The organism is Mycolicibacter arupensis, assembly GCF_002086515.1.
Classification (GTDB): Bacteria; Actinomycetota; Actinomycetes; order Mycobacteriales; family Mycobacteriaceae; genus Mycobacterium; species Mycobacterium arupense.
This window is the reverse complement of record NZ_MVHH01000006.1, coordinates 1-113144: the sequence shown is the minus strand read 5'-3', so window position 1 is coordinate 113144 and position 113144 is coordinate 1. Positions and strand designations below refer to the sequence as shown.

Here is a 113144-nt window from a genome sequence, read left to right as displayed (position 1 = left end):
GTCTCCGCTGGCCCCGAGTGTGACCCCGGTGGCGTCGGCCTATGACTGCCCGGATGTTGAGGTGATCTTCGCCCGCGGCACCAGCGAGCCGCCGGGCGTCGGCCGGGTCGGGCGGGCGCTCATCGACTCACTGCGCCAGCAGACGTCCAAGAAGGTCGACGAGTACGCAGTCAACTACCCCGCCGGCCGGCTGCAGCTCGGTGGCGGCGACGGCGCCAATGACGTGATCAAGCGGGTCAAGGCGGCGGCTGAGGTCTGCCCCAACACCCAGCTGGTGCTGGGCGGTTATTCGCAGGGCGCATCAGTCATTGACATCGTGACCGGTACGCAGGTGGGTGGCATCAGCTGGGGAAACCAATTGCCCGCGCAGTTTGCCGACCAGGTCGTGGCGGTGACCACCTTCGGCAACCCCGCCGATCGCACCGGCGGACCGATCAGCGTGCAGAGCGCCCTGTTCGGTTCCAAGGCGCTGGACCTGTGCAACCCCGGGGACCCGATCTGCCACGAGGGCCCCGGCAATGAGTGGACCGATCACACCGACGGCTACATTCCAGCCCTGACCAGCCAGGCAGCGAACTTCATCGCAGGCCGACTGCGGTCCCCCGGCCTGCTGCCGGGATCGGGGCCCGGTCCGGTGCCAGGACCGGTATCGGCACCCGGTCCCCTGCTGCCCTGAGAGGTCGACCACAATTAATTAGATCGTCAACACGTCTTTCGTTAAGATCTATCCCCGTGAAGGCATTCCGCATCCTGGCGACGGGCACCGTCGCAGCAGCGCTGCTGATCAGCCCCTGTCCGTCGACGATGGCGACGGCTTCCGCCGACGGCTGCCCAGACGTCGAGGTGGTGTTTGCTCGGGGCACCAGCGAACCACCAGGCCTTGGCCGAGTCGGCGAGGGACTGGTGAACTCGTTGCGGGGGCAGACCTCCCGCTCCGTGGGCGCCTACGCGGTGAACTATCCGGCCAGCTATGACTTCGGCCGGGCGGCCGACGGCGCCAACGACGCCAGCGGTCACATCATGTGGATGGTGGAGAACTGCCCGGGTACTCGCCTGGTCCTCGGCGGCTACTCGCAGGGCGCGGCAATCATCGACATCGTGGCCGCGGCACCGGTTCCAGGATTCGGCTTCACCGCACCGCTGCCGCCTGAGGCGGCCGATCACGTCGCGGCGATCGCGGTCTTCGGCAACCCCTCCAGCAAGATCGGGCAGCCGCTGACCAACAGTCCGGTCTACGGGTTCAAGACCATCGACCTGTGCACGGACGGCGACCCGATCTGCTCACCCGGCCGCTTGTTCTCGGCGCACTCCGGCTACACCCCCGGAATGACCAATCAGGCCGCGTCGTTCGTCGCGGGGCTTCTCTAGCTAGCGGGTGCGCAGATCCCGGGTGATCAGGGTGCGCGCACCCAACTGATCGTCCGGCGGGTAATCGACTCCCACCAGGGTCAGACCGCGGGCGGGTGCGGCGGTGAAGTCGCTGGACCGGCGCTGCGCGTTCAGTAAGTCGGCACACCAGGCGGCATCGCGTCGGTGCTCGCCGACCGCCAGCACCGCGCCGACCAGGGAGCGCACCATCGACCAGCAGAACGCGTCGGCACTGACGTGCGCGGTGACCAGGTCACCGTCGCGCACCCAATCAAGGCGCTGGAGGTCTCGAATGGTGGTGGCACCCTCTCGGTGCCGGCAGAACGCCGCGAAGTCGTGGAGGCCCACCAGATGCTTCGATGCCTGCGCCATCGCGTCGACATCCAGTGGACGCGACCACGCGGTGACGTAGCGGGCATCCTGCGGCGCCACACCGTAGGGCGCAGTCGACAACCGGTAAGTGTAATGCCGCCGCAGCGCGGAGAACCGGGCGTCGAACTCGGCGACGGTGCGGCGAACCCGCAGCACCCGCACATCGGCCGGCAGAAAACGCGCCAATCGCCTTGTCAGCGCAAGGAACTCCGGCTCACCGTCACGACGCGTCCGGGAATACGCATGGTGCAGCTCCGACGTCGGAATATCCAGGTGGGCGACCTGGCCGGTGGCGTGCACCCCGGTATCGGTCCGTCCGGCCGCGAACACCCGCACCGGAATGCGGAACACGGTCGTCAGAGTCTCGTCGAGTACTCCGGCGACCGTGCGCTGTCCCGCTTGAATCGCCCAGCCGGCGAATTCCGTTCCGTCGTAGGCGATGTCTAGCCGAAGCCGAACGGCTTCGGCAATGCCGTCAGGATTCGTCGGTGCCTTCGGCAGCATCGGTGGCCTCTGCGGCTTCGGTGGCCTCAGCGGCCTCGGTGGCCTCTTCAGCCGTCTCCTCGGCCTCAACCTCGGCAGGCTTGGGCGCCTCCTCGGTCTTGGCGGCGGCCTTCTCAGCCTTGGCGGCGGCGCGACGGGCGCGGTCGGCCTCGGAGGTCACGGTCCGCTCCCGAACCAGCTCGATCACAGCCATCGGGGCGTTGTCACCCTGACGCGGCTCGACCTTGATGATGCGGGTGTAGCCACCGTTGCGGTCCGCGAAGTGCGGGGCGATCTCGGCGAACAGCGAGTGCACCACGTCCTTGTCGCGGATCTTCTTGAGCACCTCACGCCGGTTGTGCAGCGTGCCCTTCTTGGCGTGGGTGATCAGCTTCTCGGCGTACGGCCGCAATGCCCGCGCCTTCGGCTCGGTGGTCTTGATCCGTCCGTGCGTGAACAGCGAGGTGGCCAAGTTGGCCAGCAGCGCCTTCTGGTGCGAAGACTTACCGCCGAGGCGGGGACCCTTAGTGGGCTTGGGCATTGCGACTTCTCCTCAATGGGGCCGGCCCCCGTATCAGGTAGGGCCGGGACGGCTCTCTTTTCGAGAGGTTGGGCGTTAAAGCTGCTCGGTTTCGGCGTAGTCCTGCTCGTCGTAACCGGCGTCGGCCGACCAGGTGCCGGTGGCAACGTCGTACCCGGCCACCTGCGAGGGGTCGAAGCTGGCAGGGCTGTCCTTCAGCGACAGGCCGAGCTGGTGCAGCTTGACCTTGACCTCGTCGATGGACTTCTGACCGAAGTTGCGGATGTCGAGCAGGTCGGACTCGGTGCGGGCAACGAGCTCCCCGACCGTGTGCACTCCCTCACGCTTGAGGCAGTTGTAGGACCGCACGGTGAGGTCCAGGTCGTCGATCGGCAGCGCGAACGAAGCGATGTGATCGGCTTCGGCCGGCGACGGCCCGATCTCGATGCCCTCGGCCTCGACGTTGAGTTCACGTGCCAGACCGAACAGCTCGACCAGGGTCTTACCGGCCGAGGCCAGCGCGTCGCGCGGGCTGATGGAGTTCTTGGTCTCCACGTCCAGCACCAGCTTGTCGAAGTCGGTGCGCTGCTCGACACGGGTGGCCTCGACCTTGTAGGTCACCTTGAGCACCGGCGAGTAGATCGAGTCGACCGGGATGCGGCCGATCTCGGCGCCCGACACCTTGTTCTGAACGGCCGGAACGTAGCCGCGACCACGCTCGACGATCAGCTCGACCTCGAGCTTGCCCTTGTCGTTCAGGGTGGCGATGTGCATGTCGGGGTTGTGCACCGTCACGCCCGCGGGCGGAACGATGTCACCCGCGGTGACCGCACCCGGGCCCTGCTTGCGCAGGTACATGGTGACCGGCTCGTCCTCTTCGGACGAGACCACCAGGCCCTTGAGGTTCAAGATGATGTCGGTGACATCTTCCTTCACCCCGGGGACGGTGGTGAACTCGTGCAGCACGCCGTCGATGCGGATGCTGGTGACGGCCGCGCCGGGGATCGACGACAGCAGGGTGCGCCGAAGCGAGTTGCCCAGGGTGTAGCCGAAGCCGGGCTCCAGGGGCTCGATGACGAACTGCGACCGGTTCTCGGCGACGACCTCTTCGGACAGGGTCGGACGCTGTGAGATCAGCATGGGGTTGTTTCTCCTTCTGGCACCCGCTATTTGATGCCGGTTGGGGGCGCTGCAGGGGGCGAACCCCCTGCAGCGTGTGGGTTACTTCGAGTAGAACTCGACGATCAGCTGCTCGGTGAGCGGAACGACGATCTGTGCGCGCTCGGGCAACTGGTGAACCAGGATGCGCTGCCGCTCCCCGACCACCTGCAGCCAGCCCGGGATCGGGCGGTCGCCCGAGGTCTCCCGAGCGATCTGGAACGGCACCGTGTTGATCGACTTGTCCTTGACGTCGATGATGTCGTACTGCGACACCTGGTAGCTGGGCACGTCGACCTTCACACCGTTGACGGTGAAGTGGCCGTGGCTGACCAGCTGGCGAGCCATCCGACGGGTGCGGGCCAAGCCGGCGCGGTAAACCACGTTGTCCAGCCGGCTTTCCAGGATGCGCAGCAGCTCCTCGCCGGTCTTGCCGCCACGACGGACGGCTTCCTCGTAGTAGCGACGGAACTGCTTCTCCATCACGCCGTAGGTGAAGCGAGCCTTCTGCTTCTCCTGCAGCTGCAGGCGGTATTCGCTTTCCTTGATCCGCGCGCGGCCGTGCTGGCCGGGCGGGTAGGGCCGCTTCTCGAATGCCTGGTCTCCACCGATCAGGTCGACGCCCAGACGGCGGGACTTGCGGGTGGCGGGTCCGGTGTAACGAGCCATGTTTTCCTAAACCTCCTAGACCCGGCGCCGCTTGGGCGGACGGCAACCGTTGTGCGGCTGCGGCGTGACGTCAGAAATGGCACCGACCTCCAGGCCCGCGGCCTGCAGCGAACGGATCGCGGTCTCGCGGCCCGAACCCGGGCCCTTGACGAACACGTCGACCTTCTTCACGCCGTGCTCCTGCGCCTTGCGGGCAGCGTTCTCGGCGGCCAGCTGCGCGGCGAACGGGGTGGACTTGCGCGAGCCCTTGAAGCCCACGTGGCCCGACGACGCCCACGCGATCACATTGCCCTGCGGGTCGGTGATCGTCACGATCGTGTTGTTGAAGGTGCTCTTGATGTGAGCGGCACCATGCGGGATGTTCTTCTTTTCCCGCCGCCGGGTCTTCTGACCCTTCTTGGGCCCGGTCGCTTTCTTCGGTGGCATGACGATTACCTGGCCTTCTTCTTACCGGCGATGGTGCGCTTGGGACCCTTGCGGGTGCGCGCGTTGGTCTTGGTCCGCTGGCCGCGCACCGGCAGACCGCGACGGTGCCGCAGGCCCTGGTAGCAGCCGATCTCGATCTTCCGGCGGATGTCCGCCTGCACCTCGCGGCGCAAGTCGCCCTCAACCTTCAGGTTGCGCTCGATGTAGTCACGCAACTGGGTGAGCTGGTCGTCGGTCAGGTCCTTGCTGCGCTGGTCCTTGTCGATACCGGTCGCAGCCAGGATTTCGTTGGAACGAGTACGGCCGATGCCGTAGATATAGGTCAGCGCGATCTCCATGCGCTTATCGCGCGGCAGGTCGACGCCTACAAGTCGAGCCATGGGGGGCATGCCCCTTTCATCTTCGTTGCGGAGGTTGTGATCCCAGCCCGTTCCCGGCCAACTGCTCCGGGGCCCGGCCTCCGATCCGGGCGTGGGTGAGCCGGCCCATCTCTAAAAGATGCCAGCCAGCTCACTGGTACTGGGAGGTCTGCATTCAGTTGTGGCGGGAGCCCGGCTAGGCCGGGCCGACGATCTGTGTCGCTAGCCCTGACGCTGCTTGTGGCGCGGGTCCGCGCAGATCACCATGACCCGGCCGTGCCGACGAATCACCCTGCATTTGTCGCAGATCGGCTTGACGCTGGGGTTCACCTTCACGGCTGCTGTGGTCCTGTTCTAATCGCTGGTTGACGTACTTCGACGGCGGTGGGGAGCTACTTGTACCGGTAGACGATGCGTCCGCGGGACAGGTCATAGGGCGACAGCTCCACGACCACCCGGTCTTCCGGCAGGATGCGGATGTAGTGCTGCCGCATCTTGCCGCTGATGTGAGCGAGCACCTTGTGACCGTTCTCCAGCTCAATGCGAAACATCGCATTGGGCAGGGGCTCGACCACTCGACCCTCGACCTCGATTGCACCGTCTTTTTTGGCCATTACTCTCCGGCGATCCTCCGTGTCTGACTTACTTGTCGCGTGTGCATGCGCCCGCCACAGCGCAGCGTCGACTACGACTGCAAAACGTGGGCCGGTGACAGGAAATTCCAGGTAGAACCCGAAGAATCTCAGACTGGGCACGCAAAGAGTCGACGCGGACGCCGCACCGTCGACCTACGATACCCGCTTCGGCCTCCCACGCCAAAATGCCGGGCTCGCACGCACACCGGCATGCAAGGATGGGCCGGACAAATGATGCAGCGACCGTCGGCCGGTCGCCGTTCGATCTCCTAGGAGGTGTGGTGACGGCTGTGTATCTGGCGGCATTCGCCGTCGGTGCCATCGCCCTGCTCACTGCCTTGCTGCTGACCGATATCGGCCACGACGGGCTGCCGTTTCTGAGCCTGACCGGCGTGTCTGCCGCCCTGGTAGGAACGGGTGCCGGTGGCCTGGTGGGGACCTGGGCCGGGTTCGGCGCCCTGCCCGCCGCCGTCCTGGGAATCGGGAGCGGAGTCGCGCTGGCCACCCTCCTGCACGGTGTGGTGCTGCCCTACCTGCGTCGACAGGAGTCCAACTCCCAGCACGGTCGAACGTCCTACATCGGCCTGCTGGGCACCGTGACCATCGATGTTCCGCCCGGAGGCTGGGGCGAGATCGCCTTCGTCGACCCGGACGGCAACCGGGTCCGATCCCGTGCTGTCAGCCCGGAGTCGCAGCACCTCGCCAAAGCCACCCGCGTCTACATCGCCGATGTCGACGCCGAGTACGTCCACGTCGTCGCAGTACCCGCTCAGTAATTCAGCCGGAGAGGCAGTAATCGTGTCCCTTGTCTTGATCGTGACCATCAGCACCGTCGCAGCCCTGCTGCTGCTGGTTGTGTTGCCGATGATCTACGTCCAGAACTACGTCAAGGTCCCGCCCAACGAGGTCGCGGTGTTCACCGGTCGCGGCCAGCCGAAGGTGGTGCGCGGCGGGGCCAGGTTCCGGATGCCGGGCATCGAGCGCGTCGACATCATGAGCCTGGAGCCGTTCAACGTCAGCATCAACCTGCAGAACGCGCTGTCCAACAACGGCGTGCCGGTCAACGTGGAGGCCGTCGGCCTGGTCCGGATCGGCTCGGCCGACGAAGCCGTGCAGACCGCGGTGCAGCGCTTCCTGACCTCGGATCTCGACGACCTGCAGCGCCAGATCAACGACATCCTCGCCGGCAGCCTGCGCGGTATCACCGCGACGATGACCGTCGAGGATCTCAACTCCAACCGCGACACGCTGGCCCGCAGCGTGGTCGAGGAGGCCGGCACCGACCTCGCCCGCATCGGCATGGAAGTCGACGTCCTCAAGATCGCCGGAATCTCCGACCGCAACGGCTATCTCGAATCGCTGGGCCAGCGCCGTATCGCCGAGGTGAAACGGGACGCCACGGTCGGCACCGCCGAGGCCGAGCGGGACGCCCAGATCCAGTCGGCCAAGGCCCGTCAGGAGGGGTCGGTCGCCCAGGCCGAGGCCGACACCGCGATCGCCACCGCCAATCAGCGGCGCGACGTCGAGCTGGCCCGGCTGCGTGCGCAGACCGAGGCCGAGAACGCCCAAGCAGACCAGGCCGGTCCACTGGCGCACGCCCGCGCCGAGAAGGACGTCGGCATCGCGGTCGAGCAGGCCGAGGCCGCCCGGGTGCAGGCCCGCATCGAGGTGGAGCAGCGGCGCGCCGAGCAGGCCCAGGCCGCTCTGCAGGCCGATGTGATCGCCCCCGCCGAAGCGCAGCGCCAAGCCGACGTGGCCCGCGCCGAGGGACAGCGCCAGGCCGCGATTCTGGCGGCGCAGGCCCAGGCGGAGGCGGCCCGGCAGGCGGGTGTGGCCGAGGCCGACGCCCGGAAAGCGGCCGCCGACGCGCTGCGGGTGGAGCGTCAGGCCGAGGCAGACGGCGCCAAGGCCAAGCTGCTCGCCGAGGCCGAGGGCAAGAAAGAGATCGCCTACGCCCTCAACAGCTACACCACGGAAGCGGCCCGGATGCTGATGCTGCCCGACGTCTTGGCAGCGGTGGTGCAGGCCACCGAGGCTGCCGCCGCGCCGCTGTCGGACATCGAGCGGCTGTCGATCATCGGCGGTGCCGGCGATGCCCAGGATGCGGTCGGCGGCCTGCTGGGTATCAGTCCCCTGGGCATCGCCAAGGTGCTGGAGACCCTCAAGGCATCGGGGGTGGACGTGGCGGCCATGCTGCGTCCGCGTTCTTCCGAGCCACCGCAGGTCGCCGAGGCCGCTCCGCTGCCCACCGAGTAGCCGCCAGGGACATAGGAGGAGCCACGATGTCGGACACGTTCGCACTCAAGCCCGAGTTGGGCCGCTACGCCGCGTGGACGTTCGGATCGCCCACGCCGCAGCAGGCCGCCGAGATCGAGCGGTTGGGGTACGGAGCGATCTGGGTGGGCGGCTCCCCCGCTGCGGATCTGGCGTTCGTCGAGCCGCTACTCGCGGCGACGTCGACCCTGCAGGTGGCCACCGGAATCGTCAACGTCTGGTCGGCCCCCGCCCACCAGGTCGCGGAGTCCTACCACCGCATCGAAGCGGCCTACCCGAACCGGTTCGTGCTCGGTGTCGGCGTCGGCCACCCCGAAGCCACCGCCGAATATCGCAGCCCGTATACGGCACTGACCGACTACCTGGATGTGCTCGACGAGGCCGGGGTTCCCACCAGCCGCCGGGTGCTGGCAGCGCTGGGACCCAAGGTCTTGAAGCTGGCGGCAGAGCGAAGCGCGGGAGCGCACCCGTACCTGACCACCCCGGAACACACCGCAAGCGCCCGCGAACAGGTGGGCCCTTCGGTGTTCCTGGCACCCGAGCACAAGGTGGTGCTCTCGACCGACGCCTCCGCAGCACGCGAGACCGGGCGCGAGGCGGTCGACTTCTACCTGCGACTGTCCAATTACGTCAACAACTGGCACCGGCTGGGCTTCGACGACAGCGACGTACGTTCGCCCGGCAGTGACGCGTTGATCGATGCGGTCGTGGCCCACGGCACCGCCGATCAGATCGCCGCTCGGTTGGACGAACACCTGCAAGCCGGCGCGGACCAAGTGGCCATCCAGGTGCTGGGCGGCTGGGAGAACCTGTTGCCGACGCTGACGGCCCTGGCCGGGCCGTTGGGACTGACCCCGCGCGACTGAGAGCCCGCCAACGCGGGCCTACCCGGGGTTGGTAAGCCGGTCAAGCGTCACCGCCGGGTAGCTCTCCACATACCGTCCATCGGGGGCGCCGAAGTACGTACAGGTGCGCTCGATCGTGTCGACCTCGTAGCCGACCACACCGGCCGTCCAGCATCGGCGGAGGAACTCTGGGAAGGTGATCGCGCCCGCTTTGTCGGCGTCGATCGCCGACACCAGGGCCTGCTGATCGAACTGTGCCACCGCAACCGGCTCGCCGTGCAGCGGACCGCCCGGTTGGTGGACCACCCCGCTGTCCATGACGTAGAGCGCGCCGCCCGAGGCGACATCGAAGCGGATCAGCCGCACTCCTGCCAGTCGCAGGGCCTCGGCCAGGTAGGGAAATCCGTGCGTCTCGGGCCGGATGTGCATCCCGTGACGCTGGGCTTGGGCCAGACGTTCGACGCTGTTCATGTTCGCTCCTCGGCACACCGGTTCAGGATGACCATACGGTGTCATTTTGACACTATGCTGTCAAACTGCAGCACAACGGCCGGGAGACCCGATGCATGATCCGATGGCACTACTGGTGGCAGACCTCTACCAAGCAGCCGGCCTGGCAAGGCGACGCGGCGAGCAGATAGCGAAGTCTGCGGGACAAACTCAGGCCCGCTGGCAGGTGCTCTCGGTCGTCAGCGATGGCCCTCGGACCGTTGCCCAGGCGGCCCGAAGGCTGGGCACCGCGCGACAAGCCGTCCAACGCGTCGCGAACGAGCTTGCCCAGCAAGGCCTTCTGCGTGCTCTCGACAATCCCGATCACCGCACCTCCCCGCTGTTCACCCTCACCGACGAGGGCGCACAGATCCTTCAGCGGATGAACAGTGCTGCCGCCGTGGAGCACCGCGCGCAGCTCGAGGCGCTCGGCCCCGACGAGACGGCCCACATTCATGACGGCCTCCGCCGACTGGTGGCAATACTGGAGCAAGCGTGACCGGCCGGTGGCAGCCCAGCCGGCCAGGGGGCACCGCCGGTTATGGTTTCCCCATGCGTCTGCTGGTGACCGGTGGCGCCGGGTTCATCGGCGCAAACTTCGTGCGCAGGACCCTTGCGCAACACCCCGGTACCTCGATCACGGTGTTAGACGCGTTGACCTACGCCGGCACCCGCGAGTCGCTCACCGGCCTGGATTCTCATGACGGACGATTCCGCCTGGTGCAGGGCGACATCACCGATGCGGCGCTGGTGGCCGAGCTGGTCGCCGAGCTGAATCCGGAGACCGATGCGGTGGTGCACTTCGCCGCCGAGACCCACGTGGACAACGCCCTGGCCGACCCCGAGCCGTTCCTGCGATCCAACGTGATCGGCACCTTCACCGTCCTGGAGGCAGTGCGCGCCCGGGGTGTGCGGCTGCACCACATCTCCACCGACGAGGTGTACGGCGAGCTGGCTCTCGATGACCCGAGCCGCTTCACCGAGACCACCGCGTATCGCCCTTCCAGCCCGTACTCCTCGACCAAGGCAGCCGCCGATCTGCTGGTGCACTCCTGGGTGCGCTCGTACGGGGTGCGCGCGACGATCTCGAACTGCTCCAACAACTACGGCCCCTATCAGCACGTGGAGAAGTTCATCCCGCGCCAGATCACCAATCTGCTGACCGGCCGACGAGCCAAGCTGTATGGCAGCGGCTCCAATGTGCGCGACTGGATCCACGTTGAGGACCACAACAGTGCCGTCTGGCAGATCATGACGCGCGGGCATGCCGGCCGCACCTACCTGATCGGCGCGGACGGCGAGCGCGACAACCGCAGCGTGCTGCAGACCATCCTGCGACTGATGGACCACGACCCCGACGACTTCGACCACGTTGCCGACCGGCCCGGACACGATCTGCGCTATGCCATCGACCCCTCGGCGCTACGCGACGAACTCGGCTGGACACCCCGGCACACCGACTTCGAGGCCGGCCTGCGTGACACCATCGACTGGTACCGCGCCAACGAGTCCTGGTGGTCACCTCTGAAAGAGGCCGCCGAGGCCCGCTACGCGAGATGGGGGCGCTGACATGGGCGCGCGCGAGCTGACCATCCCCGGAGCATGGGAGCTCACTCCCGCTCAGCATGCCGATGCTCGCGGACTGTTCTTCGAATGGTTCACCGACCACGAGTTCACCGAGTTCGCCGGGCACCGATTCGACCTGCGCCAGGCCAACTGCTCGGTGTCCCGTGCCGGCGTACTGCGAGGCCTGCACTTTGCCGAGGTCCCGCCAGGCCAGGCCAAATACGTGACCTGCCTGTCGGGTTCGGTCTTCGACGTCGTCGTCGACATTCGGGTCGGTTCGCCGACCTATGGCCGCTGGGATGGAGTACTGCTGGACGCCAAAGACCGCCGGTCGGTGTACTTGGCCGCGGGCCTGGCTCACGGATTCCTTGCGCTGCAAGATGATTCGACCGTCATGTACCTCTGCTCAGCGGAGTACGACCCTCAGCGCGAACACACCATCTGCCCGACCGACCCAGCGATCGGCATCGACTGGCCGGGCGTTCACCCTCCGCTGCTCTCCGAGCGGGACGCCGACGCGCCGTCGTTGGCGCAGGTGCGTGCCGCCGGGTTGCTGCCCACCTGGGACCCGCGCTAGAGCCGCTCGTCTCCCCGGCTGTGCGCCTTGGTCGGCCAGACGGTAGCGAACACCACAAATTCGCACACTCGAGCATCGCCCCCCTCGCATTTACTAGGACGTCCTAGTATTCTGGCCGCCATGACCCGCCAGATTCCGCACTTCATCGACGGCCGCCGAATCTCCGGCACCTCACAACGCGCCACGGATGTGTTCGACCCCAACACCGGCGAGGTGCAGGCCACCCTGCCGCTGGCCAACACCGCCGATGTCGACGCCGCGGTGACCTCGGCAGCCGCGGCCCAGCGCGATTGGGCCGCCTACAACCCCCAGCGCCGCGCACGCGTGCTGATGCGATTCATCGACCTGGTCAACACCCACGTCGATGAACTGGCCGAGCTGCTCTCCCGCGAACACGGCAAGACCCTCGAGGACGCCCGTGGCGACATCCAGCGCGGCATCGAGGTGATCGAGTTCTGCGTCGGCATCCCGCACCTGCTCAAGGGCGAGCACACCGAGAGCGCCGGCCCGGGCATCGACGTGTTCTCGCTGCGCCAGCCACTGGGCGTGGTCGCCGGGATCACCCCGTTCAACTTCCCGGCAATGATCCCGCTGTGGCAGGCCGGACCGGCCCTGGCCTGCGGAAACGCCTTCATCCTCAAGCCGTCCGAGCGTGACCCGTCGGTGCCGGTGCGACTCGCCGAGCTTTTCGTCGAGGCCGGGCTCCCGCCCGGGGTACTGCAGGTGGTGCACGGCGACAAGGAGGCCGTCGACGCCCTGCTGCACCATCGGGACGTCGCCGCGATCGGCTTCGTCGGCAGCTCCGACATCGCCCAGTACATCTATTCCACTGCCACGGCCAACGGCAAGCGCGCCCAGTGCTTCGGCGGCGCCAAGAACCACATGATCGTGATGCCCGACGCCGATCTGGACCAGGCCGTCGACGCGCTGATCGGCGCCGGCTACGGCAGTGCCGGCGAGCGCTGCATGGCGATCTCGGTGGCGGTTCCCGTCGGCGAGCAGACCGCCGAGCGCCTGCGGTCTCGGCTGACCGAACGCATCAACGGTCTGCGGGTCGGCCACAGCCTGGACCCCAAGGCCGACTACGGCCCGCTGGTCACTCGGGCCGCTCTGGACCGGGTCAACGACTACATCGCCCAAGGAGTGGCCGCCGGCGCCGATCTGGTGATCGACGGCCGCGAACGCGCCAGTGACGACTCCCAGTTCGGCGACGCCGACCTGACCGGCGGCTACTTCGCCGGGCCGTCGCTGTTCGACCATGTCACCACCGACATGTCGATCTACACCGACGAGATCTTCGGCCCGGTGCTGTGCATCGTGCGCGCCGACGACTACGAAGAAGCCCTGCGACTGCCCAGCGACCACGAGTACGGCAACGGGGTGGCGATCTTCACCCGCGACGGCGACACGGCCCGCGACTTCACCTCCCGGGTGCAGGTCGGCATGGTCGGGGTGAACGTGCCGATTCCGGTGCCCGTGGCCTATCACACCTTCGGCGGTTGGAAACGGTCCGGTTTCGGCGACCTCAACCAGCACGGGACGGCATCGGTCACCTTCTACACGAAGGTGAAGACCGTTACGCAGCGCTGGCCCTCGGGCATCAAGGACGGCGCCGAGTTCCACATCCCCACAATGGAATAGAGCCACTGCCATGAACTTGACCTTGGATGACGAAGAACGCGTGATCGTCGACACCGCGGCGGCTTTTGCCGCCAAACGCCTCGCTCCGTACGCGCTGGAATGGGATGCCACCCATCATTTTCCGGTCGACGTGATGCGGGAGGCGGCCCAGCTGGGAATGGCGGCGATCTATTGCCGCGACGACGTGGGCGGCTCCGGGCTACGGCGCCTGGACGGGGTGCGCATCTTCGAGCAGCTCTCGATCGCCGACCCGGTGATCGCCGCCTACCTGTCGATCCACAACATGTGTTCCTGGATGATCGACACCTACGGCACCGAAGACCAGCGCAAGAGCTGGATTCCGCGATTGGCGTCGATGGAGAACGTCGCCAGCTACTGCCTCACCGAACCCGGGGCGGGATCGGATGCCAGCGCGTTGAGCACCCGCGCGGTGCGCTCGGGAGGCGACTACGTGCTCGACGGCGTCAAGCAGTTCATCTCCGGCGCCGGCGTGTCCGACGTGTATGTGGTGATGGCCCGAACCGGCAGTGACGGGCCCCGGGGTATTTCCACGTTCATCGTCGAAAAAGACACTCCCGGGCTGAGTTTCGGCGCTGCCGAGCAGAAGATGGGCTGGAATTCTCAGCCGACGGCACAGGTGATCTTCGATGGCGTGCGGGTGCCGGCCGAGGCGATGCTCGGCGGTGAAGACGGCGACGGCAACGGGTTCAACATTGCCATGAACGGCCTCAACGGCGGCCGCATCAACATCGCCGCCTGCTCGATGGGAGGTGGCCAGGCAGCCTTCGACAAGACCGGCAGCTACCTGGCCGACCGGACGGCATTCGGCAAGGCGCTGCTGGACGAACCGACGATCCGGTTCACCCTGGCCGACATGGCCACCGCACTGGAAACGTCACGACTGCTGCTGTGGCGCGCGGCGACCGCGCTCGACAACAACTCCCCCGACAAGGTGGAGCTGTGCGCGATGGCCAAGCGCTACGTCACCGACGCGTGCTTCGACGTCGCCGACAAGGCGTTGCAGCTGCACGGCGGGTATGGATATCTGCGCGAGTACGGTCTGGAGAAAATCGTCCGGGATCTGCGGGTGCACCGCATTCTGGAAGGCACCAACGAGATCATGCGATTGGTGATCGGCCGGGCCGAGGCGGCCCGCGTTCGGTCCAGCCAGTAATCCCGCCACCAAGCCCCCAGGGCCACTTAGGAGCACATATGGCAATCGTCGCGTTTCTCGGTCTGGGCCACATGGGTGGGCCGATGTCGGCGAACCTGGTCGCCGCCGGGCACACCGTGCGCGGTTTCGACCCGGCGCCGGCTGCCACCGCGGCCGCCGAGCAACACGGCGTGCAGATCCACACCGGCGCCGCCGAGGCGGTGTCCGGCGCCGACACGGTGGTCACCATGCTTCCGCACGGGGACGCGGTGAAGAGCTGCTATGCCGAGGTCCTTCCGGCTGCCGGGGCGGAAACGTTGTTCATCGACAGCTCGACGATCTCGGTCGCCGACGCCCGAGAGGTGCACGCGCTCGCGGCGTCGCATGGACTGGCCCAGCTCGACGCGCCGGTGTCCGGCGGGGTGGCCGGCGCGGTCGCCGGGCGCCTGGCGTTCATGGTCGGCGGCGAGGACGCCGCCGTGGCGCGGGCCACCCCGGTGCTGGAGCCGATGGCCGCCAAGATCATCCACTGCGGCGCAGCTGGCGCCGGGCAGGCCGCCAAGGTCTGCAACAACATGGTGCTGGCAGTGCAGCAGGTGGCGGTCGCCGAGGCGTTCGTGTTGGCCGAAAGGCTGGGCCTGGCCGACCAGGCGCTGTTCGACGTGATGACCGGCGCCACCGGAAACTGCTGGGCGCTGCACACCAACTGCCCGGTCCCGGGCCCGGTGCCCACCTCCCCGGCCAACCGGAACTTCGAGCCGGGATTCGCCACCTCGCTGATGAACAAGGACCTGGGGCTGGCGATGGACGCCGTCGCTGCGACCGGATCAACGGCTCCGCTCGGCAGCCATGCGGCCCAGATCTACCGCGACTTCGCCGCCGAACACGGCGCCCAGGACTTCAGCGCGGTGATCAACCTGCTGCGTGGCAGCTGAGCGCCCGGCGCCGGCTACTTCGCGATCGCCATCACCGCGCCCGGCCGCAACCAGGCGATGATCTTCACGAGCGTGGCGTCATCGATGGCCACGCAGCCCGCGGTCGGCCCGCCGTCGGTGGTGTGGAAGAAGTAGGCGGAGCCGTCACCGGGGGTGCGGGATTTGTTGACGCCGATGACCACCGCGTGCCGATACTGCGGAATGTTGAGGTTCTCGCTGGCCGCGGTGCTGAAGGGACACTGCGCCTTTTTGCAGACCTGCATGGTGTTGTAGGTCGGGCTGCCCGAGTCGCTGTCCCACCAGTAGTCGGATCCGACGACCTGCACATACGGCAGGCCACCACCGGGATTGGGCGCGGTGCCGAAGGCCGAATCGAGCGAGTAGAACCCCATCGGGGTCGACGGCTCGCCCTCCTTGGTCTGCGGCGTGATGCCCGCCGAGCCGACGTGAGCCGGAATCCCGGCCGCTACCGCTTCCCATCCGGCGGGAGTCCGCTGATAGACATCGATCTTGGCCGTCGAGTGGCCGACTCCGACTACCGAAACCACCTGGGTGGCAGTGCCGACCGCATTGCCAAACCACGGTTCGACGGTGGCCGCGGCCCCGGGCATCGTCGCCGACGTCACGCCCAGCACGCACAACACGGCACACAGCAGAACTACCAGTCGACGCACCACGTCATCGTCGATGAGCGGCCGCGTCAGCGTCAAATGCTCTCGGCGACGAGCTTCAGCCCGCGGCACGGGAGCTGAAGCGGGCGACCACCCGCTGCGCCTGCAACTCCCGGCAGTCGTTGGCCAGCAGCCCGTCGTAGCGGCTGGAGCCCGCGTAGATCGCCGGCAGGCCGATTGCAGCCGCGGTGCGGGCCCCGGACTCATACCCGGCGATCACCAGTGCCTCGCCGGCGACGATGCCCAGCTCCCACAGCGCCAGCCGGTAGAGCTCGGCGTCGCCGGCCGGACCGGTGAGGTCGTCGGCGCTGACCACGGTCTCAGCCATGCCATCGCCGATGAGTTCGCGCACCCGCGCCTGCACCCAGCTGCGCGGGCCGGCGCCCACCACCGCCACCCAGATTCCGGTGGCGAACAGGCTCAACACCAGGTCCACCACGCCTGAGCGCGGCTCACCATCGGCGTCGGCGAGGGCGTCCACATCGAAGACCACCGCCTGCAGGGGGTACACCTCGGCATCCCGGTGCACCTGGTCCCACCGGAACGGGCGGCCAGGACCTGTCCACGTCGCGAGTTCGGTTGTGATCTGCATAACAGCAACGGTGCCGGAAACCGGCTCGGGTGTCCTCCCCCATTGGGGGGATCCGGGTGGGGTAATCACTGCCTCACCACCCACCCGATGGGCTTTACTGTCTTGCTATGCCCGTGCGCCTGGTGCTCGTCGACGACCACGAGATGGTGATCGAGGGCCTGCGCGCCATGCTCACCGCGTTCGCTGACCGGGTCGACGTGGTGGGACAGGCGATCAGCGCCGCGCAGGCGTTGGAGGTGATCGCGCAGACCGATCCCGACATCGTGCTGTGCGACGTGCGCATGCGCGGGGAGAGCGGACTGGACCTCTGCCTGGCGCTGCGGGAGCGTGATCCGGAGCGCAAGGTCGTGATGCTCTCGGTCTACGACGACGAGCAGTACCTGTTCGAGGCACTGCGCGTGGGCGCCAGCGGCTACCTGCTCAAGAGCATCAGCAGCGACGATCTTGTGCATCAGATCGAGTTGGCCCACCGCGGCGAGACGGTGATCGACCCCGGCCTGGCGGCGCGGGCCGCCGGTACCGCCGCCCGGCTGCAACGCGACGAGTTCTGGCCCGGCGCACGCCAGGGGCTGACCCAGCGCGAGAGCGAGATTCTGGCCTGCATGGTCAGTGGCCTGTCCAACCGCGGGATCGCCACCAAGCTGGTGATCGGCGACGAGACCGTCAAGAGCCACCTCCGCTCGATCTACCGCAAGCTGGGCGTGTCCGACCGAACCGGCGCGGTGGCGACCGCGCTACGCGAAGGCATCTACCGGTGAGTCCCACCGGCCCGAACCGGCCGCGCGCCCGCAAACCCCATGCGGTGCGAGACTTCGTCGACGCCAACCATGAACTGGCCCTGCTGCGCGAACTCATCCAGGCCGCCTCCAGCGGCCCGGGGGTGGAACCGCTGGCCGCCGCCGCGACCCGGATGATCACCGCGGCCACCGGCACCGATGTCTGCTTCGTGCATGTACTCGACGACACCGAGCGTTCCCTGACGCTGACCGGCGCAACCCCACCGTTCGACACCGAGGTGGGCAAGATCCGGCTGTCGCTGGGCTCCGGGGTGTCGGGTTGGGTGGCCCGTCACCGCGAGCCGGTGGTGATCAGCCATGACAAGGAGGCCGATCCGCGGTATCTGCCGATCGAATCGCTGCGGGGACGTGACTTCACCTCGATGGTGTCGGTGCCGATGGAGACCGATCCGGGCGGGCTGGTGGGTGTGCTCAACGTGCACACCGTGGCACGGCGCGAGTTCACGCCGGGCGACGTCGAGCTGCTGCGGGTCATCGGGCGATTGATTGCCGGGGCCATGCACCAGGCCCGCCTGCACCGGCAGCTGGTCGCGCGCGAACGTGCCCACGAGCTGTTCGTCGAGCAGGTGATCGAGGCCCAGGAGATCGAGCGGCGCCGGCTGGCCGGGGACATCCACGATGGCATCTCGCAGCGCCTGGTGACGTTGTCCTACCGGCTGGATGCCGCGGCCCGCGCGGTCGGCCATGACCCCGACGAGGCGTCGACGCAGCTCGAGGCCGCGCGGGAGCTCGCCGGGCTGACCCTGCAGGAGACCCGCGTGGCGATCAGCGGTCTGCGGCCACCGGTGCTCGATGACCTGGGCCTGTCGGGCGGGCTGGCCAGCCTTGCCCGGTCGATCCCCCAACTCACCATCGAGCTGGATCTGGCCGAGACCCGACTGCCCGAGCACATCGAGCTGGCGCTGTACCGGATCGCGCAGGAGGGCCTGCAGAACGTGGTCAAACACGCGGCCGCCACGACGGTGCGGCTCGGGTACGCGGTGACTGCCGACCCCGACACCGCTCGGCTGGAGATCGTCGACGACGGGGTGGGATTCGACACCTTCGAACACCCCGTAGGTGGGGACGAGATGGGTGGTTATGGCGTGTTGTCGATGGCTGAGCGCGCCGAGCTGGTCGGTGGCCGGCTGAACATCCGATCGCGCCCGGGGGCGGGCACCGCCGTCACCGCGACCATCCCGATACCGACGCCCGCTGCCCGCGACTCCGACAGCTGAGCCGCCGGCGCCGCTAGAAGTCCCCCGCGTTGCGTCGCAACGTCTCGATCGCCGACGACAGCGCCCGGGATTCCTGTTCCGACATCCCGATATCGGCGAACACTTCACGATTGAGGCTGTCCGTCGCGGCCGACACCGTCGAGCGGCCGAGCTCGGTGATCGACACCAAGGTGGTGCGGCCGTCGGTGGGATGCGGCAGACGCTCGACCAGTCCGGCGGCCTCCAGCCGACGGATGGCATGCGTGACGCTGGTGACGTGGACCTGCAGCCGGTCGGACGCCTTGGTGATCGGCAGTGCTCCGGACCGACTGAACGCCAGCAGCCTCAGCAACTCGAATCGGGAGAAACTCAGGTCGTAGGGCCGCAGCGTCGCCTCCACCCGAGCCAGCAGGATCTGATGGGCGCGCATCACCGATGTCACCGCCACCATGCCGTCAGCCACGTCGATCCAACCCGCCCGCTCCCAATTGGCGCGAGCCAACGCGATCGGGTCGGAGTCGCCGGAGGGACGAGAAGCTGCCACGCCCCTTTTCATACCGCACCGGAGCCCGTGGACTGCTCAGCACTGCGCCCAATCGCGGCATCAAGGCACCGTCGAAACGTGAACTGCAGCATGCGCACGGCATAGAGTGCAGATGAACCCTTGCGCATTCGGAAACGTGACCCCGACATGACCATCAGAACACCGTCGCTCGCCGCGGTAGCCATCGAATTCCCGGCTCACCGCTACACCCAAGAGGAATCGGCCCAGGCGTTGGGCGATTTCGCCGGCCCGGAATTTCGGCGATTCTTCGAAGCCAGCGGCGTGGCCTCGCGTCATCTGGCCTTGCCACTGCCGCGGTATGCCGAACTGACGGGCTTCAGCGAGGCGAACGACATCTTCATCGACGTCGCCCTCGACCTGGCCGAGCAGGCGCTGCTGCGGTCCTTGGACGCCGCGAAACTCAAGCCTGCCGATGTCGATGTCGTGTTCTCGACGACGGTGACCGGTCTGGCCGTGCCCACCCTTGATGCCCGACTTGCGGCCAGGGTCGGGTTACGGCCCGACGTCAAGCGGGTGCCGCTGTTCGGATTGGGCTGCGTCGCCGGCGCCGCCGGGGTGGCGCGGATGCATGACTACCTGCGCGCCTACCCCGACCAGGTGGCGGCTCTGGTCGCGGTGGAACTGTGCTCGCTGACCATTCAGCGCGACGACATGTCGATGGCGAACTTCGTGGCAGCCAGCCTCTTCGGTGATGGCGCCGGTGCCGTGATCGCGACCGGGGGCAACCGCCACCACGTGGGCCCGAAGGTGCTGGCGACCCGCAGCCGGCTCTACCCCGACACCCAGGACGTGATGGGGTGGGACATCGGCACCAGCGGCTTCCGGATCAAGCTGTCGGTCGAAGTCGCCACGGTCGTCGAGAAATATCTGGCCGACGATGTGCACAACTTTCTGGCCGACTGTGGGCTGTCCCCCGATGATGTGACCACCTATGTCTGCCACCCCGGTGGGCCGAAGGTCATCGAAGCGGTCCAGAATGTGCTTGAGCTGCCTGCCGATGCGTTGGACCGAACCCGGAAATCGCTGCGCGAGAACGGAAATCTCTCCTCGGTCTCGGTGCTCGACGTACTGCGGGCCACCATGGCCGAGCCACCGCCACCCGGCTCGCTCGGCCTGATGGTCGCGATGGGTCCGGGGTTCTGCTGCGAGCTCGTCCTGTTGAGCTGGTAGCGGCATGTACTACCTGTTGATCCTGGCCGTGGGGCTGGAGCGCCTGGTGGAGCTGGCCGTGTCCAACTCCAACGCCGCATGGTCTTTGGCCCGCGGCGGCAGGGAGTTCGGCCGCGGGCACTACCCCACCATGGTCATCCTGCACAGCGGATTTCTTATCGCCTGCGTTGCCGAGGTGTGGCTGTTGCACCGCCCGTTCCTCGGCTGGCTCGGGTGGCCGATGTTAGCCCTGGCGGGGTTGAGCCAGGCATTGCGCTGGTGGTGCGTCCGGACTTTGGGGCGACGCTGGAACACTCGGGTGATCGTGCTGCGCGATACTCCCTTGGTCCAGGGAGGCCCGTATCGGTGGCTGCGGCATCCCAATTACGTGGCCGTGGTCCTCGAGGGTGTGGCACTGCCGCTGGTGCACACCGCGTGGCTCACCGCCGCGGTTTTCACGCTGGCTAACGCCGCCCTGCTGCGGGTCCGGATCCGGCTGGAGAACTCAGCTCTGGGCTACGCGTGAGGCGGGCACGCGGATCAGCTCGCGATCGGCCCCTCGGCGGCTACCGTCAGTATTCGAGGCCCGTCCTCGGTCACCGCAACACTGTGCTCCCAGTGCGCGGCGCGTGAGCCATCGGCGGTCACGACCGTCCACTCATCGTCGAGGATGACCGTTTGGTCGGTTCCCAGGGTCAGCATCGGTTCGATAGCCAGCACCGATCCGGCCACCAGCATCGGACCTCGGCCCGGAGATCCCTCGTTGGGCAAGAAGGGGTCCATGTGCATCTGACGGCCGATACCGTGGCCGCCGTATCCGGCAACGATGCCGAATGAACGTTTGAATTCGACCGACGCGGCCCGGGCAGCGGTTTCGATGGCATGCGAGACGTCGCTGAGCCGGTTACCCACCAGCATCGCCGCTATCCCGGCCTCCATCGCCTGCCGGGTCGCCGCGGACAGGTTCTCATCGGCGGCAGTGAGCGTTCCGATCCCGAACGTGACGGCCGCGTCGCCATGCCAGCCGTCCAGAATCGCGCCGCAGTCGATCGACACAAGGTCGCCGGCCCTCAGCACTTCCGTCGCGGTCGGGATGCCGTGCACCACCCGATCGTTGACCGAACTGCAGATCGATGCCGGGAATCCGTGATAGCCCAGGAATGAGGGCGTCGCGCCCGCGTCCCGGATTACCGATTCGGCAATCTGGTCCAACTGCAGAGTGGAGACCCCGACGTCCGCGGCCTCGCGAACCGCAGCCAGTGCGGCGGCGACGACGGCTCCGGCTGCAGCCATCGCGTCGAGCTCACCAGGGCTGCGATGCGGCACAGCTTTGCGCCGCTTCGCCCACCCGACCATCTACTGCCCCAGTGCGCTGAGCGCGCGGGCGAACACCTCGTCGAGCGTGCCGAGTGCATCCACCACGTGCAGGTCGTGCTCGTCCTGGTAGTAGTCCAGCAGCGGGGTGGTCTCTTCGCGGTACACGGCCATCCGATTGTGGATGACCTCAGCGGTGTCGTCGGCGCGACCACGTTCCTTGAGCCGCTTGAGCAGTTCACTCTCGGTGACCCGGAACTCCAGCACCGCATCCAGCTTGGTCTGACGGCGTTCCAGCATGGTGTGCAGCGCCTCGGCCTGCTCCACCGAACGGGGGTAGCCGTCCAGGATGAATCCGCCCGCCGCATCCGGCTGGTCGATGCGATCTTCAACCAGGGCATTGGTCAGCTCGGGCGGCACCAGGTCGCCCGCGTCGAGATACTTCTTGGCCTGGCGTCCCAGCTCGGTGCCCTCGGCGATGTTGTGCCGGAAAAGGTCACCGGTGGAGATCTGCGGAACCCCCAGCTTCTCCGAGAGCTTCACCGCCTGAGTGCCCTTGCCTGCCCCCGGCGGTCCAAGCAGTACGACTCTCACTTGAGGAACCCTTCGTAGTTGCGCTGCATGAGCTGGCTTTCGATCTGCTTCACCGTGTCCAGACCGACGCCGATCATGATCAGTACCGCGGTGCCGCCGAACGGCAGGTTCTGCACGGTGCCCGAGCTTCCCATGTGCAGGAACAGGTTGGGCAGCACCGAGATGACGCCGAGGTAGATCGAGCCCGGCAGGGTGATCCGGCTGAGCACGTAACGCAGGTAGTCCGCGGTGGGGCGGCCCGGCCGGATGCCCGGAATGAAGCCACCGAACTTCTTCATCTCGTCGGCCCGCTCGTCGGGGTTGAACGTGATCGACACGTAGAAGTACGTGAAGAAGATGATCAGACCGAAGTACAGGGCGATGTAGACGAAGTTCGACGGATCGGACAGGTAGGTGCTGACGAACTTGTCCCACCAGCCGTTGCCGGGGTTGGCCTTGCCGCTGTTGACCAACTGGGTGATCAGCTGCGGAATGTAGATCAGCGACGAGGCGAAGATGACCGGGATAACGCCGGCCTGGTTGACCTTCAGCGGCAGGTAGGTCGAGGTACCACCGTACATACGCCGCCCCACCATGCGCTTGGCGTACTGCACCGGGATACGACGCTGCCCCTGCTCCACGAAGACCACGCCGACGACGATCGCCAGCGCCGCCAGCAGAACCATGGTGAACACCACGCCGCCGCGGGCGTCAAGAATGGTCTTGCCCTCGATCGGAATGCGGGCGGCGATGCCGACGAAGATCAGCAGCGACATGCCGTTGCCGACGCCGCGCTCGGTGATGAGTTCGCCGAGCCACATCACCAGCACTGCGCCGGAGGTCATCACCAGCACGATCACCATCAGGGTGAAGATGCTGTGGTCGGCGATGATGTCGTGCCGCAGGCTGCAGGTCTGCAGCAGGCCACCGTTGGCGGCCAGCGCCACGATGCTGGTGGCCTGCAGTACGGCCAGCGCAACGGTCAGGTACCGGGTGTACTGCGTCATCTTGTTCTGGCCGGACTGGCCTTCTTTACGCAGCTCTTCAAAGCGCGGGATCACCACGGTGAGCAGCTGCACGATGATGCTGGCGGTGATGTAGGGCATCACGCCGATCGCGAACACCGTCAACTGAAGCAGCGCGCCGCCGGAGAACAGGTTGATCAGCGAGTACACCTGCGCGGCGTCACCACCGCTGACTTCCTTGATGCACTGCTGCACGTTCTGGTAGTCGACCCCAGGCGACGGGATGGCCGCACCCAGCCGGTAGATCACGATGATGCCCAGCGCAAAAAGGATCTTGCGCCTCAGGTCAACCGTCCGCAGCGCTGAGATGAAAGCCGAGAACACTCTTCTCCTCCTGCGCAGCCGAGGTCCGGTCGCGGCGTTCCAATGGGCTGTTGGTGTCCCAGCCCCGGTTAGTCCTGGGTTAGTCCTGCGTTGTCGCGTCCACGTGCCAGCCGATGACGACGAGGCCACGCGTCTTGAGGCGCGTCCGCAGTCTACGAGAGTAACAGCTGCGCACCGCGGGCCGGGCCGCCGTCGGCGGCACTCCCAGCCCGCCATCAGCCGAGCGGCGTACAGTCGCCAAAGGCTCGTTAAATGCACTAACTAACTGCCGAGCGTTGAGTCACCGACAACGCGAGACAGCGAAGCGACATAGAGAATGGAGTCCGCGGCATGGCACGTACCGACAATGACAGCTGGGACCTGGCTTCCAGCGTGGGCATCACCGCCACCGGGGTGGCCGTGGGCCGCGCGATCGCCAGCCGGGCCGATCGGCCCCTGATCAACGACCCGTTCGCCGAACCCTTGGTGCGCGCGGTCGGGGTGGACCTGTTCAGCAGACTGGCCAGCGGCGACCTCGCGCCCGAAGACCTCGGCGACGAGGGACCGATGAGCATGGCCCGGATGGGCGACAACATGGCGGCACGCACCCGGTTCTTCGACGACTTCTTTCTGCAGGCCGGGGCGGCGGGGATCCGGCAAGCCGTCATCCTGGCCTCCGGACTGGACTCGCGGGCCTACCGGCTGAACTGGCCGGCCGGCACCGTGGTCTATGAGGTGGACCAGCCCGAGGTGATCGCATTCAAGACGCGGGTGCTGGAGCAGCAGGGCGCGAAGCCGACCGCAGAGCGGCGGACCGTGGCGGTCGACCTGCGCCAGGATTGGCCGACAGCGCTACAGGCAGCGGGCTTCAACTCGGCATCACCGACCGCCTGGAGCGCCGAGGGACTGCTGGCCTACCTGCCCCCGGACGCCCAGGACCGCCTCCTGGACACCGTCACCGCGCTGAGCGCACCGGGCAGCCGCATAGCCACCGAGAGCACCCCGGGCCTGGACTCCGACAGTGAATCCCAGGCCCGCCTGCGCATGAGGGAGTCCGCCGAACGGATGCGACGGCACGGGGTCGACATCGATATGGCCGAACTGCTCTATTTCGGGGACCGCAACGAGGCCGGCAGCTACCTGGCGGCCCACAACTGGCGGGTGGACAGCCACGACGTCTCCGCACTGTTCGCCGAATTTGGTTTGCCGCCCCTGGCGGACGATGCGGAGTCCGTCTTCGGCAGGCTGGCCTACATCAGTGCGGTGCGGGGGTGATGGGGATGGACACCACCGGCGCACGATTCTCCGGTGACACCTGGGATCTGGCCTCCAGCGTGGGCACCACCGCCACCATGGTTGCTGCCGCGCGCGCAATGGCCACCGCCGAGGCCGAGCCGCTGATCTCCGATCCCTTCGCGGCACCGCTGGTGCGTGCGGTCGGTATCGACTTCTTCACCAAGCTGATCGACGGCGCGCTGGAACCGGCGGTGGCGGCCGAGGCCAAGACCGCGGCCGGACCCATGACCGCGGTCATGGCGGTACGCACCCGGTTCTTCGACGACTTCTTCCTGCAGGCCGGGGCGGCGGGGATCCGGCAAGCCGTCATCCTGGCCGCCGGCCTGGACTCGCGGGCCTACCGGCTGGGCTGGCCGCAGGGCAGCACGGTCTACGAGATCGACCAGCCGGAGGTGATCGAGTTCAAGTCACGAACGCTGGCCGGTCTGGGCGCCCAGCCGACCGCGGATCGCCGCGCCGTGGCCGTCGATCTCCGCGACGACTGGCCGGCCGCCTTGCGCGACAGCGGTTTTGATGCGACACAGCCCACCGCATGGAGCGCGGAAGGCCTCCTTATCTACCTACCACCGGACGCGCAGGACCGCCTGTTCGACAACATCACCGCGCTGAGCGCTCCGGGCAGCCGGGTGGCCACCGAATACCATCCGCAGGGCGCCGCTGCTTTCGGCGATTCAAGCCAGTCCTTGGGCCAACGATTCGCCTCTCAGGGCCTGGATCTAGACATCACCTCCCTGGTGTATGCCGGCGAACGGAACCCGGTCGGTGCATACCTGAATGAGCGGGGCTGGCAGGTGAGCGAACGCACCCGAGAAGCGGTCTTCGCCGGCTACGGCCGCAGCTTTCCCGATGGCGAGATCGTTGCGCGCATGCGCAATTCGGTGGCGATCGAGGCAATACGCGTCTAGGCGGCGATCCGCCCCGGCATCGACCGATGGCCGCCGGTCCCTACGGACCGGCGGCCATCGTCGTCGTATGCGGGTGGTCGGCTATCAGCCGGGGGGAATGACCCCGCCGCCCTTGCCGCCCTCGCCCGGTTGTCCGGGCGGACCGGCCGTGCCCCCGCCGGCAGCCGAACCACCGCCACCGGCCGGCCCGCCCGGACCGGCGGCACCGGGACCACCCGGAGTGCCGTCGGCGCCGTTGGCTCCATCGCTACCCGAGGTGCCGTTGGGGTTGTTGGCCGCACCGCCCTTACCGCCGTAGTTGCCGCCGGCCGCGTTTCCACCGCTGCCGCCGTTGCCACCGCTGCCGCCGTTACCGCCTGCCCCACCGTTGGGGTTGGCGGCGCTGCCGTCACCACCGCTGGCACCCGCACCTCCGGCACCGCCGTCACCGCCGCGGCTGCCGTTACCGCCGGCCCCGCCGACCCCGCCGTTGCCGCCGTTTCCGGAGTTGCTACCGCCCAGGCCGCCGTCACCGCCCTTGCCGCCGTAGCCGCCGTCCGCACCGTTGGAACCGTTACCACCGGTGCCACCGGTCCCGCCGGCACCAGCGGACTGCCCGGGCACGCTGCCACCGTCCGCACCGGTACCACCCGTGCCGCCGTTGCCGCCCTTACCGCCGATTCCGGTGCCGTTGCCACCGGTGCCACCCGTGCCGCCGTTGGGGTTGCCGGACTGGTCACCGTCGGTGCCGGTCGATCCGGTCCCGCCCGTGGTGCCGGGGCCGGTGGCCGCGTTGGCGCCCTTGCCGGCGTTACCGCCGTTGCCACCGTTACCGTCGGCGCCGGCGTTACCGCCCTTGCCGCCGTTACCGCCGAACTGGCCGGTGCTGGTGGCGTCGGCACCCTTGCCGCCGTTGCCACCGTTGCCACCGGTACCACTGGATCCGGCGGAGCCGCTCGCGGCCTGCGTTCCGTTGCCGCCGATGCCGCCGGTGCCGACGGTGCCTGCGGTGCCCCGGTCGCCACCGTTACCGCCGTTACCACCGTGGCCGCCGGATCCGGTGGTGTTGGTGGCGATCCCATCGCCGCCATTACCGCCGTTACCGGCGTTACCCGCGTTTCCGGCGTTGCCGCCCTTGCCACCGGCACCGGCCGTGCCGCTGCCGCCGGCCCCGGTTCCGGCCGCTCCACCGTTGCCGCCGACGGCGCCATTACCGCCGTTGCCGCCGCTGCTGGCGTTGCCTCCGTCGAAGCCATCGGGGTGGGCGCTGGTTCCGCCGCCGCCGGTGGTGCCGTTGCTGCCGTGGCCACCGTTGCCACCATTGCCGCCCACGCCACCGGCGCCGCCATTGCCCCCGACGCCGGAGTTGGTGCCACCCAAACCGCCCGCACCACCGTTTCCGCCGGCGGTGCCGTTGCCGCCATCGGTGCCGTCGACGTTGGGATCTGTGGAATTGGTGCCATTGGCGCCGTTGAAGCCCCGACCGCCAGCGCCGCCGTCGCCACCGCGACCGTCGGGGCCGGCGTTACCGCCCTGGCCACCATTGCCGCCGGTCTGGTTCGCGTTGGTCGCGGCACCGCCCCGGCCGCCGGCGCCGCCGTCGCCGCCGGTCGCGTTGGCTCCCGCGGCACCATCTGCCGCCTGGGTTGAGCCGTCGCCGCTGGTGCCGCCCTGACCGCCGGACCCGGCCGTACCGCGCACGCCGCCGTCACCGCCGTCACCACCGTTGCCGGCCGCCGCACCGGCACCGCCACCCAGGCCGGCACCACCGACGCCACCGTTACCGGCGTTGCCGGCGTTACCGCCCGCGCCGCCCACGCCGCCGTCCCCAGCCTGTCCGGCGGTGCCGTTGGTGGCGGTGCCGCCGACGCCGCCGTTGCCGCCGCCGCCGCCCGTGCCACCGATCCCGCCGTTTCCGGCGTCTCCACCGGCCGTGCCGTTACCGCCCGCCACGGTCGCATCGACCCCAGCGGTGCCGTTGGCGCCGCTCCCGCCGATCCCGCCTGCACCACCGGCACCACCGACACCGCCGTTGCCGGCGTCCCCGGAGGTGGTACCGCCGGCACCACCGGCGCCTCCGTTGCCGCCCATGCCGCCATCGCCGCCCAGCGTGCCGTTGCCGTTGCCGTCGGTCACACCCGCCAGGCCGTTGGCCCCGGTGCCACCGGCACCACCGTCGCCGCCAATGCCGATGGCACCGGCATTGCCGCCGGCACCGCCGTTGCCGCCGTTTGTTCCCGGATCCGTGGCGTCGAAGCCCCGGCCGCCGTTACCGCCGTTACCGCCGGCGGTGGCGTCGGCGCCGGCCACACCGTCGCTTCCGGCGACCCCACCGCTGCCACCGGTACCGGCATCGGCGCCGTTGCCGCCCAGGCCCGCCTCACCGCGATTGCCGCCGTCGCCGCCCCTGCCGCCGTCGGGGTTGACCGCGTCGCCGGCGGCGCCGGTGCCGCCGTTTCCGGCGTTTCCGGCGTTGCCGCCGTCACCGGCATTTCCGCCATCGCCGTTGCTGGCGCCGTCGCCGTTGGCCGCCGTTCCCGCGTTGCCGCCCACGCCGCCGTTACCGCCCACGCCGCCGTTGCCACCGTTGCCGCCGGCGCCGCCCGCGCCCTCGTCGACGCCGGACACCCCGGTTGCGCCGTCCTGGCCGGCGCCGCCGCTTCCGCCCGTTGCACCGTTGCCGCCGTTGCCGCCGTTTCCGGCGTTACCGGCAAGCGCACCACCGTTGCCGCCGGCACCGCCGGCACCACCGTCGCCGCCGGCTCCACCGGTTCCGCCGGTGGCACCGGGCACGTCGCCGTCTGCACCGACCGCGCCCAGCGCCCCGTTGCCGCCGGCCGCGCCGTTGCCACCGTTGCCGATCAGACCACCGTTGCCGCCCGCGCCGCCGGCACCGCCGTCGGCGCCAGGGACGGCATCCGGGTCAGCCGAGGCGTCGTAGCCCGCACCGCCGTTGCCGCCGTTGCCGTGGATGCCGGTGACACCGGTACCGGCGACTCCGCCGAGACCGTCGACGCCGCTGGCCGGGTTGCCGCCGGTGCCGTGCACGCCGGCCACACCGGCGTTGCCCGCCGTGCCCGGGTTGCCCCCGTTGCCGCCCTTGCCGCCGTCGGGGTTCTCCGCATCGCCGGCCGCACCGTTGCCACCGTTGCCGGGCGTGTTGGCGTTGCCGCCGTTGCCGGCGTCGCCACCGTTGCCGTTGAGTCCGACCACGCCGTTGTAGACCACGCCCGCGTTGCCGCCGTTGCCACCGGCACCGCCGTCGCCACCGCTGCCGCCGTGACCGCCGTCCTGACCGTCTTGGCCCGCGAACACGCCGTCAGCACCGTTGGCACCGGCACCGCCGTCGCCACCGTTGGCGCCGTTACCACCATTGCCGCCGTTGCCGGAGTTACCGGCGTCCCGGCCGCCGTCGCCGCCGTGACCACCTTGACCGCCGTAGCCACCGGCCTTGCCGTCCACGCCGGCGTCGCCCGGGTTGGCCCCGTCCGCGCCGGCGGCGCTGTCGCCACCGTTACCGCCGTTGCCACCGTTGCCGCCGTCGCCAATCCGGCCCGCTGCGCCACCGTTTCCGGCGGCTCCACCGTTCTGGCCCTGGCCGTCATCGAGGAGGCCGCCGTTGCCACCGTTGCCGCCGTGACCACCGTTTCCGCCGCTGATGGCCGCCGCGCCCGCCTGCCCGGAGATCGCGCGGGTGCCATCGCTGTTCAGGCCGCCCAGGCCGGCGATACCCACGAGCCCGCGGTCTCCACCGGCTCCGCCGTTGCCTCCGTCACCGGCAGAGAGCGCGGTTCCGTTGTTGCCGCCGTTGCCGCCGTTGCCACCGTTGCCGGCGTTGCCCGCGTCGCCGGCGCTGCCGCCCGCCCCTGCCGCGCCGGAGGCACCTGCCGGGTGGACGCCCAGGAATCCGCCCGCGCCGCCCTTGCCGGCGTTGCCTCCGTTGCCGCCATTGCCGCCGTTGCCACCATTACCGGCGTCCATGCCGTCTTGACCGGCCAGGCCGCTGCTGGCGCCGGCTCCGCCGGCGTTGGTGCCGTGCAGGCCGTTCTGCCCATCCCCGCCGGCGCCGCCGTTGCCGCCGAAACCACCGTCACCGCCATTGCCGGCAGCGCCGAACAACAGGCCGGCCCGCCCGCCGGTGCCGCCGTTGCCACCGAAACCGCCGAAGCCGCCGTTGTCACCGCTCGCGCCGAACGTGGCACCGTCCGCGCCGTCGCCGCCGAAGCCACCGGCACCCCCGGCGCCCCCGGCGCCGCCGTTGCCGATGAAGATCGCCGCACCACCGGTTCCGCCGAACCCACCGGCGCCACCGCCGATTCCGCCGATTCCGCCGGCGCCGCCCAGGCCACCGTTGCCCAGCAGCCAGCCACCGGCACCACCGTCTCCACCGGCACCGCCATCACCGCCCGCGATGCCGTCGAGTCCGGCGCCACCGGCGCCACCGTTGCCGATCAGTCCGGCGGCACCGCCGATTCCGCCATTGGCATTGATCGCGCTGCCAGCCAGTCCCGCACCGCCGTCGCCGAACAGGAAGCCACCGTCGCCGAGGTTGCCGAAGAGGCCCGTGCTGCCCAGTAGCGAGTCGTTGACGCCGTCGAAGCCGTCGATGCCGTTGCCGATCAGCACCCGCCCGAACAGGTCGACGAAGGGCTGATTGACGACGTTGAGCAGCGGCTCTGCGTAGCCCATCAGGTCTTGACTGAGGGCATACAAGGGCAGGTAGACGTAGTTCTGGAATCCGTCATAGAGAAGCTGATCCAGCTCTGCCACCCAGGGGCCCAGCGGCTGCGTCGGGTCGAAGGCAAAGAGGTTTGAGTCGAACGCGGGTCCGGCGTTGAGACTGGCGAACAGGTCGTCGTTCGATCCGGTGAACCACTGCCCGGAGTCCAGGGACCAGGACTCGAACATCTCCAGGATCGGCTCCATGATCAGGTCATCGAAGTCCGCGTGGGCTGACGGTGCGCCGGCCACGGGGCCGACCCCGAAGGCCAGGAATGCGCCGACCGCGCTGCCTGCTCCGGCCATCCGCCGACCGAGGCGTCCCGACCGGCCACTCTGACGACTGTCACGACTCTGTTGCATGCCGAATCCTCAATTTCCCGAATTCACGCCAAATTGACTGTCCGCTCACCTGGAACAGACGCGCTATATTAGCATCGTCTCGGCAGGTCGGCGATGCGAGTTCCCGCCCTGCGGGAAACCACCCAGCATGCGGCTTTCGCCATTCGAGGGTGTCCGTGCGACCAGCAGCGGTATAACCACACCAATGGTGCTCAAGCTCAGGGTCCCGCAGGACATGGTCGGCGGGGACGTCGATGAAGGCTACGGCAAGGTCGCCGATGCGTTTCGCGCCAACTTCGCCAGCGGTCAAGAAGTCGGCGCCGCTCTCGCCGTGTACCGCGAGGGGGTCAAAGTCGTCGATCTGTGGGGCGGCTACCGTGACGGGCTGGTTCGCGCACCCTGGACGCAGGACACCATGGTCAACGTCTTCTCCAGCACCAAGGGCGTGGCAGCGCTTGCCGTCGCGCTGGCGGTGTCGCGGGGCCTCTTCAGCTATGACGACACGGTCGCCACCCACTGGCCGGAATTCGCGCAGGCCGGCAAGGGTGACGTGACGGTCCGTCAACTGCTGGGCCACCAAGCCGGCCTCAGCTCGCTCAAACCCGCACCCACGCTGGCCGATGTTGCGAACCCGGATCGACTGGCGCCCCTGCTCGCCGCTGCGAAGCCACTCTGGACGCCGGGCACCCGGCACGGCTATCACGCGGTCACCTTGGGCTGGTATGAATCCGAGCTCATCCGCCGCACCGACCCCGCCGGGCGCACGCTGGGCCGCTTCTTCGCCGACGAGATCGCCGCTCCCCTGGGCCTGGACCTGCATATCGGCCTGCCGAAGTCGGTGTCCCGCGACCAGGTGGCGCTGCTACATCAATGGAAGCGCGCCGAAGCGCTCCTGCACCTCACCGTCATGCCGCCCGCACTGGTGGCGGCATCTTTCAATCCGTTCGGTCTGCTGAGCCGGGCAGGCTCCCTCCCCAGCGACATCAGCCCCTGGGACGGCGACTACAACCGCGACGACGTGCGGGCCGTCGAGATCCCGTCGGCCAACGGAATCGGTTCGGCCCGCGCGATCGCGCGCCTGTACGGGGCCGCGGCCACCGCGCACCCGCTATTGCCGCTGAGCCCCGAGGTGCGCCGGGAACTCGCGGCGATGCCCGCGGCCCCTGCCCGCGGGGAACGCGACAAGGTCCTGGGCGTCGAACTGGTGTTTTCGCTGGGACTTTCCAAGCCCGCCTTCGGCTCAGCCTTCGGCTCGTCGAACAACGCCTACGGCACCCCGGGCTTCGGCGGGTCCTTCGGGTTCGCCGATCCCGATACCGGCGTCGGCTACTCCTACGTGATGAACCGGCTGGGCTTTCACCTGCACAGCGATCCCCGTGAGCTCGCGCTGCGCCAGGCGTTGTTCCGCGACGTGCTGGGCGTCCGGCCACAGGCCTGAGGTACCGCCAAGACCAGACGCTTTCAGTCACAAAGTGGGCGCCCTACCAGCGCGACTCCCCCATCCACAACGCCTGCGTCCCGTTGACCGAGCGCTCGACCTGCTCGACGACCCCGGTCAGGGACCGGACCACCAGGCTTCCGACCACGTCGGTCAGCGCCGCCGCCGGCTGCGACGACGGACGCGGGCGAACGAAGTCCCACATCGACGATCCGGGGTAGGAGACGGTTCGCACCGGGGCGTCGGCGTCGAGCCCGGCCAAGACCTTGGCCCGCCGTACCGCGGTGCGCAATCCGCCCAGCTCGTCGACCAAGCCGCGTTCGGCCGCGTCGGCGCCGGTCCATATCCGCCCGCGAGCGACCGCGTCCACCGCCTCGGTGGACAGATTGCGCCCCTGCGCCACGCGTGCAACGAAGTCGTCGTAGAAAAGGTCGGCCTCGGTCTCGACCTGCCCCTGCTGTTCGGGAGTAAATGGTGCATCGGTAGACCACGCGTCGGCGTTGGCACCGGTCCGCACCGAGTCGGACCCCACGCCGAGACGGTCTTTGAGACGGCGGGCGACCAACTTGCCGGTCACCACGCCGATGGAACCGGTGATGGTCCCGGGATTGGCCACGATGGTGTCGGCGCCCGCAGAGATGTAGTAGCCACCGGAGGCGGCGACGGCACCCATCGAGGCCACCACCGGCTTGCCGGCCTCACGGGCCTGCTGGACCGCTCGCCAGATCGTTTCCGAACCGGTGACCGAGCCGCCCGGACTGTCCACCCTCAGCACAATCGCGGAGACATCCTTGTCCGCCGCCGCTTCACGCAGGGCCGCGGCAATCGTGTCCCCACCGACATTGCGGTTGCCCAGCGGAGAGAACTGCGGCCCGCCGGAGCCACTGACGATCGCCCCCGAGACCGTCACCACCGCGATCGCCGGCTTGGGCTTACGCCCGGGCAGGCCCTGACGTGCCCCCTCGGCGGTGGCGTGGGCGTAGCGGGACAGGTAGAGGCGTGGCGGTGCGCCCTCGCCGTCAGCGCCGGACCGAAGATCGACTCCGGCCAACTCGGCGATTCGGTTATAGGCCTCATCCCGGAAGCCGATCCGATCGATCAGGCCGGACTGCACCGCGTCGTCGCGTAGCAGCGGCGCCCTGTCCGCCACGGCGTCGACGACGTCGGCCTGGAGGTGACGCGATTCGGCGACGGCCGCCCGCACCTGTGCATGAAGGCTCTCCACCAGAGCGGTGTCGGCCTCGCGGTGGGCATCGGTGTAGGAGTCCTGGGTGAACAGATTTGCTGCCGACTTGTACTCGCCCCGGGCAACGAACTGCGCCTCGATTCCCGCCTTATCCAGCGCTGTCCGCAGGAAGGTCGCGTTGGTGGCGAAACCGATCAGCCCGACGGTGCCCGAAGGCTGCATCCACACCTCGCCGAACGCCGAAGCCAAGTAGTACGACAGCGTGCCCGGATAGGTCTCGGCCCACGCCAGCGACGGCTTGGCGGCGGCGAACTCGGCAACCGCGTCCCGCAGCTCCTGCACCGGCCCGGCGGCGGCCGCCGAGAGCTGCACCCGGGCGATCAAGCCCGCTACTCGTGGATCGTGCGTGGCGCGGTGAAGGGCGGCCACCACCTCGCGCAGTATCGCCGGACGGCCTCCGGAGCGGATCAGGGCCAATGGGTCGAAAGAACCGGTCTCATGCGGCAGCTCCTGCAGGTCCAGCTCCAGGATGACGCCCTGGGGCACACCATGGTGGCGCGCGGTGTCGATGCGACGGACCACGCCGCGCAGGTCGTCCATCCCGGGCACGCCGGGCAGTAGCGAGAACATGCTGGCGAGCCTACCGGCGGCGCGCGTGATGCCCACCAGACGCAGAATCGCACCCCACCGATCGGTGGAGTGCGATTCTGTAGCTCGTTGTGCGGGGCGGACCCTACAGCTCGGTGGCGGTGCCTCCGGCTGCGGTGATCTTGTCCTTGGCACTGCCGCTGAACTTGTGAGCGGTGATGTCCACCTTGACCGCAAGCTTGCCGTCGCCGAGCACCTTGACCAGCGTGTTCTTGCGGACGGCGCCCTTGGCTACAAGCTCGTCGAGGCCGATGGTGCCACCCTCGGGGAACAGCCGGCTGATGTCGCCGACGTTGACGACCTCGTACTCGGTGCGGAACCGGTTGCGGAAGCCCTTGAGCTTGGGCAGGCGCATGTGGATGGGCATCTGCCCACCCTCGAACCGGACCGGCACATTCTTGCGTGCCTTGGTGCCCTTGGTACCACGTCCCGCGGTCTTACCCTTGGAACCCTCACCACGGCCGACGCGGGTCTTCTTGGTGTTCGACCCGGGCGCGGGGCGCAGGTCGTGCAGCTTGATGGTCATTCTGCTTCCTCCACTACCACGAGGTGGTGAACAACCCGGATCAGCCCGCGAGTCTGCGGGTTGTCCTCACGCACCACCGACTGGCGGATCTTGCGCAGGCCCAGGGTGCGCAGGCTCTCGCGCTGCTTCCAACGGGCACCGATGGTGCCGCGGACCTGGGTGATCTTCAGGTTTGCCATGGTTATGCAGAACCTTCCCGCTCGGCGCGAGCCGCGCTGAGCGCAAGTGCCTCGCTCTCCCGGCGCGCCTTGAGCATCGCGGCCGGAGCCACATCTTCGATGGGCAGGCCACGGCGGGCCGCCACCTCTTCGGGACGCTGCAGCATCTTCAGCGCGGCAACGGTGGCGTGCACCACGTTGATCGCGTTGTCGCTGCCCAGCGACTTGGACAGGATGTCGTGCACTCCTGCGCATTCCAGCACGGCACGCACCGCACCGCCGGCGATCACACCGGTACCCGGGCTGGCCGGACGCAGGAACACCACACCGGCCGCGGCCTCACCCTGCACCGGGTGGGTGATGGTGCCACCGATCAGCGGCACCCGGAAGAAGCCCTTGCGGGCCTCCTCGACGCCCTTGGCGATCGCGGCGGGAACTTCCTTGGCCTTGCCGTAGCCGACACCGACCAATCCGTTGCCGTCGCCCACGATCACCAGCGCGGTGAAGCTGAACCGACGGCCACCCTTGACCACCTTGGACACCCGGTTGATCGCGACCACGCGCTCCAGGTAGTTGCTCTTGTCGCCGTCGCGGTTGTCGCGACCGCCACGGCCACCGTCGCGGCCACCACGGCCACCCCGGTTGTCACGGTTGTCGCGCCCGTCATTGCGGTGGGCACTGCCCGTGTCGGGACCTGCCGAGGAGGCCCCTGTCGGCTGCTCCGCCATCATGCGGTCCTTCCAGTCATCTTCACGTCAGTCATCAGAAGTTCAATCCGCCCTCGCGCGCCGCGTCGGCCAGCGCCGCGATACGGCCGCCGTAGGTGTAGCCACCACGGTCGAACACCACGTCCTGCACACCGGCTGCCTTGGCACGCTCGGCGATCAGCTGTCCGACCCGCACGCTGTGGGCCTTCTTGTCGCCGTCCACTGCCCGCACGTCGGCCTCGATCGACGATGCCGCCGCCACCGTGTGGCCGGCGAGGTCGTCCACCAACTGCACGTGAATGTGCCGCGAGGACCGGTGCACGACCAAGCGCGGACGCTCGGCGGTGCCGGCGACCTTCTTGCGCAACCGGGCGTGCCGACGGATGCGGTGGTTGCGCCGAACCTCAGAGATGTTCTGCCCGACGGGTTTGCGGTCCGCGGTGCCTGCTGTTGATTGCGCCATGACTACTTACCTGTCTTTCCGACCTTGCGGCGTACCTGCTCACCCTCGTAGCGCACGCCCTTGCCCTTGTAGGGGTCGGGGCGACGCAGGCGGCGGATGTTCGCCGAGATCTGGCCGACCTTCTGCTTGTCGATGCCCGAGACCGAGAACTTGGTGGGCGTCTCCACCGCGAAGGTGATGCCTTCCGGAGCCTTGATCAGCACCGGGTGGCTGTAGCCCAGCGCGAACTCCAGGTCGCTGCCCTTGAGCGCGACGCGGTAGCCGACACCGAAGATCTCCATCTTGCGGACGTAGCCCTCTGACACACCCGTGACCAGGTTGGCCAGCAGGGTGCGGCTCAGGCCGTGCAGTGACCGGTTGCGCCGGTCATCGTCGGGCCGGGTCACCACGAGGGCGCCGTCATCGTTGCGAGCAACGTTGATCGGCTCCGCCACCGAGAGCTCCAAGGTGCCCTTGGGCCCCTTGACCGATACGTTCTGACCATCGATGGTCACGTCGACCCCGGCGGGAACCGGGACCGGCTGCTTACCAATACGCGACATGTCTGCTACTCCCTCACCACACGTACGCGAGGACTTCGCCGCCCACGCCCTGCCTGGCCGCCTGACGGTCGGTGAGCAGACCCGAGGACGTGGAGATGATCGCCACGCCCAGGCCGCCGAGCACCCGTGGCAGGTTGGTCGACTTTGCGTAGACCCGCAGGCCCGGCTTGGACACCCGGCGCAGACCGGCGAGGCTGCGCTCCCGGTTCGGGCCGTACTTGAGGTTGACCACCAGCGCCTTGCCCACGCGGGCGTCTTCGACGTGGTAGTCGGTGATGTAACCCTCGCGCTTGAGGATCTCGGCGATGTTCGCCTTGATCTTCGAGTGCGGCAGGGTCACCTCGTCGTGGTACGCCGAGTTGGCGTTACGCAGACGGGTCAGGAAGTCCGCGATGGGATCCGTCATAGTCATTTAGGCTGCTCCTCCACCCTCACCAGCTGCTCTTCTGCACACCGGGCAGCTCGCCGGCGTGCGCCATTTCGCGCAGGCAGATCCGGCACAGGCCGAATTTGCGGAGCACCGCGCGCGGACGGCCGCATTTGTTGCAGCGGGTGTAGGCGCGCACCGCGAACTTGGGCTTGCGGGCCGCCTTGATAACCAACGCCTTCTTAGCCATGGTCAGTTCTCCTTGAACGGAAAGCCGAGAGCCCGCAGTAGCGCTCGTCCTTCGTCGTCGTTGGTCGCCGAGGTGACGACGGTGATGTTCATGCCCCGCGGGCGGTCGATGGAGTCCACGTCGATCTCGTGGAACATCGACTGCTCGGCCAGCCCGAAGGTGTAGTTGCCGGAACCGTCGAACTGCTTGGGCGAGAGCCCACGGAAGTCGCGGATACGCGGCAGAGCGATCGAGGTGAGCCGGTCGAGGAACTCCCACATCCGGTCCCCACGCAGGGTGACCCGGGCACAGATCGGCATTCCCTCACGCAGCTTGAACTGCGCGATGGACAGGCGGGCCTTGCGAATCTCCGGCTTCTGGCCGGTGATCGCGGCCAGGTCGGTGACCGCGTTGTTGATCAGCTTGGCGTCCCGGGCGGCTTCACCGACGCCCATGTTCACCACGACCTTCACCACGCCGGGGATCTGCATCACGTTGGCGTAGTTGAACTCTTTGTTGAGCGCGTCGCGGATCTCCTCGCGGTAGCGCACCTTCAGCCGAGGCTGGGTCTTTTCTGCAGTCGTCATCTCTAGATGTCCTTGCCGTTGCGCTTGGAGACGCGAACCTTCTTGCCGGACTCGGCGTCCACCCGGTAGCCGATCCGGGTGGGCTGTCCGTCGGAGTCGACGACCATCACGTTGGAGACGTGGATCGGGGCCTCTTGCGTGACGATGCCGCCCGACGACGCACCGGCCTGGTTGGCCGAGTTCGCGACGTGCTTCTTGATCCGGTTGACGCCCTGGACCAGCACCCGGTTGCGAGTCGGGAAAGCCTGCAGGACCTTGCCCTTGGCGCCCTTGTCCTTACCGGCGATGATCAGGACGGTGTCGCCCTTATGGACCTTCATCTACAACACCTCCGGTGCCAGCGAGACGATCTTCATGAACTTCTTCTCGCGCAGCTCGCGACCAACCGGCCCGAAGATGCGGGTTCCGCGCGGGTCGTTGTCGGCCTTGATGATCACGGCCGCGTTCTCGTCGAACTTGATGTAGCTGCCGTCGGCGCGGCGACGCTCCTTGACGGTGCGCACCACGACGGCCTTGACGACATCACCCCGCTTGACGTTGCCGCCCGGGATGGCGTCTTTGACGGTTGCGACGATGACATCACCGATGCCGGCGTATCGCCGCGACGAGCCGCCGAGCACCCGGATGCACAAGATCTCCTTGGCGCCGGTGTTGTCGGCGACCTTCAACCGCGATTCCTGCTGAATCACCAGATCTCCTCAGTAATCGGGACATTGCCCGGCACGCCAAGTGGCATGCCGGATTGTCCCCGGTCGTGCATGGTCTTCTTTTGCTGCCGAAGGGCACGCAGGGCCAACTTGCGCTGGCCGAGGTCTGCTCACGGCAACCCCTAGAGCTTAGGCGACGGATCCGTCAACGCCAAATTGCAGGCCAAGCCGCCCGCAGACGGCTGGCGACACGGTCCCCTGGTCGCTGTTTCGCGGCTCAGTCATCCCCTTGTCGCACCCAGGCATAGATGAACAGACCCATGGCGGCTGCCAGCGCTATCAGCACCCACTGGACGATCGCCTGGTCGATCCAGGATCCCGGCGGTGGCGCGCCGGGCAGGATGTTGCGCAACGGGATGATCGCGAACAGATTCGCGGCGTACCAGGTGGCAAAAGGCGGCAGAAATTTGCGCCTGCCCATCGCCATCGGTACGGCCACCACCAGGGCGAGGGTGGGCAGGCTGATCAACACCAGGCAGATTCCCAGGTCGAAGATGAGCGGGCCCCTGGCGCGCTGGATCTTCACCACTACCGCGGCGTCGGCATCGCCTCGCTGGTTTCGGGTTCTGCTCGCGTCGCGCACCCGGGCGACGCTGGCGTCCCAACCGTCCAGCGATCCGGTGACCTCCACACGCGCGGGGATCCGCTTGCGGCTCTCCCCGGTTCCGACGAACACATCGGCCGACAGCTCTTCGGTGGTGTAGGAGTCGAAGGGCCAGTTTCCAGGCGCGCCATATGCCTCGATGGTCGTGCTGACTCGCGCCGGCGCATCTCCCGCGGGAAAGTGGAAGTCACCCAAATCATTCGGGGGATACAACCGGACCGCGAGCTCGGTGTTGAGCACATTGAACCGCTTGTCGTACAACGACTCTCCGGGATGGATGAGGATATCTACTGCGAGCCGATTCGCGACCGGGTTCAGCTCATGAAGGCGAACCTGCACGATGGTGTCCTCCGGGCTCACCGCGCTCAGGTCGAGCGGCGGCAACGGACTGTCCGATCTCTGCAACGTGTGGACACCGAACAGCGATGACGCGTAGGCGACCACGATCGCGGCCAGTATTAACGCGCTCGTCAGATATCGTGGTCCGCGGCGACGTGTGATCGGCGCACCCGCAGCGCCCGAGAGAGACTCTGTGCTGATCGTGCTCATCGTGAGCCAGGGTAGCGAACCATGGGCCCGGCGGTGGCACGCCCGTGAGGTCACGAAAAATGCTGGGCCGCAAGCGCATCGGAATCCCACAGCGCATATCCAGACGTCATTTTCCGACCACGCCCCGTTCACCTTCCGTTCGGCCAAGCGCGGGTTTGGGTTGTTATACACACGGCCATGAGTCGTTTCCCGGCCGGCGCAATCCAAACGCCGGCCATAGCCGCCGGCATCCTGCTGACCGCAAGCGCTCTGGCGCTATCGGCGTGCAGCGTCCCCAACATGACGCTGGCCTACGCCAGCGAGCCTGTGACCTGTGGCGGTAAGGCAGATCTGAAAGCCAGTGGTTCGACCGCACAGGCGCACGCGATGGCCGAGTTCACCGATATCTACCGCACTGCCTGTGTCGATCGCACAATCGACTACTCCGCCAACGGTTCCGGGGCCGGCATCTCCGACTTCCTCTCAGGACAGACTGATTTCGCGGCCTCCGAATCGCCCCTGAACTCCGAGCAGCGAGCACTGGCCAAACAACGCTGCGGGGGCTCGGAGGCGTGGCATCTGCCGATCGTGTTCGGGCCATTGGCCATCACCTACAACCTGCCCGAAGTCGACTCGTTGGTTCTCGACGCGCCCACCATCGCCAAGGTATTCAACGGCAGCATCCGTCGCTGGGACGACCCGGACCTGGTCGCACTCAACGGCCCCATGCCCGCACAGGACATCCGCGTCGTCTACCGCAGCGACCTGTCCGGCAGCACCGAGAACTTCCAGGCCTATCTGCGGGCCGCATCCGGTGGCGTCTGGGACAGTGAGGCGACCAAGACGTTCAACGGCGGTGTGGGCGTGGGCGCCAAGGGCAATGAGGGTACTGCTGCACTGGTGCGCACCACCGAGGGTTCGATCAGCTATAACGAGTTGGCCTTTGCCATGGACCAGGGGCTGTTCGCCGCAGAGATCCGCACACCGGCCAGCCGCAAGTCCAAACGTCCGGTGCGGATCGGAACGGATTCGGTCGGAAAGACCATTGCCGGCGCGAAGATCACCGGGGCCGGCAACGATCTCGTGATCGATATCTCCTCGTTCTACAACCCGCCCCAAGGCGACGTGTACCCGATCGTCCTGGCCGGCTACGAGATCGTCTGCTCGAAGTATCCCGACCCTGCCGTGGGCCAGGCGGTCAAGGGCTTTCTGCAGGCGGCGGCCGGCCTGGGCCAGGCCAACCTCAACAAGCAGGGCTACATCCCCCTGCCTCCCGATTTTCAATCGCGGGTCTGGACCACGATCGAGGCGATCACCTAAAACGTCCCCATACCCCTGCACGGGTGTGCCCACTTGGCGTGAGCGTGCGTGTCTGTACGGCGAAACGCCGCGCCAGGACGTACAACTGAGCACGCTCGATCCCCGGGTTGAGCTCCGCATCGGCCACGACGCTGCCAGGTGTTTTCCACGCGCCTCGACCGTGAGTGTGCGGACTTGCACGCGACACGCCGGGGCGGTTTCAAGGGGTGGATGCAACACCACCTTGATCGAGGAGTGTTGCGATGGCACGTACGACGCCGAAGGCGACGGTTGACCGCTTCTGGATGTTGATCCGATCTGGGTTGACACCGTCGCATGCCGGGGTGGCCGCCGGCGTGTCGGAGGCGACTGGTCGTCGACTCTTCGATAACGCTGGCGGAGTGAAACCTGCACTCCATCAACCACATAACGCTGACATTCGACCGCGTCTGACCCTGTCCGAACGCATCACCATCCAGGTCGGCGTACAACGAGGAGAGTCGTTGCGCTCGATCTCGGCCAGGTTGGGGCGTGCCCCCTCGACGATCAAACGCGAACTCGATAACAACGTGCGCAACCGCTACGACGGCCGGAAATCCGGGTTACCGGCGCAAGGAGGCGTTCGGTGCCCGCCAATCCGGCAGCACCGCCGTGGTGCACTACGACGCGCTAGGCCGCCCACGAATCGGCCCACCGACGCGCCCGACGCCCCACACCGCGCAAGCTGAGCCTGGCTACGGCCCTGCGCCATGAGGTGCAGACTCGGTTGCAGCAGCACCACAGCCCGACCCAGATCGCCCGACGGCTGCGGCGCGAGTTCCCCGACCAACCGGAGATGTGGGTGTCACACGAAGCGATCTACCAGTCGATATATGTGCAGGGACGTGGGTGCCTGCGCCGCGAACTGCATCAGTGCCTACGCACCCAGCGCGCCATCCGACGTCCCCAGCACCAACCCGGCACTCGGCGCACCCGCATCCGGGACATGGTCAACATCAGCCAGCGTCCCGCCGAGGTCGCCGACCGGGCAGTACCCGGGCACTGGGAGGGTGACCTGATCCTGGGCAGTACCGCCTCGGCATCGGCGATCGGCACCCTGGTCGAACGCAGCACCAGGTTCGTCGTCCTGCTGCACCTGCCGCACAACCACGGCGCACTGGCGGTGCAAGAGGCGATCATCGCCAAGATGGTCGAACTACCCGAGCATCTACGACGGTCCTTGACCTGGGATCAGGGCATCGAGATGGCCAACCACGCGGCCATCGCCGCGGCCACCGACCTCGATATCTACTTCTGCGACCCGCGCTCACCCTGGCAACGCGGCACCAACGAGAACACCAACGGATTACTGCGCCAGTATTTCCCGAAGGGAACCGACCTGTCGCTGTGGGGACCGGGCTACCTCGACCAAGTCGCCGCCGAACTCAACGGCCGACCCCGCCAAACACTGGACTGGAGAACACCCGCCGAAGCACTCAACGAACTACTCTCACAAAACCCACCCGTTGCATCCACCCCTTGAAACCGCCCGGGGTTATGGCGGACAGACACGCACGTTCGCGCCATCTAGTGCGCGTCCGCCGCGCAACGGAATCCGATATGGCTGGTGGCCGTGTCTTGAGACTGCGGGGAGCGGGCCGCGGGCCGGTAGCGGTGGCAGTACTGCGGCGCGCACAGATGCGACCCGCCTTTGAGGGTCTGGGTGACGTCAGGGTCGGCAGGGCCAACCGGCGCGCAGCAGGACTTCGGCGGAGCGTCGAGACGGTGGTGGGCCGAGAATTCGGTGGTCGTCCACTCCCAGACATTGCCGATCATGTCGACCAGCCCCCAGCCGTTGGCCGCAAAGGTGCCCACCGGTGACGTGCCGAACCAGCCCGCGGCGCCGTCATTGCGGTACGGAAACGCGCCCTGCCAGGTGTTGGCCATCAACACTCCGCCGGGCATGGCTTCCTCCCCCCACGGGTAGGTCGTGTTCTCGCCGGCCCGGGCGGCGTACTCCCACTCCGCCTCGGAAGGCAGCCGCCGCCCCGCCCACCGCGCGTACGCGGCCGCGTCCGGATAGGCCACCTGGACCACCGGGTGATCCGGAATCTCCTCGACACTGCTGGCCGGTCCGAGCGGATGCCGCCAATTGGCGCCGGGGACCCAGCGCCACCATTGCCGCCAGTCACGCAGGTCGACCGGACCCTGAGTGGGAGTGAATACCAGGGCGCCCGGGTCAGCGTCGCCATAACGCCCCGAATCGAGCTGTTGCTCAGCGACTGTCACATAGCCCGTGGCAGCGACGAACTCGGCGAACTGCGCGTTGGTCACCGGGCTTCGTTCCAACGCGAACGCCTGCACCGCAACGGTGTGGATAGGCGCCTCTTCGGGATAGAAGCTCGTCGAGCCCATCCGGTACACCCCGGTGGGGATCTCGACGAGCTTCGTCAGCACGGCATCAGTCCCGCGAAAATGCCGCCGCAAGAGCCATTTTCACATCCAGATACGGCTCCCCGCTGATATCGACAGCAACGTCCGCGATATCCCCTCCAGTGAAGGTGAAGGGCGCTCGGTAGGCCGAGGACACCGCCTGCCCGGTGTTGCGCCCCACACTGACCCCGCCGCCGGCCAACGCGAAGGCCCCAGGTTGGGCCACCATGTCGGGCAGGGTCGCCACCACGGCGTCATCGATGTACAACGAGGCTTCACCCAGCGGGGTGTGACTGCCCTCGACGGTCCCCGTGCGGTCAAACCTGACACCGAAGACGTGCTCCCCCAGGGGAATGGGATCTGGGGAGGACAACCACTGCTCGCGCTCACCCAGGAAGTTGTAGACGTAGTGCAGTTTGCCGCCCTGAACGAACAGCGCGTGGCCGCCATGCCGGGCGCCCTGCTTGAACAGCACTCCCTCGGCATCAGCGGAATCCACCGTGACGCGGGCCAACACCGAGAACGAACGGCCGCGCAGATCCACGCATGCCCCCAAGGGCACCTCAGCGGTGTGCGGGTAGTAGGTGTAGCTGGTCCGATCGCCGGCCAGGTACGGCCGCTCGCGGGTAGTCATCTCCAGGATGTTGAGGTCCGCCAGCGGCAGGCCAGCGTACTTGTCAGCCTCGGCGAACCACATCGCCTTGAGCTCTTCAAGTTTGTCGGGATACTCAGCGGCCAGGTCGTGACATTGGCTGCGGTCTTGCGCGAGGTTGTAGAGCTCCCAGCGGTCCGCATCGAAGTGACTCCAGCCGGACGGCGTCGCCGCATGCACGGTATTGGCAAACCAGCCCCGATGCCAGATTCCGCGGGTGCCCAGCATGGTGTAGAACTGGGTGTCCTTTCCGGTATCTGCAGCCGGATCTGTCAGCGCCGCTTTGAAACTGACGCCTTCCAGGGGCCGTTGCACGACGCCACGAACGGTGGCGGGGGGTTCGATGCCGATCAGGTCGTAGACCGTGGGCGTCACATCGCACACATTGACATAGGTGTCGCGCACCTCGCCGCGTGCGGGAATTCCGTTGGGCCAACTAACGATCGCCGGGTCGGCGATGCCACCCTCGTGGGAGGCATAACGCTTGTAGAGCTTGTACGGCGTGTTGAACGCCATCGCCCAACCGACCGGGTAGTGGTTGTAGGTCTCCGGACTGCCCAGCTGGTCGAAGAGCTTCATCGCCTCTTCGACGGTGTCGATGTAGCCGTTGAAGAACTTGTTCTCGTTGGGCGATCCGTTGGGACCGCCCTCCCCGCTGGCACCGTTGTCGGAGATCACCACGACGATGGTGTTGTCGAGTTGGCCGGACTCCTCCAGGTAGTCCAGGATTCGGCCGATCTGTGCGTCGGTGTAACTCTGGAATCCGGCGAACACCTCCGCCATCCGGGCGAACAGGCTCTTCTCGGAGTCATCCAGACTCTCCCAGGGGCGGACCATGTCCAGGAACGGCCACGGCTGACCGTCGGCACTGGTGACGCCCGCGTAGGGATTGACTTCGGACAGGTCGGTGTCGGGGGGCACCAGGCCCAGCCTCTTCTGGTTCTCCAACACGATCTCGCGGTACTGCTCATAGCCCATGTCAAAGCGGCCCGCGTAACGGTCGGCCCATTCGGTGAACACATGGTGCGGTGCGTGTCCGGCGCCAGGGCAGACATAGCCGAACCAGGGTTTGCCGGGGGCGATCGTCTGCGCGTCCCGGATGAACTCGATTGTCTTGTCAGCAATGTCCTTGGACAGGTGGTAGCCGTCCTCGGGCGTGGCAGGCGGCGCGACCGGGTGGTTGTCATAGACCAGGTCGGGGTACCACTGGTTGGTCTCGCCACCCATGAAGCCATAGAACCTGTCGAAGCCCCGCTGGGTAGGCCAGTGCCGACGAGTGGCGGCCAGGTTGGACTCCTCCAACGGAGTCAGGTGCCACTTGCCGACACAGAAGGTGCTCCAGCCCTGCTCCGCGAGAACCTCACTGAGCATGGCGGTTTCGAACGGAATCCGGCCGCTGCAGTTGGGGAAGCCGTCGGTGAACTCTTCGATGGTGGCCATGCCCACGCTGGTGGCGTTGCGCCCGGTCAGCAGCGAAGCGCGGGTCGGGGAACACAGCGCGGTGGTGTGGAACTGGGACAGTCGCACGCCACGCTCGGCGATCCTGCTCATGGTCGGCATGTCCACCAGGCCGCCGAAGCAATCCCAGGTGGCGATGCCGGTGTCATCCCACACCACGTACAGCACATTGGGCGCCCCTTCGGGGGCGGTGGGCGCGGCGAACGGCCCCCAATCCGGTTCTGAGTCCCGGATGTCGAGACTGATCTTGCCCGTGAAATCCACCATCACCACTCCGTCGTCGGCCCCCAGAACGGATGAGACACTACCGGCCCGGTGGCCAACTGGCAGCGTTTGCGATCACGACACAGCAAAGGCAGCCACACCGCAACGCTGAAAGCACAAGGACCCGGTACGCAGCGCCGACTGGCGCGCGTCCGGGTCCCGGTGCAACTGCTCCTACTTGGCCTTTTCCAGGATCTCGACCAGGCGCCAGCGCTTGGACGCCGACAACGGACGGGTCTCCATCAGCGACACGCGGTCGCCGATGCCGGCCGTGTTGTTCTCGTCGTGCGCCTTGACCTTCTTAGTGGTCCGGATGATCTTGCCGTAGAGCGGGTGCTTCACGCGGTCCTCGAGCTCGACGACGATGGTCTTCTCCATCTTGTCGCTGACCACGTAGCCGATCTGGGTCTTGCGGCGGCCCCGCGGCGCTTCCGTGCGCGGGGTGTGCTTGGGACCCTTCTCCGCGGCGTTAGCCTTTGCAGCCTGTGCCATTACGATGCCTCGCCTTCAGAACCAGCGGGACCGGACGCCAGGCCCAGTTCCCGTTCGCGCAACACGGTGTAGATGCGCGCGATCTGGTGGCGCACCGTACGGAGCCGGCGGTTGTTGGTGAGCTGCCCGGTCGCCATCTGGAAACGCAGGTTGAACAGCTCCTCTTTGGACTCGCGCAGCTGCTCGACGAGTTCGTCGCCGTTAAGCTCGCGCAGTTCGCCGGCGGTAACTCCCACTGCCATCAGAACTGCTCCTCTCGGGTCACGATGCGCGCCTTGATCGGCAGCTTGTGGATCGCCCGGGTCAGTGCGGCGCGGGCAATGGCCTCGTTCGGGTAGCTCAGCTCGAACAGCACCCGACCCGGCTTGACGTTGGCAACCCACCATTCCGGCGAACCCTTACCGGAACCCATGCGGGTCTCGGCGGGCTTCTTGGTCAGCGGACGGTCCGGGAAGATGTTGATCCACACCTTGCCGCCACGCTTGATGTGCCGGTTGATGGCGATACGAGCGGACTCGATCTGCCGGTTGGTGACGTAGGCGTGCTCCAGTGCCTGGATGCCGTACTCACCGAACGTCACCGCGGTGCCACCGCTGGCGATGCCGCGCTGCTTGGGGTGGTGCTGCTTGCGGTGCTTGACCTTACGGGGAATCAACATGATTAGCTCTCCGTGCTCTGCGTTGCCTGCGGCTCCGCGGTCACTGCGCTGTCCTGGACAGTTTCGGCGGCAGCGGTGTTCTCGGTGCTCTCAGCGGCCCGTCCGGCGTCGGTGCTGGTCGCGGTAGTACCTGAGGCGCCACTGCGGCGGGGGCGGGTGCCGGTCGGCCGCTCCCGACGGGGACGGTCTGCCGACGGTGCGGCAGCGGACAGCTCGCGCTTGCCGCCGACGATGTCGCCCTTGTAGATCCAGACCTTCACGCCGATCCGGCCGAAGGTGGTCTTCGCCTCGTACAGCCCGTAGTCGATGTCGGCGCGCAGCGTGTGCAGCGGCACACGACCTTCGCGGTAGAACTCCGAACGGCTCATCTCAGCGCCGCCGAGGCGGCCCGAGCACTGCACCCGGATGCCCTTGACGTTGGGCTGACGCATCGCCGACTGGATCGCCTTGCGCATCGCGCGGCGGAACGCCACACGGTTGCTCAGCTGCTCGGCCACACCCTGAGCCACCAGCTGTGCCGTGGACTCGGGGTTCTTGACCTCGAGGATGTTCAGCTGGACCTGCTTGCCGGTCAGCTTCTCCAGGTCAGCACGGATCCGGTCGGCCTCGGTGCCGCGGCGGCCGATGACGATGCCGGGCCGGGCGGTGTGGATGTCGACGCGGACCCGGTCACGGGTGCGCTCGATCTCGACGTCGGCGATGCCGGCGCGCTCGAGACCACTGGACAGCAGCCGACGGATCGCCACGTCTTCCTTGACGTAGTCCGCGTACTGCTTGTCTGCGTACCACCGCGACTTCCAGTCGGTGGTGATCCCGAGCCGGAAGCCGTGCGGGTTGATCTTCTGGCCCATTACTCCGAGCCCTCCTTCGCGTCGGACGTCTCAGGCGCCTTCTTGGTTGCCGCCTTCTTGGCGGGCGCCTTCTTAGCCGCCGCTTTCTCGGTCGTCTTCTCAGCAGCCGTGGCCGTGGAAGCCTTCTTCGCCGCCGCCTTCTTGGCCGGGGCCTTCGCCCCTGCCTCGGTGGCGGCCTTGCTGGCCTGCGCACGACGCGCCCGGGCTGCACCGGCAGACTGCGCCGAACCGCCGCCGGAGGACGGCCGGCTCTCCACCACCACAGTGATGTGGCTGGTGCGCCGACGGATCCGGTACGCACGCCCCTGGGCGCGCGGCTTGATCCGCTTGGCCGTCGGGCCCTCGTCGGCGTAGACCGTGGCGACCACCAGGGTGGACGGGTCCAGGCCTTCGTTGTTCTCGGCGTTGGCCGCCGCACTGGCGATGACCTTGGCCAGCGGGAGGCTGGCCTGCTGCGGGGCCCAGCGCAGGATGTCCAGCGCTTCGGCCACAGACTTGCCGCGCACCAGGTTGATCACCCGGCGCGCCTTGCTGGCCGAGATACCCAGGTGGCGGGCCTTGGCAACAGCGGACGGATATTCAGTCGTAACGCTCACCGGCGCTTAGCCTTCCGGTCGTCTTTGATGTGTCCCTTGAAGGTGCGCGTCGGAGCAAATTCGCCGAGCTTGTGCCCGACCATCGACTCGGTGACGAATACCGGAACATGCTTGCGGCCGTCGTGTACGGCGAACGTGTGCCCGATGAAGTCCGGGATGATCGTCGACCGACGTGACCAGGTCTTGATGACCTGCTTGGTGTTCTTCTCGTTCTGGACGTCGACCTTCTTGAGCACATGCTCGTCGACGAACGGACCCTTCTTGAGGCTGCGTGGCATCGCTTTCCCTCCGATTCCTAGCGCTTCTTGCCGGTGCGCCGGCGTCGGACGATGAGCTTGTCGCTGGGCTTGTTCGGCCGGCGGGTGCGACCCTCCGGCTTACCCCACGGGCTGACCGGGTGCCGGCCGCCGGAGGTCTTGCCCTCACCACCACCGTGCGGGTGGTCCACCGGGTTCATCACGACACCACGGACGGTCGGGCGCTTGCCCTTCCACCGCATACGGCCGGCCTTACCCCAGTTGATGTTGGCCTGCTCGGCGTTGCCCACCTCGCCGACGGTGGCGCGGCAGCGCACATCGACGCGGCGGATCTCACCCGAGGGCATACGCAGCGAGGCGTAGGCGCCTTCCTTACCCAGCAGCTGAATGCTGGAGCCGGCGGAACGGGCCAACTTGGCACCGCCACCGGGCCGCAGCTCTACGGCGTGCACCAGGGTGCCGGCCGGGATGTTGCGCAGTGGCAGGTTGTTGCCGGGCTTGATGTCGGCGTTGGCGCCGGACTCGACCACGTGGCCCTGCTGCAGACCCTGGGGCGCGATGATGTAGCGCTTCTCGCCGTCCAGGTAGTGCAGCAGCGCGATCCGCGCGGTGCGGTTCGGGTCGTACTCGATGTGCGCAACCTTGGCGTTGACGCCGTCCTTGTCGTGGCGACGGAAGTCGATCACGCGGTAGGCACGCTTGTGGCCGCCACCCTTGTGACGGGTGGTGATCCGGCCGTGGGCGTTGCGCCCACCGTGGCCGTGCAGCGGCCGAACCAGCGACTTCTCCGGGTGGGAGCGGGTGAGCTCAGCGAAATCGGAGACGCTGGCACCGCGACGACCGGGGGTCGTCGGCTTGTACTTGCGGATTCCCATGTCAGTTAGATCTCTCTCTCACGCCGGTCAGGCCGGTGCGGCGAACAGGTCGATCGGCTTGCTGCCGGGCGCCAGGGTCACGATGGCGCGCTTGGTGTCCTTGCGCTTGCCGTAGCCGGTCTTGGACCGCTTGCGCTTGCCCGGCCGGTTCGCGGTGTTCACCGACGCGACCTTGACCGCGAAGATCTTCTCGATCGCGATCTTGATCTGCGTCTTGTTCGTGTCGGGGCGCACCACGAAGGTGTACACGTTGTTCTCGATCAGCCCGTAGGACTTCTCGGAGATGACCGGCGCGAGGATGATGTCGCGGGGATCGGTGATGGTCGCCATCAGGCCGAAACCTCCTCGGATTTGGCGCTGTGAGCCTCGATGTAGGAGTTCAGAGCCTCGACGCTGAACACCACATCGTCGGCACGCAGCACGTCGTGGGTGTTGAGCTGGTCCGGGGACAGGATGTGCACACCCGGCAGGTTGCGCACGCTCTTGGCGCCCGTCTCGTCGGAACGACCGATGACCACCAGCACCTGCTTGCGGTCGGTGATCGAGCCCAGGAACGTCTTGGCGTCCTTGGTCGAGGGGGTCTGTCCGCTCACCAGCTCGGTGACCGCGTGGATCCGGCCGTTGCGGGCCCGGTCCGACAACGCTCCGCGCAAGGCGGCGGCGATCATCTTCTTCGGGGTGCGCTGGCTGTAGTCACGCGGCTTCGGTCCGTGCACCACGCCACCACCGGTGAACTGCGGCGCCCGGGTCGAACCCTGACGGGCCCGGCCGGTTCCCTTCTGCCGGTAAGGCTTACGGCCACCGCCGCTGACCTCACCACGGGTCTTGGTGGAGTGCGTCCCCTGACGGGCCGCGGCCAACTGAGCGATCACCACCTGGTGCATGAGCGCGATGTTGGCGGGAGCGTCGAACAGCTCAGCGGGCAGCTCAACCGAGCCGCTGGACTTGCCGTCCGGAGTCTTGACGTCAATCTTGATGCCAGCCATTACTTGTCACCCTTTTTGATCGCGCTGCGGACCAGGACCAGCCCACCGTTGCGGCCCGGAATGGCGCCCTTGATCAACAGCACACCGTTCTCGGCGTCAACCTTGTGCACCACCAGGTTCTGGGTGGTGACACGGTCGCTGCCCATCCGGCCCGACATCCGGGTGCCCTTGAACACCCGGCCGGGGGTCGAGCAGCCACCGATCGAGCCCGGCCGGCGGTGCACGGCCTGGGCGCCGTGACCGGCGCCCTGACCACGGAAGCCGTGCCGCTTCATGGTGCCGGCGAAGCCCTTGCCCTTGGAGGTGCCGGTGACGTCGACGTAGCTGCCGTCTTGGAAGATCTCTGCGGTCAGCTCCTGGCCGACCTCGTAGCCGGCTGCAGCCGTCTCGTCGTCGAGACGCAGCTCGGCCAGGTGCCGGCGCGGGTTGACTCCCGCGGCCGCGTACTGGCCGCTCAGCGGCTTGTTGACCTTGCGAGGGCTGATCTCGCCGTACGCGAGCTGCACGGCGCTGTAGCCGTCGCGCTCGGGGGTGCGGATGCGGGTGACCACGTTCGGTCCGGCCTTGACGACCGTGACCGGCACGACCTTGTTGTTCTCGTCGAACACCTGCGTCATGCCCAGTTTGGTACCCAAAATACCTTTGCGTGCCATGGTTTTCGGTGCTCCTACTGGATGTTGACGTCGACGCTGGCCGGCAGATCGATGCGCATCAAGGCGTCAACGGTCTTCGGCGTGGGATCGAGGATGTCGATCAGCCGCTTGTGGGTGCGCATCTCGAAGTGCTCCCGCGAGTCCTTGTACTTGTGCGGGGACCGAATAACGCAATACACGTTCTTCTCGGTCGGCAGCGGCACCGGGCCGACTACGGACGCACCGGTACGAGTGACCGTCTCAACGATCTTGCGCGCCGAGGCGTCAATCGCCTCGTGGTCGTAGGCCTTGAGCCTGATGCGGATCTTTTGTCCCGCCACGCTTCTGCTACCTCACTCCTGCAAAGGGGGTCCGGATTCCGGCCCCACTGGTCTACTCCGTGCCCCAGCTCGCCTGCACCTTCACTGACCCGTGGGTCCGGTGTCGACACTGCGCTGGGCGCTGCCGCCGCTGTTTACCTGTCCTGGTCCACCGGTCCCCGCGGTCGGGCGTGTCGCCCTTACGCGGCCTCGTGCACGGCGAAAATGCTCCGTACGGCGAGAATGGGACCGGATGCGCCCGGGTGGGCGCTGGTCGTATGCCCGGCCAGGGACAACCCCGGCGCAGGCGAACCTGAATAGTATGCCCCAGATCGGTGCAGCCGCCAAATCCCCAGCGATAGCGCTTTCGGTGCTTGGGACCGGCAGCTGTGGAGCCGCCCAGCGGCCCATATTACTTGTCGGTAAGGTAGGTCATTGTGACCGCATCGACCAGTACCTATCAAACATGGCGGCGTCTGGCGGGCATCCCCGGAGGCACCCGGCTGTTCTCGGCCGCGGCGATGGTCCGAGTGCCGTATTTCGCCTCGGTCCTGCCCCATGTGGTCCGGATGGAACCGGGGCTGGCCGAAGTGCTGGTGCCCAAGTGGCCGTTCGTCTATAACCACCTGCACACGGTTCATGCGATCGCCTCGTGCAACGCGGCCGAGGTCGCGATGGGGATGCTCATGGAGGCCACCGTCCCGCGCAGCCACCGCTGGATCCCCAAGGCGATGAATGTGGCCTACCTGGCCAAGGCGACGACGTCGTTGCGGGCGACCGCCCGGCTGGACCCGCCGGACTTCAGCTCCATCCACGACGGGGCCGAGATCGTGGTTCCGGTCAGCATCACCGACAAGGCCGGCGTCGAGGTGGTGCACGCCGACATCACCACCTGGGTGACTCCGGCCTAAGGCCCTCTCCCCCTTCGCCCCCTTCGCCGTGCGTGAAGTTGGCTTCACACTGGGAGGCCGAACGTGAAGTTGGCTTCACGCTCGGCGACATGAAAAGAAGGCTCAGCTCCGAACGGTGGCCCAGAAGTCGCACTGGTGCTCGGTGGTGAAGTCGCTGATCATCCTGCTGCCGTCGGTCCGCAGTGACATCCATCGGCGGTCACGGCCGGTACCGAGCGCCGGCCAGTCCGGCTGCCCCACGCCGATCGGCGCACCGGTCACCACAAACCCGGTCCAGTACTCGATCATCTGATCAGACAAGCGCCGCTGGGCGGCGTCCAGCGGCGACGCTCCACCGATGTCGAACAGGTAGCGCATCTCCAGCGAGTGGGTGGCGCCGATCGGAAACGGCACCTGCGCGTACAAGTCGGGGGCCGGTGCATGCGGGTCGTCGAACTCATAGCCGTACACCGGCGCACCGGCGGCCAGTCCCCGGGCCATCCGGTCCGCCAAGCAGGCGAAGATGTCGTCGGTCGCCGCAGCCGCGTACGCCAGCGAAACGCTGCCGTCGAACCGGGACGGCGGGTAGTGGTCGGCCACCGCGGCGGCGTAATCGCGGCCGAAAGTGTCCGCCAGCTCGTCGGGATACTCCCCCGCGGTGATCTCGTCGCCGACGCGCAGGTACCGCAGCGCCACAAACATCGTGAATTCGTCGCGGTTGATCCCCAACAGAATCGGCTTGTGCGCCGGACCCCCGTCGCCCGGCTGCTCCCGGAACACCTGGACCGGATCCCTGGGCAGCGATGCGGTTCCGACAACTGGTCCACTGAGACGATCCGTGCCGAACCGGGAGTACCACAGCGGCGTGGCGAATCGCTCAGGCGGCAGGGCGCGCAGGCAGGAGGCGATCTGTTCGTCAGGGCCCTGGTGGGCCGCACCCCGGTCGTCACACCCCAACGATTCGGTGTATTCGCGGCTGACACGCTGCGCCTCGGGGACCTCGACCTGAGCCTGACACGGCCCGCTCTGGATGATCGCGGCCCGAAACAGGCCGGCCGAATCCGGGGCGGCCAGGTGGTCGCAGACCGACATGCCACCGGCGGACTCACCTGCGACGGTCACCTTGTCCGGATCGCCGCCGAACTCGTCGATGTTGTCGCGGACCCAGCGCAATGCCGCCTGCTGGTCGGCCAGCCCGTAATTGCCGGGTTCGCCCAGCGCGGGGTCGGCCAGGAAGCCCAGTGCCCCCAGGCGGTAGTTGATGGTGACGACGATGATGCGACCGCGGACGGCAAGACGCTCCGCGTGATAGATATCGCCGGCACCGCGCATGAAACTGCCGCCGTGGATCCACACCATGACCGGCAATGGCTCGGCAGCCGAGCCGGTGGGTGTCCACACATTCAGCGTCAGACAGTCCTCGCTGATCGGGTCCACATCGGCCACGTCGGGCTGGACACACCACGATCCACGACTGACCGCGTCCCGCACCCCCGGCCATGCCGGCATCGGGGCGGGAGGCTGCCACCGCAGTGGCCCGATCGGCGGCGCCGCGTAAGGGATCCCTTGGAACAGACGGTGATCCGGGCCCACGGTGCCCCGCAGCAGCCCGGATCCGGTTCGCACCACATCGGAATTGAGCGCCACCGCCCGGGAGCTGACGCCCGAGTGCGACATCGCCCCGTCTGAGGACGCGCAGCCGGCAGCGAGCACCACGGCCAGCGCCAACAGCACGGCGCCGACGCTGCGACCCCGGCGGGCTGATCCGATCGACATGACCGAAGAGCCTAATCGGGGAGTTTCCCGGCAAAGCGCCGCCACGTCGGATGTCCATCCCCGACACTGGGTGACATTCAACGGATGTCAGCACTGTTGCCGAGGAGCCGGGCGTGAGCACACCGACTATCGACCAGGCGGCCCGCGTCTTCGTCGATCCCAGCGCCTACGCCGACGAGGCCCGGCTGCACGCGGCCCTGACCCAGCTGCGGGCACACCTTCCGGTGTCGCGGGTCGACCAGCGGCCGTATCGACCGTTCTGGGCGATCACCCGGCACGCCGACATCACGGCGATCGAACGCGACAACAGCTTGTGGATCAACGCGCCCCGCCCGCTGCTCGCACCCGCCTATGCCGACGACATGCAGCGCTCACTGATGGAATCCGGCATGGGTCTGCGGACCCTGATCCACATGGATGATCCGCAACACCACAAGATGCGCGCGGTCGTCTCGGACTGGTTCCGCCCCAAGGCGATGCAGACCCTGAAGCACCGCATCGACGAGCTCGCCCGGCGCTACGTCGAGAAGATGGCCCAGTGTGGGCCGGAGTGCGACTTCGTCCAGGAGATCGCCGTCAACTACCCGCTGTACGTGATCATGTCGCTGTTGGGCCTGCCGGAGTCGGACTTTCCGCGCATGCTGCGCCTGACGCAGGAGCTGTTCGGCGGTGACGACGAGGAATACCGTCGGGGTCTGACCGCCGACGAACAGTTGCCGGTGTTGCTCGACTTCTTCGGCTACTTCGGGGCGCTGACCACAGCCCGCCGCGCCCGGCCCACCCACGACCTGGCCTCCACGATTGCCAACGCGACCATCGATGGAGCGCCGCTGTCCGACGTCGACACCGCCTCGTACTACGTCATCATCGCGACCGCCGGCCATGACACCACCAGCGCGGCGATCAGCGGGGGGATGCGAGCCCTGATCGAGCACCCCGACCAGCGTGAGCGGTTGCGCGCCGAGCCCACGCTGATGCCGAGCGCGGTGGAGGAGATCATCCGCTGGGTCACCCCGGTCAAGGAGTTCATGCGCACCGCCACCGCCGACACTCAGGTGCGCGGCGTGCCGATCGCCGCAGGCGAGTCGGTCTACCTGTCCTACGTCTCGGCCAACCGCGACGAGGCAGTATTCACCGAGCCGTTCGCCTTCGATGTGGGGCGCGACCCGAACAGGCATCTGGCATTCGGCCACGGCGTTCATTTCTGCGTGGGGGCGGCATTGGCTCGCATGGAGATCAGCAGCTTCTTCGGCGCCCTGCTGCCGCGCTTGGAGGCGATCGAGCTGGCCGGCGAACCGCAGCTGGCGTCAACGACCTTTGTGGGCGGCCTCAAACATCTGCCGATCCGCTACCGGATGCGGGCCTGACTCAACAGCATTGTGGCAGCCCGGTGTGCCAGCATCGCGATGCTCGCGTGTGGACCGCGGCTGGGGATCCGGGGCAGCGCCGAACCGTCGATCACCCACAGCCCCTCAATTCCCCGAACTCGGCACTGCGCGTCCAGCACTGCGTGCACGTCGCCGTCGGAGCCGATCGGGGCGCTGCCGCACAAATGCTGCGAGGTCGACCAGCGAGGCTGTCCCGCGTCGCCGGCGAGGCTCACGAGCTCCCGCACCAGTTCCACTCCCCTGCGCAGATCGGTGAGATCGGAGGGCTCGGAGTCATAGCGGTACTCGATCCGCGGGGCCGCCCGCGGATCCCCCGGGGTCAGGCTTATCCGCCCGCGGGCACGCGGAGTCATCAGCGCCACACCCACCTGCGGTGGATCGGGTACCGCGGCCTCGCCGATTATCGAAGCGAAACCCGCTGTGTAGGGACGGATCTCCATATTGTCGTAGTGCAGCACCGACTCGAGCACCGGGCGCCCCGGCGTGCCCGGCCATGGCGCGGCCACCAACCACTCGGGATGGTCTGCACAGCGGGCGCCGACCGGGAGCTCCGCACGCACCGGGATACCGGCCGCACGCAGCATGCCCGCCTGACCGACACCGGACAGCATCAGCAGATGCGCTGAGCCGATCGCCCCGGCGCACAAGATAATTCGATCAGCAGTGAGCCTAACGACCCCCGTCTGGTCGACCACTTCCACCGCCACCGCACGCCCACCGCGGATATCGACGCGAAGCACTCGGGCCCCGGTGAGCACCCGCAGATTGGCTCGTGACAGGGCCGGCTCCAGGTAGGCGGCACCCGGCCCGGCTCGGACGCCGTCCGCCGTGACATTGAGCGGCACCGCCCCAGCGCCAACGCCCCCGTTTGCCGTCGTGTCGTTGAGATCGGCGATCCAGCCGAACCCCGAACGCGCAACGTAGTCATTGAATTGCCTTGTTCCTGTGCACATCTCGTGAGTACGGCGCACGGGAATAGGTCCGGCATCACCGTGCTGGGGGCCACCGAAGTCAAAGTCGGTCTCGATAGCGCGAAACGACTCCAGCACTTCTGCCCATGACCATCCCGGCGGGAACCCCGCAAAGTCGGACGGCAGGCCACGACAGAAGTACCCACCATTGACCGCGCCGGAGCCTCCGATGGTGGCGCCACGCACGATCGTCACGGCATTGCCCCCCGCTCCGGTCAGCTCGCCGCGATACCGCCGCACCAGCCTGCTCGCAGCACCGATCGGCAACTGCGTTGCGTCAGCGGCCTGCGCGGCCAGGGCCGGGTCGGTCAGACCGGTCCCCAACTCCAGCAGCGTCACCCTGCAGGACGGATCCGACGAGAGCAGCGCCGCCACAATCGATCCCGAGCTGCCAGCACCCACGATGAGGGCATCACTGTGCACTACCGACGCCGCCAAGACGGCCTAGCTGCGGATCTGCGGCTTGAGTGCAGACAGGTTGCGCTCGCGCACCACGCCACACCACAGGCCGGCGCCGTAGGCCAGATCATCGAGCCGCTTGAGCAGCAGATAGGCCGGCAGCCCCAGCGGCCGGGAATCGTCTTCGGAGCGCGCATGCCGCAGCCAGTCCACCACTCCTTCGGTCACCGCCGCCAGCACCAGCGCCCTGCGGCATCGTTGCGACACCAGCGCTGCCAGGAGCGCGATGGGCCAGTAGTGCCGGCACAGGGCCGAGGCGATCTGCAGACCGGCGCTGGCCAGCCCCCGCAACGTCACCATCACCACGTCGACCGGCGCCGTGTCCGGTCCCCGCATGGACTTGGCGACCCGGTGACCGGTCAGCCCCGCGATCGCCAACGAAACCAGATAACCCAGGGCAGAGCCGAGTGCCATCAATGCCCAGCCCGCCAGCGCCCACCCGGAGATCACCATGGGTGCCGCCTTGTCCGGGTGGCGGGCCGACAGCGGAGCCGCCGAACCTCCGTAAAATGCCTTGCGCGCAAACCAATCCCGCAGCTCGACCCGGTGCTCATGCGCGACCAGAGCAATCGGCTCGTAACGCAGCCTGCTGCCCGCATCGACCAAACGCCAGCACAGGTCGACGTCCTCGCCGGAGTGCAGCGCCTCATCGAAGCCACCCAGCTCGCGCAATGTCGAGGCACGGCAGATGATCGCCGCACTGGGCACGTAGGCAACCTTGCCGTAAGGGACCACGGGCGCCTCGCAGCCGCCCAGGTCCAGCGACGAACGGATGGCCTCGTAGCGGGCCACCAGGTGACCGCTGTCTGCCATGCCAACGATGCGCGGAGCCACCAAGGCCACGGCCGGGTCGCAGAAGTGGCCCAGCAGCGCCTCCAGCCAGCCTCGGCGTGGCACCACATCGGAGTCCAAGAACGCCACGAAGTCCGTCGCGGCGGCCCGGAGCCCGGTGTTGCGCGCGGCCGCCGGCCCACGGCTCTCCGGATGACGTAGCACCGTGACATCGCAGCAGTGCGCCGCGGACAGATCCTCCGGGCGAACCGGGATCTGCGAACCGTCATCCACCACGACGACACGCAGGCCACGCAGCGCAGCGATCAATCGCTGAAGACCAACGATGTTGTCGCGCACCGGAATAACAACTGTCACGTCTCTATAGGACGGCCCCCCGGCGGGCCGAGGATGAGCCACCGTGGCGTCGAGCAGAGTGCGGGCCAGTTGCGCACTGACCGAGTCGCGGACCTCCAGGCGGCCGTCGGACAGCATTCCCTGGGCGGCCGGCGCCAACCGAAGCAGCCGGGTCGGCGAGCCGCCCAGCAACGTGGACCCGCGACCCAGAACCCGAACCTTACGGTCAACCTGGACGGCGAAGCCGTCCGGCAGCCGTGCCGCCGTCACCGCAGCATCCCGTCGGGCCCGGGTGACCAGCCGTCCATGGCAGCCAAGCCGGCATCGACCATCTCGGCGAAGAGTCGTTGACCTTCGGCGATGGTCGCGGTGGTCGGGTCGCCGAGCACGCCCACTGCGCTCACCGCCGCCACCCCCCCGGCCCGCATCGCGGGAAGCAGCTGCGCCAACGGGGCGTCATTCCCCGGCCGCGCCTGGTCGAACCTCACGCTTTCGGGCGAAAGATGCAGCAGCAGTGACGTTTCGGTATGTCCGGCGTGGGCATCAGCACTGGCCACCGCGCAGGGCAGCCAGGCCACGTCACGCCCTTCGAAGCGCAGCCGCGGGACCGCATCGGCCAGCGCAGCCACATTGCCGCCATGGCCGTTGACGAACAGCACCCGCGGCGCCCAGCAACAAGCGGAGCGGCCGTACTCCACCAACAGCTCGGTCAGCGCAGGGGTACCGATCGAGATGGTGCCGGCAAAGCTCTGATGCTCCCCGCTGGCACCGTAGGCGATGGCCGGCGCCACCGCTCCGCCCCCGGTTCCGGCCAAGGCCTCAGCGAGCGCCTGCGCGATCCGGGTATCGGTGTCCAGCGGCAGATGCGGGCCGTGCTGTTCGGTCGAGCCCACCGGGACCAGCAGCGTCACCCGTCGCTGCGGCAGCTGAAGCTGGGTCTGCAGCTCGCTCCAGGTCGAGCCACCCAGCCCACCGCCAAACGCCATCGGAAGATGGTAAGCGAATTCACCTGTCGTACACCAGTTGTTGATGACGACGAGCAACGGAAATTTTGCGCTTCGCGACCCGGATCCAGCCCGTCGAATCACGTCCGTCCCGTCCGCCACGGGCGTATCAGGACCGGTGCCTGATTTCGCAGGTCGGTGAGCGAGAGACCTAGCCTGCGTCGGCCGCGGGTACGCCGAGCGCCCGGCTGAAACCGGCCGGGATCAAGATGTCGGATGGGGTCAGATCGTGCACCGACGCCCGCCCAAGGCCCATCAAAGCCGAGTCGATGCCGCCCCGCAGGATGTCCAAAACGTTCTCCACCCCGGGCTGCCCGGCCGCGCCCAGACCCCACAGGTAGGCGCGGCCGATCATCACCGCACGCGCCCCCAGTGCCACCGCCTTGACGACATCACTGCCTCGCCGGATGCCGCCGTCCAGCAACACCTCGATCTGGTCACCCACCGCCTCGGCGATGGCCGGCAGGGCGCGAATAGCCGCCGGAGTGCCGTCCAGGTTGTTTCCGCCGTGGTTGGAGACCGAGATAGCCGAAACACCGCAATCCACAGCTCGTTTGGCGTCATCCACCCGCATCACGCCCTTAAGCATGAACGGTCCACCCCACAGTTCACGCAACCAGGCGATGTCCTCCCAGGTGGGCGGAGGGGTGCCCATCCATTCCCCGTAGGCCTGGAAGAACGGTGGTCCCGCTTCGCCGCGGCCGGCCTGATTGGGCACGCGCAGGGTCGGCGGCCGCAGGGTCTTGGCCCAGCGCAGGAACCATCCCGGCCTGGTCAGAGCCTCCGGCATCATCTTGACCATGGTCTTGAGGTCCATCTTCTCCGGGATGGTGGGGCTGCCCCAGTCCCGACCGTGCGAGAAGCTCCAGTCGGTGGTGGCGATCATGCCCACCGCTCCGGCGGCACGGGCACGCTCCACGCGCTCGGCAATGGCGTCGCGACCCCCCAGCCAGTAGATCTGGAAGAAGGTCTTGGGGTTGGCCGCGATCACCTCTTCCATCGGCTTGCTGGCAAAGGACGACAAGCCCATCGCGGTGCCACGCGCCGCCGCTGCTCTCGCGACTGCCACTTCACCGTCCGGGTCGACAGCCTGGACTCCGGTCGGCGAGATCATCACCGGCATCGAAATCTCTTGGCCCATAACCGTGGTCGCCATCTCACGGTTTGCAGGGGCACCCACCACGTGCGGCGCGAATCCGAGCTCACTGAACGCCGCAACGTTGTCGCTGACGGTTAGCCCTTTCTCACTGGCGGAGATCAGCGAGGAGTAAGCAGACTTCGGAAGGCGCTTTTTGGCTCGTTCTTGGGCTATAGCAACGGTTTCGAACCAGACATCACGAGCCATGATCAGATTGGACTTTCATTGCAGAGGCGGGCCGGCGGACGCTTGGACAGCGTCAGAGGCACCACCGTGGTGATCGGCTTACCGCGGGAATGATCGGCGGCCGGGCGAGGTTTGGTGCGGTCGGCGGCAAGCGCGGGGGCGCCATAACCCTGCACACACTCTGGATCCGGCCCATCCAGGGGCAGGCCGGTGAAGAACTTGGCAGCCATGCAGCCGCCCCGGCAGCTGTCATAGTGGCCGCAGCTGCCGCAGGCCCCTGCGGACTGCGGCTCCCGCAGTTCACGAAACAGCGGGGCATGCTTCCACACGTTGTCGAAACCACCGTCGGACAACACGTTTCCGGCAAGGAAGCGGTCATGGATGGCAAATGGGCAGGCGTAGACGTCACCGACCGGGTCGATGAGGCACACCACGCGCCCGGCTCCGCACATGTTCAGCCCGGCAAGCGCGCCGGGCGCGCCCAGACCGGACAGGTGAAAGAACGAGTCGCCGGTGAGCACCCGTTCGCCATTGGCGACCAGCCAGTCGTACAGCTGGACCTGCTGTTCGGCGGTCGGATGCAAGTCATCCCAGACGTCGGCACCTCGCCCCGAAGGGCGCAGCCGGGTGATGCGCAGGGTGGCTCCGTAGCGACTGGCCAGCGCAGCGAAATCGTCGAGTTGGTCGATGTTGTGGCGGGTTGCCACCACCGAGATCTTGGCGTCGGAGAATCCGGCCGCGGCCAGGTTCTCCAGCGCCCGGATCGCCATGCCGAACGAGCCGGGGCCGCGGATCGGATCGTTGACCTCTGCGGTTGCGCCATCCAGCGAGATCTGGACGTCGACGTAGTCACTGGCTGCCAGCTTGGCCGCCACCTCAGGGGTGATCCGCAGACCGTTGGTGGAGAACTTCACGCCGACGTGATGCTCGGTGGCGTAGTCCACCAGTTCCCAAAAGTCGGCGCGCACAGTGGGTTCCCCGCCACCGATGTTGACGTAGAACACCTGCATGCGTTCCAGCTGGTCGATGATGTCCTTGCACTGCCTCGTGGACAGCTCGCGCGGGTCACGCTTGCCTGACGACGAAAGGCAGTGCACGCACGCAAGGTTGCAGGCGTAGGTCAGTTCCCACGTCAGGCAGATCGGAGCGTCGAGTCCATGCTCGAATTGCTCGATCAGGCGGGGCACCGGTGCCACGGATGTCATTGGCCCTCCCTGGGCATCAGCATCTTCGAATCCGCCAGCACGCCCAGCGCGTGCAGGTACGGACCCTGATCGGCGTCGTCCACTCCCGCCGCACGGCAGGCGGATCGAACATCACTGTGATCAGCCAAAGAACGCACCACCTCGACGATGGTGCGGTTCTTCAGGAACGACAATTTTCGGGTGCCGAAGTGGTACAGCAAGGCACCAAACGGCTCGGGACGAAGCGCCACCTGCGGGTGAAGCTCCCAGCCGCGGTCGGGGTCGAACGCGTGCACCTCCGACGCCACGGCGACCTCCGGCACGGTCAGTAGACGCCGCACATGCCGTCGATGGACACCTCTTCAACCAGGGTCTCGGCGACGATCTCGGCGGTGTCGTTCTGCTGGTTCTGGTCCATGACGCAGGCCTCTCTCACAGTGGGGTTCGACAACCGACTGTCGCGTCGGTCACAATCTCGGAACAGAATATGGCATCGGGTGCCGTAACGGAAGTGGGGTTGTCGGATGGGCGGTACTGCAGACCCGCAGTCCCGTGTCGGTCGACGTCGCTCCACCACGCCGGCGCACATCACCGACGTCGCCATCGACCTGTTCGCAACCCGCGGATTCGGAGACGTCAGCGTGGACGACGTAGCCCACGCCGCCGGCATCGGCCGTCGCACGGTATTTCGCTACTACGCGTCGAAGAACGCGATTCCCTGGGGAGATTTCGACGCCCACCTGCGCCAGCTGCGCGATCTGCTCGACGGTGTCGAACCTGCGGCTCCGCTGGCCGACGCGTTGCGCGGCGCGCTGTTGGCGTTCAACACCTTCGACGAAGGGGAGACGGCGCGGCACCGCCGGCGAATGCGGGTGATCCTGCAGACCGATGAGCTGCAGGCCTACTCGATGACGATGTACGCCGGCTGGCGCAACGTCATCGCGGAGTTCGTGGCTCGACGCGAGGGCGCCGATCCCGGCGATCTGCGTCCACGGACGGTCGCCTGGATGATGCTGGGCGTGGCCCTGAGCGCTTATGAGCGCTGGCTTGGCGACGAGTCCTTGACACTGCCGCGTGTCCTTGGAGAGGCCTTCGACGCCATCCGCGGCGGTCTGGACTGACTCCGTCTGCACTACCGCAGCGTGCCCCTGCGATCATCGAGGCACCAGCGACGTTCACCCACGACCCAGGAGTTGATACGCACGTGGCGACCCTGACCCAGTTCACCGTGCCCGAAGTGACCGACGCGGTAGCCGCGGAGATTCCGGACCGCGACATGATCGTGCAGGGTGATCGGCGCTACACCTACGCCCAGATCATCGAGCGCTCCAACCGGCTGGCGTCCTACCTGCATTCGCGCGGTCTCGGCTGCCACACTCCGCGATCTGAGCTGGCGCAGCATGAGAGCGGTCAAGACCTGCTCGGGATCTACGCCTACAACGGCCACGAGTTCGTCGAGACACTGCTGGGAAGCTTTCGGGCACGGGTGGCCCCGTTCAACGTCAACTACCGCTATGTCCGCAACGAATTGGCATACCTACTGGCCGATTCCGGTGCGACCGCGTTGGTGTACCACGCCGCATTCGCCCCCACCCTTGCCGAGGTTCTGCCCGAGCTTCCGCAGCTGAAGGTGCTGATCCAGATCGCCGACGACTCCGGCAACGCTCTCCTTGAGGGCGCGGTCGACTACGAAGCGGCGCTCGCCGACAGCTCCCCGCAGCCACCCCCGGTTCAGCCCTGCGCCGACGACCTCTACGTGCTCTACACCGGCGGCACCACCGGCATGCCCAAGGGCGTGCTCTGGCGTCAACACGACATCTTCATGGGCTCGTTCGGCGGACGAAACCTCATCACCGCCGAAGAGGTCAGCTCCATCGACGACATCGTGGGCCCGGTCCGGGCGAACCCGGGGTCCAAGCTGATGATCCTGCCGCCGCTGATCCACGGGGCCGCACAGTGGGCGGTGATGACCGCGATCAATACCGGCCAAACCTTGGTTTTCCCTTCGGTTGTGGACCACTTCGACGCCGACGACGTCGTCCGTGCGATCGAGCGCGAGAAGGTGCTCTCGGTGACCGTGGTCGGCGATGCGATGGCCCGGCCGCTGTTGGAGGCCATCCGCAAGGGCACCGCCGACGTGTCGTCGCTGCTGGTGGTCGCCAACGGCGGGGCTCTGCTGACGCCCCATGTGAAACAGCAGATCGTCGAGACGCTACCCGGCGCCATGGTGATCGATGGAGTCGGATCGTCAGAGACCGGCGCCCAGATGCGTCACATGTCGACCTCGGGGGCGGTCTCGACGGGTACCTTCGCCGGCGGGCCCGACACCTGTGTGGTGGCCGAAGATCTCGGCGCGGTGCTTGAGCCCGGCCACGAAGGCCTGGGCTGGCTCGGTCAGCGCGGCTATGTCCCGTTGGGCTACAAGGGCGATGCCGCCAAGACCGCCGCCACATTCCCGGTGATCGCCGGGGTGCGCTACGCGGTCCCGGGTGACCGGGCCCGGCACCTGGACAGCGGGTCCATCGAGTTGCTCGGCAGGGACTCGGTGACGATCAACTCCGGTGGGGAGAAGATCTTTGCCGAGGAGGTGGAGACGGCGATCGCCTCACATCCTGCCGTCGTCGACGTGGTGGTGGCGGGCAGGCCCAGTGAGCGGTGGGGGCAGGAGGTGGTGGCCATAGTCGCCCTGGCCGAGGGCGCCGCTGCCTCCGACGCCGAACTCATCGCGCATGCAGGCGGGTCGCTGGCCCGCTACAAGCTGCCCAAGGCGATCGTGTTCCGGCCGACGCTCGTCCGCAGTCCGGCCGGCAAGGCCGACTACCGGTGGGCGCGCGAACAGGCCGAACTGGGATAGGCCCTGCCGTCTCATTTGCGCGGCAGTCCGAGAATCATCTGCGCAATGATGTTCAGCTGAATCTCCTTGGTACCGCCGCCGATCAGCTCGGCCGGCGATAGCAGATAGGGCTCCACGACGGCCGGCTCGGAGTCGGCGACCATGGCCAGACGCCCCACCGTGGCCAGGGTCGCTTGGAACGTCCGGCGCAACAGGACGTTCATCGCCACCTTGGCGATGCTCGATGACGCCCCAAGCCCCTGCCCATCAAGCATGCGGATGGTCTCACGTACCCCCAGGGCCCTGATCGCGTTGGCATAGGCGTCCAGTTCCCCCAGCGCGCGCATCGCGTCGTCACGCCCGGTACCCGGTGCCGCGGCCAGGGCGCGCAGCGCCACCGCCCTGTCGTTCTCGACATATGCGCTGATAGCGGTGCGCTCTTGCGCCATGGTGGCGATGGCAAGCTGCCACCCCTCGGTGGGCTCGCCGAGCAGCATCTCGTCCGGGACGAAGACATCGGTGAGGAACACTTCGTTGAATTCGGCAGCCCCGGTGGCCTGCACGATCGGCTGGACTTCGATCCCGTCCGATCGCATGTCCACGATGAAGTAGCCGATGCCACGGTGTTTGGCCGCGGCAGGATCGGTGCGGGCCAGCAACGCTCCGTAATCCGCGCGCTGGGCGCACGAGGTCCAGATCTTGTGGCCGCTGATGCGCCACCCGCCGTCGACCTTGACCGCTCGGGTGGTCAACGACGCCAGATCCGATCCGGCACCGGGTTCGGAGAACAGCTGACACCAGGCCAGTTCGCCGCGCTGCGTCGGCGGGATCAGGCTCTGCTGCAGCGCAGCGGGAGCGGCCTGCACCAGCGACGGCAGGATCCACTCGGCGATGCCCAGCGAGGGCCGGACCAGGTCTGGCCGGTTGGCGAACTCCTCGATGATGATCAGCTGTTGCAGCGGCGACGCATTGAGCCCCCACGGCGCGGGCCACTGCGGCGCGATCAGCCCGGCTTCGGCGATGAGCGTCCGCTGGGGCCCTGTCCGGAAGTGCGCGTCATCGCCCTGACGTCCGGGGCCGTCGTTGGACAGCGCCACCGCGGCGTCGAGTGTCGCCGCGACGCCAGACCGGAACTCGGCTTCGGCGCCGCCGAGATCAACGGTGAAGTCGCGCTGCCCGGCGGCCGCCAGCTCGCCCAGTCGACGGGCCCAGTCGGTGGCGGGGCCGATCGAGGCGGCGATGCTGGTAGCGCGGCGCCAGTACAGGTGGAGATCATGTTCCCAGGTGAAGCCGATGGCGCCGAACATCGTCAAGGTGTCGAAAACGGTGTCCGGGCAGGGCGTGATCGCCACCAGAGCAGCGGTGGCGGCAGCCATCCGATGTTGTTCCTTGGTATCGGAGACGGCGCGAAGCGCGTCCCAGGCCGCGGCGCAGGCCAACTCGGCGTTGACCAACAACATGGCCGCCTGATGCTGCAGCGCCTGGAACGTTCCGATCGGCACGCCGAACTGTTCCCGGGTGCGCAGGTGCGCGGTGGCGGCCTCAACGCACCATGTGGCGATCCCTGCGCACACCGCCGCGGCGAGACCCACGGCGAGGTAGTCCGCACGCTCGGTGTCGATCCCGGCCAGGACGGCAGCAGAACTCACCGGGTAGTCGTCGAGCGTGAGGGTGGCCAAGTCGGTGAGCAGGTCCGTACCGGCGACCGGCTGGACCGCCACTCGGGATGTGTCGACCACTGCCCAGACGTCGGTGCCGTCATCACAGCCGGCGCAGATCAGCGCGAGCGTTGCCGAGCGCGCGCCCGAGATCACCTCGGAGACACCGCTTATCCGGAACTGGTCATCCGCCCGTCGCGCGGTAAAACTCGACTGGCCTGCCAGCACGACGACAGCGGGGGCGCCGGCGGCAAGGGCCGCCAGATAGCCCTCCCTCGCTGGGGTGGCGCCGGCCAAGAGCCCGACCGCCCCCGCAGTCACCGTCGACAGCAGCGGCCCCGGCAATGACACCGTGCCCGCGGCCTCCAAAATGGCAGCCACATCGAGCAGGCCACCGCCCTGCCCGCCATCGCATTCGGGCAAGTGGACGGCATGAAAACCGTGAGATACCAACTCATCCCACCAGGTGGGCAAGTGTCCTTCAGCCAGGGCGTCGAACGCGTTGCGGGTGTCGGCCATCGGCGCGTGTCGGGCAGCGAACTGGCGCAGCGATTCGCCGAGTTGTCGTTGTTCAGCGCTGAGCGTCACGCTCACGAGCTCTCCTTGGGTTCGCTGGTGGTGATCGGCCGCTGGGGTCCTCTAGCCGCCGACATCAGCCCCATAGCCCAGCGTGCTCTTGATCTCCAGGTATTCCTGGAAGCCCGCGTCGCTCCACTCCCGGCCGTTGCCGCTGCGCTTGTACCCGCCGAACGGTGCGTTGATGTCGAAAGCATGGTTGATCGCCACCCACCCGGCCCGGATCCGGCGGGCAACCCGACGGGCGGCATCGATGTCGGAGCCAGAGACATAGCCGGCCAGGCCGTACTCGGTGTCGTTAGCGATCTCGACGGCCTGGTCCACGTCGTCATAGCCCAGGATGCACAGCACCGGGCCGAAGATCTCCTCACGCGCGATGGTCATCTGGTTGGTCACGCGCGCGAAGACCGTCGGGCGCACGAAATAGCCCGTGTCCAGACCGGGCGGCCGGCCGGGGCCCCCGGCGGCCAACGTCGCCCCCTCGGCGATGCCCGCGTCGATCAACGCCTGCACCTTGGTGAATTGCGCCTGGGAAGCGACCGGCCCGATAGCCGTCGCCTCGGCGGGGTCGCCGACATGCACCTGTTCGGCCGCGGCCCGCGCAATCACGATGGCGTCGTCCATGCGCGAGTTGGGCACCAGCATCCGTGAGGGCGCATTGCAGCTCTGCCCGGAGTTGAGCATCATCGACCGCACCCCGGCGGTCACGCTGTCGGCGAACGCCTCGTCGTCGAGCACAATATTGGGACTCTTACCGCCCAGTTCCTGGGTGACGCGCTTCACGGTGGGAGCGGCGTTCTCGGCGACCGCAATGCCGGCCCGCGTGGAGCCGGTGAACGACACCATGTCGACGCCCGGGTGCCGCGACAGGGCCTCCCCCACCCCCGGGCCGTCGCCGTTGACCATGTTGTACACGCCGGCCGGAACGCCCGCGGCAGCCATGACTTCGGTGAACACATAGGCCGAGAACGGCGCTACCTCGGAGGGTTTGAGCACCATGGTGCAGCCGGTCGCCAGGGCTGGATAGACCTTCACCGCGATCTGGTTCAGCGGCCAGTTCCACGGCGTGATCAGGCCGCAGACCCCGATGGGCTCACGCTCCACCATGGTTTCGCCGCGCTGCTCGGTGAAGGCGAAGTTCTTCAGCGCCTCGATCGCCGTGGCGAGATGGCCGGCACCGAGATCCACCTGGAGTCCGGCGGCCAGTGCGGGCGGCGCTCCCATCTCCTCGTTCACCGCATCGGCCAAGTCGCCCCGGCGGCGCTGATACTCGGCCAGAATCGCCTGCAGTAGATCCAGGCGTTCGTCGCGGCTGCTCTGCGACCAGCCGGCGAACGCCCGCTGGGCCGCGGCGACCGCGCGATCGACATCGGCGGCCGACCCCAGTGCGATCTGCCCGCACACCTCTTCAACGGCGGGATTCTCCACGTCGAGTGTCTTCAGCTCGACCGGGTCCACCCATCGGCCGTCGATATAGAACTGGGTGTATTGGCGCATCACAACACTCCTTCGACCGGAAAAGCCACCTCTGAGGTCCCGGAGAGTCCGCCCATCAACGAGGTCAGCACGGTTGCGACCGTAGCCTGCGTCACACCGGGCCCACGAAGCCGCCCACGCCATAGCCCCGTCAGCGCGCGCCGCCCGCGCACGTTGAGCCACGGGGGTGCCCGCAGGCCGGAGAGCCGCTACGTCATGATGGAGATTCACTTCGCGGGTAGACAGTTGACTACACGCGTTGTCAAAACTGCGTCTGAGGAGTCATCGAGTGCCGCACCGTCAACGCCGGGCCCGCTGGTCGGGGGTCCCGCTCGCAGAGCGCCAGGCTCTGCGACGAGAGGAATTCGTCAATGCCGGCGTGCAGCTCCTCGGCGACGAAGGCGGGCCCACCCTGACAGTGCGATCAGTGTGCCGCGCCGCCGGGCTGACCGAGCGCTACTTCTACGAGAGCTTCGCCGACCGGGACGAATTCGTGCGCGAGGTGTACGACGACGTGTGCACCCGGGCGTTGGCGACATTGGTGTCGGCCAGCACCCCCCAGGATGCCGTCGACCGCTTCGTGTCGATGATCTTTGACGACCCGGCGCGCGGGCGGGTGCTCCTGCTGGCACCCGAGAATGAGCCGATCCTGTATCACGCGGGCGCACGATGGATGCCGGACTTCATCGTGATGTTGCAGCGCACCCTGACCCGGATTGTCGATCCGGCAGTCCAGCAGATGGTGGCGACCGGATTAATCGGCGCCCTGACCGCCCTGTTCATCGCCTATACGAACGGGCAGCTCCAAGCCGCCCGCAGTCAATTCATCGACTTCTGCGTCGACTTATTGCGCAAAGCTCAAACCATGACCTAGGAACTTCGACGCCGGAGCTTGCCTCGAACACGCACTCGGAAACTTGATGCTACCGACAGACACAGATATATTGCCTGCAACTAGTCGACACAGATACCTGGGGAGCTGGCATGGCACGGGAATGGACTGACCTGGAGTTGCTGCACGAGCTCCAGCCCGTCGTGGAGAAACTCATCGATCGGCACTTCTCCATGGCCAAGGACTGGAACCCGCACGACTACATCCCCTGGTCAGAGGGCAAGAACTACTACGCGCTGGGGGGCCAGGACTGGCACCCCGAGCAGTCGAAGCTGTCCGAGGTCGCCCGGACCGCCATGGTGCAGAACCTGCTGACCGAGGACAACCTGCCCTCGTACCACCGCGAGATCGCGATGAACTTCACCATGGACGCCCCCTGGGGCACCTGGGTCAACCGCTGGACGGCGGAGGAGAACCGGCACGGTATCGCCCTGCGCGACTACCTCGTGGTCACCCGCAACTGCGACCCCATCGAGCTGGAGACGTTGCGGATGGAGACCGTCAACCGCGGCTTCAGCCCCGGCCAGAACCACCAGGTCTCCGGCGACCTGTTCGCCGAGAGCCTGTTCGACTCCGTCATCTACGTGAGCTTCCAGGAGCTCGCGACGCGGATCTCGCACCGCAACACCGGCCAGGCCTGCAACGACCCCATCGCCGATCAGCTGCTGGCCCGGATCTCGCACGACGAGAACCTGCACATGATCTTCTACCGCGACGTCAGTGCCGTGGGCTTCGACATCGCGCCGGAACAGGCGATGCGCTCGCTGCACCGGGTGTTGGCCAACTTCCAGATGCCCGGATTCGTTGTCCCGGAGTTCCGCCGCAAAGCCGTGATCATCGCGGTCGGCGGTGTCTACGACCCGATGATTCACCGCGACGACGTGGTGATGCCGGTGCTGAAGAAGTGGGGCATCCTCGAGCGCAGCTTCTCCGGCGAGGCGGCCCGCTACCAGGAGGGGATCGCCAAGATCGTCGCCGAGCTGGACGAGACGTGCGAGAAATTCGAGCTGGCCAAGCAGCGCCGGCTCGAGCGCGAGGCCAAGATGGCCGAGAAGCGCGCCGCCAAGAAGGTGTTGGAGCCATCAGCACCGTAGTCCGTGACGGCGATGTTCAGCACCTGCGCATCGGGTCGATCCAGCTCGCCAGCCCGGTGGTGCTGGCCCCGATGGCCGGTGTCACCAACGTCGCCTTCCGCACGCTCTGCCGGGAGCTCGAGCAATCCCGGGTCGGCACCGTCAGTGGGCTCTATGTCTGCGAGATGGTGACAGCACGCGCGCTCGTCGAACGGCACCCCGCCACCCTGCATATGACGACGTTCGGGCCCGAGGAGTCGCCGCGCTCGCTGCAGCTCTACACCGTCGACCCCGACACCACCTACGCCGCGGCGAAGATGATCGCCGATGAAGGCCTCGCCGACCACATCGACATGAACTTCGGCTGCCCGGTGCCCAAGGTGACCCGCCTCGGCGGCGGTTCGGCGCTGCCCTACAAGCGGCGACTCTTCGGCAAGATCGTCGCCGCAGCGGTACGAGGCACGGCCGGCACCGACATTCCCGTCACCGTGAAATTCCGGATAGGCATCGACGACGCCCATCACACCCATCTGGACGCCGGGCGTATCGCCGAAGCCGAGGGCGCGGCCGCGGTCGCGTTGCACGCCCGGACCGCGGCACAACGCTATTCCGGAACCGCCGACTGGGAGCAGATCGCCGCCCTCAAGGCACAGGTGCGCTCGATTCCGGTGCTGGGCAACGGAGACATCTTCGAAGCCGGCGACGCCCTGGCGATGATGGCCGCCACCGGTTGTGACGGCGTGGTCATCGGCCGCGGCTGCCTGGGACGACCGTGGCTGTTCGGCGAACTCTCGGCGGCCTTCGCGGGCCGGCCGGCTCCCACACCGCCCAGCCTGGGTGAGGTCGGCGACATCATTCGCCGCCATGGCGAGCTGCTCGCCCAGCATTTCGGCGAGGACAAAGGCATGCGCGAGATCCGCAAACACGTCGCCTGGTACCTGCACGGATTCCCCGCCGGTTCCGATCTGCGCCGCACGCTGGCCATGGTGACCACGCTGGCCGAGCTCGACGAACTGCTCAAACAGCTCGACGGATCGATCCCCTTCCCCGCCGCCGCCACCGGCCCACGCGGACGCCAGGGATCGCCGGCCAAGGTCGCCCTCCCCGAGGGCTGGTTGGCGGACCCCGACGACTGTGCGGTGCCGGCCGGGGCAGACATTATGCACTCGGGTGGCTGAAATGAGACTTTGTCGACATCGCGTGTCTGGAGAGTTCTCAGTAGAATAAGTATCTTGTTGCCCCGGGCAGGGAGTGTCTCTGCGGGGGATAGACCCAAGTGCGGAGACCAATGCCGATCATCCGCACTCTGCCGACGTGCGATCGGCGCGCATCGGTACCGAAGACTCGGAGGCCCCTGAGGACATGAGTGACGGCGATAACGCCACTCCTGGCCGCTGGGCGCCGGAGGGCCACGACGACGGTGACGATCATCAGCTGATGACGATGTCACCGCCCGGGCCCGCGCCGTGGGAACGTTGGCAGGACCCATCAACGGACTCCCCCACACCACACCGACGCAACGCGTCACGTCGCCGCAACGGCTCGGTGAGCGTCGCCGAGCTGATCGCCCGCGTCAACGCAGACGCTCCGCCGTCGGGCGGACGCAGTCAACGGCGAGCCGCCCCACAGCGCCCCCAAGCTCCCGAGTACGTAGAGCACGCCGCACAGGCCACAGATCAGGACCAACCGGCGCTGGACTTGGCCGAACCGCCGGCATCGGACCTCGATATCGCCGAGGTGGCCTACCCGTCCGAGGTGCCCGACCTCGACCGCATCCACGGCACATCACTGGCCCCCGCCGAAACACCGGGCCGGGGCGGACCGGCACCCGCAACCGAGCCGTCGGGCCCCTTCGCCGGCCCCAGCTACGGCTCTCCCGCCTCGACCCGCACCGAACCGTCCGGCCCCTTCGCCGGCCCCAGCTACGGCTCTTCTGCCTCGACCCGCACCGAACCGTCGGGTCCCTTCGCCGGCCCCAGCTACGGCTCTCCTCCGTCGCCCCGTACCGAACCGCCGGGTGTCTCCCCTGAGATCCCGCCGGTGCGGATCGACCCGCGGCGGGACGCCGGCCCGGGTGGCGCTGACCCGAACCCGCACGCACCGCACCATCGGGCGAAACTCGCGGGCCGGGTGGCCGCGGCCATGATGGCGATCCTCGCCCTGGTGTTGACCGGCTCAGCCTGGCAGTGGAGCGCCTCGAAGAACCGCAGCCTCAACCACGTCAGTGCGCTGGACCCCAACTCGCACGACATCCTCGACGCCGCCGGCCAGTACGGTGACGAAAACTTCCTGATCGTGGGCGCGGACACCCGCGTCGGCGCCAACAGCGACATCGGCGCGGGTACCACCGAGGACGCCGAGGGCGCTCGCTCCGACACCATCATGTTGGTCAACATCCCCGCGAACCGTAAACGCGTGGTGGTGGTGTCCTTCCCACGTGACCTGGCGATCACCCCGATCCAATGCGAAGTCTGGAACTCCTCGACCGGTGTCTACGGACCGATCTACGACGAGGAGACCGGCACCTACAGCGACGACGTCGTCTACACCGAGACCAAGCTCAACTCCACCTATGCCTTCGGCGGGCCTAAGTGCCTGGTCAAGGAGATCCAGAAGCTGTCCGGCCTGGCGATCAACCGGTTCATGGCGGTCGACTTCGTCGGATTCGGCAAGATGGTCGACGCTCTGGGCGGCGTTGAAGTCTGTACGCCCAGCCCGCTCTACGACCTGGTGTTGGGCAGTGTCCTGGAGAACTCCGGGCGCCAGCGGGTCAACGGCGGAACCGCCCTGAACTACGTGCGGGCCCGGCACGTCACCACCGAAGACAACGGCGACTACGGACGGATCAAACGCCAGCAGCTGTTCCTGTCGTCGCTGCTGCGCTCGCTGATCTCCACCAACACCTTCTTCTCGCCGACCAAACTCAACAACGTGGTGAACATGTTCATCGGCGACAGCTCGGTCGACAACATCACGACCAAGGACTTGGTGAACCTGGGCCAGTCGCTGCAAAAGGTCGCCGCGGGGCACATCACCTTTGTCACCGTGCCCACCAGCGAGACCGACGAGAACGGCGACGAGGTCCCCCGGATGGACGACGTGCGCGCGCTGTTCGACGCGATCATCAACGACGACCCCTTGCCCGGCGAGAACGACCACAACGCCACCGCGGTTCCGGTCACCGAGGAGGCCGGCCCCACGCCCCAGTCCACCGCCCTGCCGGGCGCTCCGGCGGTGAAGCCGCTGAGCGAGCAGGTGCATGCGGTCACGACCTCGCCCGCCGACGTCACCGTGCGGGTGTCCAACGCCACCGAGCAGACCGGCCTGGCCGGTGCCACCTCCGAAAACCTGCAACAGTGGGGGTTCAACGTCGACAACGCCGACGACTACCCCGGCATCGTCAAGTCCACCAAGGTGTTGTTCTCCCCCGGCAACGAGCAGGCCGCCGCCACCGTGTCTTCGGCGCTCTCTGGCGCCCCGATCGAGCGCGTCAGCGGCTTGGGCGACATTGTCCGCGTGGTGCTGGGCTCGGACTTCCGCACCGTGACCAAGCCCGCCGCCAGCGGCTCGCAGGTCAGTGTCCAGCTCAACCGCGGTGCCAGTGTCGAGCCGACCGAACTGCCCGACGATCTGACGGTCACCAACGCCGCCGACATCACCTGCGAGTAGCGCCCGGTTCCGCCCGACCTACGCGAATCGCGGTGCACGGTTAGTCTTGGAGGCATGCGAACCGCGTACCACGAGCAACTCTCGGATCTGGCTGAACAGCTCGGCACGATGTGCGGCCTGGCCGGGGCAGCCATGGAACGCGCCACTCAGGCCCTGCTCCAGGCCGACCTGATGCTGGCCGAGCAGGTCATCACCGATCACGAGAAGATCGCCGCGATGAGTACCCGCGCCGAAGAGAGCTCGTTTGTGCTGTTGGCCTTGCAGGCCCCGGTGGCCGGGGACCTGCGCGCCATCGTCAGCTCCATTCAGATGGTCGCCGACATCGACCGAATGGGCGCGCTGGCGCTGCACGTCGCCAAGATCACCCGTCGACGCCATCCGCAGCACGCACTGCCCGAGGAGGTCAACGGGTACTTCGCCGAAATGGGCAGACTCGCAGTCGAGTTGGGCAACAGTGCGCAAGAGGTGCTGTTGTCACGCGACCCGGAGAAGGCCGCCCGGATCCGTGAAGAAGACGACGCGATGGACGATCTGCACCGGCATCTTTTCTCAGTGCTGATGGACAAGGAATGGCAGCACGGAGTAGCCGCCGCCGTGGACGTCACACTGCTGGGCAGGTTCTATGAGCGCTTCGCCGACCATGCGGTGGAAGTCGCCCGCCGGGTGATCTTCCAGGCCACCGGCAAATTCCCCGACGAACACACCCTGCCCTCAAGCGAGTAGCGCGTCGATGGCCCGGTAGATCCGCTGTTCGCTGACCGGGCGCGGGGTGCCGAGCTGTTGGGCCCACAGGCTCACCCGCAGCTCTTGGATCTGACGGGCGATGTCGCGCACTGCCTCGTCACGGTGGCGCGCCGAGGGCAATGCCGCCAGCAGATCCCGGTAGGCGTCCTGGACTGCCCGCACCCGGAGCATCCGTTCCCGGTCGGCCTGCGGCGCCCTGGGCAGCTGCTCGAGCCGGCGCTGGGCGGCGATGAGGTAGCGGGTCAGGTCTGCCAAATGTGCACGGCCGGTGGCGGCGACAAATCCAGGTGCCAACAGTGCGTCGAGCTGGTCGGTGATGTCGGCGATCGCCTCGGCCTGAGCGGGCGGCGGCTGCGCCGGCAATGCCACCTGGGTGTCCCGGGCTGCCTCCAGCACCCGGGCGACCCGGCCCACCACGTCCGCAGTTGCCGGGACCAGAGTGGCGGCCACCCGGGTCCGAAGCGCGACGTACTCGGCACGGGTCCACACCGTCGGAGGGGTCAACGCGTCGATCGCGGCATCGGCGCAGTCGTCGATCAACGCCGTCAGCGAGCCGTCGGGGTTCGCCTTGAGCATCAAGCGGGTTTTCGAATCAAGCTGACGTTCAACAGCTTTGACTGGCGAAGCAATGTCGCAACGCAACAGGCGCCGGACGCCTCGCCTCAGCGCGGACCGCTGCTGCGCCTCAGTGGCGAACACCCGCAGCTGCGCGGTGGCGCCGGCATCTTCGAATGCCGGGAAGCCGCGGACGGCGCGTCCGGCCACCATCCGCTGCACGACGTCCGGCAAAGAGTCGAGGTCCTCTGGCCAGGTCCGCAGTCCGGTGCGTTCCAGCTCCGTGCCGACCGCGTCGGCCACTGCCTCGCGGGCCGACCCTGCCAGGCGCTCCTGCAACGCCGCGAGATCCTTGCCACGTGCCACCTCGCTACCGTCGGCCGCCTCCACCGCGAAGGTGACCCGCAGGTGCGCCGGCACCTTAGTCAGATCGAAGGCCTCGATCGGCACCAGCACGCCCGTGCGCCGGCGCAGTTCATGCACCAATGCCTCCAGCAGCGGTTCCTGCGACGGGCCGATCGCGGACAGCACCGCGCGGGCGGTGTCGGGCGCGGGGACGAAGTTGCGTCGCAGCTCTTTGGGCAGCGAACGGATCAGTGCCGTGATCAGCTCCTCGCGCAGCGCCGGCACCTGCCAGGCGAATTCGTCGCCCCCGAGGCGCGCCAGGACGTCGATCGGCACGTGCACTGTGACCCCGTCGTCGGCAGCGCCCGGTTCGAATCGGTAGGTCAGCGGCAACGCGAGGTCGGCGGTGGCCCAGTTGTCCGGACGGTCGGCGCCCGGTGTCTCCTCGGTCCGCAACAGTTCGTCGCGGGTGAAGGTCAGCAACGCGGGCGTGGCCTGCCGCTGCTTCTTCCACCAGCTGTCGAAGTGGCGTGCCGAGACCACGTCGGCGGGAACACGGGCGTCGTAGAGGTCGTAGATGGTGTCGTCGTCCACGATCAGGTCGCGGCGCCGAACCCGTTCTTCGAGCTCTTGCAGTTGGGTGCGCAACGCCGCGTTGTCGGCCAGGAATCGGTGCCCCGACCCCCAGTCTCTCTCGACCAGGGCATGCCGGATGAACAGTTCGCGAGCCACGGCAGGTGCTATCCGGGCGTAGCCGACCCGGCGGCGCGCCACTAGCGGCAGCCCGTAGAGCGTCACCTTCTCATAGGCCATGACCTCACCGCGTTTGGCGTCCCAGTGCGGTTCGCTGTGGCTGCGCTGCACCAAGTCGGCGGCGACCCGCTCGATGACCTCCGGTTCGATGCGTGCGGCAGTTCGCCCGAACAGTCGGCTCGTCTCCACCAATTCGGCCACCATCGTCCAGCGCGGCGGCCGCTTGGCCAGCACCGAGCCGGGGGCCAGCACGAACTTCGAGTTTCGGGCGCCGGCGAACTCACGGCCGTCGTCGCGCCGCATCCCGACATGCGACAACAACCCGGCCAGCAGCGCGGCATGGACCGCCGCCGGGTCGGCGCGCCGTTCCTCCGGGCCCCTCGAATCACGGATGCCGATATCGCCGGCGATGCTGCGTAGCTGCCCCACCAGGTCTTGCCATTCCCTGATACGCAGGTAGTGCAGGAACTCTTCGCGACACATTCTTCGGAAGGCATTGCCGGTCAATGCTTTACGTTGATCAGACAAGTACGACCAGAGATTGAGGTAGCCGATGAAGTCCGATGCGTCGTCGGCGAACCGGGCATGCTTGGCCCGCGCCGCCTCTTCTCGCTCAGCGGGCCGCTCCCTGGGGTCGGGGATGGTCAGGGCGGCCGCGAGCACCAGCACCTCGCGCACACAGCCTTCGGCCTCGGCGGCCAGGATCATCCGGCCCACTCGCGGATCCACCGGCAACCGGGCCAGTCGGCGCCCGATAGCGGTGATCGCGCCCTGTGGGGTGAACGCACCGAGTTCGACCAACAACTGCACACCGTCGCGAATGCTGCGCGAATCCGGCGGGTCCAGAAAGCCGAAGTCCTCGACCGCGCCCAGCCGCAGCGAGGCCATCCGCAGCAGCACTGCAGCCAGGTTGGTGCGCAACACCTCAGGATCGGTGTAGCGCGGGCGGGTGTCGAAGTCGGTCTCGCTGTAGAGCCGGATACAGATTCCTGGCGCGGTGCGGCCGCAACGGCCGCTGCGCTGGGCCGCAGATGCCTGCGAGATCGGCTCGATCGGCAGCCGCTGCACCTTCAGCCGACGACTGTAGCGCGAGATGCGGGCATTGCCCGGGTCGATGACATAGCGAATGCCCGGCACCGTCAACGACGTCTCTGCGACGTTGGTGGCCAGTACGATGCGCCGTCCCGCGCGCGCCGGGCTGAAGACCTTCTGCTGTTCAGCGGTCGACAACCGGGCGTACAGCGGCAGAATCTCGGTGTTGGTCAGTCCACCCAAAGCCTCTGCGGTGTCGCGGATCTCCCGCTCGCCAGACAGGAACACCAGAATGTCGCCGGGCGGCTCGGACGACAATTCCTCTACCGCGTCAACGATCGCCTCGACCTCATCGCGCGTCTCGGTGCGGATGATCTCGTGGTCGGGGTCGTCGGGATCGTCACCGGTTCCGGAGATGACCGGCAGCTCCAATGGGCGATAGCGGATCTCAACCGGATAGCTGCGGCCGGACACCTCGACGATCGGCGCCCCGGTGCGGCTCCCGTTCTCGGCACCGCCACCGAAGTGCGCGGCGAAACGCTGCGGCTCGATGGTGGCCGAGGTGATGATCACCTTCAGGTCCGGGCGGCGCGGCAGCAGCTCACGCAGATAACCCAGCAGGAAATCGATGTTGAGGCTGCGCTCGTGAGCCTCGTCGATGATCAGGGTGTCGTAGCGCAGCAGCCGGCGATCCCGTTCCAGCTCGGCGAGCAGGATTCCGTCGGTCATCAGCTTGACCAGGGTGCGGTCGGACACCTGGTCGGTGAACCGGACCGCGTAGCCGACGACATCGCCGAGCGGGCTGGCCAGTTCATCGGCGATCCGCGCCGCGACCGTGCGGGCGGCCAGTCGCCGCGGCTGGGTGTGGCCGATGGTGCCGCGGATGCCTCGCCCGAGTTCCAGGCAGATCTTCGGCAGCTGGGTGGTCTTGCCGGAGCCGGTCTCGCCGGCGACCACTACTACCTGGTGGTCCCTGATCGCTGCGGCGATCTCGTCGCGACGCGCGCTGACCGGCAGGTCGGGATAGCTGATGGCCGGTACCGCGGCGCGTCGGGCCGCTACCAGTTCCTGCGCCTGGCTGATCCGCTGGGCCAGCTCACGTATCTGTTCGGGTTTTCCGCCGCGCAGATCCTTCAGGCGCCGTCCGAAATAAGCCGCATCGCGGGCGGTCAGCTCGTCCAGGAGCGTTCGCAACTGCGCGACGGACGGTTCGACCACTTCGCAAAGCATACGGGCCAGGCCCGCCTACCCGTCATGGGCGTTAAGCCGGTCCACACCTTGGTCATCAGAATTCCACCAGAATTCCACCGTTAGATCACGGCTGTTCACCGTACCGTAACCTCCGTTCGTCGCATTAAATATCAGTGACCCGGATCGCCGCCATTGTTCGCAGATTAATCGGTCGGGTTGGCCCGGCAATATCAGTGAGCGGTCGTCACCGGAGATGAACCTTCGAAAGGACAATGTGAAACTGAACGGTTTTGGGACGACGCTGAGCATTATGGCGGCCGGCGCTCTGGTGTTATCAGGGTGCGGCAGCGACAAAAACTCCGACACCGCTGAAAAGTCAACGTCGGACTCCACAACCACCAACGGGAATTGTGGGGGCGCCGACACGTTGAAGGCCAGCGGATCGACCGCCCAGCAGAATGCGATGGCCCGGTTCGTCAAAGTGTTCATCGACGAGTGTTCGGACCAGAACGTCAACTACACGGCGAACGGATCGGGCGCCGGTGTCCGCGAGTTCGTGGGTGGCCAGACCGACTTCGCCGGCTCCGACGTCCCGCTCGACTCCGACGACTATGCCGCGGCGCAGCAACGCTGCGAGTCCCCGGCGTTGAACCTGCCGGTGGTGTTCGGCCCCATCGCGATCACCTACAACCTCGCCGGTGTCGACACGCTCAACCTCGACGGCCCGACCGCAGCGAAGATCTTCAACGGAACGATCACCAGCTGGGATGACGCGGCGATCAAATCGCTCAACCCCGAGGCCACGCTGCCCTCCCAGGAGATCCACGTGGTGTTCCGCAGTGACGAGTCCGGGACCACCGACAACTTCCAGAAATATCTGGACGCGGCCTCCGGCGGAGCCTGGGGCAAGGGCGCCGGCAAGACGTTCAACGGCGGCGTGGGTGAAGGCGCCAAGGGCAACGACGGCACGGCCGGTGCCATCGCGGCGACCGAGGGCGCCATCACCTACAACGAATGGTCCTTTGCCCAGGCCAAGAAGCTCTCGACGGCGCAGGTCATCACCTCCGCCGGTCCCGAGCCGGTGGCGATCAGTACCGAGTCGGTCGGCAAGACCATCGCCGGGGCCACCATCAAGGGGCAGGGCAATGACCTCGTCCTCGACACGGCGTCGTTCTACCAGCCCACACAGTCGGGCTCCTATCCGATCGTGCTCGCCACCTACGAGGTGGTGTGCTCGAAGTATCCCGACACCGAGGTCGGTACCGCGGTGCGCCTGTTCCTGAAGTCCACCATCGGCGCCGGCCAGAGCGGTTTGGCCGACAACGGTTACGTACCGATCCCCGAGGCATTCAAGGCCCGCCTGGCGTCCGCGGTCGACGCCATCTCGTGAGCGCTGGGGATCCACCGGCATCCCGGATGAACAACCGCTCGCCTCGCGGCGAGCGGTTGTTCCGGGCCGCCGCGGTCTCGGCCGGCTCGACAGTGGTGGTGGCGATCGCGCTGATAGCGATCTTCCTGCTGGTGCGAGCTGTCCCGTCGCTGCTGGCCAATAACGCCAACTTCTTCACCAGCCCGCAGTTTCGCACCAGCGATCCCGACGACCTGTCGTTCGGCATCCGGGACCTGCTGATGGTCACGCTGTTGAGCTCGGTTTTCGCCCTGACGCTGGCGGTGCCGATCTCGGTGGGTATCGCTGTCTTTCTCACCCAGTACGCGCCCCGACGACTGACCCGGCCGTTTGCCGTGGTGATCGACCTATTGGCGGCGGTACCGTCCATCATCTTCGGACTGTGGGGGATCTTCGTGCTGGCGCCGATGCTGGTGCCCACCATGCGATTCCTCAGCGACCACCTGGGCTGGCTGTTCCTGTTCCGCGAGGGCAACGTGTCGTTGGCCGGCGGCGGGACGATTTTCACCGCGGGAATCGTCTTGGCGGTGATGATCCTGCCGATCATCACCTCGGTCTCCCGAGAGGTGTTCCGCCAGACCCCGTTCGCACATATCGAAGCCGCCCAGGCCCTGGGAGCCACCCGGTGGGAGGTGGTTCGGATCGCCGTGTTGCCCTACGGCCGCAGCGGCGTGATCGCCGCCGCCATGCTGGGCCTGGGCCGGGCGCTGGGCGAAACGGTCGCGATGCTGATCATCCTGCGGGCCGCGGCACAGCCCGGGCATTGGTCACTGTTCGACGGCGGTTACACGTTCGCATCCAAAATCGCCTCGGCCGCCGCGGAGTTCAGCGCACCGCTGCCGACGGGGGCGTATATCGCTGCGGGCTTCGCGCTGTTCACACTCACGTTCGTCGTCAATGCCGCCGCTCGCGCGGTGGCCGGAGGCAAGGTCAACGGATGACGACCACGCTGCTCACCAGCCCAGTCAAACACTCTCCAGCACACCACCTCAGTGTGCGGCGCAGACTGACGGACAGAATTGCCACGGCGGCGTTCTACTCTTCTTTCGCTCTCGCTGCGGTTCCGCTGATCTGGCTGCTGTGGGTCGTGCTCGCCCGCGGCTGGCGCGCGGTCGCCAACGTCAGCTGGTGGACGCACTCGCTGCGTGGGGTGTTGCCCGAAGAGTTCGCCGGCGGGGTCTATCACGCGCTGTACGGCACCCTGGTACAAGCCGGGATGGCCGCCGTACTGGCGGTTCCCCTGGGTCTGATGACGGCGATCTACCTGATCGAGTACGGCGGGGGCCGGTGGGCGCGATTGACCACCTTCATGGTCGACGTGTTAGCCGGTGTGCCCTCGATCGTGGCATCGCTGTTCGTCTTCAGCCTATGGATCGTCACCCTGCGGTTCGAGCAGAGCGCCTTCGCCGTGTCGCTGGCGTTGGCCCTGCTGATGCTGCCGATCGTGGTGCGGTCGACCGAGGAGATGCTGCGCCTCGTCCCCGACGAGCTGCGGGAGGCCAGCTATGCGCTGGGGGTGCCGCGGTGGAAGACGATCTTGCGCATCGTCGTTCCCACCGCGCTCTCGGGCATCCTGTCGGGCATCTTCCTCGCGATCGCCCGAATCGTCGGAGAGACCGCTCCGGTACTGGTGCTTGTGGGCTACAGCCGGTCGATCAATTACGACGTACTGCACGAGAACATGGCCTCACTGCCGTTGCTGATCTATTCCGAGCTGGGCAACCCGCAGGCGGCCGGGGCCGCGCGAGTGTGGGGTGCGGCGCTGACGTTGATCATCCTGGTCGCGATCAGCGCGATCGTGGCGGCCGTGGCGACTCGGCTCACCTCAGTCCAGTCTCGCTGACCGGTGGTTTAGCGAGCCTCGACGCAGGAGAGGCGAAGCTCCAACCACCGCACAGCTGTTAGGCGTCGGCGCTGAGCCTCACCACCCGATTGTTACCCCGGTCGGCGACGTAGAGGGCGCCGTCCGACCCGACCGCCAGCTGCAGTGGGGTGTTCAGCCCGGTGAACGGCACCAACGTCTGGGTGTTGGCCCCTGCGGCCAGCTTCACCACGGTGTGGTTGCCGTGGTTGGAGACGTAGACGGCGCCGCTGGAATCGACGGTGACGCCCCAGGGGGCGTCCAGACCGGTGAACGGCAGCACGCTCTGGGTGTTAGAGCCGACGGCGAGCCGCACCACGCGATCGTTGTCGGTGTCGGTGACGTAGACGTTGCCGGCGGAGTCGACTGCCACGTCGTCGGGATTGTGCAGCCCGGAGAACGGGAGAACCACCTGAGCATCGGTGCCTGCCGGCAGCTTGACCACGCGATTGTTGCCGCGGTCGGCGACATAGACGCTGCCGGCGTTGTCCACCGCCAAGCCTTCCGGATAGTTCAGACCGGTGAACGGCAGCTCGGTCTGGACCTGGGAATCCGGCGCCAGCTTGACCACCCGGTTGTTGAAGTCGGTGACATAGACCGCGCCGGCCCGATCGACCGCGACGCCTTGCGGTTCGTAGAGTCCGGTGAACGGCAGCAGCACCGGTGTGTTTGATCCCGGTTCCAGCTTCACCACCCGCCCGTACATGCTCTGGTTGGTGACGTAAACGCTTCCGCTGCCGTCGATGGCCAGGCCCCCGGGGGAGAGCCGGAAACCGAGACCGTCCAAGGGCAGCACGCTCTGCCCTCCCGCCGAGGCCGACGCCGTCGCACCGTGCGAAGCGTCCGAGCGGTGGGCGACCGCGTATCCGCCGACCCCTACGACAAGCAGCACCGCCGCTGCCGCTGCGGCAGGAACCAGCCACCGACGCGCGCCGCGGCTGTGCGACTCGGCGGCGAACGCGGGCGCGGCAGGCGGCACCTGAGCCTGTTGGTCCCGCCAACCAGTGACGGCGGGGCGCATCTGGGTCTGCTCGTGTGGGTAGGAGCTCGACGGTTCGTGCCCACCCGAATGCTCGCGGTGCCCGGTTGCGGGATAGTTCCCACCTCCGGTGGTGGAGACACTGGCGGCGCTCGCCATTCGGGTGGCCGCGTCACCCTGGTGGACGATCATCGCGGCCTGATGCTGGTCCGACGTGGTCAACGCGTCGTGTGCTGCGCGTGCCAGGTCGCCGGCGCTGCTGTAGCGGTCGCGCGGATTCTTCGCCATCCCCCGGGCGATCACCTGGTCCAATCCGGGCGGCACCAGCCCGGGCCGCAACTGGCTCGGCCGCGGGGCGGGCTCCATCAGGTGCGAGGCGATCAGCCGCTCGACGGTCTCAGTGCGGTACGGCCGTTGCCCGCTCAGACATTCGCTGAGGACACAGGCCAGGGAATAGATGTCGGCGCGGTGGTCGACGTCACCCCCGCTGAACCGCTCGGGTGCCATGTAGTTGTAGGTGCCCAAGGCCATTCCGGTCTGCGTCAGGCTGGGATCCGCCGCGGCGCGGGCAATCCCGAAATCGACCAAGTAGGCGAAGTCGCCCCGAGTGAGCAGGATGTTCTCCGGCTTGATGTCGCGGTGGGTGATTCCGACGGCGTGCGCGGCGTCCAGCGCGGCGGCCACCTGCTCAATCACGGCTACCGCGCGAGCCGGGGTCAACGGCCCGGAGCGTTTCAACTCCACACCGAGGTCGTTGCCATCGATGAGTCGCATCTCGACATACATCTGCCCGTCGATCTCGCCGTAGTCGTGGATCGGCACCACGTGCGGGTCGGTCAGCCGGCCAGCCGCGTCCGCCTCGCGCTGCATCCGGGTCCGGAATGCCGGGTTGCCCGACAGCACCGGAGTGATCAGCTTGAGTGCGACCGATCGGTGCTTGCGGGTGTCTTCGGCCTCGTAGACCTCACCCATTCCGCCTCGCCCCAGCAGCCGAAGCAATCGGTAAGGACCGAATTGGGATCCCACCTGTGAAGCCGGGCTACTACCGTTCACGACACTCCGATCACCCAGTGACGATTGGCATCATGCAATCAACTGTTGCATGAACAGAAGATGAACCAAAGGTTACCAGTGAAATTGGAATGCCGCAGGTCGTAGCGGTCAGGTAATGGCGTCGACCGCGGTCTTCAATTTCGAAGTGAATTCGGGCGGCAGCGGAATATAGCCGTACTGGTCCAGGTCCTGCTGCCCGTCGCCGATGGCGGCCTGCATAAAGGCTTTGACCGCCTGCGCCGTCGCCGGGTCCGGATATTCGGAGCACACGATTTCGTACGTCACGAGCACGATCGGGTAGGCGCCGGCCACAGTCGGCTTGTAAAACGACGAGGTATCGACCACCAGATCGTTTCCTTCGCCGCTGAACGTGGCTCCGGCGATGGTCTTGTCCACCGAATCGACGGAGATGGTGACCGGTTGTGGGCCTGCCGAGGTGACGATCTGGGCCATGTTGAGCTCACGCCCCACCGCAAACGACCATTCGTTGTAGGTGATCGACCCCTCGGTGGTGCGCAGCAGCGCCGAGGTGCCGTCATTGCCCGTCGCCCCGACGCCGGTACCGCCGTTGAAGGACTTGCCCGCGCCGCGGCCCCAGGAACCGTCCGAGGCGACGTCGAGATACTTCTGGAAATTGTCGGTGGTCCCGGAGCCATCGCTGCGAAATACCACGTGAATGGGCTCGGCAGGCAGGGCGGTGTTGGAGTTGAGGGCCTTCAGCGCGGGATCGTCCCAGCTGGTGATGGTGCCATTGAAGATCTTGGCCAGCGTGGGACCGTCGAGGTTGAGCTCGTTGACCCCGTTGATGTTGTAGGTCACGGCAATCGGACCGAATACCGTCGGGAGATGCCACGGCGTCGAGCCGCACCGCGCCGCTACCCGCTGAGGCTCGCCGTTGGACGGATCCAGAGGCGAATCAGACCCCGCAAAATCCGTTTGCCCACTGGCGAATTCGGCGATGCCGTTGCCTGATCCGTTCGCCCGATAGTTCAGGGTGTAGTCAGGGCAGGCCCGGATATAGGCGTAGACGAACTGCTCAATGGCGTGCGCCTGAGCGGTCGAACCGCCGGCGGTCAGTCGTTGCTTGCCGCCGCACTGGACCGATGGGGAGCCGGAACCCGATGCTGTCGACGATCGACTGCCGCCGCAGGCCACGACCATCGACAACACGGCCACCACCAGAATCGAGGCGATACCGAATCGGTTGATCCTCAAGGCGCTCCTTCGGCGGTCAGCGGAGAACCCACGGTAGCCCTATCCGGTAATAAGTCAGCCAAAACGACCCGAGATGTAGTCCTCAGTTTCCTTAAGTCCCGGATTAGAGAAAATCTTCTCGGTTCCATCGATCTCGACCAGGCGACCGGGCTTGCCGACGGCTTCGAGGTTGAAGAAGGCGGTCTGGTCACTGACCCGCGCCGCCTGTTGCATGTTGTGGGTGACGATCACGATGGTGTAGTCCTGCTTGAGCTGGGCGATCAACTCCTCGATCGCCATCGTCGAGATGGGGTCGAGCGCCGAACAGGGCTCATCCATCAACAGCACATCGGGCTGCACCGCAATGGCCCGCGCGATACACAGCCGCTGCTGCTGACCACCCGACAGACCACCACCGGGCTTGTCCAACCGGTCCTTGACCTCGTTCCACAGGTTCGCCCCACGCAGCGATTGCTCGACCGTCTCATCAAGCAACTTGCGGTTGCGCACCCCTTGCAAGGTCAGTCCCGCGACCACATTGTCACGAATCGACATGGTGGGAAAAGGGTTGGGGCGCTGAAACACCATCCCGATCGCCTTACGCACCCCGACCGGGTCAATGCTGGGCTGGTAGATGTCCTCACCGTCCAGCAGCACCGACCCCTCAACCCGCGCACCCGGGATGACCTCGTGCATCCGGTTGAGCGTGCGCAGCACCGTCGACTTCCCACAGCCCGACGGGCCGATGAATGCGGTGACGCTGCGCGGTGGAACCGACAACGTCACGTCGGCCACCGCGTGAAACGCTCCGTAGTAGATGTTGACGTCGCTCAGGTCCAACCTTTTGGCCACTGGCAGCCTTTCTTCACTCGACATCATCTGCCGCCGCCTGACTCTTCGACGGCCCAGACCTTCGTGGAGCAACGATCCGAGCGCCCAGCCTAGCCACGATCTCCAACAGCGCAATCCGAATGATCAGCGTCGACGACGCCGACGCAGCCGGCTCAGCGCCGCGGCCGCCCCAGACGACAGGTGATTGCGGGCTTGAAATCCGGGCGCTCGGCTACCGAGCACTCCGCCCTGCAGATCCGCAGGGTGTGCGTCGAAATGCACTGCCTGCCATCTGGACTCGGAGGGGCGACTAACCGAAGCGGCCGGAGATGTAGTCCTCGGTTTCCTTGAAACTCGGGTTGGAGAAGATCTTCTCGGTGCCGTCGATCTCGATCAGCCGACCGGGCTTGCCGGCCTCCACCAGGTTGAAGAAGGCGGTCTGGTCACTGACCCGCGCCGCCTGCTGCATGTTGTGGGTGACGATCACGATGGTGTAGTCCTGCTTGAGCTGGGCGATCAACTCCTCGATCGCCATCGTCGAGATGGGGTCGAGCGCCGAACAGGGCTCATCCATCAACAGCACATCGGGCTGCACCGCAATGGCCCGCGCGATACACAGCCGCTGCTGCTGACCACCGGACAAGCCGCCACCGGGCTTGTCCAACCGGTCCTTGACCTCGTTCCACAAGTTGGCGCCCCGCAGCGAGAACTCTGCGGTCTCATCGAGCGCGCGGCGGTTGCGCACCCCCTGCAGCTTGAGTCCCGCCACCACGTTGTCCCGAATCGACATGGTGGGAAACGGATTCGGACGCTGGAATACCATGCCGACCGCCTGGCGAACCCCCACCGGATCGATACCGGGCCGATAGATGTTCTCGCCGTCAAGCAGCACCGAACCTTCGATCCGGGCCCCGGGGGTGGTCTCGTGCATCCGGTTGAGCGTGCGCAAGACGGTCGACTTGCCGCATCCGGACGGGCCGATGAACGCGGTGACGCTGCGCGGCGCGACCGAGAGCGTCACGTCGGCCACGGCGTGAAACGACCCGTAGTAGATGTTGAGGTCGGTGAGGTCCAACCTTTTAGCCACCGTGCAGCTCTCCTTGTTCGCCCACCGCTACGCGCTGGTTGTCGAGAAAGATCTAGAACTTCTTGGGCGCGAAGATGCGCGCCCCGAACCGGGCCGCGACATTGAGTAGTGCGATCAGCAGGATCAGCGTCAGCGCGGCGCCCCAGAGGCGATCCGTGGGAACGGCGCTCGCACCCGCCCCCGCCGACGTCTGGTCATACATCATCCCGGGCAGCGAACCCATGAAGCCGTGGAACATATCGAAATTCATCGCCTGCGAGTAGCCGACCAAGATCAGCAGCGGCGCGGTCTCGCCCATCACCCGGGCCAGCGCCAGCAATACTCCGGTGACGATGCCCGACAACGCGGTGGGAATCACGATGCTCGTGATGGTCTTCCACTTCGGAGCCCCCAACGCGTAGCTGGCTTCGCGCAGGTCCATCGGAATGATCCGCAGCATCTCCTCGGTCGCGCGCACGATCACCGGCACCATCAGCAGCACCAGGGACAGCGACACCGCGAAACCCGAGCGGTGAAATCCCAAGGTGGCCACCCACAATGCGTAGACGAACAGCGCCGCGACGATGGAGGGCACGCCGGTCAGGATGTCGACGGAGAACGTCGCAAGCTTGCCCAGCCGGGTACCGGTGCCGTATTCGACCAGGTAGATCGCCACGAAGATCCCGATCGGAATCGAGATGGCGGCGCACAACACGCCCTGCAACAGCGTTCCGACGATCGCGTGGTAGGCCCCACCCCCGGCCGCAAATGCCGTCATCCCGGCCTGCGAGTGCGTCCACCAGGAGCTGGAGCTGACGGCACCGAAGCCGAACTTGAACACCGAATACATCACCCACGCCAGCGGCACCAGCGCCAACGCCATGGCAGAGGTGACCAAGACCGTCGCAAGGGAATTACTCACCCGGCGCCGCAGGCCGACCCCCGCAAACGTGCGCAGCTTGACGGGCCGCTCCAACAGCGCGGTCATGACTGCGCCTTCTGGGTGATCGCGGCGCGCGCCAGCGCGTTGACGATCAGCGTGAGGACGAACAGCACCAATCCGGCGGCGATGTAGGCGCCCGCCTTGTACTGGTCGTTGAATTCCGATGCGGTGGCCGCGATCTTGGTGGCGAAGGTGGAACCGCCGTCGAACAGCGACCAGTTGAACGCCTTTTGGGTGGACCGCAGGATGATCAGCAACGCCACCGTCTCACCGAGCGCGCGGCCCAAGCCGAGCATCGCGGCGCTGATGTATCCGGAGCGGCCGAAGGGCAAGACCACCATCTTGATGACCTCCCAGCGGGTCGCGCCCAGCGCCAGTGCGGCCTCGACCTGGCCTCGGGGGGTTTGGGCAAGGACCTCGCGGGTGACGGCGGTGATGATCGGCAGGATCATCACCCCCAGCACGATTCCACCGGTGAAAATGGTGCCGCCACCGGCGACCGAGGCATTGCCGTCGGCGAACAGGAAGATTCCGCCGAGGTGCTCGTTGAGCCACAGTGCACTGCTGCGCAACTGCGGGGCCAGGACGTACAGGCCCCAGGCCCCGTAGATGATCGACGGCACGGCGGCAAGGAGTTCGACCATGTAGCCCAGGGGTCCCACCAGCCGTCGGGGCGCATACTCGGCGAGGTACACCGCGACCCCAAGCGCAACCGGCATGGCCAACAGCAACGCAAAAAGCGAAACGAACACCGTCACCTGCAACATCTCGGCGATGCCGAAGTGCATGGCCGAAGTGTTGGTGGTGATCCAGCTGCCGCCGTAGGTGAAGAAGTTCTCCCGGTTGCGCTGCAGTGCCGGTATCGCCCGTAACAGCAGGAAGCCACCGACGGCGCAGATCACGACGATGATCAGCACACCGGAGCCCTCCGCGACCAGGCGGAACATCCGGTCTTGGACGCGACTTCCCGTGGAACGCAACGCCGTCGAGTTCACCGACGGTGCAGACACGGGCGCAGACAACTCGGTGATGCCGGACACCCCCTCATCGCTTGCGGCACGGCGGCTATGCGATCGCGTCGATGGCAGCACTCAAGCGCCGTTTCAGCTGGTCCGGCAGCCGAACGTATCCGGCGCTGGACAGTTCGTCCTGACCATTGGTCGAGGCCGTCCGCAGGAAGGACTTCACGGCCGCCGAGGTGTCGGGGTCATAGCCCTTGGAGCAGACGATCTCGTAGGTCACCAAGACTAGCGGGTAGGCGGCGGGCTCCTGAGTGCCGTAGAGCGACCTCAGGTCCAGCCGCATGTCGTTGCCGTCGCCGGGGACGAACCCGGCCGACTGGATCGCAACACCGGCCGCTTCGTCAGTGGCGGCCACTACCCCCGCGCCCGAGTCGATCATCGCCGACGGCAGATGGGCCTGGTCGGCGAAGCCCTTCTCGACATAGCCGACGGCACCAGGTGTGCTCTGTACCGCCTGCACGACGCCGGCCGACTTCTGCGCGCCTTCGCCGACGCCGCCCTGGAATTCACTGCCTTCGCCCTTGGTCCAGGCATGCGGCGCCGCGGCGCTCAAGTACTTCTGGAAATTGTCGGTGGTGCCCGAGGAGTCCGATCGGTAGATCGGGGTGACGGGTATCGCCGGCAGGTCCACGCCCGGGTTCAGGGCCATGATCGCGGGGTCATCCCAGGTTGTGATGGCCCCGCTGAAGATCCGGGCCAACACGTCGCCGTTGAGCACCAGGCCGTCCACACCTTCGAGGTGGTAGGCGATGCTGACCGGCCCGAACACCAGCGGAAGATGCCAAGCCGGGTTCTGCCCGCACCGGTCGGCCGCCTCGGCAACCTGGGCTTCGCTGAGCGGCGAGTCCGATCCGGCGAAGTCGACGTGACCGGCGATGAACTGTTCACGGCCCGCCCCCGATCCGGTCGGGTTATAGGACAGGTTCTTTCCCGGGCACTGCTTGCCCCATACCTGGTTGAACACCGCGATCGCGTTCTGCTGCGCGGTGGAACCCTCGGCCGTCAGCGTGTTCTTCCCGGCGCATCCGGCGGAGTCCGCCGCGGCCGCGGTGCTGCCGGTTCCGGACGGATTCGCGGTGTTGTCATCGCTACCGCAGCCGCTGAGCGCAAGACCGGTCACCGCGGCCGCCACCAGCGCAAGACCCGCCGTCGTGCGTTTCATCAGTTCTCGCTTTCTCGCTCGCGGTTCAAATCCCTCCGGGAACGTATGCGGCACTCATGGATGGCAACCACATGGCAGATGAACGCGCGGTGAATTGATGGCGAGGCGTCTCAGAGCTGATCTGCTGCGGCGTACGCGGTGTCAACGCTGTACACGGCAAAACCCAATCCCTCGTAGGTTCGCAACGCCGCGGTGTTGTCGGATTCCACGTAGAGCAGCACGATCGGCGATTCGACGCCCGAGAGCCGCTCCGCCAGGTGGCTCAGGCCGATCTCGGTGAGCACTCGCCCAAGACCACGGCCCTGAGCGGCCGGATCGACGCCCACGACATAGACCTCGCCGGCCTGCTCGGCGCCCGGTTTGCCGTCGTGGATCTTGGTCCAGTGAAATCCCACCAGGGTGGGTCCGTCGTACGCCAGGAACAGACCGTCCGGATCGAACCACGGCTCGGCACGCCGCTGCGCAAGGTCGCGCTCGGTCCAGCCGCCCTGCTCCGGGTGCCAGGAGAACGCGGCATTGTTGACCCGCAGCAACTCGGCGTCATCGCCCGGTCCGGCGTAGGTACGAATCGACACCCCCGGCGGGGCTGTCGCGTTCATGCGGTCTGGCACCGCGCTCAGCGACCGGCGCATCTGCAGCAGCTCACGCACGGCGACGAGGCCCAGCACCTCTGCCAACGACCGGGCGGCGGGCAGCGTGCCGTGCGCCCAGAACCGGGCCGCGCCATCGGTTCGTGCCAGCGCTGCGCGGACCAGCGTCGACCCGATCCCGCGTCGCCGGGCCGCCGGCGCCACCACCAGCTCCGCCATCGGCGCGGCATCATCGGTGCCTGCGGCCAGGTTCAGATATCCCAGTACGGTCGCCCCGTCGTCGGCGACCAGATGTTCGGTGCCCGACGTTGCCAGCTCCCGCAGCACCTGTTCCCCCACCGGTGCCACACCGTCGTGGTCGCCGGCGCCGGCGATCAGCTCACGAATCTGCCGCTGCTGCTCAGGACTGAGTGCGGCATGCCATCGCGGTGCGGTCACTGACTGTGCAGTTGCTCGGACGCCCCACCCTCGGCGCCGTCGAAGTCCTCGACCGCACCGTCGTCCCCGTCGTCCGCCGACGCATCCGGGAGATGGCCTCGCACCGGTCGGACCGCCTTGTAGCCGACGTTGCGGACCGTGCCGATCAACGACTCGTATTCCGGGCCGAGCTTGGCGCGCAACCGCCGCACGTGCACGTCGACCGTGCGCGTACCACCGAAGAAGTCATATCCCCAGACCTCTTGCAGCAACTGCGCCCGGGTGAAGACCCGGCCGACATGTTGGGTGAGGTACTTGAGTAGCTCGAATTCCTTGTAGGTCAGGTCCAGCGGCCGACCGCGCAGCCGTGCGGTGTAGGTGCCCTCGTCGATCACCAGCTCGCCGAGCTTGGTCTGTCCCGAGGCCTGCTCGGTAGTCGGCGCACTGCGGCGCCCCGTCAGCAGCCGCAGTCGCGCGTCGGTCTCGGCCGGACCCGTGCCCGGAAGCAGGATTTCATCGATCCCCCACTCGGCGTTGACCGCGACCAGACCGCCCTCGGTCACCACCGCGACCACCGGTACCGAACCGGCGGTGGCACTCAGCAATCGACACAGACCACGGGCCGCAGCCAGGTCGGTACGAGCGTCGACCAACACCACCTCGGCGGAGCCGGCCTCAAGCAGCGCCGAGACCTCAGGTGGCGCTGTCCGCACAGTGTGTGCCAGCAGCGACAGCGACGGCAGCACTCCATCCGGGTGCAAGTCAGCGGTCAACAGCAATAGCTCCAACGAGGCCTCCAGCGTCCCAGGTGCTCTAACGATAGCGTGCGACCTGCCAGAATGATCCAGTGCGCAGGGTGCTTATCGGTATGTCGGCCGCGATGGCGGCCCTGATCGTGGTGACCGCCGGTATCGATTTCGGGGCCAGCGTCTACGCCGAGTACCAATTGTCGCGCGCGGTGCGCCGCGCCGCGGACCTGCGCGCGGACCCATTTATCGCGATCCTGGGCGTCCCGTTCCTGCCCCAGGCGCGCCGCGATCACTACGACGAAGTCGAGATCAAAGCCCCCGCCGTCGAACAGCCGATTATCGGCAAGGTGATGCTGGAAGCCACCATGCACTCGGTAGATCTGGCCGAGGCCACCTGGCGATTCCAGCCCGGAGCGCCGATCCCGGTGGCCACCCTGGAGAGTCGAATCATCATCGGGTCCGTGCAGTTGGGCCGGTACCTGGGCATCCGCGATCTGATGGTGGAGGCGCCGCCGTCGGAGACCAACGACAACACCGGGGGCACCACAGAGTCAGGAATATCGAGCAGCCAAGGGCTGGTGCTCACCGGAACACCGGAAGGATTCGGTAAAAGGGTCAGCGTCTCGGTGGACCTGTCGATCGCCGGCCCCGACCAGACCACCTTGGTGATCACCCCCACCGGCATCCTCACCGGCCCCGACACCGCTGATCAGGACGTGCCCGACGCGCAACGCGCCGCGGTGCTCACCGCGTTTCACGGCAGCCTGCCCCAGCAGCGACTGCCGTTCGGGTTGACGCCGACCAGCCAGGGCGCGCGCGGCTCCGACGTGATCATCGAAGGAATCGCCGAAGACATGACGGTCACCCTGCCGGAGTTCCGTCCGCGATGAGCATCGTCGCCATCGTTGCCGCACTGGCCCTCGCCGGCGGGATCGGCGTGTGGCTCAACCGGCGAGCCGGCGTGTTGCGCGAACTTCCCAGCCCCGCGACCAGCGACGATTCCCCCACTGAGGCCGATGCCGCCGCAGCGGCCTTCCTGGGACTCGAGCCCGGCCGCCCGGCGGTGGTGCACTTCTCCGCGCCGTGGTGCGGTCCCTGCGCCGGGGTCCGCCGGGTGGTCGAGAAGGTCTGCGATGAGCTGGGCGGCGTCGCTCATCACGAGGTCGACATCGACGCCAACCCCGAGGCCGCCCGCAGGTTCGCCGTGCTGTCCCTGCCGACAACAGTGATCTTCGACATGCAGGGGCGGCAGCGCTATCGCGTCTCCGGTGTCCCGACGCAGGCCGACCTGCGTTCTGCACTCGAACCTCTATTGGCCTGATCACCCCACCATTGGGTAGGCTTTACTCCGTGTTCGCCCGCCTTGAGCTTGTGCTCACCAAGCGCCGCACAGTTGACCTGTGCCGCACCGCGGGCTGCTGTTGTTGTCGTTGCCGCTGAGTCGCGCTTTCGCGACGCGCTAGGAGCCGCCCGGAAAGCCGTGGCATGTCTCCCCCAGCCATTCGCCACGACAACCAGGAGCATCCATGCCCAGCATCGACACCAGCCAGGTAGACGTCCGCGGACCTCGTTTCGCCGCCTGGATCACCACCGGCGTATTAGTGGCCGTCCTGCTCACTGCCGAATTCAGCCCGATAGGTGCGGCCGCCCTGCTGGCCGCGCAAGCACTCGTCTTCGCGATCGGTGCGGGGCTGGGCCCCCGGCGCCACCCCTACGGTGTGCTGTTCGCGCGCCTCGTGGCGCCGCGGTTGGGTCCGGTCACCGAGCGGGAGCCAGTGCCACCGCTGCGCTTCGCGCAGCTGGTCGGGCTGGTGTTCGCCGTGATCGGCGTCGCCGGGTTCGCGGTGGCGCCCGTCGTCGGCCTGATCGCGACCGCGTTCGCGCTGGCCGCTGCCTTCCTCAACGCCGCCTTCGGTATCTGTTTGGGCTGTCAGCTCTACCCGCTCGTCGTTCGCCTGCGGCCGACCACGGCATAACCCACAGCCTTTTCCCCGAAGCAACTGGAAGGATCCCCACCATGGCACGCTCGGACGTCCTGGTCTCCACCGACTGGGCCCAGAGCAATCTTGAGGCGCCCAACACCGTCTTCGTCGAAGTGGACGAAGACACCAGCGTCTATGACATCAACCACATCCCCGGTGCGATCCGGTTGGACTGGCGCAAAGACCTGCAGGACCCGGTGCGGCGTGACGTCATCGACGCCGCCGCGTTTTCCAAGCTGCTCTCCGAACGCGGCATCGCCAATGACGACACGGTGATCCTCTACGGCGGCAACAACAACTGGTTCGCCGCCTTCGCCTACTGGTACTTCAAGCTCTACGGTCACGACGCCGTCAAGCTGCTCGACGGCGGCCGCAAGAAGTGGGAGCTCGACGGGCGTCCACTGTCGACCGAAGCGGTCAGCCGTCCCGCCACGTCGTATGTCGCCAAGCCGCTGGACGAGTCGCTGCGAGCTCGCCGCGACGAGGTGGTCGCCGCGATCAACGTCAAGAACCTCGTCGACGTGCGGTCTCCCGAGGAGTTCTCCGGCAAGATCCTGGCACCGGCACATCTGCCCCAAGAGCAGAGTCAGCAGCGCGGCCACGTTCCGAGTGCGATCAATGTGCCGTGGAGCCGCGCCGCCAACGAGGACGGCACCTTCAAGTCCGACGAGGAGCTGGCTGCGCTGTACGCCGACGCCGGTCTGGATGGCCAGCAGGAGACCATCGCGTACTGCCGGATCGGTGAGCGCTCGTCACACACCTGGTTCGTGCTGCGTGAGCTGCTCGGGCATCGCAATGTGAAGAACTACGACGGTAGTTGGATGGAATACGGCTCCCTGGTGGGTGCCCCAATCGAGTTGGGAAGCTGATATGTGCTCTGGACCCAAACAAGGCCTCGCCCTGCCGGCCAACGTCGACCTGGAGAAAGAGACAGTGATCACCGGACGCGTGGTGGACAGCTCGGGCGCGTCCGTCGGGGGCGCCTTCGTCCGTCTGCTGGACTCCTCGGACGAGTTCACCGCCGAAGTGGTCGCCTCGGCCACCGGCGACTTCCGCTTCTTCGCCGCTCCGGGCTCGTGGCGGATACGAGCCCTGTCCTCGGCAGGTAACGGCGACGCAGTGGTGGCGCCCTCCGGGGCGGGCCTCCACGAGGTCGACATCAAAGTCGCCTGACGACTCGCGATAGACTCCCCCCGTGGTGTTGTTCTTTGAGTTGATGCTGGTGGCGGCTACGGGCCTGATCACCTGGTTCGCCCTGTACACGCTCTACCGGCTGATCACCGACGAGATGTGAGTGTCTCCGACGGTGGCCCGCAGGCGGGCGATGAGCGTCCGATCGACCGGGGTTCCGGTGACCGCGCGGTAGCTGCCGCCGCTGAGCGTGCCAAGCAGACCGCGGCCCGCAACATTCCGGTCTTTGACGACCTGCCGTTCACCGATACCGCGAACCTGCGCGAGGGCGCGAACCTGCACGACGCGCTGTTGGCCCTGCTGCCCTTGGTGGGCGTGTGGCGCGGCGAGGGAGTGGGACACGGCGCCCACGGCGACTACCGGTTCGGCCAGCAGATCGTGGTGTCCCACGACGGCGGCGACTACCTGAACTGGGAAGCACGGTCGTGGCGGCTGTCCGACGACGAACAGTCCAACGAGCCCGCGCTGCGCGAGACAGGCTTCTGGCGGTTCGTCAACGATCCGGACGATCCCGAGGAATCACAGGCCATCGAACTGCTGCTGGCGCACTCGAGCGGTTACGTGGAGCTGTTCTACGGGCGCCCGCACGGCCCAGCGTCCTGGGAGCTGGTCACCGATGCGCTGGCCCGCAGCAAATCGGGGGCGCTGATCGGTGGCGCCAAGCGGCTCTATGGGATCGTCGAAGACGGTGACCTGGCCTACGTCGAAGAGCGGGTGAACGCCGACGGCGAACTGGTGCCGCACCTGTCGGCGCGACTGGCACGCTTCATCGGCTGATCACCCTGCGCTGACTCTGCGCTGAGGGCACCGGCTTCTCGCACTTGTGCGCCCCAGACGCAGAATCAGTGACCGATCGCGGCCTCGACCAGTTCGGCGAATTCCTGCGCCGGCACCCGTGGGCTCAGTGCGCGCCCGTCCAGCGTGTGCACCCGCGCCGACAACGTGATGCTGGAGACCAGCCACAGATCCTGCGCGGCCTCCAGATCCGCGGACACAAGCGGTGCGTATTCGCACGCGTAACCCGCGTTGCGGGCCACCTCGAACAGCGCCTCCTGTGTGGTGCCGCGCAGGATCGGGTGCGACAGCGGAGGGGTGACGAGCCGACCGGGCTCGACCAGCACCACGGTGGAACGCGGTCCTTCCAAGACGTAACCGTCCGAGCTGACGAAAATAACGTCGTCGGCGCCCTGTTTGGCGGCATACCGCAGCGCCGCCATGTTCACCGCGTACGACAGCGTCTTGGCCCCCGCAAGCAGCCACGGCATCTCCAGCCCCTGCGTGGACAGGCCGCGGTCCAGGGTCACTACAGCCACGCCCTCCCGGCGAGCCGCCGCGATGCGCTCCGGCAGCGCAGTGAGCATCACGTAAGCGGTTGGTGCCGAACCGCTTTCTCGGCCCCTGCTGTAGATCATCCGGAGGGCGCCCTCGCCAGTCCCGGGCCACTGCTGCACCGCCTCGTCCACGGCGCGGCGCCACTGCTCCAGGTCCGGGGCAGGCAGGTCCATCAACTCCGCGGAACGCGCCAATCGCCGTAGGTGGGCGTCGAGCAGACACGGGGCGCCGTCTCGCACCAGCAATGTCTCGAAGATCCCGTCGCCGCGCAGCGCCGCCAGATCGTCGGCGTGCAGCAGCGGCGCGTCGGCGTCGGCCGGGCCGCCACCGACCGTGATGATCGTCACGACGGTGTCTTTCACATCGACGTCGGCTGCCATGGACCGTGAGCGTAGCCGCTCCGTAGAGTTGACACGTGCCCGCCGTCCCCGCACCCGATTCCGGCCCCGATGCGGGCGCAATCTGGCACTACGGCGACCCGCTCGGCGAACAGCGCAGCGCCGAATCGGCGGTCGTGGTGGTGGATCGGTCGCACCGGCCGGTGCTGCGGCTCACTGGAGGCGACCGCAAGACGTGGCTGCACAGTCTGTGCACCCAGCATGTCGCCGAGCTACCTGACGGCGCCAGCACCGAGAACCTGACGCTGGACGCCAAGGGCCACATCCAGAACCACTGGATCCAAACCGAGCTTCGCGAACAGACCTACCTCGACACCGAGCCGTGGCGGGGCGCGCCACTGACCGAGCATCTCCGCAAGATGGTGTTCTGGGCCGACGTGACCATCGAGGCGGCCGACTTCGCGGTGCTGTCACTACTGGGTCCCGAACGCAGCGCACCAGCGGTCTTGGACGCGCTGGGGCTGACCGCAGCGCCGGGGCCTACCGCGGTACCGATTCCAGATTCGCTGGGGTTCGTGCGCCAGGTGCCGGGCCGTGAGGTGCTGGAAGTGGTGGTGCCCCGCGACGCCAAGGACGATGTGCAGCGCCGTCTGATCCAAGCCGGGGTCCGGCCCGCCGGAGTGTGGGCCTACGAGGCAGAACGGGTGACCGCGCGGCGGCCGCGCTTGGGCGTCGACACCGACGAGCGCAGCATTCCGCACGAGTTGAATTGGATCGGTGGACCCGGCGTCGGGGCAGTGCACCTGGACAAAGGGTGCTACAGCGGGCAAGAGACGGTGTCGCGCGTGCACAACCTGGGCAAGCCGCCACGGATGCTGGTGCTGCTGCACCTGGACGGATCGGTGGACCGACCGTCGACCGGAGACCCAATCACCTCAGGTGGGCGGTCGGTGGGCCGGTTGGGGACCGTGGTTGATCATTTCGAGTTCGGTCCGATCGCGCTGGCGCTGCTCAAGCGGGGGCTTCCCGCCGACACCGCGCTGCTGACCGGAGCCGGCTCTGAGGTCAGCGCGGTCATCGATCCGGAATCGATGCCGCCGCCGGATGCGCCGGGTGCCGGACGGTTGGCCGTCGACCGGTTGCGCGGTCGGGTTTGACGGTGATCACACCGACACAGGGCAGGTCGGCAACTGGTCCAGCGGCACGGTAAGCTGTCGGCAGGACAATAAACACATTCAGATCGGAGCCGCCTGTTCATTGGGCCGCTCCGTTATTGCGCGAGGGGGTCCCCCCATGGGCCGCGGCCGGGCTAAGGCGAAGCAGACCAAGGTTGCTCGAGAGCTGAAGTACAGCTCGCCAACAACCGATTTCACCCAGCTCCAACGTGAGCTGGCAGGGTCTGAGGTCAATGACTCCGACGGTGACGACTCCTGGAACGGAGACGACGACTGGCGCCGCTGAGCGCGTCGTCGTCTCCGAATCTGATACTCCCCTCGGGGACGTAGGGACCCCGGCCCACAGGGCTGTAGGCCACCGTTTCTAGACCCGATGGGGCCTAGAACCGGGGGTGTTCCCCCACGAGCGTGGCCCCGTCTCCCGGTTCGGCGTTCTTTCCCGGCTTGGCCACCGTGCCCAGCGGCCAGCAGTCGACGTGGCGGGCGGTCAGGATCGCCAGCGCGCGGTCGGTGTCCTCCGGCGCGACCACGGCGACCATGCCGACGCCCAGGTTGAAGGTCTTCTCCATCTCCGCGCGGCTCACCCGTCCGCGCTGGGCGATCATCGCGAACACCGGCGCCGGCGTCCACGTGCCACGATCCACCTCGGCGACCAGCCCGTCGGGGATGACACGGGACAGGTTCCCGGCAAGACCACCGCCGGTCACATGGCAGAAGGTGCGCACCTGGGTCTCGGCGGCCAGTGCCAGGCAGTCCTTGGCGTAGATGCGCGTGGGCTCCAGAAGCTCCTCACCCAGGGTGCGACCGAATTCCTCGACATGGCCTGCCAGATTCATGTGGTCGATGTCCAGCAGGACGGCGCGCGCCAGTGAGTAGCCGTTGGAATGCAGTCCCGAGGAGCCCATCGCGATCAGCACGTCACCGGGCCGGACCCGGTCCGGCCCCAGCACGTCGTCGGCCTCCACCACGCCGACGCCGGTCGCGGAGATGTCGTAGTGATCGGGGGCCATCAGGCCCGGATGCTCGGCGGTCTCCCCACCCAGCAGCGCGCAACCGGCCTGCACACAGCCCTCGGCGATCCCCGAGACGATGGCGGCGACCCGCTCCGGCACGGTGCGTCCCACGGCGATGTAGTCCTGCAGGAACAGCGGCTCGGCGCCACACACCACCAGATCGTCGACCACCATGGCGACCAGATCGATGCCGACGGTGTCGTGCTTATCCAGCGCCTGCGCGATCGCCAGCTTGGTCCCCACACCATCGGTGGAGGACGCCAATAGCGGCTCGCGGTAGTCGTTGCGCAGGGCGAACAGGCCGGCGAAGCCGCCGAGTCCACCCCGCACCTCGGGCCTGGTGGCCTTGGCTGCCAATGGTTTGAACAACTCGACGGCCCTGTCACCGGCGTCGATGTCTACTCCTGCCGATGCGTAGGTAACGCCCTGGGAGCTTGATTCTGCTGAGGTCATCGCGCTAAAGGCTACCGGTCGCCGACGGCGGACGGTATTTCGCTCGGCGTTGCGGCCTCAGAGCCGCCCGCGGAGCCCTGGGGCAGGCACTGGCGGGCAGGGCAGAAACGGACGGTTCGACGGCGATAGAGCCCCTCTGTCGGGCCCACGGAGTCACGGCTGCGGCCGGCTGTTGTGATGATCCACGAAGCGCGCCAACAGGTCACGGAGGGAGTCCTGCTCGTCCGAGGTCAGCACGCCGAACACCTGGTCGTGGGCATCGAGTGCATCGGTCACCACGACGGAGGTGACCGCGCGCCCCTCCTCGGTCAGATGGGCCCGCAGGATGCGGCCGTGGCGAGGATCCCTCCGACGCTCCACCAGCCCGCGACGCTCCAACGCGCGCACCGCCAGTTGGACACCCTGCGGGGTGACGAGCAGACGACGGGAGAGTTGGGCACTGGACAGGCCGGGTTCGTCGGCGAGCTGGCGCAGTAGGGCGATCTGGGCGCTGCTCACACCATGGTGGCCGATCGCCTCGTTCACTGTGGTCAGCGAGTAGTGAAACGCCTGCTTGAGCAGCCACAAAAGATTGCGACTCAGATCCGATTCCGGCGTGCCCGTCATGTCAGATTGCTGGCGCCGGTCGGCATGAGCGGTCGCCAGTCATAGGTATCGGCGCGCCTACGGCTGACTCAGCGCAGTGTCGTGGTCGCTCTCGGCTTTGCGGGCGGTGTTGCTCAGCATCTGCTCGACGACGTTCTTGCCCAGGGCGCTGTCGTCGGGCAGCTCTATGGGATAGCGGCCGTCGAAGCAGGCACAGCACAGCCGCGATGCGGGCTGTTCGGTAGCCGCGATCATGTCGTCCTGCCCGACATAGCCCAGGCTGTCGGCGCCAATGGTGCGGCGCACCGCCTCGACCATCTCGGTCTCGTCCTCGACGGCATTGGCGATCAGTTCGGCCGGCGAGGCGAAGTCGATGCCGTAGAAGCATGGCCATTTGACGGGCGGCGAGGCGATCCGCACGTGCACCTCGACGGCACCGGCCTCGCGCAGCATCCGCACCAGGGCGCGCTGGGTGTTGCCCCGCACGATCGAGTCGTCGACGACGATCAGCCGCTTACCGCGGATGATCTCCCGCAGCGGGTTGAGCTTGAGCCGGATGCCGAGCTGGCGGATGGTCTGCGACGGCTGGATGAAGGTGCGACCGACGTACGCGTTCTTGGTCAGGCCCTGGCCGTAGTCAATGCCGGATTCCTGGGCGTAGCCCACCGCGGCGGGGATGCCGGACTCCGGAACGCCGATGACCAGATCGGCCTCCACCGCGTGCTCGCGGGCCAATCGGCGACCGATCTCCACCCGAGTGGCGTGCACCGACCGGCCGCCGATGGTGCTGTCGGGCCGGGCCAGGTACACGTACTCGAACACGCACCCCTTCGGGGTCGGGTTGGCGAACCGGGAGGAGCGCACACCGTCGGCGTCGATCGCCAGGAGTTCGCCGGGCTCGATGTCGCGGACGAAGGAGGCGCCGACGATGTCGAGCGCGGCGGTCTCCGACGCCACCACCCAGCCGCGGTCCAGCCGACCCAGGGACAGCGGCCGCACGCCCCACGGGTCGCGGGCCGCGTACAGGGTGTTCTCGTCCATGAACGTCAGGCAGAAGGCGCCGCGCGCCGTGGGCAGCAGCTCCAATGCGGCCTGCTCCAGTGACGTGTCGGCGGCCCCGTGCGCCAGCAGCGCGCCCAGGATGTCGGAGTCGGTGGTGGCCACCCCGGGCCGGCGGGTGTCGATCAGGCCCAGTTCGCGGGCGCGGCCTGCCAACTCGGCGGTGTTGACCAGGTTGCCGTTGTGGCCCAGCGCCACCCCGGTGCCTGCCGCGGTGTTGCGGAACACCGGCTGGGCGTTCTCCCAGGTGGTGTCGCCGGTGGTGGAGTAGCGGCAGTGCCCGACCGCCACGTGGCCGGGCATGGCCGCCAGCGTCTGCTCCTCGAACACCTGGCTGACCAAGCCCAGATCTTTGAAGACCAGTACCTGCGAGCCGTCGCCGACGGCGATCCCGGCAGCCTCTTGGCCACGGTGTTGCAGCGCATAGAGGCCGTAATAAGTGAGCTTGGCAACTTCTTCGCCAGGAGCCCAAACTCCGAAGACGCCACACTCTTCACGCGGCGCGTTCTCAAGGTCTACTACCTGCTGCTCCGGCACGTTTCAGCTGCTCCAGGGGGGACGGGCCTCAAGTGACGTGTCCAGTCTACGGTCAACACCGGTCAAGTTTGACCAATGGCAGCCAATCGGCGATCTCGGCGGCTCGCGAACCGGACAACCGCAACGTACCGGCGGCAGACGCCTGACCCATCTCCAACAGCCCGGCGACCAGCAGCAGCCAGCTGCGCGGATCGGTCTCGACGACGTTGGGCGGGGTGCCGCGCGTGTGCCGCGGCCCGGCGATGCACTGCACCGCAACGAATGGCGGGACGCGCACCTCGACGCTGGCGCCGGGGGCCAGCTCGGCCAGGGTGCGGGCGGTCAGCCGAACCGCGGTGGCCAGCGCGGCACGGTCGGGGGCAGGCTGGTCCTCGTCGTGCAACCACTCCGCGAGCGCCTGCACGGCCGCGCGGGTCTGGGCCGGGTCCGGCGTGGAACCCGATCGGGCGGCTGCCATGGGTCAGTCGCTGGGGTGCACGGCGAACCAGTCCAGCAACAGGTCGGCCAGCCGGTCGGGCTCGGTGTCGGGGATCCAGTGCGAGACGCCGGGCATGACCTCGAATCGGTACTCGCCGTCGACATACCGGGCTGTGTTGCGTGCCGCGGTGGGCTTCAGCGCGATGTCGTTGTCACTCCACACATACATCGTCGGTACCGAGATCTGTTGGTCGGACTCGCGCAGGTTCGACAGCGGCATGCCGCGGTACCAGTTGAGCCCGCCGGTCAGCGCACCCGGTTCGGTCATGGCCTGCGCGTCCCGTTGGGCGGCGTCCGCGGTCTGCCCGCTGCGCCGCAGGGCTTTGGCGACCACGGCACCCTTCTTGCGGGTCAGCAACCACTCCGGCAGCAGCGGCAACTGGAAGAAAACCATGTACCACGACGCCAGGCCCTGACGGCTGGTCAGCATCGACTTCAGGAAGGCAGCGGGGTGCGGCACCGACACCGGCGACACGGTGGCCAGCCGTTCGGGCATCTCGGCCGCCACACCCCACGCCACGGCGGCGCCCCAGTCGTGTCCCACGAGGTGCACCCGCTGCGCGCCGCTGGCCTCGATCAGGGCGCCCACGTCGGCGACGAGTTCGGACATCCGATAGTCGCGACGGCGCGGCGGCCGGGCGCCGGGTGAATAGCCGCGCTGGTTGGGCGCCAGACAGCGGTAGCCGGCGGCGGTCAGCCGGTCGATCACGGTGTTCCAACTGTCATTGCGCTGCGGAAAGCCGTGCAACAACACCACGACCGGACCGTCGGAGGGACCAGCGGCGCGGACGTCGAAGACCAGGCCGTCACGGGTATAGCGCATCGGTGAAGCATTGCGTATGTCGCCGGGCAAGAGAAGGCGGGGCCTGCCTACCGCTGATGCAGCGCGGTGCGGATTCGCTCGGTGTCGGCCGACGTCCAGTCCGGCGGCGGCAGCACCGCCACCCAGCCATCCAAGATGGTGTCCGCATAGTTGTGGCCATGCCCGGCGGGCATCTGCTCGCCGTGAAAGAGATCGGCGCTGACCTGCCAGAACGTCACTACCGGGTACCAGCGCATGGAAGTGGTGCGGTCCGGTCCGGGCGGTTCGGTCAGCCAGTCGGGCCGGGCGAACAGCAGGTCCGGCGACCACCAGATGACCGGGTCCGAGGCGTGCTGCAGGAACAACACCCGGGTGCCGTTCCAGGGCGGCGCGGCGATCCGGGTGACCTCGGCGGGCAGGGTGCCCTGGGCGAACCGGACCGTGCGGCCGTTGTCGTAACGCGGCAGCACGGCGGTGCTGCCGGGATCGCGGCGCACCAGCAGGGCACGCCAGAGCGGGCTGGCCTGCGGCGGCCCCACCCAGAGCACGGCTTCGTAGCCCATCTCGGCGACGTCGGGCAACCAGTCGAATGCGGCCTGCCCGGCCATCGAACCCAGGCTCTCGCCGTAGAGCACGAGCATGGGGCGGTGATCTTCGGGCAGGCTGCGCCAGCGTTCGGCGATGGTGCTCACCAGCAACCGCCCCGAGTCCATGGATTTGCGTTGATCGGCCAGGAACGAGATCCAACTGGGCAGGTAGGAGTACTGCACGGCGACGATCGCGGTGTCGCCGTTGTAGAGCATCTCCAGCGCGTCGGCCGCGGCGGGGTCCACCCACCCCGTGCCGGTGGTGGGCACCACCACCAGCACCTGACGGTCGAAGGCGTGCGTGCGCTCCAGCTCGTCGAGCAGCAGTTGCATGCGGGCCTGATCATCGGCCGCACTGTGTAGGCCCGCATAGACCCGGATGGGCTCGCGGGCGGGCCTGCCGTTGGCCCGGGACAGCTCGGGCGCGTGCGCTCCCCCGGCGACGAAGCTGCGGCCCTGACTTCCCAGGGTGGCCCAGGGCGCCAACGACTGGGGGCTGCCGGATCGCTCCGGTTCTTCGGGCTGGACGGTCCCCGGTGCGATGGCGCTGTCCTCGGGCTGGAACACCGCGCTGGCACCGGCGAAGAAACCGCGGATAAGCACACCGTTGATCAGCATGGTCAACACCACGACGACGATCGCACTGCCGATGAACGTGGCGACTTCGCTGTGCAGGTGCCAACGCCGCACCAAGGCCCGGGCCAGCAGCCGACTGGCGTCGATCAGTACCCGCACCGTCGAGATCAATGCCGCCGCTACCCCGATCGCGACCCCCAGGGTGCGCAGGTAGCCCAAGGTCTGGGGGCCTTCGATGCCCAGGAGTTCGGAGACTTGACGCTGCCAGCCGGCGGCCGGGATCAGCATCAGGACGCAGGCGGCCGGCGACGCCACCACCACAGCAGCCTTCAGCGCGATCAAGACCCGGCGCGGCGGCGGCCACCAGTGCGCGCCGCGCAGTACAAACCGGTGCACCGTCGCGCCGACCAGGACCCCAAGCCCATAGCCGAACGCCGCGTTGATGCCGCCGATCAGCCCCTGGAAGAGCCAGTCACGCGGCAGCAGTGACGGTGTCAGCGACAGGCAGAAGAACAGTGCCCCGAACGCCACCCCGACGAATTGCAGGCGCAACAAGCCCCACGCCCACACCAGCATCGGGTGTCGGGGCGGCGCCTGCATGCCGGTCTATCCGAATATCCCCGGCAGCACAGCCTCGGAAGTGCTGCGCAGTTCGGCCAGCGACACACGGAACTGGCCCTGAACCTCCACCTCCTGCGAGGCCTGGTCCACCACGCCGACGCGGGTGGCCGGCAGGCCACGTGCCTCGCACATGGAGCGGAATCTGCTCTCCTCGGTGCGCGGCACCGCCACCAGCACCCTGCCCGCGGACTCGGAGAACAGAAACACGAATGGATCGGCGTCCTCGGGAAGCAGGATGCGGCAACCGGTCTCACCGGCGATCGAGGATTCGACCACGGCCTGGATCAGGCCGCCCTCACTGAGGTCGTGCGCGGCTGACACCAGACCGTCGCGCGATGCCGCACTGAGCACCTCGGCGAGCAACTGCTCGCGCGCTAGGTCGACCTTTGGGGGCAGGCCGCCCAGGTGTTCGCCGGTGACCTGCGCCCAGATCGAACCGTCGAACTCGTCGCGGGTGTCGCCGAGCAGGATCAGTGTCTCGCCCGGTTCGACCCCGAAGGCGGTCGGAATGCGGCGACCCACATCGTCGATGACACCGAGCACTCCGACCACGGGCGTCGGGTGAATGGGGGTGGCGCCGGTCTGGTTGTAGAAGCTGACATTGCCTCCGGTGACCGGAATCCCCAGAGCCGCACAGCCATCGGCCAGACCGCGCACGGCCTCGGCGAACTGCCACATCACCCCGGGGTCTTCCGGGGAACCGAAGTTCAGGCAGTTGGTGACGGCGATCGGGGTGGCGCCGGTGACGGCCACGTTGCGGTACGCCTCGGCCAGCGCCAACTGTGCCCCGGTGTAGGGGTCGAGCTTGGTGTAGCGGCCCGAGGCGTCGGTGGAGATCGTGATCCCGCGCCCGGACGTCTCGTCGATGCGCAGCATTCCGCCGTCGGCGTGCTCGGCCAGCACGGTGTTGCCGCGCACGTAGCGGTCGTACTGCTCGGTGATGAACGCCCGGCTGCACAGGTGCGGGCTGCCCAGCAGCGCAAGCAGAGTCGCGCGCAGCTCCTCCCCGGTGGCCGGCCGCGGCAGCTTGTCCGAGCGGTCCGAGTTCAGCGCGTCCTGGGTATCGGGGCGCGCGACCGGACGCTGATAGATCGGGCCTTCGTGGGCCACGGTGCGGGGCGGGACGTCCACGACGGTCTGGCCATGCCAGGTGATCTTCAGGCGGTCGCCGTCGGTGACCTCGCCGATCACGGTGGCGAGCACGTCCCACTTGGCGCACACCGCCATGAACGCGTCGACGTTATCCGGGGTGACCACGGCGCACATGCGCTCCTGCGACTCGCTGGAGAGCACCTCCGCGGGAGTCATGTTGGCCGCACGCAGCGGCACCTTCTCCAGCTCGATAGCCATTCCGCCGTCCCCGGCGGATGCCAACTCAGAAGTGGCGCAGGACAACCCGGCGCCACCGAGATCCTGAATGCCGACCACCAGCTTGGCGGCGTACAGCTCCAGGCAGCACTCGATCAGCACCTTCTCGGTGAACGGGTCCCCGACCTGAACCGACGGAAGCTTCTTGCGACCGGCCCCGCTCTCGTCGCCGCCGAAGGTGTCCGAGGCCAGCACCGACACCCCGCCGATGCCGTCGAGACCGGTACGCGCCCCGAACAAGATGATCTTGTTTCCGGCACCGGAGGCGAACGCCAGGTGCAGGTCTTCCTTCTTGAGCACACCGACGCACAGCGCGTTGACCAGCGGGTTGCCCGCGTAGCACGGGTCGAAGATGGTTTCGCCGCCGATGTTGGGCAGTCCCAGGGAGTTGCCGTAGCCGCCGATGCCGCGTACCACTCCGTCGAGCACCCGGCGGGTGTCCGGGGCGTCGGCGGCACCGAAACGCAGCTGGTCCATCACCGCGACCGGGCGGGCACCCATCGCCATGATGTCGCGCACGATGCCTCCCACGCCGGTGGCCGCCCCCTGGTAGGGCTCCACGTAGGACGGGTGGTTGTGCGACTCCACCTTGAAGGTGACCGCCCAGCCGTCACCGATGTCGACCACACCGGCGTTCTCGCCGATACCGGCCAGCATGGCCTTGCGCATCTCGTCGGTGGTGGTCTCCCCGAAGTAGCGCAGGTGCACCTTGGAGGACTTGTAGGAGCAGTGCTCGCTCCACATCACCGAGTACATCGCGAGCTCGGCGTCGGTGGGGCGGCGGCCCAGAATGTCGCGGATGCGCTGGTACTCGTCGTCCTTGAGACCCAACTCGGCGAACGGTTGCGGGTGCTCGGGCGTTGCAGCGGCGTGTTCGACGGTGTCCAGTGTGGTCGGGGGCGTCACGGGCACAGTCTATGGCACCGTTTTCGGCTCATTCCGGCGCCAGGAAGGCCGCCAGAGCCGCCGCATAGGAGGCCACGTCGTGGGCGCCCATCAGCTCCCGCGCGGAATGCATGGCCAGCTGGGGAGCGCCTACGTCGACGGTGGGAATCCCGGTGCACGCGGCGCTCATCGGGCCGATGGTCGATCCGCAGGGCAGGTCGGCGCGATGCTCGTAACGCTGCAGTGCCACTTCCGCCTGGTCGCAGGCCAGCGCGAAGGTGGCGGCGGTGCGCCCGTCGGTGGCATAGCGCAGGTTGGGCTGCACCTTGAGCACCGGGCCGGCGTTGACCGCGATCTGATGGCCCGGTTCGTGCCGGTCCGGGTAGTTGGGGTGGGTGGCGTGCGCCATGTCCGCCGAGGCCAGCGTGGAGGCGGTCAGCCGCCGCAGGAAGTCCTCCCGATCCCCGCCGGCGGCCAGGGTGATGCGCTCCAGGACCACGCGCAGCAGATCGGACTGGGCGCCGTGATCCGATGTCGACCCGACCTCCTCGTGGTCGAACAGCACCAGCACCGGAAGATACCGGTCGGACTTCGCGGTCAGCAGCGCCTGCAGTCCGGCGTAGCAGCTGGCCTGGTTGTCCAGCCGCGGCGCGCTGACGAACTCGCCGCCGAGACCGGTCACCGCCGACGGCGCCAGGTCGTGGGTCATCAGATCGAACCCCAGAACGTCGCGGGGCTCCACGCCGGCGCGCTGCGCCACGTATCCGAGGAAGTCCGGGGACCGGCCATCTCCCCAGACCGCGTTGACGTGGCGCTGGGGGTCCAGCTTGACCGCGGCGCGGTCCTCGGCCAGGTGGATGGCCAGTTGCGGCACCCGCAGGATCGGCTCGTCGATGCGGACCACGTGGTGCATGATCCCGGTGTCGCGAGCCGAGTCGAGCACCGAGAGCCGCCCGCTGATCCCCAGGTCCCGGTCCAGCCAGGAGTTCAGCCAGGCGCCGCCATAGGGCGCCAGCGTCACCAGCTGCCACCCGGCGACTTCCCGTGCGGGGTGTTGTTTGACCCGTAGGTTCGGGCTGTCGGTATGCGCGCCGACGATCCGGAACGGGGTGGCCGGGGTACTGGCGCCGCCATCCCAGGCGATCAGCGATCCGGCGCGGATGGTGAAGTACCGCCCGGGCGTGGCCGGCCAGCGATCGGTCTCGGCCACCTGCGTGTAACCGGCGGAGCGCAGCCGCTCGGCAACCGTGACACAGACGTGAAACGGCGACGGTGAGGCGTCGATGAACTCGCACAATCCGGTTGCGGTGGCGGCCATGGGCTCAAGTCTTTCGCATCCGTACCCCCGACGGGGCGTTAGGGTCGATACTGTGCCGTCCGTTCAGCCCGTGACCGCGCCCCTGACCTGTGCGGCCATCTTCCTGGTGGCCACCATCGATGAGGGCGGCGAGACAACCGTGCGCGACGCCCTGCCCGACCTGGCGGGTTTCGCGCGCGCTATCGGCTTCCGCGACCCGACCAAGCGACTGTCTCTGGTGACCTCGATCGGCTCGGATGCCTGGGACCGGCTGTTCGCCGGGCCGCGGCCGGCGCGGCTGCATCCGTTCGTCGCGCTGACCGGTCCGCGGCACACCGCTCCGGCCACCCCGGGGGACCTGCTGTTTCACATCAAGGGTGAGACCATGGACGTCTGCTTCGAGTTGGCCGGCCGGATCGTCAAGGCGATGGCCGGTGCGATCACGGTGGTCGACGAGGTGCACGGTTTCCGGTTCTTCGACAATCGCGACCTGCTCGGCTTCGTCGACGGTACCGAGAATCCGGTCGACGACGAAGCGGTGGCGGCCACCGCGATCGGTGACGAAGACCCGGACTTCGCCGGCGGCTCCTATGTGCACATCCAGAAGTATGTGCACGACATGGCGGCGTGGGAGGCGCTGCCGGTCACCGAACAAGAGCGGGTGATCGGCCGGACCAAGGCCGACGACATCGAGTTCGACGACGCGGTGAAGCCGGCCAATTCCCATATCGCGCTGAACGTCATCACCGACGAGGACGGCAACGAGCTGGACATCGTGCGGCACAACATGCCGTTCGGCACGGTCGGTTCCGGCGAGTCCGGGACGTACTACATCGCCTACGCGCGGGACCCGGAGATCACCGAAAGGATGCTGCACAACATGTTTGTCGGCGACCCGCCGGGAAACACCGACCGCATTCTGGACTTCTCCACCGCACTCACCGGCGGGCTCTTCTTCACCCCCACCGCCGACTTCCTCGAGGATCCGCCGCCGCTTCCGGGCGTGGCGGCTCCCACCGCCTCCGCGCCCGTCGAGACCACCGGCGTTCAAGGCTCCTTGAACATCGGCAGCCTGAAAGGAACCTCGCAATGAACAACCTGTACCGCGATCTGGCCCCGGTCACCGAAGCCGCCTGGGCCGATATCGAGCAGGAGGCAACCCGAACGTTCAAGCGGCACATCGCCGGCCGCCGGGTGGTCGACGTGAGCGAGCCGGCCGGGCCGACCGCCGCGGCCGTGGGCACCGGACGGCTGACCGGCATCGGCGCCCCGGGCGACGGCGTCGAGGCGCACCTGCGCGACAGCAAACCGCTGGTGCGCCTGCGGGTTCCGTTCACCCTGTCGCGCACCGAGATCGACGATGTCGAACGGGGTTCGCAGGACCCCGACTGGGACCCGGTGAAAGCAGCAGCCAAGAAGCTGGCATTCGCCGAAGACCGGATCATCTTCGGCGGCTATCCGGACGCCGCGGTTGAGGGCATCCGCAGCGCCAGCTCGAACGCTGCGCTGCCGCTGCCGCAGGACCCGCGCGGGATCCCGGACGTGATCAGCCAGGCCCTGTCGGCGTTGCGGCTGGCCGGGGTGGACGGGCCGTACTCGGTGTTGCTCTCGGCCGACGCCTACACCAAGGTCGCTGAGACCTCCGATCACGGCTATCCGATCCTGGAGCACCTGAACCGACTGGTCGACGGCGACATCATCTGGGCGCCCGCGATCGACGGCGCGTTTGTGTTGACCACCCGCGGCGGCGACTTCGATCTGCGGCTGGGCACCGACGTGGCCATCGGTTATCTATCCCACGATGCCGAGAATGTGCAGCTCTACCTGCAGGAGACGCTGACTTTCCTGTGCTACACCGCCGAGGCGGCGGTGGCCCTGAACCCCTAGGGGCACAACGGGAGGGGCCGGGTGCGTGAGTCGGTGCTCGGTGAAACCGCCGCATCGCTGGGCGATGGGCGCATAGCCTGGGCAGATGAGCGACCCAGTCACGCCCGACCAAGCAATGCAGGTGATCCGGGATGCCGGCGGCGCACAACCTGGATGCCGCGCGTTACACGCCAAGGGGACGTTGTATCGCGGCACCTTCCGGGCAACACCTGAGGCTCGGACGCTCTCTTACGCACAGCATCTCGATGGGTCTGCGGTGCCCACATTGATCAGGTTCTCGAACGGTTCGGGCGACCCGGCGCAGCGCGACGGAGCGCCGGGGGTGCGCGGTATGGCGGTGAAGTTCACGCTGCCCAACGGATCCACCACCGACGTGTCCACCCAGACGGCGCGGTTATTCGTCTCCAGCACTCCGGACGGTTTCATCGATCTGCTGCGGGCGTCGCGGCCAGGTCCTACGGCCCCGCTTCGGATGGCCGGGTACCTACTCACCCACCCCCGCCTGCTGCGGGCCTTGCCGGTGCTGCGCGCCGCCAACCGGATCCCGGCGAGTTACGCCACCGTGGAGTACCACGGATTGCACGCGTTTCGCTGGGCGGCCGCCGACGGTGGCGCCCGCTACGTTCGCTACCACCTGACCCCCGCGGCCGGGGAACAGTTTCTGTCCACGGCGGCGGGTGCAGCCAACGACGCCGACTTTCTCACCGCGGAGTTGAACGATCGGCTGGCGAACGGGCCGGTGCGATTCGATTTCCGCGTGCAGCTCGCCGGCCCGAACGACTCGACGGTCGATCCCTCGATGCCCTGGGCGAGTACCGAGTACGCCACGGTGGGGACCATCGACATCATCGGACTCGACACCGAACGTGAGCACGGCGATGACATCGTGGTGTTCGACCCGACGCGAGTCACCGAGGGTATCGAGCCCTCCGACGACCCGGTGCTGAAGTTTCGAAGCCAAGCCTATTCCGCGTCGGTCAAACTGCGCACCGGTGTGGGGCGCGGCGCTGAGGCACCACCGGCCTGATCCCGCGGCAAAACCCTGGCGAAATCGGCCTACCTGCGCGTACTTTCAGACGATGCCAATCAATCGACGCAAAGTCTTGGGCGGAGCCAGCCTGGCCGGGGCCGCAGCCATGACCGGCGCCGGAGTCGACCGCGTTATCGCCACCGGAACGCCGAGTTTCCGCACAGGTAAGGAAGAGTCCATGACCGATGATGCGGCCCGTTTTGGCAATCCCCGCATTCCGTCGGAGACCATCACGACGCAGTCGCACCTGTTCCGACTGGGCGAGCAGGCCAGCAACAACTACGACGGCGGCTCATTCAAGCAGGCCAGCGAGGACAACTTCCCGATCCTCAAGGGCCAAGAGGCGAGCATCGTGCTGCTCACGCTGGAACCCGGCGGAATCCGCGAGCCGCACTGGCACCCCAGCGCCTGGGAGCTCAACATCGTCATCAAGGGCACCGCGGCCTGGCTCGTCATCGACGGCAATGGCAATCATGAGAGCTTCGATCAGCACGTCAACGACGTGGTGTTTGCGCCCCAGGGTTCCTTTCACTACTTCGAGAACCGGGGCACCGAAGACTTGACCATTCTGATCATTCAGAACACCAGTGCGCCCGAATCCAAGGACAACATCGGGATCGGCGAGTCGTTGAGCAAGCTGCCGCCGCGGGTGTTGTCGGCGGTGTTCGGCGTGCCCGCAGAGACGTTCAAGTCGTTCAAGAAGATCGACAACACGATCACCATCCTGCGCGCGCCGTAGGCCGGCGGCCGGCGGGCGTCAGGCCGTGAGCACCGCGTCCAGCGCGGAGTAGAACAGCCCCAGCCCGTCGTCGCTGGGACCGGTCAACGCCTCGATGGCGTGCTCGGGATGCGGCATCAGCCCGACCACCCGTCCGTTGGCCGAACTCACCCCGGCGATATCGCGCTGCGAGCCGTTGATGTTGTCGAGGTAGCGGAACACCACGCGCCCCTCGCCCTCCAGCTCGTCGAGGACGGCTTCGGAGGCCACGTAGCGCCCCTCACCGGACTTCAGCGGCACCAGCAGGTCGGCGTCATCCTCGAACCGGGAGGTCCACGCCGTCGAGGTGGAGGCCACCCGCAGCCAGACGTCGCGGCACACGAAGTGCAGGCCGATGTTGCGGGTCAGGGCGCCCGGCAGCAGCCCGGCCTCGCACAGCACCTGGAAGCCGTTGCAGATGCCCAGGACCGGCATGCCCGAGTTGGCGGCGGCGATCACCTCACCCATCACGGGGGCGAAGCGGGCGATGGCGCCGGCACGCAGATAGTCACCGTAGGAGAAGCCGCCGGGCACCACCACGGCGTCGACGCCCTTGAGGTCGGCATCGGCGTGCCAGAGGCTGACGGGTTCGGCGCCCACCAGCCGGACCGCACGGGCCGCGTCGACGTCGTCGAGAGTGCCGGGAAAGGTGATGACGCCAACCCGGGCGCTCACGTGGTCTCCCGGCTGACGGTGAAGTCTTCGATCACCGTGTTGGCCAGCAGCGATTCGGCGATCTCGGCGAGTGCGGCGTCGTCGACAGAGTCGTCGACCTCGAGTTCGAAACGCTTGCCCTGCCGCACGTCCGACACTCCGGCGTGTCCGAGCCGGGAAAGCGCGCCGACGATGGCCTGCCCTTGCGGGTCGAGGATCTCGGCTTTGGGCATCACGTGCACAACCACCCGGGCCACGGGTGCTCCCTACTGTCGACGGGGAATCGGTCGGGTCAACAATACCGATGCTCGTCGGCGGCGCCGGAGCGCACAATCGTTAGCTATGCAACTGACCCATTTCGGCCATTCCTGCCTGCTCGCCGATTTCGGCGGCACCACGGTCCTGTTCGACCCCGGCAACTTCTCGCACGGTTTCGAGGGCATCACCGGGTTGGCGGCCATTCTGGTCACCCATCAGCACCCCGACCACGCCGACATCGCGAGGCTGCCGGCCCTGATCGATGCCAATCCCGGTGCCGCGCTCTATGCCGACCCCCAGACCGCCGCGCAGCTGGGCCCGCCCTGGCAGCCGGTGCAGGTCGGTGACGCCTTTGACGTCGGCCCGTTGCGGGTGCGCGGGGTGGGTGGGCAGCACGCGGTGATCCATCCGGAGCTGCCGATGATCGACAACATCTCCTACCTGGTTGGCGACGACGGGCACCCGGCCCGGCTGATGCATCCCGGCGACGCGCTGTTCGTCCCCGGTGAGCCGGTGGATGTGCTCGCGGCTCCGGCCGCGGCGCCGTGGATGAAGATCTCCGAGGCGGTCGACTATCTGCGGGCCGTGGCACCGCGCGCCGCGGTGCCGATCCATCAGGGCATCATCGCCAGCGAAGCCCGCGGGATCTATCACGGCCGGCTGGCCGAGATGGGGCACGCCGACTTTCAGGTGCTGCCGCAGGAGAGCGCCGTCGCTTTCTAGTTTCGGGCCCCCTGCCCCGGCCC

The 113144-nt window shown here is 67.4% G+C and carries 117 protein-coding genes and 1 pseudogene (1 of these 118 running past the window's edge); 46 read left to right on the top strand and 72 right to left on the bottom strand.

Features of this window, described 5'->3' with window-relative positions; genetic code table 11:
- Both BST15_RS05140 and BST15_RS05135 read left to right on the top strand, forming a co-directional pair.
- A protein-coding gene (locus tag BST15_RS05140) for a cutinase family protein (protein WP_046189667.1) crosses the window boundary here: on the top strand, nt 1-676 show its 3' portion. 74 nt of this gene lie to the left of the window's left edge; only the last 676 of its 750 coding nucleotides appear in the window; its start codon lies off the left edge, out of view; it ends in the stop codon at nt 674-676.
- A gap of 56 nt (nt 677-732) precedes the next feature.
- Nucleotides 733-1368, top strand: a complete 636-nt coding sequence (locus tag BST15_RS05135; RefSeq protein WP_046189666.1) for a cutinase family protein — start codon at nt 733-735, stop codon at nt 1366-1368.
- Here the strand turns inward: BST15_RS05135 and truA are convergent, their stop codons facing one another.
- The 8 genes from truA to infA form a co-directional block, all read right to left on the bottom strand.
- A complete protein-coding gene (gene truA / locus BST15_RS05130) occupies nt 1369-2244 on the bottom strand; it encodes a tRNA pseudouridine(38-40) synthase TruA (RefSeq protein WP_046189665.1) in 876 nt (291 codons plus the stop codon).
- Nucleotides 2216-2764, bottom strand: coding sequence for a 50S ribosomal protein L17 (gene rplQ, locus BST15_RS05125; RefSeq protein ID WP_046189664.1), 549 nt, complete (start codon nt 2762-2764; stop codon nt 2216-2218). The genes truA and rplQ overlap by 29 nt, the downstream gene beginning before the upstream one ends.
- A gap of 75 nt (nt 2765-2839) precedes the next feature.
- On the bottom strand, nt 2840-3883 hold the full coding sequence (locus BST15_RS05120; RefSeq protein ID WP_046189663.1) for a DNA-directed RNA polymerase subunit alpha: 1044 nt from the start codon (nt 3881-3883) through the stop codon (nt 2840-2842).
- A gap of 81 nt (nt 3884-3964) precedes the next feature.
- A complete protein-coding gene (gene rpsD, locus BST15_RS05115) occupies nt 3965-4570 on the bottom strand; it encodes a 30S ribosomal protein S4 (protein WP_046189662.1) in 606 nt (201 codons plus the stop codon).
- Nucleotides 4571-4585: 15 nt separating this feature from the next.
- Entirely contained in the window at nt 4586-4996 is a 411-nt protein-coding gene (gene rpsK, locus BST15_RS05110; RefSeq protein WP_046189661.1) for a 30S ribosomal protein S11, read from the bottom strand.
- A 5-nt stretch (nt 4997-5001) separates the two neighbouring features.
- Nucleotides 5002-5376, bottom strand: a complete 375-nt coding sequence (rpsM, locus tag BST15_RS05105) for a 30S ribosomal protein S13 (RefSeq protein WP_024443769.1) — start codon at nt 5374-5376, stop codon at nt 5002-5004.
- 201 nt (nt 5377-5577) lie between these two features.
- Complete coding sequence (gene rpmJ, locus BST15_RS05100) at nt 5578-5691, bottom strand: 50S ribosomal protein L36 (RefSeq protein WP_046318639.1); 114 nt, start codon at nt 5689-5691, stop codon at nt 5578-5580.
- Nucleotides 5692-5747: 56 nt separating this feature from the next.
- Entirely contained in the window at nt 5748-5969 is a 222-nt protein-coding gene (gene infA, locus BST15_RS05095) for a translation initiation factor IF-1 (protein WP_003418601.1), read from the bottom strand.
- Between the two features lie 302 nt (nt 5970-6271).
- On the opposite strand from infA, the gene BST15_RS05090 reads away from it, so the two are divergent.
- Genes BST15_RS05090 through BST15_RS05080 form a run of 3 tightly spaced genes read left to right on the top strand, consistent with a single transcriptional unit; the run spans nt 6272 to nt 9130 of the window.
- Entirely contained in the window at nt 6272-6766 is a 495-nt protein-coding gene (locus BST15_RS05090) for an NfeD family membrane protein (protein ID WP_046189672.1), read from the top strand.
- A 22-nt stretch (nt 6767-6788) separates the two neighbouring features.
- The gene (locus tag BST15_RS05085) at nt 6789-8246 is read left to right on the top strand and encodes a flotillin family protein (RefSeq protein WP_046189660.1); all 1458 of its coding nucleotides are present in this window, start codon (nt 6789-6791) and stop codon (nt 8244-8246) included.
- A gap of 26 nt (nt 8247-8272) precedes the next feature.
- Complete coding sequence (locus tag BST15_RS05080; RefSeq protein ID WP_046189659.1) at nt 8273-9130, top strand: LLM class F420-dependent oxidoreductase; 858 nt, start codon at nt 8273-8275, stop codon at nt 9128-9130.
- A gap of 18 nt (nt 9131-9148) precedes the next feature.
- On the opposite strand, the gene BST15_RS05075 is transcribed toward BST15_RS05080, so the two are convergent.
- Nucleotides 9149-9580: a DUF1398 family protein gene (locus BST15_RS05075; protein ID WP_046189658.1), complete on the bottom strand. Its 432-nt coding sequence runs from the start codon at nt 9578-9580 to the stop codon at nt 9149-9151.
- 91 nt (nt 9581-9671) lie between these two features.
- Here BST15_RS05075 and BST15_RS05070 point away from each other — a divergent pair, with 91 nt between their 5' ends.
- From BST15_RS05070 to mmsB, 6 genes are all read left to right on the top strand, one after another.
- Entirely contained in the window at nt 9672-10097 is a 426-nt protein-coding gene (locus tag BST15_RS05070) for a MarR family winged helix-turn-helix transcriptional regulator (RefSeq protein ID WP_046189657.1), read from the top strand.
- A 53-nt stretch (nt 10098-10150) separates the two neighbouring features.
- Nucleotides 10151-11167 (top strand): dTDP-glucose 4,6-dehydratase, encoded by a 1017-nt coding sequence (rfbB, locus tag BST15_RS05065; RefSeq protein WP_046189656.1) that lies wholly within the window; start codon nt 10151-10153, stop codon nt 11165-11167.
- Nucleotide 11168: 1 nt separating this feature from the next.
- On the top strand, nt 11169-11741 hold the full coding sequence (gene rfbC, locus BST15_RS05060; RefSeq protein ID WP_046189655.1) for a dTDP-4-dehydrorhamnose 3,5-epimerase: 573 nt from the start codon (nt 11169-11171) through the stop codon (nt 11739-11741).
- A gap of 120 nt (nt 11742-11861) precedes the next feature.
- Nucleotides 11862-13382: a CoA-acylating methylmalonate-semialdehyde dehydrogenase gene (locus BST15_RS05055; RefSeq protein ID WP_046189654.1), complete on the top strand. Its 1521-nt coding sequence runs from the start codon at nt 11862-11864 to the stop codon at nt 13380-13382.
- A 10-nt stretch (nt 13383-13392) separates the two neighbouring features.
- Entirely contained in the window at nt 13393-14556 is a 1164-nt protein-coding gene (locus BST15_RS05050; RefSeq protein ID WP_046189653.1) for an isobutyryl-CoA dehydrogenase, read from the top strand.
- A gap of 38 nt (nt 14557-14594) precedes the next feature.
- On the top strand, nt 14595-15470 hold the full coding sequence (gene mmsB / locus BST15_RS05045; protein WP_046189652.1) for a 3-hydroxyisobutyrate dehydrogenase: 876 nt from the start codon (nt 14595-14597) through the stop codon (nt 15468-15470).
- 14 nt (nt 15471-15484) lie between these two features.
- Here mmsB and BST15_RS05040 read toward each other — a convergent pair whose 3' ends face one another.
- A complete protein-coding gene (locus BST15_RS05040) occupies nt 15485-16144 on the bottom strand; it encodes a L,D-transpeptidase family protein (RefSeq protein WP_046189671.1) in 660 nt (219 codons plus the stop codon).
- A 55-nt stretch (nt 16145-16199) separates the two neighbouring features.
- Entirely contained in the window at nt 16200-16733 is a 534-nt protein-coding gene (locus BST15_RS05035) for an HAD family hydrolase (RefSeq protein ID WP_046189651.1), read from the bottom strand.
- A 107-nt stretch (nt 16734-16840) separates the two neighbouring features.
- Between BST15_RS05035 and BST15_RS05030 the strand changes: the two genes are divergently transcribed.
- Both BST15_RS05030 and BST15_RS05025 read left to right on the top strand, forming a co-directional pair.
- Entirely contained in the window at nt 16841-17491 is a 651-nt protein-coding gene (locus BST15_RS05030) for a response regulator (RefSeq protein ID WP_046189650.1), read from the top strand.
- A gap of 44 nt (nt 17492-17535) precedes the next feature.
- Entirely contained in the window at nt 17536-18747 is a 1212-nt protein-coding gene (locus tag BST15_RS05025; RefSeq protein WP_046189649.1) for a GAF domain-containing sensor histidine kinase, read from the top strand.
- Between the two features lie 13 nt (nt 18748-18760).
- On the opposite strand, the gene BST15_RS05020 is transcribed toward BST15_RS05025, so the two are convergent.
- Nucleotides 18761-19270: a MarR family winged helix-turn-helix transcriptional regulator gene (locus BST15_RS05020; protein WP_234708290.1), complete on the bottom strand. Its 510-nt coding sequence runs from the start codon at nt 19268-19270 to the stop codon at nt 18761-18763.
- Nucleotides 19271-19417: 147 nt separating this feature from the next.
- Between BST15_RS05020 and BST15_RS05015 the strand changes: the two genes are divergently transcribed.
- Nucleotides 19418-20461 (top strand): type III polyketide synthase, encoded by a 1044-nt coding sequence (locus BST15_RS05015; RefSeq protein ID WP_083070834.1) that lies wholly within the window; start codon nt 19418-19420, stop codon nt 20459-20461.
- Nucleotides 20462-20465: 4 nt separating this feature from the next.
- Nucleotides 20466-20966, top strand: coding sequence for an isoprenylcysteine carboxyl methyltransferase family protein (locus BST15_RS05010; RefSeq protein ID WP_046189646.1), 501 nt, complete (start codon nt 20466-20468; stop codon nt 20964-20966).
- A gap of 14 nt (nt 20967-20980) precedes the next feature.
- On the opposite strand, the gene map is transcribed toward BST15_RS05010, so the two are convergent.
- Genes map through secY form a run of 3 tightly spaced genes read right to left on the bottom strand, consistent with a single transcriptional unit; the run spans nt 20981 to nt 23676 of the window.
- Nucleotides 20981-21796, bottom strand: a complete 816-nt coding sequence (gene map / locus BST15_RS05005; RefSeq protein ID WP_046189645.1) for a type I methionyl aminopeptidase — start codon at nt 21794-21796, stop codon at nt 20981-20983.
- The gene (locus BST15_RS05000; RefSeq protein WP_046189644.1) at nt 21797-22348 is read right to left on the bottom strand and encodes an adenylate kinase; all 552 of its coding nucleotides are present in this window, start codon (nt 22346-22348) and stop codon (nt 21797-21799) included.
- Nucleotides 22345-23676 (bottom strand): preprotein translocase subunit SecY, encoded by a 1332-nt coding sequence (secY, locus tag BST15_RS04995; RefSeq protein ID WP_046189643.1) that lies wholly within the window; start codon nt 23674-23676, stop codon nt 22345-22347. Before secY ends, BST15_RS05000 begins: the two co-directional genes overlap by 4 nt.
- Nucleotides 23677-24006: 330 nt before the next feature.
- Here secY and BST15_RS04990 point away from each other — a divergent pair, with 330 nt between their 5' ends.
- Both BST15_RS04990 and BST15_RS04985 read left to right on the top strand, forming a co-directional pair.
- A complete protein-coding gene (locus BST15_RS04990) occupies nt 24007-24930 on the top strand; it encodes a class I SAM-dependent methyltransferase (protein ID WP_046189642.1) in 924 nt (307 codons plus the stop codon).
- Nucleotides 24931-24935: 5 nt separating this feature from the next.
- Nucleotides 24936-25856: an SAM-dependent methyltransferase gene (locus tag BST15_RS04985; protein ID WP_046189670.1), complete on the top strand. Its 921-nt coding sequence runs from the start codon at nt 24936-24938 to the stop codon at nt 25854-25856.
- An 84-nt stretch (nt 25857-25940) separates the two neighbouring features.
- On the opposite strand, the gene BST15_RS22535 is transcribed toward BST15_RS04985, so the two are convergent.
- Complete coding sequence (locus BST15_RS22535) at nt 25941-30917, bottom strand: PE family protein (protein WP_165757101.1); 4977 nt, start codon at nt 30915-30917, stop codon at nt 25941-25943.
- A 184-nt stretch (nt 30918-31101) separates the two neighbouring features.
- Between BST15_RS22535 and BST15_RS04965 the strand changes: the two genes are divergently transcribed.
- Nucleotides 31102-32334 carry an EstA family serine hydrolase gene (locus BST15_RS04965; RefSeq protein ID WP_046188199.1) on the top strand — a complete coding sequence of 411 codons (1233 nt, stop codon included), beginning with the start codon at nt 31102-31104 and terminating at the stop codon, nt 32332-32334.
- A gap of 43 nt (nt 32335-32377) precedes the next feature.
- On the opposite strand, the gene sppA is transcribed toward BST15_RS04965, so the two are convergent.
- The 12 genes from sppA to BST15_RS04905 all read right to left on the bottom strand — a co-directional run bounded on the left by sppA (nt 32378) and on the right by BST15_RS04905 (nt 39559).
- Nucleotides 32378-34150: a signal peptide peptidase SppA gene (gene sppA, locus BST15_RS04960; protein ID WP_046188210.1), complete on the bottom strand. Its 1773-nt coding sequence runs from the start codon at nt 34148-34150 to the stop codon at nt 32378-32380.
- Between the two features lie 103 nt (nt 34151-34253).
- On the bottom strand, nt 34254-34694 hold the full coding sequence (rplO, locus tag BST15_RS04955; protein WP_046188198.1) for a 50S ribosomal protein L15: 441 nt from the start codon (nt 34692-34694) through the stop codon (nt 34254-34256).
- Nucleotides 34691-34873, bottom strand: coding sequence for a 50S ribosomal protein L30 (rpmD, locus tag BST15_RS04950; protein WP_046188197.1), 183 nt, complete (start codon nt 34871-34873; stop codon nt 34691-34693). Before rpmD ends, rplO begins: the two co-directional genes overlap by 4 nt.
- A 2-nt stretch (nt 34874-34875) precedes the next feature.
- Nucleotides 34876-35580, bottom strand: coding sequence for a 30S ribosomal protein S5 (rpsE, locus tag BST15_RS04945; RefSeq protein WP_082104116.1), 705 nt, complete (start codon nt 35578-35580; stop codon nt 34876-34878).
- Nucleotides 35581-35614: 34 nt separating this feature from the next.
- Nucleotides 35615-36022, bottom strand: a complete 408-nt coding sequence (gene rplR / locus BST15_RS04940) for a 50S ribosomal protein L18 (protein WP_046188195.1) — start codon at nt 36020-36022, stop codon at nt 35615-35617.
- Nucleotides 36023-36024: 2 nt separating this feature from the next.
- Entirely contained in the window at nt 36025-36564 is a 540-nt protein-coding gene (rplF, locus tag BST15_RS04935) for a 50S ribosomal protein L6 (RefSeq protein ID WP_046188194.1), read from the bottom strand.
- 13 nt (nt 36565-36577) lie between these two features.
- Nucleotides 36578-36976, bottom strand: a complete 399-nt coding sequence (gene rpsH, locus BST15_RS04930) for a 30S ribosomal protein S8 (RefSeq protein ID WP_013830245.1) — start codon at nt 36974-36976, stop codon at nt 36578-36580.
- A gap of 19 nt (nt 36977-36995) precedes the next feature.
- Nucleotides 36996-37181, bottom strand: coding sequence for a type Z 30S ribosomal protein S14 (locus BST15_RS04925; protein ID WP_024440399.1), 186 nt, complete (start codon nt 37179-37181; stop codon nt 36996-36998).
- A 2-nt stretch (nt 37182-37183) separates the two neighbouring features.
- The gene (gene rplE, locus BST15_RS04920) at nt 37184-37747 is read right to left on the bottom strand and encodes a 50S ribosomal protein L5 (protein WP_083070833.1); all 564 of its coding nucleotides are present in this window, start codon (nt 37745-37747) and stop codon (nt 37184-37186) included.
- A gap of 2 nt (nt 37748-37749) precedes the next feature.
- Nucleotides 37750-38067, bottom strand: a complete 318-nt coding sequence (rplX, locus tag BST15_RS04915; protein ID WP_046188192.1) for a 50S ribosomal protein L24 — start codon at nt 38065-38067, stop codon at nt 37750-37752.
- Nucleotides 38068-38436 (bottom strand): 50S ribosomal protein L14, encoded by a 369-nt coding sequence (gene rplN / locus BST15_RS04910; RefSeq protein ID WP_024440402.1) that lies wholly within the window; start codon nt 38434-38436, stop codon nt 38068-38070.
- 235 nt (nt 38437-38671) lie between these two features.
- On the bottom strand, nt 38672-39559 hold the full coding sequence (locus tag BST15_RS04905) for a DUF4436 domain-containing protein (protein WP_046188209.1): 888 nt from the start codon (nt 39557-39559) through the stop codon (nt 38672-38674).
- Nucleotides 39560-39784: 225 nt separating this feature from the next.
- Between BST15_RS04905 and pstS (BST15_RS04900) the strand changes: the two genes are divergently transcribed.
- The gene (gene pstS / locus BST15_RS04900) at nt 39785-40906 is read left to right on the top strand and encodes a phosphate ABC transporter substrate-binding protein PstS (protein WP_046188191.1); all 1122 of its coding nucleotides are present in this window, start codon (nt 39785-39787) and stop codon (nt 40904-40906) included.
- A gap of 242 nt (nt 40907-41148) precedes the next feature.
- Nucleotides 41149-42407, top strand: a pseudogene (locus BST15_RS04895) (IS30 family transposase).
- Between the two features lie 44 nt (nt 42408-42451).
- Here the strand turns inward: BST15_RS04895 and BST15_RS04890 are convergent.
- The 13 genes from BST15_RS04890 to rpsJ all read right to left on the bottom strand — a co-directional run bounded on the left by BST15_RS04890 (nt 42452) and on the right by rpsJ (nt 51359).
- A complete protein-coding gene (locus BST15_RS04890) occupies nt 42452-43321 on the bottom strand; it encodes a formylglycine-generating enzyme family protein (RefSeq protein WP_046188190.1) in 870 nt (289 codons plus the stop codon).
- A 4-nt stretch (nt 43322-43325) separates the two neighbouring features.
- Nucleotides 43326-45674: an arylsulfatase gene (locus BST15_RS04885; protein ID WP_046188208.1), complete on the bottom strand. Its 2349-nt coding sequence runs from the start codon at nt 45672-45674 to the stop codon at nt 43326-43328.
- Nucleotides 45675-45845: 171 nt separating this feature from the next.
- A complete protein-coding gene (rpsQ, locus tag BST15_RS04880; protein WP_046188189.1) occupies nt 45846-46163 on the bottom strand; it encodes a 30S ribosomal protein S17 in 318 nt (105 codons plus the stop codon).
- Nucleotides 46163-46405, bottom strand: coding sequence for a 50S ribosomal protein L29 (rpmC, locus tag BST15_RS04875; protein ID WP_024440408.1), 243 nt, complete (start codon nt 46403-46405; stop codon nt 46163-46165). The genes rpsQ and rpmC overlap by 1 nt, the downstream gene beginning before the upstream one ends.
- Nucleotides 46405-46821, bottom strand: coding sequence for a 50S ribosomal protein L16 (rplP, locus tag BST15_RS04870; RefSeq protein ID WP_024440409.1), 417 nt, complete (start codon nt 46819-46821; stop codon nt 46405-46407). Before rplP ends, rpmC begins: the two co-directional genes overlap by 1 nt.
- Before the next feature lie 2 nt (nt 46822-46823).
- Entirely contained in the window at nt 46824-47672 is an 849-nt protein-coding gene (gene rpsC, locus BST15_RS04865) for a 30S ribosomal protein S3 (RefSeq protein ID WP_046188188.1), read from the bottom strand.
- A complete protein-coding gene (rplV, locus tag BST15_RS04860) occupies nt 47672-48268 on the bottom strand; it encodes a 50S ribosomal protein L22 (RefSeq protein ID WP_046188187.1) in 597 nt (198 codons plus the stop codon). Before rplV ends, rpsC begins: the two co-directional genes overlap by 1 nt.
- The gene (rpsS, locus tag BST15_RS04855; protein ID WP_024440412.1) at nt 48265-48546 is read right to left on the bottom strand and encodes a 30S ribosomal protein S19; all 282 of its coding nucleotides are present in this window, start codon (nt 48544-48546) and stop codon (nt 48265-48267) included. The genes rplV and rpsS overlap by 4 nt, the downstream gene beginning before the upstream one ends.
- Nucleotides 48547-48563: 17 nt before the next feature.
- Nucleotides 48564-49400 (bottom strand): 50S ribosomal protein L2, encoded by an 837-nt coding sequence (gene rplB / locus BST15_RS04850; RefSeq protein WP_046188186.1) that lies wholly within the window; start codon nt 49398-49400, stop codon nt 48564-48566.
- Between the two features lie 27 nt (nt 49401-49427).
- Entirely contained in the window at nt 49428-49730 is a 303-nt protein-coding gene (gene rplW, locus BST15_RS04845; RefSeq protein WP_046188185.1) for a 50S ribosomal protein L23, read from the bottom strand.
- On the bottom strand, nt 49730-50386 hold the full coding sequence (rplD, locus tag BST15_RS04840) for a 50S ribosomal protein L4 (RefSeq protein ID WP_046188184.1): 657 nt from the start codon (nt 50384-50386) through the stop codon (nt 49730-49732). Before rplD ends, rplW begins: the two co-directional genes overlap by 1 nt.
- Nucleotides 50386-51039, bottom strand: coding sequence for a 50S ribosomal protein L3 (gene rplC, locus BST15_RS04835; RefSeq protein WP_046188183.1), 654 nt, complete (start codon nt 51037-51039; stop codon nt 50386-50388). Before rplC ends, rplD begins: the two co-directional genes overlap by 1 nt.
- A 14-nt stretch (nt 51040-51053) precedes the next feature.
- Complete coding sequence (gene rpsJ / locus BST15_RS04830) at nt 51054-51359, bottom strand: 30S ribosomal protein S10 (protein ID WP_003883485.1); 306 nt, start codon at nt 51357-51359, stop codon at nt 51054-51056.
- Nucleotides 51360-51775: 416 nt separating this feature from the next.
- On the opposite strand from rpsJ, the gene BST15_RS04820 reads away from it, so the two are divergent.
- On the top strand, nt 51776-52249 hold the full coding sequence (locus tag BST15_RS04820; protein ID WP_046188182.1) for a hotdog fold domain-containing protein: 474 nt from the start codon (nt 51776-51778) through the stop codon (nt 52247-52249).
- Between the two features lie 102 nt (nt 52250-52351).
- On the opposite strand, the gene BST15_RS04815 is transcribed toward BST15_RS04820, so the two are convergent.
- Entirely contained in the window at nt 52352-54004 is a 1653-nt protein-coding gene (locus BST15_RS04815; RefSeq protein WP_046188181.1) for a carboxylesterase/lipase family protein, read from the bottom strand.
- A gap of 113 nt (nt 54005-54117) precedes the next feature.
- On the opposite strand from BST15_RS04815, the gene BST15_RS04810 reads away from it, so the two are divergent.
- The gene (locus BST15_RS04810; RefSeq protein WP_046188180.1) at nt 54118-55371 is read left to right on the top strand and encodes a cytochrome P450; all 1254 of its coding nucleotides are present in this window, start codon (nt 54118-54120) and stop codon (nt 55369-55371) included.
- Here the strand turns inward: BST15_RS04810 and mftG are convergent.
- The 7 genes from mftG to mftA all read right to left on the bottom strand — a co-directional run bounded on the left by mftG (nt 55353) and on the right by mftA (nt 61880).
- Nucleotides 55353-56801: a mycofactocin dehydrogenase MftG gene (gene mftG, locus BST15_RS04805; RefSeq protein ID WP_046188179.1), complete on the bottom strand. Its 1449-nt coding sequence runs from the start codon at nt 56799-56801 to the stop codon at nt 55353-55355. The two genes, BST15_RS04810 and mftG, sit on opposite strands and share 19 nt — an antisense overlap.
- A 6-nt stretch (nt 56802-56807) precedes the next feature.
- Nucleotides 56808-58220, bottom strand: a complete 1413-nt coding sequence (mftF, locus tag BST15_RS04800) for a mycofactocin biosynthesis glycosyltransferase MftF (RefSeq protein ID WP_046188178.1) — start codon at nt 58218-58220, stop codon at nt 56808-56810.
- Nucleotides 58217-58936, bottom strand: coding sequence for a mycofactocin biosynthesis peptidyl-dipeptidase MftE (gene mftE / locus BST15_RS04795; protein ID WP_082104111.1), 720 nt, complete (start codon nt 58934-58936; stop codon nt 58217-58219). Before mftE ends, mftF begins: the two co-directional genes overlap by 4 nt.
- A 169-nt stretch (nt 58937-59105) precedes the next feature.
- On the bottom strand, nt 59106-60299 hold the full coding sequence (mftD, locus tag BST15_RS04790) for a pre-mycofactocin synthase MftD (RefSeq protein ID WP_046188177.1): 1194 nt from the start codon (nt 60297-60299) through the stop codon (nt 59106-59108).
- A 2-nt stretch (nt 60300-60301) separates the two neighbouring features.
- The gene (mftC, locus tag BST15_RS04785) at nt 60302-61483 is read right to left on the bottom strand and encodes a mycofactocin radical SAM maturase (protein WP_046188176.1); all 1182 of its coding nucleotides are present in this window, start codon (nt 61481-61483) and stop codon (nt 60302-60304) included.
- Nucleotides 61480-61803 (bottom strand): mycofactocin biosynthesis chaperone MftB, encoded by a 324-nt coding sequence (mftB, locus tag BST15_RS04780; RefSeq protein WP_046188175.1) that lies wholly within the window; start codon nt 61801-61803, stop codon nt 61480-61482. The genes mftC and mftB overlap by 4 nt, the downstream gene beginning before the upstream one ends.
- Nucleotides 61788-61880, bottom strand: coding sequence for a mycofactocin precursor MftA (gene mftA / locus BST15_RS21190; protein WP_109370704.1), 93 nt, complete (start codon nt 61878-61880; stop codon nt 61788-61790). Before mftA ends, mftB begins: the two co-directional genes overlap by 16 nt.
- Before the next feature lie 106 nt (nt 61881-61986).
- Between mftA and mftR the strand changes: the two genes are divergently transcribed.
- Entirely contained in the window at nt 61987-62583 is a 597-nt protein-coding gene (gene mftR, locus BST15_RS04770; protein WP_046188174.1) for a mycofactocin system transcriptional regulator, read from the top strand.
- Between the two features lie 83 nt (nt 62584-62666).
- Entirely contained in the window at nt 62667-64316 is a 1650-nt protein-coding gene (locus BST15_RS04765; protein WP_046188173.1) for an acyl-CoA synthetase, read from the top strand.
- A gap of 11 nt (nt 64317-64327) precedes the next feature.
- Here the strand turns inward: BST15_RS04765 and BST15_RS04760 are convergent, their stop codons facing one another.
- A complete protein-coding gene (locus BST15_RS04760) occupies nt 64328-66547 on the bottom strand; it encodes an acyl-CoA dehydrogenase family protein (protein ID WP_046188172.1) in 2220 nt (739 codons plus the stop codon).
- A 45-nt stretch (nt 66548-66592) separates the two neighbouring features.
- Nucleotides 66593-68026 carry an aldehyde dehydrogenase family protein gene (locus BST15_RS04755; RefSeq protein ID WP_046188171.1) on the bottom strand — a complete coding sequence of 478 codons (1434 nt, stop codon included), beginning with the start codon at nt 68024-68026 and terminating at the stop codon, nt 66593-66595.
- Between the two features lie 268 nt (nt 68027-68294).
- On the opposite strand from BST15_RS04755, the gene BST15_RS04750 reads away from it, so the two are divergent.
- From BST15_RS04750 to phoU, 5 genes are all read left to right on the top strand, one after another.
- On the top strand, nt 68295-68879 hold the full coding sequence (locus BST15_RS04750; protein WP_046188170.1) for a TetR/AcrR family transcriptional regulator: 585 nt from the start codon (nt 68295-68297) through the stop codon (nt 68877-68879).
- Nucleotides 68880-68989: 110 nt separating this feature from the next.
- Nucleotides 68990-69991, top strand: a complete 1002-nt coding sequence (locus tag BST15_RS04745; protein WP_046188169.1) for an acyl-ACP desaturase — start codon at nt 68990-68992, stop codon at nt 69989-69991.
- A 23-nt stretch (nt 69992-70014) separates the two neighbouring features.
- Nucleotides 70015-71148: a tRNA dihydrouridine synthase DusB gene (gene dusB, locus BST15_RS04740; RefSeq protein WP_046188206.1), complete on the top strand. Its 1134-nt coding sequence runs from the start codon at nt 70015-70017 to the stop codon at nt 71146-71148.
- A 259-nt stretch (nt 71149-71407) separates the two neighbouring features.
- A complete protein-coding gene (locus BST15_RS04735; RefSeq protein ID WP_083070839.1) occupies nt 71408-73639 on the top strand; it encodes an LCP family protein in 2232 nt (743 codons plus the stop codon).
- 54 nt (nt 73640-73693) lie between these two features.
- Nucleotides 73694-74362, top strand: a complete 669-nt coding sequence (phoU, locus tag BST15_RS04730) for a phosphate signaling complex protein PhoU (RefSeq protein WP_046188168.1) — start codon at nt 73694-73696, stop codon at nt 74360-74362.
- On the opposite strand, the gene hrpA is transcribed toward phoU, so the two are convergent.
- Nucleotides 74351-78298, bottom strand: a complete 3948-nt coding sequence (gene hrpA / locus BST15_RS04725) for an ATP-dependent RNA helicase HrpA (RefSeq protein WP_198528281.1) — start codon at nt 78296-78298, stop codon at nt 74351-74353. The two genes, phoU and hrpA, sit on opposite strands and share 12 nt — an antisense overlap.
- Nucleotides 78299-78533: 235 nt before the next feature.
- Here hrpA and pstS (BST15_RS04720) point away from each other — a divergent pair, with 235 nt between their 5' ends.
- Genes pstS (BST15_RS04720) through pstA (BST15_RS04710) form a run of 3 tightly spaced genes read left to right on the top strand, consistent with a single transcriptional unit; the run spans nt 78534 to nt 81510 of the window.
- On the top strand, nt 78534-79649 hold the full coding sequence (gene pstS / locus BST15_RS04720) for a phosphate ABC transporter substrate-binding protein PstS (protein WP_046188203.1): 1116 nt from the start codon (nt 78534-78536) through the stop codon (nt 79647-79649).
- Nucleotides 79650-79675: 26 nt separating this feature from the next.
- Nucleotides 79676-80608 carry a phosphate ABC transporter permease subunit PstC gene (pstC, locus tag BST15_RS04715; protein ID WP_046188167.1) on the top strand — a complete coding sequence of 311 codons (933 nt, stop codon included), beginning with the start codon at nt 79676-79678 and terminating at the stop codon, nt 80606-80608.
- Nucleotides 80605-81510, top strand: a complete 906-nt coding sequence (pstA, locus tag BST15_RS04710; RefSeq protein ID WP_046188166.1) for a phosphate ABC transporter permease PstA — start codon at nt 80605-80607, stop codon at nt 81508-81510. Before pstC (BST15_RS04715) ends, pstA (BST15_RS04710) begins: the two co-directional genes overlap by 4 nt.
- A 58-nt stretch (nt 81511-81568) precedes the next feature.
- Here pstA (BST15_RS04710) and BST15_RS04705 read toward each other — a convergent pair whose 3' ends face one another.
- The 9 genes from BST15_RS04705 to BST15_RS04665 form a co-directional block, all read right to left on the bottom strand.
- Complete coding sequence (locus tag BST15_RS04705) at nt 81569-83560, bottom strand: serine/threonine-protein kinase PknD (RefSeq protein ID WP_046188165.1); 1992 nt, start codon at nt 83558-83560, stop codon at nt 81569-81571.
- Between the two features lie 108 nt (nt 83561-83668).
- Nucleotides 83669-84775 carry a phosphate ABC transporter substrate-binding protein PstS gene (pstS, locus tag BST15_RS04700; RefSeq protein WP_046188164.1) on the bottom strand — a complete coding sequence of 369 codons (1107 nt, stop codon included), beginning with the start codon at nt 84773-84775 and terminating at the stop codon, nt 83669-83671.
- A gap of 54 nt (nt 84776-84829) precedes the next feature.
- Entirely contained in the window at nt 84830-85606 is a 777-nt protein-coding gene (gene pstB / locus BST15_RS04695) for a phosphate ABC transporter ATP-binding protein PstB (protein WP_046188163.1), read from the bottom strand.
- Nucleotides 85607-85895: 289 nt separating this feature from the next.
- Nucleotides 85896-86672, bottom strand: a complete 777-nt coding sequence (gene pstB / locus BST15_RS04690; protein ID WP_046188162.1) for a phosphate ABC transporter ATP-binding protein PstB — start codon at nt 86670-86672, stop codon at nt 85896-85898.
- A gap of 52 nt (nt 86673-86724) precedes the next feature.
- Nucleotides 86725-87639, bottom strand: a complete 915-nt coding sequence (gene pstA / locus BST15_RS04685; protein WP_046188161.1) for a phosphate ABC transporter permease PstA — start codon at nt 87637-87639, stop codon at nt 86725-86727.
- A complete protein-coding gene (gene pstC, locus BST15_RS04680; protein WP_109370707.1) occupies nt 87636-88541 on the bottom strand; it encodes a phosphate ABC transporter permease subunit PstC in 906 nt (301 codons plus the stop codon). Before pstC (BST15_RS04680) ends, pstA (BST15_RS04685) begins: the two co-directional genes overlap by 4 nt.
- Nucleotides 88542-88659: 118 nt before the next feature.
- Complete coding sequence (gene pstS / locus BST15_RS04675; RefSeq protein ID WP_046188159.1) at nt 88660-89778, bottom strand: phosphate ABC transporter substrate-binding protein PstS; 1119 nt, start codon at nt 89776-89778, stop codon at nt 88660-88662.
- A gap of 110 nt (nt 89779-89888) precedes the next feature.
- Entirely contained in the window at nt 89889-90806 is a 918-nt protein-coding gene (mshD, locus tag BST15_RS04670; protein WP_046188158.1) for a mycothiol synthase, read from the bottom strand.
- Nucleotides 90803-91573: a winged helix-turn-helix transcriptional regulator gene (locus BST15_RS04665; RefSeq protein ID WP_046188157.1), complete on the bottom strand. Its 771-nt coding sequence runs from the start codon at nt 91571-91573 to the stop codon at nt 90803-90805. The genes mshD and BST15_RS04665 overlap by 4 nt, the downstream gene beginning before the upstream one ends.
- An 80-nt stretch (nt 91574-91653) precedes the next feature.
- On the opposite strand from BST15_RS04665, the gene lmeA reads away from it, so the two are divergent.
- The 7 genes from lmeA (at nt 91654) to BST15_RS04630 (ending at nt 95484) form a co-directional block, all read left to right on the top strand.
- A complete protein-coding gene (gene lmeA, locus BST15_RS04660; RefSeq protein WP_046188156.1) occupies nt 91654-92424 on the top strand; it encodes a mannan chain length control protein LmeA in 771 nt (256 codons plus the stop codon).
- Nucleotides 92421-92855 (top strand): thioredoxin family protein, encoded by a 435-nt coding sequence (locus BST15_RS04655; protein WP_046188155.1) that lies wholly within the window; start codon nt 92421-92423, stop codon nt 92853-92855. Before lmeA ends, BST15_RS04655 begins: the two co-directional genes overlap by 4 nt.
- Before the next feature lie 29 nt (nt 92856-92884).
- Nucleotides 92885-92974 carry a putative leader peptide gene (locus tag BST15_RS23225; RefSeq protein ID WP_369127102.1) on the top strand — a complete coding sequence of 30 codons (90 nt, stop codon included), beginning with the start codon at nt 92885-92887 and terminating at the stop codon, nt 92972-92974.
- 86 nt (nt 92975-93060) lie between these two features.
- The gene (locus BST15_RS04645) at nt 93061-93510 is read left to right on the top strand and encodes a DUF4395 domain-containing protein (RefSeq protein ID WP_046188154.1); all 450 of its coding nucleotides are present in this window, start codon (nt 93061-93063) and stop codon (nt 93508-93510) included.
- Nucleotides 93511-93551: 41 nt separating this feature from the next.
- Nucleotides 93552-94385: a sulfurtransferase gene (locus BST15_RS04640; RefSeq protein WP_046188153.1), complete on the top strand. Its 834-nt coding sequence runs from the start codon at nt 93552-93554 to the stop codon at nt 94383-94385.
- 1 nt (nt 94386) lies between these two features.
- Nucleotides 94387-94689: a DUF1416 domain-containing protein gene (locus BST15_RS04635; protein ID WP_046188152.1), complete on the top strand. Its 303-nt coding sequence runs from the start codon at nt 94387-94389 to the stop codon at nt 94687-94689.
- 162 nt (nt 94690-94851) lie between these two features.
- Nucleotides 94852-95484, top strand: coding sequence for a heme-binding beta-barrel domain-containing protein (locus BST15_RS04630; protein ID WP_046188202.1), 633 nt, complete (start codon nt 94852-94854; stop codon nt 95482-95484).
- A 65-nt stretch (nt 95485-95549) separates the two neighbouring features.
- Here BST15_RS04630 and BST15_RS04625 read toward each other — a convergent pair whose 3' ends face one another.
- Nucleotides 95550-96419 carry an aminodeoxychorismate lyase gene (locus BST15_RS04625; protein ID WP_046188151.1) on the bottom strand — a complete coding sequence of 290 codons (870 nt, stop codon included), beginning with the start codon at nt 96417-96419 and terminating at the stop codon, nt 95550-95552.
- Between the two features lie 35 nt (nt 96420-96454).
- Between BST15_RS04625 and ygfZ the strand changes: the two genes are divergently transcribed.
- Nucleotides 96455-97534, top strand: a complete 1080-nt coding sequence (ygfZ, locus tag BST15_RS04620; RefSeq protein WP_046188150.1) for a CAF17-like 4Fe-4S cluster assembly/insertion protein YgfZ — start codon at nt 96455-96457, stop codon at nt 97532-97534.
- Between the two features lie 136 nt (nt 97535-97670).
- Nucleotides 97671-97838, top strand: coding sequence for a DUF3073 domain-containing protein (locus BST15_RS04615; RefSeq protein WP_082104164.1), 168 nt, complete (start codon nt 97671-97673; stop codon nt 97836-97838).
- A gap of 94 nt (nt 97839-97932) precedes the next feature.
- Here the strand turns inward: BST15_RS04615 and purM are convergent, their stop codons facing one another.
- From purM to BST15_RS04575, 8 genes are all read right to left on the bottom strand, one after another.
- On the bottom strand, nt 97933-99018 hold the full coding sequence (purM, locus tag BST15_RS04610; RefSeq protein ID WP_046188149.1) for a phosphoribosylformylglycinamidine cyclo-ligase: 1086 nt from the start codon (nt 99016-99018) through the stop codon (nt 97933-97935).
- 153 nt (nt 99019-99171) lie between these two features.
- Nucleotides 99172-99624 carry a MarR family winged helix-turn-helix transcriptional regulator gene (locus tag BST15_RS04605; protein ID WP_046188148.1) on the bottom strand — a complete coding sequence of 151 codons (453 nt, stop codon included), beginning with the start codon at nt 99622-99624 and terminating at the stop codon, nt 99172-99174.
- A gap of 57 nt (nt 99625-99681) precedes the next feature.
- Complete coding sequence (gene purF, locus BST15_RS04600) at nt 99682-101199, bottom strand: amidophosphoribosyltransferase (protein WP_046188147.1); 1518 nt, start codon at nt 101197-101199, stop codon at nt 99682-99684.
- A 52-nt stretch (nt 101200-101251) separates the two neighbouring features.
- Entirely contained in the window at nt 101252-101656 is a 405-nt protein-coding gene (locus BST15_RS04595) for a sterol carrier family protein (RefSeq protein WP_046188146.1), read from the bottom strand.
- 3 nt (nt 101657-101659) lie between these two features.
- On the bottom strand, nt 101660-102499 hold the full coding sequence (locus tag BST15_RS04590) for an alpha/beta fold hydrolase (protein ID WP_046188145.1): 840 nt from the start codon (nt 102497-102499) through the stop codon (nt 101660-101662).
- A 47-nt stretch (nt 102500-102546) separates the two neighbouring features.
- Nucleotides 102547-104241, bottom strand: coding sequence for an alpha/beta hydrolase (locus BST15_RS04585; RefSeq protein ID WP_046188144.1), 1695 nt, complete (start codon nt 104239-104241; stop codon nt 102547-102549).
- Nucleotides 104242-104247: 6 nt separating this feature from the next.
- Nucleotides 104248-106542, bottom strand: coding sequence for a phosphoribosylformylglycinamidine synthase subunit PurL (purL, locus tag BST15_RS04580; protein WP_046188143.1), 2295 nt, complete (start codon nt 106540-106542; stop codon nt 104248-104250).
- 22 nt (nt 106543-106564) lie between these two features.
- The gene (locus BST15_RS04575; protein ID WP_046188201.1) at nt 106565-107833 is read right to left on the bottom strand and encodes a M18 family aminopeptidase; all 1269 of its coding nucleotides are present in this window, start codon (nt 107831-107833) and stop codon (nt 106565-106567) included.
- Nucleotides 107834-107885: 52 nt separating this feature from the next.
- On the opposite strand from BST15_RS04575, the gene BST15_RS04570 reads away from it, so the two are divergent.
- From BST15_RS04570 to BST15_RS04555, 4 genes are all read left to right on the top strand, one after another.
- Nucleotides 107886-108905 carry a Dyp-type peroxidase gene (locus tag BST15_RS04570; RefSeq protein ID WP_109370703.1) on the top strand — a complete coding sequence of 340 codons (1020 nt, stop codon included), beginning with the start codon at nt 107886-107888 and terminating at the stop codon, nt 108903-108905.
- A complete protein-coding gene (locus tag BST15_RS04565; protein WP_046296369.1) occupies nt 108902-109699 on the top strand; it encodes a family 1 encapsulin nanocompartment shell protein in 798 nt (265 codons plus the stop codon). Before BST15_RS04570 ends, BST15_RS04565 begins: the two co-directional genes overlap by 4 nt.
- An 85-nt stretch (nt 109700-109784) precedes the next feature.
- A complete protein-coding gene (locus BST15_RS04560; protein WP_046191446.1) occupies nt 109785-110726 on the top strand; it encodes a catalase family peroxidase in 942 nt (313 codons plus the stop codon).
- Nucleotides 110727-110778: 52 nt separating this feature from the next.
- On the top strand, nt 110779-111468 hold the full coding sequence (locus BST15_RS04555) for a cupin domain-containing protein (protein WP_046191445.1): 690 nt from the start codon (nt 110779-110781) through the stop codon (nt 111466-111468).
- Between the two features lie 18 nt (nt 111469-111486).
- Here BST15_RS04555 and purQ read toward each other — a convergent pair whose 3' ends face one another.
- The gene (purQ, locus tag BST15_RS04550) at nt 111487-112161 is read right to left on the bottom strand and encodes a phosphoribosylformylglycinamidine synthase subunit PurQ (RefSeq protein WP_046191444.1); all 675 of its coding nucleotides are present in this window, start codon (nt 112159-112161) and stop codon (nt 111487-111489) included.
- A complete protein-coding gene (gene purS / locus BST15_RS04545; RefSeq protein ID WP_046191443.1) occupies nt 112158-112397 on the bottom strand; it encodes a phosphoribosylformylglycinamidine synthase subunit PurS in 240 nt (79 codons plus the stop codon). Before purS ends, purQ begins: the two co-directional genes overlap by 4 nt.
- 85 nt (nt 112398-112482) lie before the next feature.
- Here purS and BST15_RS04540 point away from each other — a divergent pair, with 85 nt between their 5' ends.
- On the top strand, nt 112483-113121 hold the full coding sequence (locus tag BST15_RS04540; RefSeq protein ID WP_046191442.1) for an MBL fold metallo-hydrolase: 639 nt from the start codon (nt 112483-112485) through the stop codon (nt 113119-113121).
- Nucleotides 113122-113144 lie beyond the last annotated feature (23 nt).

Excerpts from the sequence above, each read along its gene's own strand:
- truA (WP_046189665.1), bottom strand. The coding sequence starts at position 2,244 with ATGCTGCCGAAGGCACCGACGAATCCTGACGGCATTGCCGAAGCCGTT.
- rplQ (WP_046189664.1), bottom strand. The coding sequence starts at position 2,764 with ATGCCCAAGCCCACTAAGGGTCCCCGCCTCGGCGGTAAGTCTTCGCAC.
- BST15_RS05120 (WP_046189663.1), bottom strand. The coding sequence starts at position 3,883 with ATGCTGATCTCACAGCGTCCGACCCTGTCCGAAGAGGTCGTCGCCGAG.
- rpsD (WP_046189662.1), bottom strand. The coding sequence starts at position 4,570 with ATGGCTCGTTACACCGGACCCGCCACCCGCAAGTCCCGCCGTCTGGGC.
- rpsK (WP_046189661.1), bottom strand. The coding sequence starts at position 4,996 with ATGCCACCGAAGAAAGCGACCGGGCCCAAGAAGGGTCAGAAGACCCGG.
- rpsM (WP_024443769.1), bottom strand. The coding sequence starts at position 5,376 with ATGGCTCGACTTGTAGGCGTCGACCTGCCGCGCGATAAGCGCATGGAG.
- infA (WP_003418601.1), bottom strand. The coding sequence starts at position 5,969 with ATGGCCAAAAAAGACGGTGCAATCGAGGTCGAGGGTCGAGTGGTCGAG.
- BST15_RS05080 (WP_046189659.1), top strand. The coding sequence starts at position 8,273 with ATGTCGGACACGTTCGCACTCAAGCCCGAGTTGGGCCGCTACGCCGCG.
- BST15_RS05075 (WP_046189658.1), bottom strand. The coding sequence starts at position 9,580 with ATGAACAGCGTCGAACGTCTGGCCCAAGCCCAGCGTCACGGGATGCAC.
- BST15_RS05070 (WP_046189657.1), top strand. The coding sequence starts at position 9,672 with ATGCATGATCCGATGGCACTACTGGTGGCAGACCTCTACCAAGCAGCC.
- rfbB (WP_046189656.1), top strand. The coding sequence starts at position 10,151 with ATGCGTCTGCTGGTGACCGGTGGCGCCGGGTTCATCGGCGCAAACTTC.
- rfbC (WP_046189655.1), top strand. The coding sequence starts at position 11,169 with ATGGGCGCGCGCGAGCTGACCATCCCCGGAGCATGGGAGCTCACTCCC.
- BST15_RS05055 (WP_046189654.1), top strand. The coding sequence starts at position 11,862 with ATGACCCGCCAGATTCCGCACTTCATCGACGGCCGCCGAATCTCCGGC.
- BST15_RS05050 (WP_046189653.1), top strand. The coding sequence starts at position 13,393 with ATGAACTTGACCTTGGATGACGAAGAACGCGTGATCGTCGACACCGCG.
- mmsB (WP_046189652.1), top strand. The coding sequence starts at position 14,595 with ATGGCAATCGTCGCGTTTCTCGGTCTGGGCCACATGGGTGGGCCGATG.
- BST15_RS05035 (WP_046189651.1), bottom strand. The coding sequence starts at position 16,733 with ATGCAGATCACAACCGAACTCGCGACGTGGACAGGTCCTGGCCGCCCG.
- BST15_RS05030 (WP_046189650.1), top strand. The coding sequence starts at position 16,841 with ATGCCCGTGCGCCTGGTGCTCGTCGACGACCACGAGATGGTGATCGAG.
- BST15_RS05015 (WP_083070834.1), top strand. The coding sequence starts at position 19,418 with ATGACCATCAGAACACCGTCGCTCGCCGCGGTAGCCATCGAATTCCCG.
- BST15_RS05010 (WP_046189646.1), top strand. The coding sequence starts at position 20,466 with ATGTACTACCTGTTGATCCTGGCCGTGGGGCTGGAGCGCCTGGTGGAG.
- map (WP_046189645.1), bottom strand. The coding sequence starts at position 21,796 with ATGGTCGGGTGGGCGAAGCGGCGCAAAGCTGTGCCGCATCGCAGCCCT.
- BST15_RS04990 (WP_046189642.1), top strand. The coding sequence starts at position 24,007 with ATGGCACGTACCGACAATGACAGCTGGGACCTGGCTTCCAGCGTGGGC.
- BST15_RS04985 (WP_046189670.1), top strand. The coding sequence starts at position 24,936 with ATGGACACCACCGGCGCACGATTCTCCGGTGACACCTGGGATCTGGCC.
- BST15_RS22535 (WP_165757101.1), bottom strand. The coding sequence starts at position 30,917 with ATGCAACAGAGTCGTGACAGTCGTCAGAGTGGCCGGTCGGGACGCCTC.
- BST15_RS04965 (WP_046188199.1), top strand. The coding sequence starts at position 31,102 with ATGGTGCTCAAGCTCAGGGTCCCGCAGGACATGGTCGGCGGGGACGTC.
- sppA (WP_046188210.1), bottom strand. The coding sequence starts at position 34,150 with ATGTTCTCGCTACTGCCCGGCGTGCCCGGGATGGACGACCTGCGCGGC.
- rplO (WP_046188198.1), bottom strand. The coding sequence starts at position 34,694 with ATGACCATCAAGCTGCACGACCTGCGCCCCGCGCCCGGGTCGAACACC.
- rpmD (WP_046188197.1), bottom strand. The coding sequence starts at position 34,873 with ATGGCAAACCTGAAGATCACCCAGGTCCGCGGCACCATCGGTGCCCGT.
- rpsE (WP_082104116.1), bottom strand. The coding sequence starts at position 35,580 with ATGGCGGAGCAGCCGACAGGGGCCTCCTCGGCAGGTCCCGACACGGGC.
- rplR (WP_046188195.1), bottom strand. The coding sequence starts at position 36,022 with ATGGCGCAATCAACAGCAGGCACCGCGGACCGCAAACCCGTCGGGCAG.
- rplF (WP_046188194.1), bottom strand. The coding sequence starts at position 36,564 with ATGTCGCGTATTGGTAAGCAGCCGGTCCCGGTTCCCGCCGGGGTCGAC.
- rpsH (WP_013830245.1), bottom strand. The coding sequence starts at position 36,976 with ATGACTATGACGGATCCCATCGCGGACTTCCTGACCCGTCTGCGTAAC.
- BST15_RS04925 (WP_024440399.1), bottom strand. The coding sequence starts at position 37,181 with ATGGCTAAGAAGGCGTTGGTTATCAAGGCGGCCCGCAAGCCCAAGTTC.
- rplE (WP_083070833.1), bottom strand. The coding sequence starts at position 37,747 with ATGACGACTGCAGAAAAGACCCAGCCTCGGCTGAAGGTGCGCTACCGC.
- rplX (WP_046188192.1), bottom strand. The coding sequence starts at position 38,067 with ATGAAGGTCCATAAGGGCGACACCGTCCTGATCATCGCCGGTAAGGAC.
- pstS (WP_046188191.1), top strand. The coding sequence starts at position 39,785 with ATGAGTCGTTTCCCGGCCGGCGCAATCCAAACGCCGGCCATAGCCGCC.
- BST15_RS04885 (WP_046188208.1), bottom strand. The coding sequence starts at position 45,674 with ATGGTGGATTTCACGGGCAAGATCAGTCTCGACATCCGGGACTCAGAA.
- rpsQ (WP_046188189.1), bottom strand. The coding sequence starts at position 46,163 with ATGGCACAGGCTGCAAAGGCTAACGCCGCGGAGAAGGGTCCCAAGCAC.
- rpmC (WP_024440408.1), bottom strand. The coding sequence starts at position 46,405 with ATGGCAGTGGGAGTTACCGCCGGCGAACTGCGCGAGCTTAACGGCGAC.
- rplP (WP_024440409.1), bottom strand. The coding sequence starts at position 46,821 with ATGTTGATTCCCCGTAAGGTCAAGCACCGCAAGCAGCACCACCCCAAG.
- rpsC (WP_046188188.1), bottom strand. The coding sequence starts at position 47,672 with ATGGGCCAGAAGATCAACCCGCACGGCTTCCGGCTCGGGATCACCACC.
- rpsS (WP_024440412.1), bottom strand. The coding sequence starts at position 48,546 with ATGCCACGCAGCCTCAAGAAGGGTCCGTTCGTCGACGAGCATGTGCTC.
- rplB (WP_046188186.1), bottom strand. The coding sequence starts at position 49,400 with ATGGGAATCCGCAAGTACAAGCCGACGACCCCCGGTCGTCGCGGTGCC.
- rplW (WP_046188185.1), bottom strand. The coding sequence starts at position 49,730 with ATGGCGACCATCACCGATCCCCGCGACATCATCCTCGCGCCGGTCATC.
- rplD (WP_046188184.1), bottom strand. The coding sequence starts at position 50,386 with ATGGCTGGCATCAAGATTGACGTCAAGACTCCGGACGGCAAGTCCAGC.
- rplC (WP_046188183.1), bottom strand. The coding sequence starts at position 51,039 with ATGGCACGCAAAGGTATTTTGGGTACCAAACTGGGCATGACGCAGGTG.
- BST15_RS04815 (WP_046188181.1), bottom strand. The coding sequence starts at position 54,004 with ATGTCGATCGGATCAGCCCGCCGGGGTCGCAGCGTCGGCGCCGTGCTG.
- mftE (WP_082104111.1), bottom strand. The coding sequence starts at position 58,936 with ATGGCGTTTGGCGGTGGGCTGGGTGGCTCGACCTGGAGCGAGCTGCAG.
- mftD (WP_046188177.1), bottom strand. The coding sequence starts at position 60,299 with ATGGCTCGTGATGTCTGGTTCGAAACCGTTGCTATAGCCCAAGAACGA.
- mftC (WP_046188176.1), bottom strand. The coding sequence starts at position 61,483 with ATGACATCCGTGGCACCGGTGCCCCGCCTGATCGAGCAATTCGAGCAT.
- mftA (WP_109370704.1), bottom strand. The coding sequence starts at position 61,880 with ATGGACCAGAACCAGCAGAACGACACCGCCGAGATCGTCGCCGAGACC.
- mftR (WP_046188174.1), top strand. The coding sequence starts at position 61,987 with ATGGGCGGTACTGCAGACCCGCAGTCCCGTGTCGGTCGACGTCGCTCC.
- BST15_RS04755 (WP_046188171.1), bottom strand. The coding sequence starts at position 68,026 with ATGCGCCAATACACCCAGTTCTATATCGACGGCCGATGGGTGGACCCG.
- BST15_RS04745 (WP_046188169.1), top strand. The coding sequence starts at position 68,990 with ATGGCACGGGAATGGACTGACCTGGAGTTGCTGCACGAGCTCCAGCCC.
- BST15_RS04735 (WP_083070839.1), top strand. The coding sequence starts at position 71,408 with ATGACGATGTCACCGCCCGGGCCCGCGCCGTGGGAACGTTGGCAGGAC.
- phoU (WP_046188168.1), top strand. The coding sequence starts at position 73,694 with ATGCGAACCGCGTACCACGAGCAACTCTCGGATCTGGCTGAACAGCTC.
- hrpA (WP_198528281.1), bottom strand. The coding sequence starts at position 78,298 with ATGCTTTGCGAAGTGGTCGAACCGTCCGTCGCGCAGTTGCGAACGCTC.
- pstC (WP_046188167.1), top strand. The coding sequence starts at position 79,676 with ATGAACAACCGCTCGCCTCGCGGCGAGCGGTTGTTCCGGGCCGCCGCG.
- pstA (WP_046188166.1), top strand. The coding sequence starts at position 80,605 with ATGACGACCACGCTGCTCACCAGCCCAGTCAAACACTCTCCAGCACAC.
- pstA (WP_046188161.1), bottom strand. The coding sequence starts at position 87,639 with ATGACCGCGCTGTTGGAGCGGCCCGTCAAGCTGCGCACGTTTGCGGGG.
- pstC (WP_109370707.1), bottom strand. The coding sequence starts at position 88,541 with ATGTTCCGCCTGGTCGCGGAGGGCTCCGGTGTGCTGATCATCGTCGTG.
- pstS (WP_046188159.1), bottom strand. The coding sequence starts at position 89,778 with ATGAAACGCACGACGGCGGGTCTTGCGCTGGTGGCGGCCGCGGTGACC.
- lmeA (WP_046188156.1), top strand. The coding sequence starts at position 91,654 with ATGTCGGCCGCGATGGCGGCCCTGATCGTGGTGACCGCCGGTATCGAT.
- BST15_RS04655 (WP_046188155.1), top strand. The coding sequence starts at position 92,421 with ATGAGCATCGTCGCCATCGTTGCCGCACTGGCCCTCGCCGGCGGGATC.
- BST15_RS04645 (WP_046188154.1), top strand. The coding sequence starts at position 93,061 with ATGCCCAGCATCGACACCAGCCAGGTAGACGTCCGCGGACCTCGTTTC.
- BST15_RS04640 (WP_046188153.1), top strand. The coding sequence starts at position 93,552 with ATGGCACGCTCGGACGTCCTGGTCTCCACCGACTGGGCCCAGAGCAAT.
- BST15_RS04635 (WP_046188152.1), top strand. The coding sequence starts at position 94,387 with ATGTGCTCTGGACCCAAACAAGGCCTCGCCCTGCCGGCCAACGTCGAC.
- BST15_RS04625 (WP_046188151.1), bottom strand. The coding sequence starts at position 96,419 with ATGGCAGCCGACGTCGATGTGAAAGACACCGTCGTGACGATCATCACG.
- BST15_RS04615 (WP_082104164.1), top strand. The coding sequence starts at position 97,671 with ATGGGCCGCGGCCGGGCTAAGGCGAAGCAGACCAAGGTTGCTCGAGAG.
- purM (WP_046188149.1), bottom strand. The coding sequence starts at position 99,018 with ATGACCTCAGCAGAATCAAGCTCCCAGGGCGTTACCTACGCATCGGCA.
- BST15_RS04605 (WP_046188148.1), bottom strand. The coding sequence starts at position 99,624 with ATGACGGGCACGCCGGAATCGGATCTGAGTCGCAATCTTTTGTGGCTG.
- BST15_RS04595 (WP_046188146.1), bottom strand. The coding sequence starts at position 101,656 with ATGGCAGCCGCCCGATCGGGTTCCACGCCGGACCCGGCCCAGACCCGC.
- BST15_RS04590 (WP_046188145.1), bottom strand. The coding sequence starts at position 102,499 with ATGCGCTATACCCGTGACGGCCTGGTCTTCGACGTCCGCGCCGCTGGT.
- BST15_RS04585 (WP_046188144.1), bottom strand. The coding sequence starts at position 104,241 with ATGCAGGCGCCGCCCCGACACCCGATGCTGGTGTGGGCGTGGGGCTTG.
- BST15_RS04575 (WP_046188201.1), bottom strand. The coding sequence starts at position 107,833 with ATGGCCGCCACCGCAACCGGATTGTGCGAGTTCATCGACGCCTCACCG.
- BST15_RS04565 (WP_046296369.1), top strand. The coding sequence starts at position 108,902 with ATGAACAACCTGTACCGCGATCTGGCCCCGGTCACCGAAGCCGCCTGG.
- BST15_RS04560 (WP_046191446.1), top strand. The coding sequence starts at position 109,785 with ATGAGCGACCCAGTCACGCCCGACCAAGCAATGCAGGTGATCCGGGAT.
- BST15_RS04555 (WP_046191445.1), top strand. The coding sequence starts at position 110,779 with ATGCCAATCAATCGACGCAAAGTCTTGGGCGGAGCCAGCCTGGCCGGG.
- BST15_RS04540 (WP_046191442.1), top strand. The coding sequence starts at position 112,483 with ATGCAACTGACCCATTTCGGCCATTCCTGCCTGCTCGCCGATTTCGGC.